Here is a 114,172-nt window from a genome sequence, read left to right on the forward strand (position 1 = left end):
GACGTCGGCGGCATGGACGACACCATCCAGCAGCTCCGCGAAATGGTCGAGCTGCCGCTGCGCTATCCCGAGCTGTTCACGCGCCTGGGCGTCGATCCGCCCAAGGGCGTGCTCCTCCACGGCCCGCCGGGCACCGGCAAGACCCGTCTGGCGCAGGCGGTCGCGAACGAGAGCGACGCGCAGTTCTTCACCATCAACGGGCCCGAGATCATGGGCTCCGGCTATGGCGAAAGCGAGAAGCGTCTGCGTGAGGTGTTCGAGGAAGCGACCAAGCACGCGCCGGCGATCATCTTCATCGACGAGATCGATTCGATCGCGCCCAAGCGCGCGCAAGTTACCGGCGAGGCGGAGAAGCGCCTCGTCGCGCAGCTCCTGACGCTGATGGACGGGCTCGAGGCACGCTCCAATCTCGTGGTCATCGCGGCGACCAACCGGCCCGACGCGATCGACGAGGCCTTGCGCCGGCCGGGCCGCTTCGACCGCGAGATCGTCATCGGCGTCCCCGACGAGAAAGGGCGGCGCGAGATCCTATCCATTCACACCCGCGGCATGCCGCTGGGTGACCGGGTCGATCTGGACGAGCTGGCCCGCGTCACCCACGGCTTCGTCGGTGCGGATATCGCCGCGCTCGCACGCGAAGCGGCGATCGACGCGGTGCGGCGGATCATGCCCAAGCTCAACCTCGACGAGCGAACCATCCCGGCCGAAGTGCTCGACGAACTGTCGGTGACGCGCGAGGATTTCCTGTCGTCGCTCAAGCGCGTGCAGCCTTCCGCCATGCGCGAGGTCATGGTCCAGATGCCGCGGGTCGGCTGGGACGACATCGGCGGTGTCGACGACGCGATCGACATGCTGAAGGAAGGGATCGAGCTGCCGCTCAAGAATCCCGAGGCCTTCCGCCGGCTGGGCATTCGTTCGGCCAAGGGGTTCCTGCTCTACGGCCCGCCAGGGACCGGCAAGACTCTGCTGGCCAAGGCCGTGGCCAAGGAGGCCGAGGCGAACTTCATCTCGATGAAGAGCTCCGACCTCCTTTCCAAGTGGTACGGCGAGAGCGAGCAGCAGATCGCGCGGATGTTCGCGCGCGCCCGCGCCGTGGCGCCCTGCGTGATCTTCATCGACGAGATCGACAGCCTCGTGCCGGCGCGCGGTTCGGGGCAGGGCGAGCCGCAGGTCACGGGCCGGGTCGTGAACACGATCCTGGCCGAGATGGACGGGCTGGAGGAACTGCAGTCGGTCGTGGTCATCGGGGCGACCAATCGCCCGACGCTGGTCGATCCTGCACTGCTGCGCCCCGGGAGGTTCGACGAGCTCGTCTACGTCGGTACGCCGGACGAGAAGGGGCGCGCGCAGATCCTCGGCATCCACACGGCCGACATGCCGCTGGCGGCGGACGTCGATCTCGCCGGCCTGGCCGCCGAGACCAACCGCTTCACCGGTGCCGATCTGGAAGACGTCGTGCGCCGTGCCGGCCTCAACGCGCTGCGCCGCGTGGGCGGGAGCGTGGAGCAGGTCTCGGGAGCGGACTTCGCCGAAGCGCTCAAGGATTCGCGTGCAACCGTCACCGAGGCGATGGAGGCCGAGTACCGGAAGATGCGCGGCGAACTGAAGAAGCGCGCGGCCGAAGCGATGCCGATCGGCTTCATCAGCGAAGGCATGGTCGAATCCACGCGGGAACGGAAACACGGGTAATCTGAAACGCCTCTCCTCTCAGGAGGAGCGGCGCTTCAGGCTTTCGCTTTCACTGCCGCGTTCGCATCGTCGACACCCAGCCGATGGCGGATCAGCGCGTCCGGCATATTCACCCGCAGCCACGCGAGCATGTGCTCGCGGACCGCGCAGCGAAGCGTCCACAGGTCGCCGATCGTGGCTGCGCTGACCGCGATCCGCAACTCGACGCTTTCGGGATAGGCCTCGGTCATCAGCAGCTGTGCCGTGCGCCCGTCCCATTCCTCGCGCGTGGCGACGAAACGTTCGAACTCCGTGCGGATCGGCGCGATCTCGGTTGCCGGGTCGAGGTGGAGGAAGACCGGCCCCGTCAGCCGCTCGCTCTCGCGCGACCAGTTCTCGAAGCTTTTCTCGAGGAACGCGCTGGTCGGCACAACGATCGCGCGCTCGTCCCAGGTGCGCACGATCACGAAGCTCATGCGGATTTCCTCGACCCGGCCGGAGAAGCCCTCGATCACCACCAGGTCGCCGATGCGCAGCGGTTCGGTGAGCGCCATCTGCAGGCCCGCGATCAGTGATTTGAGCGCCGGTTGCGCCGCCGCACCGACGGCCAGCGCCGCAAGCCCGGCCGAGGCCATCAGCGTCACCCCCACGTCGCGCACGCCGGGAATCGCCAGCAGCATCATCGCCACGGTCAGCAGGACGATCAGGAATGCGGCGGTGCGCGAAAGGATCGCCACGCGCGTGCGGCGACTGCGGGCGGTAATGGGATCCGCGGAAAGCTCGCTGCGCATCTGCAGCGCGGCCGCGAAGGAGCGCACCAGTGCGAGGGCGACCCAGCCCACCATGGCTGGCACGAGGAATGGCGCCAGCCAGCGCCAGACGGCCTGGATATTGGGATTGGTCTGCGCCACCGCAGCGATCGCGATCGCCACGACCGACCAGCGGATCGGTGTTGCGAGCCGGGCGAAGACGAGTTCGTCGACCTCCGATTGCGAGCTCCGGGCCACGCGGAGCAGCAATCCGAACACGACGCGATGGATCACGAAGGCGGCCGCGATCGCTATCCCGACTGCGATGGCGGCCACCGCCACCTCGCCCCAGACGATGGTCCAGTTCCGCGGATCGTAACGCTCGAGCATCCCACACGAGCTACGGCGTCAGCGGGTCACTGGCAAGCCGGTGACGATCACCGGACGCGGGGGATGGTGATCGTGACTTTGACGCCGTCCTTGCCGAACTGGCGGTCGATCTCGCCGCGGAGCTGACGCGCCGCGCTGGTCATCAGGAGGCTGCCAAAGCCCTTGTGCTCCGGGTCCTTGCCCTCGGCGTCGCCATGCTCATGCCAGTCGATGACGATCGATCCATCCGCCTCGCGCCAGCGCACTTCGAGCAGGTCGCCCTTGCTCCACGCGCCGTACTTGACCGCATTGGTGGTCAACTCGTGGAGCACCAGGCCCAGCGGCGTGACCTGCTTGGCCGGCAGCTCGAGTTCGGGCCCGTCGATCTCGGCGGGAAGTTTCTCCGAGCGGTAGGGTGCCAGCGTCGTCTCGATCAATGCACGCAGCGAGGCGACCGGGCGCTCGAGCGTCCCCTGCGTCACCTCATGCGCGGTCAGCAGGGCGTGGATGCGGTCGGAAATGCGCTCGATCACAGGCTTCGCTTCGGGGGTATCCTTGGCGCTCATCCGCACGATCGCCAGGATCACCGCGAACAGGTTCTTGACCCGGTGGTTGAGCTCGCGGGCGAGCAGATCGGCGCGGTCACGAGCTTCGCCCAGCGCGGCCGCCTGTGCTGCCTCCGCCTCCGCACGCGCAGCGCGGGTGACGAGGACATAGCCGAGCGCCAGTGCGACCAGCAGCATCAGCAGGACCGCGCCGAGCAGCGGAAGCACGCGGCCTTCCGCGCGCGCGGTCTCGCTCGCAGCGCGGATCAGGACGCGGTTCTCGATCTGCTCCATCTCGCGCGCCGCCCGGCGCAGGCGGGCCATGACTTCCGCCCCCCGGTCGTCGAGGATACCGCGGCGCGCCTCGATCACCCGGCGCTGTTCGATCAGTTCGACTGTCTCCGCCATCTCCGCGAACTTCGATTCGGTCAGGCTCTCGATCTCGTCCAGCAGTTCGAGCTGCCGGGCGGTCGCATCGGGGCCGACCAGAGCGCGCAGCCGGTCGAGCGTCGGCCCATATTGCTCGCGGCCGACCAGGTAGGATTCCAGATAGCGCCGGTCGAGCGTCAGCAGGTAGCCGCGCTGACCCGTCTCCGCATTGAGCGCGGCGCGGTTGATGTTGCGCAGCTCCATCAGGATCTCGCTCGTCCGCTGCACCTGCTTGCGCTCGGCGCGTTCGGCCTCGATCGTCTGGAAGACCAGGAACAGGCCGGCGAACAGCGCGAAGGCGATCAGCCCCAGCACCGCCAGATTGCCGACATGGCGCCGATGAAGACGCGGGCGGAGGCGCGGGCGGATCAGTGTGCCAATCCCCAGCTTGCGCCCGTGCCGATCTCGATACCGAGCGGCACGGCGAGCGACACGGCCGGCGTGGCCGCTTCGGCCATGACACGCTCGATTACGGGCGACGCTTCGGCCACGTCGCTCGCGGGCAGCTCGAACACCAGTTCGTCGTGCACCTGCAGCAGCATCCGCACATGGCCGAGCCCGGCGGTTTCGAGCGCCGGCATCATCCGCGCCATGGCGCGCTTGATGATATCGGCGCTGGTTCCCTGGATCGGCGCGTTGATCGCCGCCCGCTCGCTGCCCTGGCGTTCGGTCTGGTTCTTCGAGCCGATCCGCGGGAACCAGGTCTTGCGGCCGAACAGCGTCTCCGAATAGCCGCACTCGCGCACGGTCTCGAGCGTTTCCATGATGTAGCGCTGGATGCCGGGGAAGCGTTTGAAATAGGTGTCGATCATCGCCTGCGCCTCGTCGGCTTCGACCTTCAGCCGGGCGGCGAGACCCCATCGGCTGATGCCGTAGAGGATGGCGAAGTTGATCGTCTTGGCCCGGGCGCGGGTGTCGCGGGTGACTTCGCCGAACATCTCGGCGGCGGTGCGGGCGTGAATGTCCTCCCCGTTCGCGAAGGCTTGCTTCAGTTCGGGCACGTTGGCCATGTGCGCGGCGAGGCGCAGTTCGATCTGCGAATAGTCGGCCGCGAGCAGCACGTTGCCCTCTTCGGCCACGAAGGCCTCGCGGATCTGGCGGCCGATCTCGGTGCGGATCGGAATGTTCTGCAGGTTGGGATCGGTCGAGGACAGCCGCCCGGTCTGTGCGCCGACGAGGCTGTAGCTGGTGTGCACGCGGCCCGTGTCGGGGTGGATGGCGGCCTGCAGCGCATCGGTGTAGGTCGACTTCAGCTTGGTGAGCTGACGCCATTCGAGGACCTTGTCGGCGATCTCCGCGCCCTGCGCCGACAGCCGTTCGAGGATCGCCTGATCGGTCGAGTACTGCCCGCTCTTGCCCTTGCGGCCGCCCTTGTAGCCCATCTTGTCGAACAGCACGTCGCCGAGCTGCTTGGGGCTGCCGATGGTGAAGGGCGCACCCGCGATCGCGTGGATCTCGGCCTCGAGCCGGCCCGTTTCGGCTGCGAATTCCTCCGACAGCTTGGCAAGCTGCCCGCGATCGACCTTGATCCCGTACCGTTCCATCTGTGCCACGACTGGGATCAGCGGGCGGTCGACCCGCTGGTAGATCCGCGTACCGCCTTCGGTGGCGAGGCGCGGCTTGAGATTCGCGTAGAGGCGCCAGGTCACGTCGGCGTCCTCGGCGGCATATTCGGTCGCCCGGTCGAGCGGCACTTCGCCGAAGGGAATCGCCTTCTTGCCGCTGCCGCAGATGTCCTTGAACGTCAGCGTCGTGTGCCCGAGGTGACGCTGCGCCAGCTCGTCCATCCCGTGGCCGCCGCCGATCCCGTCGAGGCTGCGCCCGGCGTCGAGCGTGAAGGACACGATCATCGTATCGTCGACCGGCGCCATCGCGATGTCGTGCCGCGCGAGGACGTTGATGTCGTACTTCACGTTCTGCCCGACCTTCAGGACCGCGTCGCTTTCGAGCAGCGGGCGCAGCATGGTCAGCGCGGTCTCGCGCGCGACCTGTTCGGGCCGCTCGGCGAACATGTCGCTGCCGCCGTGGGCGAGCGGGATATAGCAGGCATCGTTCGGGCCCAGCGCGAGGCTGATCCCGGCGAGATCGGCACGCATCGCATCGAGCGCGCTCGTCTCCGTGTCGATTGCGACCAGCCCGGCGGCGAAGGCGCGCTCGATCCAGTGATCGAGGCGCTCGACCGTCTGCACGCATTCGTAGGTGCTGCGGTCGATCTCGGGCATCTGCGGCAGCGCCTGGCGGTTGCCGTCCGGGCTCGCTGCGGCGCCCTTGTTGACCGGTTTTGCCGGGTTGAGGTTGGTCGGGCGATCGGGGCTGCCGTTTCCGCCGTCCAGCCGGCGCAGCAGGCTAGTGAAGCCGTGCTTCTCGAGGAAGGCTGCGAGGGGATCGCGCGGGACGGTCGTGAGTTTGAAGTCGTCGAGCGGCATCGGCAGGTCGCAGTCTTCCTTGAGCTGCACGAGCACGCGGCTGAGCTCGGCCATCGCGCGGCCTTCGATCAACCGTTCCTGCAGCTTGGATTTCTTCATCGCCGGCGCGGCATCGAGCGCGGCGGTGAGGCTGCCGTGCTCGACGATCAGCTTGGAGGCGGTCTTGGGTCCGACGCCGAAGATGCCGGGCACGTTGTCGACCGAATCGCCCATCAGCGCGAGCACGTCGCCGACCAGCTCGGGCGGGACACCGAACTTCTCGACCACTTCATCGGGCCCGATGCGCTGGTTCTTCATCGTGTCGAGCATGTCGATGCAGCCGCCTTCGGGCACGCCCTCGGCAGGCTCGGCGCACTTGCCGACGAGCTGCATCAGGTCCTTGTCGGACGAGACAATGGTTACGTCCCACCCCTGGCGGGTGGCCTCGCGCGCATAGGAGGCGATCAGGTCGTCCGCCTCCAGCCCGTCCTCCTCGATGCAGGGCAGGCTGAACGCCCGGGTGGCGTCGCGAATCAGTGGGAACTGCGGGACCAGGTCCTCCGGCGGAGGGGGGCGGTTTGCCTTGTACTGATCGTAGATCTCGTTGCGGAAGCTGGTGGACCCCTTGTCGAGGATCACCGCGAGGTGCGTCGGGCCGTCGGCCTTGTCGAGATCGTCCGCCAGCTTCCACAGCATCGTGGTGTAGCCGTAGACCGCGCCCACGGGCGTGCCCTGCGGGTCGGTCAGCGGCGGAAGCCGGTGATAGGCGCGGAAGATATAGGCCGAACCGTCGACCAGGTAGAGATGCTGTTTGTCTGCCATCGAAGGCGTGGTAGCAGCGCAAATTCCGCTGGTCAGCCGCTTTCGTTCGCCCGGCGCGCGCACCGCAATTGCGGCGCAAAAGTGTCAAACCGCTTGCAAGGCCACAAAATCGCCATTATTGCGGCGGGCTGAAGTCTGCATGCTTGTGGGCTTCGCGTCGCGGCCTCTCAATAGCGAAGTCCGCGATGAAACCACTCGCTGTTCAAGGAAACTGAAATATGCGCAAGATCGTTCTCGCCGCCGCCGCTGCCGGCGCCGCTCTGACCCTCGCCGCTTGCTCGGAAGGCACCCAGGACGCTGCTGAGCAGACCGTCGACAGCGCCGCTGCCGACGCCGAAGCCAATGCCGATGCGGCTGGTGCGGCCGTCGAAGGCGCCGCCACCGACGCCGGTGCCGCTGTCGAAGGCGCGACCGAAGACGCCGCTGCCGCTGCCGACGAAGCTGCCGCTGCTGCGGAAGCCGAAGTGCAGGACGAGACGACCACCGAAGCTCAGGCTGACTGATCTTCGCTTTCGTCTAGCGAAAAAGGGAAGGGCGGTGCCGCGAGGCGCCGCCCTTTTCTTTTGGCCTTCGACCGATGCGAAACCGACACCCGCAGCGGGCCTCGGGTGCGCCGCTCAATCGGCGTCGCCGTCCCGCTCGCTACGCCTCGACGTGGCGCTGGTCACGTCCTGATCGTGCCCGCTCTTGTTGCTGAAGAAAGCCAGCGCGAACAGGCCGCAGCCGAGAAGCACCGAGATGAACACGCCGAGGATGGTGGCCGCCACCGCGTGTACGCTCCACACACCGACGACATAGAGATAGACCAGCGCGGCGGCGACCATCAGGACTCCTGCCAGCGCGATCCATTTGACCATGCGCCGAAACTCACGCTCGGCCTGCTGTCTGGATGTTACCATGTCGGGCCAAGCCATAGGCTAAAGCTTGGAGCCCGAACAGGACAAAACCCGCTTCCGCCTACGGCTGACCGGATCGCCCCGGCGCCTGCGAAATCAGGGAAGCCGCGCCTCCGCCTGTGCGTAGGTCGCTTCGGCCCAGGTAACACCCTGGGGATTGTCGTATCCCGAATAGACCGCGCGAGCGATCTGCGCGATCTTGTGCTCCCGCGCCAGCCGCGCACCCTGCCCGGTGACGTAGATGGCCACGGCAAAGGCCTTCCCGTCGGGCGTGTGCACGATGCCGATGTCGCTCGACGTATTGTTGAGCGATCCGGTCTTGTGCGCCACGGATGCGCCAGCGGGCAGCAGGGCGGGGATCCGCCGCTTGCCGGTGATGCACCGCTCCATCGCGCCGAGAATGACCTGGCGGCTGCTCTTGGAAAGCCAGCGCCCTTGGTAGAGGCCGGCGAGCAGCTCGGTCATCGCACGCGGGGTTGCGCTGTCGCGCAGATCGACAGCCCTCGCGGGATCGATCTCCCCGTCATCGCGCACGAGCGTGGCGATGTCGCGGGTGAGTTGAAATTCCTCGATTCCCGCGCGGCGCATCCAGTCGTTCACCGCACCCGGTCCGCCGACTGCAGCGAGCAGTGCATCGGTCGCCGAATTGCTCGAGCGGGTGATCATCAATTCGATAAGCTGGCTTGCCGGCAGGTGCTTGCCGCGCCGGACCGGCGCCTTGACGGTGGAGAACGGTTCGGAGCGTACCGGGATGAGCAGCGGAAATTCGCTCGACAGGCTCCAGCGCCCCTGCTCGACCCCTTCCATGTAGGTCGCGGCAATGGCGATCTTGCTGGTGCTTGCCATCGGGAAGCGCTGGTCGCCCAGGACCGAGAACTCCTGACCCGTGGCAAGGTCGAGCACGGCCACTCCGATGCGGCCATTGGCCCCGTCGGCCAACCGCACGATCTGCCGTTCGAATCCCGTCTCGTAGACCGCCTCGAACGTGCGCGGGGTACGCGCCTCGGTGCCGAGGACGTTGTCGAACACCGCCTCATAGTTGGTGGTCTGCGCCTGGACCGGTTGTGCCACGGCGAGGCCGAGCGCGAACGCCCCCGCCAGTCCCCTCATGAATCGCGATCCCAAAGCCATGTCGGCTGTCGTAACCCTCCCATGGTTAGCAACAACTTAACGGGCCTGGATTCCTTCCGGCAAGCGATTGGGCGACGAGAGGTGGCTGGGCAGCGACGAGACTCGCGTAAAGAGTCCCGGGTGAATGAGGTCAGGCAGCGGCGATCGCGTCGGCAATGCGATCCGCGGTGTCGTGGATCATCGTCTTGGGAATTTCGCCGACCAGCCGCTTCTCCAGCTCGGTATGATAGTGGCGCCGCATCTCGCCCAGCTTCTTGGGGTCGGCGATCACCAGAACCCGATCGATCTCGCCTGCGATTGCCTTGGCATTGAGCCACTCGGCGGCAGCGGCGGCACGAGCGAGCTCGTTGAGGTCGTTGCGCTCCGGCTGTTGGCTGACCGGATCCTGATGACGCACCCCGGCGCTGAAGTTGGTAAGGGAAAGGTCGGGCTTGCCTACCAGCTCGAGGGCAGGTTCGAACGGCTGGCCCTTGTTCCGCATGACGACGAAGTTCTCTCCGTCCACCAGTACGACGTGGGCCTTGTGCGGCAACTTCATGGATCGGCTCTCCTTTCGATGTCACCAACGGGCGAGCCGCGGTATCGTTGCCGTCCGCGTGCTCCGCCGTCGCGCGGGCGGCACCGAATGACGCAGTCGGGCCGGGGAAGGCAGTATGCGGAAGAAGAGGCAGCTACCGACGAACTGCTCATATCGTTCGACGGGCGGCGTCTTGACTTGCGCGGCGCGATGGTCCCCTTTTGCCGTTTGGGGAAATATCCTTTGAGGGGACGCACGATCATGACCGCATACCGTTTCGCCCGCCTGCCGCTGGCGGCCACTCTGCTTGCCACTGCCAGTGCGCTTGCGGCGCAAGGGGCGCCGATCGTGCAGCCCGGCGCGCCGGGCGAGGCGACGAAGGCCCTTTCGGCCCAGCAGGCGACGCAGCTTGCGAACACCGCCTTCTCCCCCGCCGACGTCACGTTCATGCAGGGCATGATCGTCCACCACCAGCAGGCGGTCGACATGGCGGCACTGGTGGAGGAGCGGACCAACAATCCGGACATCCTCGCCGTCGCCGGGCGTATCGACGCGAGCCAGAAGGACGAGATCGGCTTCATGACCGACTGGCTGCGCGAGCGGAACCAGCAGGTCGCGATGGCCGGCATGGGCCACGCGCACCACCAGGCCGGGATGAAGGGCATGGCGACGCCCGAGCAGATGGCGCAGCTCGCCGCGTCCAATGGCACCGCGTTCGACCGCCTGTTCCTCGAACTGATGATCCCGCACCACATGGGCGCGATCGACATGGTCGAGGAACTGCACGATCAGCCCGGCACCGCCTACGAGCCGGTGATGTTCGAATTCACCAATGACGTGGTCAACGATCAGCAGGCGGAGATCGACCGGATGAACACGGTCCTCGCCGGCCTCTCGACCGATCCGCGCGTGGCGCTCAAGCCGGGTTTCCGCGACGCGGGCGAGGCGATCGGCAACCTGCGCCACGTCGCCGCTTTGCCCAAGCCGGCGGGCTTCTTCGATCCCGAGAACCCGGCGCAACTCCGGCCGCTCAAGCCGGAAAAGGAAGGCGACGCGGCGAAGGAGGCCGATGAGGCGAAGACAAAGGACGGCGAGGAAGACAAGCCCGAGTTCGGCGAGCGCGGATCGCTGCTGTCGTTCGCGAACACCGACATGGCATTCTCCGGCGATCTGCTCGTCGCGGGCAACTATCACGGGTTCAACGCCTACCGCCTCGGCGAGGACGGCGTGCCGCAGCTCGTCAGCTCGACCGTCTGCCCGGGCGGGCAGGGCGACGTCTCGATCGTCGGCGACCTGCTGATCATGAGCGTTGAGGACAGCCGCGGACGGATCGACTGCGGGCTGCAGGGCGTCGACGGCCGCACCAGCCCCGAGCGCTTCCGCGGCCTGCGTATCTTCGACATTTCCGATATCACTCGCCCGGTCCAGGTCGGTCAGGTGCAGACCTGTCGCGGCAGTCACACGCATTCGATCGTCTCGGCCGACGAGCGGCGGATCGTGGTCTACAACTCGGGCACGTCCTACGTGCGCGAGGAGGATGAGCTCGAAGGTTGTCTCGACACCGCCGGCGACGATACCGCGCTGTTCTCTATCGACGTGATCGAGATTCCGGTCGCCAACCCGGCCGCTGCGCGCATCGTCGACCGCCCGCGCGTCTTCGCGGCGGAGGGGCAGATTGCCGGTCTCTGGCGCGGGGGCGACCATGGTGAGGGTACGCAGCGCACCAACCGGACCGATCAGTGCCACGATATCACCGTGTTCCCGGCGAAGAACATTGCCGCCGGCGCCTGCTCGGGCAACGGCATCACGCTCGACATCTCCAACCCGCTCAAGCCGGTGCGGATCGACGATGTGACCGACAAGGGCTTCGCCTACTGGCACTCCGCGACGTTCAACAACGACGGTACCAAAGTGCTGTTCACCGACGAATGGGGCGGGGGCGGCCGCCCGCGCTGCCAGGCGGGCGATCCGAAGAACTGGGGCGCCGATGCGATCTACGCGATCGAGGACGGCCAGCTCGCGTTCAAGAGCCTCTACAAGCTGCCCGCGCCGCAGACCGACATGGAGAACTGCGTCGCGCACAACGGCTCGATCATCCCGGTGCCGGGGCGCGATATCTTCGTCCAGGCCTGGTATCAGGGCGGGATCAGCGTGATCGACTTCACCGATGCGGAGAACCCGATCGAGATCGCCTATTTCGACCGCGGGCCGGTTGACAAGGACCAGCTGGTCACCGGCGGATATTGGTCGGCCTACTGGTACAAAGGGCGTATCTACGCGACCGAGATCGCTCGCGGGCTCGACGTCTTCGCGCTCGAGCCGAGCGAGTTCCTGACCGAAGCCGAGATCGCCGCCGCCGCCGCTGCCCAATATCCGGGCGACGTCTTCAATCCGCAGACGCAGACCCAGGTTACCTGGCCTGCCGAGGCGATCGCGGCGGTGGAGGCGAGCCGCAAGGGCGGCTGACGGCCGGACTCCCGAGCTAGAGCCCGAACGGCCAGGTCTCAGGGGCCCGGTCGTGCGGTTCGTGCCGTGTGAGCGGTTCGAGCGCGCGGGTCTCGTCGAACCAGACGTAGGCGTCGAACTGCTCGGGGAGCACGGATTCGCTATAGTGACTCCAGCGCTCGGTTTCGGGGCGATAGATCACCCCGATGAAGCGTTCGAGCAGCGGTTCGGAGAGGCGCCGGGCCAGCGCGGGATCGCTCGAGAGGTCGAGCAGGAAGCGCGCCACGCCGCTGTCGTGGCATAGCCGCTCGTAGCTGTCGCGGCGCGAGGGGACGACGCGCTTGACCTCGCGGTCGCCATCCCAGTCGGTGGCCGCCGAGACGGTTCCGGTGTGCGTGCCGAAGCCGATCAGCGCGACCTCCTCGCCCCATTTCTCGCGCGCGAGCTGGCCGATGTTGTGCTCGCCGCGGGCCGCGCCCATTTCGGTCGCGCGCGCGTCGCCGATATGGCTGTTGTGCGCCCAGACGACCGCCTTGGCGCCGGGCCCGCGCGCTTCGAGCAGGTGTTCGAGCGTCTCGGCCATATGGCTGTCGCGCAGGTTCCAGCTTTCCGCGCCGCCGTAGTACATCACGCGGTAATAGCGCTCGGCGGAAGCGACGAGCCGCGCGTTCATCGCCGCGCCGAAACTCTCGCCGTCCTGCTCCAGCGCGCGTTCCAGCAGATCGCGGCACTGCGCCACGACCGCCTGTTCGCATTCAGCGTAGCCTTTGCGCAGCGCCGCACGACCGTAGGTCGCGGGATCGGCCTGCCAAGGGGTGAGGCAGCCATAGCGCTCTCGTGCCACCGCCGCGGCCTCGGGATCGTTCTCGTCGAGATAGGCCAGCACCGCCTCGATCGAGCCGGACATGTTGTAGATGTCGAGACCGTAGAAGCCGGCGCGATCGTCCTCGTTCCGACCATGGTTGATCGCCCGGAGATCGCGCAGCAGGCCGGGCATGACCGTGTTGCGCCACATCCAGGTGGGGAAACGCTGGAACGGGGTCGGCGCATTCTCGCGCTGAGGGAGGCCACGGATATAGCGGTCGTAAGCGGCGGCATCGGGCCAGTCGCCCTCAACCGCTACCACGGTGAAGCCATGATGCTCCACCAGATGGCGCGTGATCGCGGCGCGCGCGGCGTAGAACTCATGCGTGCCGTGGCTGCATTCGCCGAGCATGACCACGCGGCGGTCGGCAAAGCGGTCGAATGCGGCCGCGAAGGCATCATCGTCGAACGCGCCGAGCGGGATCGCGGCATCGGCGATCAGTTCGGGCAGGCTCTTCGCACGCGCCGGCTGGTGGTTGCTGGCGGCGCGCGTGCCGTCTTCCGGCACGGCGCCGGGCAGCAGGGGAACGAAGCGCACAGGTGCGATATCGTGGCTCTCCCATGCGTCCTCCCTCGTGCGCACGACGCAGCGCAGCTGCTGGACGTCTTCGCCTCCGACCGGGATGATCAGCCGCCCGCCCACGGCAAGCTGCTGCTTGAGCGCCTCGGGCACCTCGATCCCACGCGCGGCGACGAGGATCGCGTCGAACGGCGCTTCCTCGGGCAATCCCTGCATGCCGTCGCCAGCGATAACGTCCAGATTGTCGTAACCGAGCGCCGCGACGCGTTCCTTTGCCTGCCGAGCGAGGATGGCATGGCGTTCGATCGCGAAGACCCGCTTCGCGATGCGCGAGAGCACCGCCGCCGCGTAGCCCGAGCCGGCGCCCACCTCGAGCACGCGGTCGCCGGGGCCGACCTCGGCCGCCTCGATCATGCTGGCGACGATATAGGGCTGCGAGATCGTCTGTCCCTCGCCGATCGGCAGCGGACCGTCCTCGTAGGCGAATTCGGCCAGGTCCTCCGGCACGAAGCGCTCGCGCGGCACCTCGCGGAAAGCCCTGAGAAGGCGCTCGTCGGCGATGCCCCGGCGCCGGATTTGCCGTTCCACCATCGCGTCGCGTTGCTTGTCGTAGTCGGCCAAGATCGCCCTTTCCGGCGAGAGCCCGCGCCTCCGCGATCAGGGGCGCGCTTCGCCCGTCGTATGGTCGCTTCTCCCGCTCAACGGCGCGGGCCGGCGATCGTGCCCCGAAACGAGAAAAGGCCCGGCGGATCGCTCCACCGGGCCTTCCTGTTCTTGCGACCTCCCGCGATGGCGGGAAGTTCGTGCAGCTGAGCTTAGAAGCCCATTCCGCCCATTCCGCCCATGTCGGGCATTGCGGGGGCGGCAGCCGGCTTGTCTTCCGGCTTCTCGCTGATCGCCGCTTCGGTGGTGATCAGCAGGCCGGCGACCGAAGCCGCATCCTGCAGCGCGGTGCGAACGACCTTGGTCGGGTCGATCACGCCGGCCGAGACGAGGTTCTCGTAAACGTCGGTCGCGGCGTTGAAGCCGAGCGATTCGTCGTTGCCGTCGATCAGCTTGCCCGCGACGACCGCGCCGTCATGACCGGCGTTCTCGGCGATCTGACGGATCGGTGCCTGCAGCGCACGGCGGACGATGTCGACGCCGCGCGTCTGGTCGTCGTTCTCGCCGTTCACGCCCTTGAGCGCGGCCGTGGCATAGAGCAGCGCAGTGCCGCCGCCCGGGACGATGCCTTCCTCGACCGCGGCGCGGGTCGCGTGGAGCGCGTCGTCGACGCGATCCTTGCGCTCCTTCACCTCGACTTCGGACGCACCGCCGACCTTGATCACGGCAACGCCGCCGGCGAGCTTGGCGAGACGCTCCTGCAGCTTCTCGCGGTCGTAGTCGCTGGTGGTGTTCTCGATCTGAGTGCGGATCTCGCCCACGCGCGCCTTGATGTCGTCGGCCGAGCCGGCGCCATCGACGATCGTGGTGTTGTCCTTGTCGATGGTGACGCGCTTGGCTTCACCGAGCATGCCCAGCGTGACGTTCTCGAGCTTGATGCCGAGATCCTCGCTGATCATCTCGCCCTTGGTCAGGATCGCGATGTCCTGCAGCATCGCCTTGCGGCGATCGCCGAAGCCGGGGGCCTTGACCGCCGCGACCTTCAGGCCGCCGCGCAGCTTGTTGACCACCAGGGTCGCCAGCGCCTCGCCCTCGATGTCCTCGGCGATGATCAGAAGCGGGCGGCCGCTCTGCACGGCAGCTTCCAGAACCGGCAGCATCGACTGCAGGTTGCTGAGCTTCTTCTCGTGGATCAGGATGTACGGGTTATCCAGCTCCACCACCATCTTCTCGGGATTGGTGATGAAGTAGGGGCTGAGATAGCCGCGGTCGAACTGCATGCCTTCGACGACGTCGAGCTCGAATTCGAGACCCTTGGCTTCCTCGACGGTGATCACGCCTTCCTTGCCGACTTTCTCCATCGCCTCGGCGATCTTCTCGCCGACTTCGCGGTCGCCGTTGGCGGAGATGATGCCGACCTGGGCGATCTCGTTCGAGCCGGACACGTCCTTCGAACGGCCCTTGAGGTTCTCGACCACCTTGTTGACCGCAAGGTCGATGCCGCGCTTGAGATCCATCGGGTTCATGCCGGCGGCGACCGACTTCATGCCTTCGCGCACGATCGACTGCGCGAGCACGGTGGCGGTGGTGGTGCCGTCACCCGCGAGATCGTTGGTCTTGCTGGCGACTTCGCGCAGCATCTGCGCGCCCATGTTCTCGAACTTGTCCTTGAGCTCGATTTCCTTGGCGACGGTGACGCCGTCCTTGGTGATGCGGGGTGCACCGAAGCTCTTGTCGATCACGACGTTGCGGCCCTTGGGGCCGAGCGTGACCTTCACCGCATTGGCGAGAGTGTCGACGCCGCGCAGGATGCCTTCGCGCGCGTCGCGCGAGAATTTCACGTCCTTGGCTGCCATTGATGTTCTCCTGGAATTCGTGTGTTTATTTGGAAAGCGGTGCGATCAGCGGATCAGGAGATGATCCCCATGATGTCGCTTTCCTTCATGATCAGCAGGTCTTCGCCGTCGAGCTTGACCTCGGTGCCGGACCACTTGCCGAACAGCACGCGGTCGCCAGCCTTCACGTCGAGCGGGGTAACCGTACCGTCTTCGGCCTTGGCGCCCGAACCGACGGCGACGATCTCGCCCTCGCTCGGCTTTTCCTTGGCGCTGTCGGGGATGATGATGCCCCCGGCGGTCTTTTCTTCGGCTTCGATGCGACGGACCAGTACACGGTCGTGCAGCGGACGAAATGCCATTGGTGTGACCTCTCTGCTAAGAGTGAATGAATACTTCTGGCACTCTCGGGGTGAGAGTGCCAGCGGCGCGGATATGTGAATGGGCCGGCAGCGAGTCAACAGGCCGCGCCTAAAAAATCGCGCCTAAATTCGCCCTTGGGGATCGCGCGTGGCAGTGGTGCCCGTCAGGCCGGCAGCGGGATAGCCGCGGAAGGCCGGATGGTGAGTGCAAGCCGGTCGCGCCGGTGCCAGCGCGACACCAGCAGCAGCGCTGCGACGATCAGTCCGGTGGCGAGGCCGATCCACACGCCCGTGCCCTCGAGCGGAGTGGCGAAGCCGAGCGCAAGCGCGACGCCCATTCCGGGAACCCAGTAGCTGAAGATCGCGATCCACATCGGGATCCGCGTGTCCTGCAATCCGCGCAGCGCGCCCGCTGCGACCGCCTGGACGCCGTCGAACAACTGGAACGCGGCGGCGATGACCAGATACTGCAGTGCGAAGGTCACCAGCACGGCGTTCTCCTGCGCCCAGGGATCGATGTAGATCGCGAGTAGCGGCATCGGGATCGCGATCATCGCGCCTGCCGTCAGCATCATGAAGGCGGTGCCCATGGCGATCGCGGTCCATCCGGCGCGCGTGATCCCCTCGCGATCGCGCGCGCCGAAGAAATAGCCGACCCGGATCGTCGCCGCCTGGCCTATGCCGAACGGCACCTGGAACGCCAGCGCGGCGATCTGCAGCGCGACCGTGTGCGCGGCAAGCTGCGAGGTGCCGATATTGCCCATCAGGAACGCGGCGGCGCCGAAGATGCCCGCCTCCGCGGTGATGGTCAGCGCAATCGGCGTGCCGACCCGCACGATCGTCACCAGCCGCGACCAGTCGGGCCGCCACCAGAAGCCGAAGATGTGATAGCGATGCAGGCGCGGATCGAGGCGGATCGCGGCGACATAGGCCAGCATGACCGCAACCCCGGTGATGATCGTTGCCACCGCCGCACCGCGGATCCCCAGCTCCGGCGCGCCGAGATTGCCGAAGATGAAGGCGTAGTTCGCCAGCGCGTTCACCCCAATCCCGCCGGCGGTGATGACCGTCGCGAAGACCGGCCGTCCGAGCGCGGATACGAAGTTCCGCAGCACGTTGTTGATGATCATCGGGATCAGCGACCAGATGACGACGAAGTTGTAGGCGGTGGCGAGGCCGACGATCTCGTCCTGCTGGCCGGTCACCCGCATGATCGGCTCGAGCAGGAGGCAGAGCCCCATGCCGACTGCGCCGCTGAGCACCGCAAGCCACAACGCCATGCGGACCGAACGGCGCACGGGCCGCAGGGCCGGTGCGCGCGCGCCCAATTCCTCCGCGATCAACGGCGCGACCGCGCCGGTAAGGCCGGAGAGGGCCCAGAGGACCAGCCCGAACAGCGCGACCGTGATCGCCGATGCGGCCAGCGGCGCTTCCCCCAGCCGCGCGATGAAGATGACATCGACCGCATAGGTGAGCATCTGCAGCAGGTTCGCGAGCGCGAGCGGCCACGCGAGCCCGAAAGTGGCTCCGACCTCGGTGCGCCAGGGGGAAAGGATGCGTGCGTCGGACATAAAGCCGTCCCGGTTAGGGGCGGCGGGCGGCGGCGGAAAGCGAAAATCCCTGCGGGCGGCTCAATTCGGCGCAAGCGCGGCCTCGGCGCCACAGCTTGCGTGTGGAGCGCCGGCACGGCAAGGGCTCGGCCTATGAAACGAGGCATGGAAGTTGCGCTGCTGGCGCTGGTGCTGGCCGGTTGCGGGCCGGGCGATCGTACCGGCGAACAGACGGCAGGTCCGGCGGAGCGGTCGCCGGCGGAGGTATCAATGCGGCCGGCAGCCTTTGCCCGCTGCGCCACCTGCCACCAGACAGCGCCGGAGCGCAACGGGGTCGGTCCGTCGCTCGCCGGCGTCTATGGCGCGCCGGCAGCGCACGAGCCGACGTATGCCTACAGCGGCGCAATGCGTTCGTCCGGCCTCGTGTGGGACGAGGCGACGCTCGACGCTTATCTCACGGATCCGCGAAGCGTCGTGCCTGGCACCAAGATGGTCTTTCCGGGAGTGCGCGATCCGGTCGAACGGGCCGCGCTGATCGAGTACCTGAAGACGCTCTGAGCGTTATGCCCTTGCCCTGAGGCGGAAAGCGGAAGCCGCGGGAGATGTCGAGCATTTGGGCAACTGGCCCAAAAGCGTCCTGGCGCGACCGGTCGCGGGCTCAAATAAAAAGGGGCGGCGCCTTCCGGCACCGCCCCTCGCGTGTTCTCGAGAAAGAGAAGACGATTACTTCAGCTCGACGGTGCCGCCGGCTGCTTCGATCTTGCTCTTGACCTCTTCGGCCTCGGCCTTGTTCACGCCTTCCTTGAGCGGCTTGGGCGCACCCTCGACGAGAGCCTTGGCTTCGGTCAGGCCCAGGCCGGTGATGGCGCGGACTTCCTTGATGACCTGGATCTTCTTGCCACCGTCGCCGGTGAGAATGACGTCGAATTCGTCCTTCTCTTCAGCGGCAGCAGCATCGCCACCACCGGCGGCGGGGCCGGCAACGGCGACGGCAGCGGCGGCGGAAACGCCCCACTCTTCTTCCAGCGCCTTGGCGAGTTCGGCCGCCTCGAGGACGGTCAGCTTCGAAAGTTCTTCAACGAGCTTGGCGATATCGGCCATGATGTTTCACTCCAGATAAGTCTTGTCCCCGTGCAGACGGGGATCGGCTGGGGCGAGATGCCCCGGAAAAATCGCTTTCGCGAAAACCGCTTACGCCGCTTCCTTGGCGCCGAAGGCACCGAAGACGCGAGCGAGCTTGGCGGCGGGTTCGTTGACGACCCGGGCGATCTTGGTCGCCGGGGCGTTGACGAGGCCCACCAGTGTGCCGCGCAGCTCGTCGAGCGAGGGCATCGAGGCGAGTGCCTTGATCCCGGCTTCGTCGAGCAACTGCCCGCCCATCGAACCGCCCACGATTTCGAGCTTCTCGTTCGACTTGGCGAATTCCACCGCAGCCTTGGCCGCCGCCACCGGGTCGACCGACCAGGCAAGCGCCGTCGGACCGGAGAGATATTCCTCCAGGCCTTCGTACTGGGTTTCCTTCAGGGCGAGCTTGGCAAGGCGGTTTTTCGCAACCTTGTAGGACGCACCAACTTCGCGCATCTTCGAACGCAGGTCGGTGGACTGCGCCACCGACAGGCCGAGGTTGCGGGTGACGACCACCACACCGACCTCGTTGAAGACCGCATTGAGCTGGGCGACCGCATCGGTTTTCTGCGAACGATCCATGCCATACTCCTTCACATATGACCGCACGCGCTGGCGCGCCTACGGCCGGCTCACATCGCTCCGCGCCGCTAACCGGCACGGGGCAGTCCGTTTGACAAGGGAAGGAGGGCGCCGTGACGCCGGAGCAGGGCACATGGCACCCGCAATAAATCTCGTTTCCCCGCCTAGGCCGGAAATTAAGCCCTGACTGACTTCAGTCGCAGGCACCGGCTGTCTCGGACGGATGACTCGGCGAAACGCAAAGAGACCCGCCGGTCGGGGCGGGCCTCTAGCAGAAAGCACGGGCGGGTCAAGCCGCCCTCGGACATCGGGGATCAGTCCCTCTGATCGCGCGCATCCTGCTGAGCCTTGGCCTGCGCCTCGAGGCGATCGGCTTCGGCTTCGTTGACGTCTTCCACGCGGTCGGCGCGTTCCTCGAGGTTTTCGGCGCTTTCGTCGAGCACCTCGGCCTGCTGGTCGGCGCTCATCTCGACCGTGCTGTCGGCAGGAGCCGTTTCTTCGGCCGGCAGCGTGGTATCGTCGGTCATCGCGGCCTCGTCTGTCGTTGCAGCTTCGTCCGCGGTATCGGTTGCGGTCTCCCCGCAAGCGGATAGCGCGAGCGCAGCGGGCAGGGCGGCAAAAAGGGCAATCTTGTTCATCTCAAATCTCCCGGTTTGGGTTGCCATAAAATCGCCATGATTCGATCCGGTTCCGCATTTTGCGGCAGACGGATGGCGATTTCTCCAGTTTCGACGGGCCCGAAACGACGAGGCCCGCCAAGACGGCGGGCCTCGGGCCGGACATTCGGATCCAGCCGGGTGGAGCGATTATTGCATCGGGTCGGTCGTCGGTTCCTCGTCCGGAGCCGTCGTGTCGTCCGTGGTATCGTCGGTCATGGTGTCGTCAGCCATGGTATCGTCCGGCGTCGCGTCCCCCGTCATCGTCGGATCGGTCAGCGTGTCGTCGGTCATGGTCGGGTCGGCCATCGAATCGTTGGCCATCGTGTCCGCCGCCGTGTCTTCCGGCACGTCGGTATCGGTCGCGGGATCGCCGCAGGCACCGAGCGTAAGGGCAAGCGGGAGGGCGGCAAGTGCGAGCTTTTTCATGGGTAGGCTCCTTTCGCTACTTGCCATACAATTGCCACAATCCGCCTCGGTTCCCCGGATTCGCCAAAATACCGTCCCGCTCGCGAGCGCCGGCCAATGCGCACGCGCGGTGCTTTCGATGGCGATCCGTTGACAGTTGCGGGGGGAAATCCTACATGCCCCCTCGACCGCACGCTTCGAGCAAGGTCCGTTCATGCGCGGGGACGGCCAGGGATGGAAGCGGCGATTCCATATTCGCGACGTCAGTTCAAGCTGCAGCAGGCCCGTAAGGGTGCGATTTGCTGCGGCTTTTTGGCGTCCCGGCTATGAGACCCCCTGACCGTTAGGGGCACGCGTGGGCATGAGTTTCACGATGCCGGGGCCAAGTCTCCGGCGCAGCACACGAAGAGGCGAATCACCTCCATGGCGACGAAGGCAAAGGCGACCGGCGCGAAAGCATCGGCCAACACCGGCACCGCGAAGAAGCGCATCCGTAAAATTTTCGGCGACATCCACGAAGTGGTGCAAATGCCGAATCTGATCGAGGTCCAGCGCGAGAGCTACGAGCAGTTCCTGCGCTCCGATCCTTCGATCGACTATGTCTCCGGCCTGGAGAAGACGCTGCGCAGCGTCTTCCCGATCCGCGACTTCGCCGGCACTGCCGAGCTCGACTTCGTGCACTACGAGCTCGAACCGCCGAAGTACGACACGACCGAGTGCCGCCAGCGCGGCATCACCTACGCGGCGCCGATGAAGGTCACGCTGCGCCTGATCGTGTTCGAAGTCGATCAGGAGACCGAGACCCGTTCCGTGCTCGATATCAAGGAGCAGGACGTCTACATGGGCGACATGCCGCTCATGACCGAGAACGGCACCTTCCTCATCAACGGCACCGAGCGCGTGATCGTCTCGCAGATGCACCGTTCGCCGGGCGTGCTGTTCGATCACGACCGCGGCAAGACGCACAGCTCGGGCAAGCTGCTGTTCGCTGCGCGCGTCATTCCCTACCGCGGCTCGTGGCTCGACTTCGAGTTCGACGCGAAGGACATCGTCAACGTCCGCATCGACCGGAAGCGCAAGCTGCCGGTCACGGCGCTGCTCTATGCGCTGGGCCTCGATAGCGAGGAAATCCTCCACCGCTTCTACGACACCGTCATGTGGGAGCGTGTCTCCGGCAAGAAGGGCGAGGGCTGGAAGATGCCGTTCGTGCCCGACCAGTGGCGCGGCGCCAAGCCGGCCTTCCCGCTGGTGGACGCGGCGACCGGGGAAGAAGTCTTCGCCGCGAACCAGAAAATCTCGCCGCGCGCCGCCAACAAGGCGCTGAAGGACGGCCTGAAGGATCTGCTCATTCCGACCGAGGAAATCCTCGGCCGCTATGCGGCAAAGGACATGATCGACGAGGCGACCGGCCGCATCTGGATCGAAGCCGGCGACGAAGTCAGCCCCGAGAATCTCGAGGTGCTCGACAAGGCTGGCGTCGACCGGATCGAGCTGCTCGACATCGACGACATCAACACCGGCCCCTGGATCCGCAACACGCTCAAGGCTGACAAGGCCGAGAACCGTGAAGAGGGCCTCGAGGCGATCTACAAGGTCATGCGCCCGGGCGAGCCGCCGACGAAGGAAACCGCCGAAGCGCTGTTCGAAGGCCTGTTCTTCGATTCGGACCGTTACGACCTTTCCGCGGTCGGCCGCGTGAAGCTCAACATGCGCCTCGGCCTCGATGCCGAGGACACGGTGACCACGCTGCGCAAGGAAGACATCCTCGCGGTGGTCAAGGAACTGGTCGGCCTGAAGGACGGCAAGGGCGAGGTCGACGACATCGACAACCTCGGCAACCGCCGCGTCCGCTCGGTCGGCGAACTGCTCGAGAACCAGTATCGCATCGGCCTGCTGCGCATGGAGCGCGCGGTGAAGGAGCGGATGAGCTCGGTCGACGTCTCGACCGTGATGCCGAACGATCTGATCAACGCGAAGCCCGCGGTCGCCGCGGTGCGCGAGTTCTTCGGTTCGAGCCAGCTCTCGCAGTTCATGGACCAGACCAATCCGCTGTCGGAAGTCACCCACAAGCGCCGCGTCTCGGCGCTCGGGCCGGGCGGCCTCACGCGTGAGCGCGCTGGCTTCGAAGTCCGCGACGTGCACCCGACCCACTACGGCCGCATCTGTCCGATCGAGACGCCGGAAGGGCCGAACATCGGCCTGATCAACTCGCTCGCGAGCTTCAGCCGGGTCAACAAGTACGGTTTCATCGAGACGCCGTACCGCAAGATCATCGACGGCAAGGTGACGAGCGAAGTCGTCTATCTTTCGGCGATGGAAGAGCAGAAGCATGCCGTTGCGCAGGCTTCGGCCGAGCTCAACGAGGACGGTTCGTTCGTCGAGGAGATGGTCTCGGCTCGCCAGAACGGCGAGTTCGTGATGCTCCCGCGCGAGCAGATCACGCTGATGGACGTCAGCCCCAAGCAGCTCGTCTCGGTCGCCGCATCGCTGATTCCGTTCCTCGAGAACGACGACGCCAACCGCGCGCTGATGGGCTCGAACATGCAGCGCCAGGCGGTGCCGTTGCTCAAGGCCGAAGCGCCGTTCGTCGGCACCGGCATGGAAGAGACCGTGGCGCGCGATTCGGGCGCCGCGATCTCCGCCACCCGCGGCGGCGTGGTCGACCAGGTGGACGCGACCCGTATCGTGATCCGCGCGATTGGCGATGTCGAACCCGGCCAGTCCGGCGTCGACATCTACACGCTGCAGAAGTTCCAGCGCTCCAACCAGAACACCTGCATCAATCAGCGTCCGCTGGTGAAGGTGGGCGACACGGTCGAGCCGGGCGACATCATCGCCGACGGCCCCTCGACCGATCTCGGCGAGCTGGCGCTGGGCAAGAACAGCCTCGTCGCGTTCATGCCGTGGAACGGCTACAACTACGAGGACTCGATCCTGATCTCCGAACGCATCGTCAAGGACGACGTGTTCACCTCGATCCACATCGAGGAATTCGAGGTCATGGCCCGCGACACCAAGCTCGGGCCGGAGGACATCACCCGCGACATCCCCAACGTCGGCGAGGAAGCGCTGCGCAACCTCGACGAGGCGGGCATCGTCTACATCGGCGCCGAAGTGCACCCGGGCGACATTCTGGTCGGCAAGATCACGCCGAAGGGTGAATCGCCGATGACGCCGGAGGAAAAGCTCCTCCGCGCGATCTTCGGCGAGAAGGCGAGCGACGTGCGCGACACCTCGCTGCGTCTGCCGCCGGGCGTCTCCGGCACGATCGTCGAGGTGCGGGTATTCAACCGCCACGGCATCGAGATCGACGACCGTACCCGCGCGATCCAGAACGAGGAAATCGAGCGCCTGCGCAAGGACAGCCAGGACGAACGCGCTATCCTCAATCGGGCGACCTACAACCGCCTGAAGGACATGCTGCTGGGCCAGACCGCTTCGGCCGCGCCCAAGGGCGTCAAGAAGGGCACCGAGATCACCGAAGAGGTGCTCGACGGCGTCGAGAGGCACGAGTGGTTCAAGTTCGCGGTCGCGGACGATGGCCGCCAGGCGCAGATCGAAGCCGTCAAGTCGCAATACGACGAGGCGGTGAAGGGCATCCAGGACAAGTTCGAGGACCGCAAGGAAAAGCTCGAGCGCGGTGACGAACTCGCCCCCGGCGTGCTCAAGATGGTCAAGGTCTTCGTCGCGGTGAAGCGCAAGCTGCAAACTGGCGACAAGATGGCCGGCCGTCACGGCAACAAGGGCATCATCAGCCGCGTCCTGCCGATCGAGGACATGCCGTTCATGGAAGACGGCACTTATGTCGACATGGTGCTCAACCCGCTCGGCGTGCCTTCGCGTATGAACGTGGGGCAGATCTTCGAAACGCACCTCGGCATGGCGGCCCGCGGGCTCGGCCAGCAAGTCGCCGCGGCGCTCGAGGACTGGCGTGCGGCCAATCCGGATGCGGAAGCGGGTCAACCGCCCGAAGCAGTCCGCGAGAAGCTGAAGGACGTCTACGGCGAGCAGTACCACGACGAGATCGAGGCGCGTTCTCCGACCGAGATCGTCGAGCTCGCCGGCAATCTGGTTAAGGGCGTTCCGATGGGCACTCCGGTGTTCGACGGCGCACGCGAGCCGGACGTGACCCGGATGCTCGAGCGCGCCGGGCTCGACGGCTCGGGCCAGGTGAGGCTCTACGACGGCCGCACTGGCGACGCGTTCGACCGCAAGGTGACGGTTGGGCACATGTACATGCTCAAGCTGCACCACCTGGTGGACGACAAGATCCACGCCCGGTCGATCGGCCCCTACTCGCTCGTCACCCAGCAGCCGCTGGGCGGCAAGGCGCAGTTCGGCGGCCAGCGCTTCGGCGAAATGGAGGTCTGGGCGCTCCAGGCCTACGGCGCCGCCTACACGCTGCAGGAAATCCTCACCGTGAAGTCGGACGACGTGATCGGCCGGACCAAGGTCTACGAGGCGATCGTCAAGGGCGACGACACCTTCGAAGCCGGCATTCCGGAGAGCTTCAACGTGCTCGTGAAGGAAATGCGCAGCCTCGGCCTCAATGTCGAACTCAAGTCACTGACCGACGAGGACGACGAGCAGGACCAGTGGCCGGAAGCGGCGGAGTAACGGAGGCGGGCTTCGGCCCCCTCCACCGCCCCGCGAATTCACCCGTTAGGGAAACGAAGTCATGAACGAACTGACCAAATTCACCAACCAGCTCGCGAAGCCGGAAACCTTCGACCAGATTCAGATCGGGATCGCCTCCCCCGAGCGCATCCGTTCGTGGTCGTTCGGCGAGATCAAGAAGCCCGAGACGATCAACTACCGCACGTTCAAGCCCGAGCGTGACGGGTTGTTCTGCGCGCGCATCTTCGGTCCGGTGAAGGACTACGAGTGCCTGTGCGGCAAGTACAAGCGCATGAAGTACAAGGGCGTCGTCTGCGAGAAGTGCGGCGTCGAGGTGACCGTGACCAAGGTCCGCCGCGAGCGCATGGGCCATATCGAGCTCGCCGCTCCGGTCGCGCACATCTGGTTCCTCAAGTCGCTGCCGTCGCGCATCGGCCTGCTGCTCGACATGCAGCTCAAGCAGCTTGAGCGCGTGCTCTATTTCGAGGCCTATATCGTCACCGAGCCCGGCCTGACGCCGCTCGAGAAGTTCCAGCTCCTGACCGAGGACGAGCTGCTCGACGCGCAGGACGAATACGGCGAGGACGCCTTCACCGCCGGGATCGGCGCGGAAGCCGTCAAGATCATGCTGATGGATCTCGACCTCGAGCAGGAGCGGGCCGACCTGTTGGAAGAGCTCGAGACCACCAAGTCCGCGCTCAAGCCGAAGAAGATCATCAAGCGCCTGAAGGTCGTCGAGAGCTTCATCGAATCGGGCAACCGTCCCGAGTGGATGATCCTCGAGGTCATTCCGGTCATCCCGCCCGAGCTGCGCCCGCTGGTGCCGCTCGACGGTGGCCGCTTCGCGACCTCGGACCTCAACGACCTCTACCGCCGCGTCATCAACCGCAACAACCGCCTCAAGCGGCTGATCGAGCTTCGCGCGCCCGACATCATCGTGCGCAACGAGAAGCGCATGCTGCAGGAAGCGGTCGACGCGCTGTTCGACAACGGCCGCCGCGGCCGTGTCATCACCGGCGCCAACAAGCGTCCGCTGAAGTCGCTCTCCGACATGCTCAAGGGCAAGCAGGGCCGCTTCCGACAGAACCTGCTCGGCAAGCGCGTCGACTATTCGGGCCGTTCGGTCATCGTGACTGGGCCGGAACTCAAGCTGCACCAGTGCGGCCTGCCGAAGAAGATGGCGCTCGAACTGTTCAAGCCGTTCATCTACGCGCGCCTCGACGCCAAGGGTCTGTCGATGACCCTCAAGCAGGCGAAGAAGTGGGTCGAGAAGGAGCGCAAGGAAGTCTGGGACATCCTGGATGAAGTCATCCGCGAGCACCCGGTCCTCCTGAACCGCGCGCCGACGCTCCACCGCCTCGGCATCCAGGCGTTCGAGCCGGTGCTGATCGAGGGCAAGGCGATCCAGCTTCACCCGCTGGTCTGCGCCGCGTTCAATGCCGACTTCGACGGCGACCAGATGGCCGTGCACGTCCCGCTGAGTCTCGAGGCGCAGCTGGAAGCGCGCGTGCTGATGATGTCGACCAACAACATCCTCTCGCCCGCCAACGGCAAGCCGATCATCGTGCCTTCGCAGGACATGGTGCTGGGTCTCTACTACCTGTCGATGGACCGCGAGGGCGAGCCGGGCGAGGGCCGTCTGCTGTCCGACATGGCCGAAGTGCACCAGGCGCTTCACGTCGGTGCGGTCACGCTTCACTCGAAGATCGTCAGCCGCGTTCCGCAGGCGGACGAGGACGGCAACGTCGTCATGAAGCGCTTCGAGACCACTCCGGGCCGCATGCTGATCGGCGAATGTCTGCCGAAGAACCACAAGGTTCCGTTCGACATCGTCAACCGCCTTCTCACCAAGAAGGAGATCGGCGACGTCATCGACCAGGTCTATCGCCACACCGGCCAGAAGGACACGGTGCTGTTCGCCGACGCGATCATGGCGCTCGGCTTCCGCCACGCGTTCCGTGCGGGCATCTCGTTCGGCAAGGACGACATGATCATCCCGCAGGAGAAGGAGAAGCTGGTCGAGGAAACGAAGGCGCTCGTTGCCGACTACGAACAGCAGTACCAGGACGGCCTGATCACCCAGCAGGAAAAGTACAACAAGGTGATCGACGCCTGGAGCCGCTGCGGCGACCAGGTGGCCGACGCGATGATGGACAAGATCAAGTCGCGGACGAAGGACGACGACGGCCGCGAGACCCAGATCAACTCGATCTACATGATGAGTCACTCGGGTGCGCGTGGTTCGCCGGCGCAGATGAAGCAGCTCGCCGGCATGCGCGGCCTGATGGCCAAGCCGTCGGGCGAGATCATCGAACAGCCGATCATCTCGAACTTCAAGGAAGGCCTCACCGTTCTCGAGTACTTCAACTCGACCCACGGCGCCCGTAAGGGCCTGGCCGACACCGCGCTCAAGACGGCGAACTCGGGCTACCTGACCCGCCGTCTGGTCGATGTGTCGCAGGACTGCGTGATCGTCGAGGACGACTGCAAGACCGAGAACGCGCTCGAGATGCGCGCGATCGTTCAGGGCGGCTCGGTGATCGCCTCGCTCGGCGAGCGTATCCTTGGCCGCACGACCGCGGAGGATCTCGTCAACGCCAAGACCGGCGAAGTCATCGTCAAGGCGGGCACGCTGCTCGACGAGCCGATGGTCAAGGCGATCGAGGACGCCGAAGTGCAAGTCGCGAAGATCCGTTCGCCGCTGGTCTGCGAGGCCGAACAGGGCGTCTGCGGCACCTGCTACGGGCGCGATCTGGCGCGCGGTACGCCGGTCAACATCGGCGAGGCCGTGGGCGTCATCGCGGCGCAGTCGATCGGCGAGCCGGGCACGCAGCTTACGATGCGGACCTTCCACATCGGCGGTGCGGCGCAGCTCAACGAGACGAGCCACCTCGAGGCGGTGTCGGACGGCAAGGTCGTCTATCGCGACATGCCGACCATCACCGACAAGAAGGGCCGGATCCTGAGCCTCGCCCGCAACGGCGAGCTGGCGGTGATCGACGCCGAAGGGCGCGAGCGCGAGATCCACAAGGTCCCCTACGGTACCGTGCTGATGCACAAGGACGGCGCCAAGGTGAAGGAAGGCGAACGCCTGGCCGAGTGGGATCCGTTCACCCTGCCGATCATCACCGAGCAGTCGGGCGTGGTGCGTTACCAGGATCTGGTCGACGGCCAGACGATGGAAGAGCGCGTGGACGAGGCCACGGGCATCGCCCAGCGCGTCGTCACCGAACTACGCACGACCAGCCGCAAGAAGGACGATCTTCGTCCGCGCCTCACCCTGCTGGGCGAGGAAGGCGGCAAGAAGGGCGAGGAGACCGAGGCCGCGCGCTACATGCTCGCCCCGGGCACCACGCTCTCGGTCGAGGACGGCCAGCAGGTCGAGGCCGGCGACATTCTCGCCCGCGCTTCGCGTGAAGCTGCCAAGACGCGCGACATCACCGGCGGTCTGCCGCGTGTTGCCGAGCTGTTCGAGGCGCGCGTGCCGAAGGACAATGCGATCATCGCCAAGATTTCGGGCAAGATCGAATTCGTCCGCGAGTACAAGGCCAAGCGCAAGATCGCGATCGTGCCGGAGGAAGGGGATGCGGTCGAGTACCTGATCCCCAAGACCAAGGTGATCGACGTCCAGGAAGGCGACTTCGTCAAGAAGGGCGACACCCTGATCTCGGGCAGCCCGAACCCGCACGACATCCTCGAGGTTCTCGGGGTCGAGGCACTCGCCGAGTACCTCGTCAGCGAGATCCAGGAAGTCTACCGGCTCCAGGGCGTGAAGATCAACGACAAGCACATCGAGGTGATCGTTCGCCAGATGCTGCAGAAGGTCGAGATCACCGACGGTGGCGACACCACGCTGCTGCCGGGCGAGCAGGTGGACCTCGAGGAAATGAACGAGGTCAACTCGAAGCTCACCAAGGGCAAGAAGCCGGCCGAGGGCACGCCGATCCTGCTCGGGATCACCAAGGCGAGCCTGCAGACACGCAGCTTCATCTCGGCCGCGTCGTTCCAGGAGACCACCCGCGTGCTCACGCAGGCGGCGGTCGAAGGGAAGAAGGACACGCTGATCGGTCTCAAGGAGAACGTGATCGTGGGCCGCCTCATCCCCGCCGGCACCGGCGCGGCGATGAACCGCGTCCGCATTACCGCCTCCAGCCGCGACGCTGCGCTGCGTGCCCAGTGGAAGAAGCAGCAGGAAGCGCTGGTCGCAGCGCAGACGGCTGCCGAAGAGCACGAGGCGGAGCTTGCACAGGGCCCCGAGGCGGCGATCGGCGACGATCCGCTGGCGCGGGTCGAAGGCGAAACCCACGGCACCGACGCGGATGCGGGCGAATACCTGCAGCAGTCGGACGAGGGTGAAGCGACCCAGGCTGCCGACGAGGAATAAGAAAGCCTCGTCCCAAGCGATAAGAAGCCCCGCCGGAGCGATCCGGCGGGGCTTTTTCGTGCGTGAAGTCGGCGCTAGATCATGGCCGTAATCGATGGAGAGCCGATATGCGCCGCTACCCGCTCCTTCTCGCCTCGGCCGCCTTTCTCGCCGCCTGTCAGCAGACCGAGGACTCCGCCGCGCCGCCGCCGCAGGCCACGTCTTCGCCGACCGAGACCGTGGAGCAGACGCCATCGCGCGAAGCGCCGGCCTCTCTGATCGGCGAATACCGCGTAGCCGGCATCGACGGGACCGAAGTAGGCGGGCAGATCGGCATCGCCCTGTCGGTCACCGAGACGAACATCTTCTACGATCCGCGCTGCGCCGGGTTCGATTGGACCTACACCTATGAAGGGGGAGCGCTGACGACCGAACGCCCGGCCGACCGGGCGGTGTGCGAAATCGCCGTCCACCCAGAGCAGCAGCGCCTTGCGGCCGCGCTCGATGCGGTGACGCAGGCCGAGCGGACACCCTCCAACGGGATCGAGCTGTCGGGCGGCGGGCACAGCGTCACCCTGTTCTCGCAATAGGCGCGCGGCTCGGCTATCGGGCCGGGCATGACCGTGATCACCCGCTTCGCTCCCTCGCCCACGGGGCGCCTGCATGTCGGCAATATCCGCACCGCGCTGCACAACTGGATGCTCGCCCGGAAGAACGGTGGCCGTTTCCTGCTGCGGATCGACGACACCGATGCCGAGCGCTCGAAAGAGGAATACGTCGCGGCGATCCGCACCCATCTCGCCTGGCTCGGGCTCGACCCCGACGGGGAGGAACGCCAGTCGGCGCGGCTCGATCGCTACGAAGCGGCGTTCGAGCGGCTGCGCGCGGCGGACCGGGTCTATCGCTGCTACGAGACTGCGCAGGAGCTCGATCTCAAGCGCAAGATCCTGCTCGGTCGCGGGCTGCCGCCGGTCTATGACCGCGCGGCGCTGACGCTGAGCGAGGCGGATCATGCGGCAAAGGCGGCCGAGGGAATCGCACCGCACTGGCGCTTCAAGCTGGATCACGACGAGCCGATTGCCTGGGACGACGGCATTCGGGGCCCGCAGAAGTTCGATCCGGCGCAGCTTTCCGATCCCGTGGTGCGCCGCGCCGACGGTTCGTGGCTCTACATGCTGCCGAGCGCGGTCGACGATCTCGACATGGGCGTGACCGACGTTCTGCGCGGCGAGGACCACGTCTCGAACACCGCCGTGCAAGTCCAGATGTTCAGCGCGCTGGCCGACGGTGGGCAGATGCCGCGTTTCGCGCACGAGGCGCTGCTGGTGGGAAGCGAGGGGAAGCTGTCGAAGCGGCTCGGTTCACTCGGCTGCGATGCCTTCCGCGAGCGCGGGATCGAGCCGGAGGCGCTGGTCGCCTTGCTGGCGCGGATCGGCACGTCGCTTCCCGTGGAGCCGATCGCGGACCGGCATGCGCTGATCGAGACGTTCGACCTCGCGACCTTCGGCCGGGCCCCGGCCAGGTTCGACGAGGCCGAACTCGAACGGATCAACACCGCGATCGTCCACCAGCTCGATTACGGCGCGGTCGCCGACCGCCTGCCGCAAGGGATGGATGCGACGGGCTGGCACGCGATCCGTCCCAATCTTGCGACCGTGGGTGACGCGGCCGAGTTATGGCGGGTCGTCACCGGCCCGATCGAGCAGCCGGATTTCTCGGCCGAGGACCGCGCCTATCTCGCCGGCGCTGCGCGGGCGCTCGAATGGGGTGAGGACCCGTGGCACGCCCTGACCGGCGCGCTGAAAGAAGCGACCGGGCGCAAGGGCAGGGCGCTGTTCCTCCCGCTGCGCCAGGCGCTCACCGGCATGGACCACGGCCCGGATATGGCCCAGCTGCTGCCGCTGATCGGAGAGGCCGAGGCGCGTGCGAGGTTGGAGCGGGCCGCGAAGGGACACTAACCATCGCCATCCCAGCGAACGCTGGGATCGCTTTCCACCAGGGTGGCTTTGCGGCCCGCGATCGGATGACGGGAAGACCGGCGCCTAACCCTCGTGCTTCTCCAACTCGTCGCCCGCCAGCGTCACGACATGGAGCAGGTTGGTCGAGCCCGGCGTCCCGAACGGCACGCCGGCGAGTGCAATGAGTTTGCTGCCCGCGCGGCCGAAGCCGTGGCGCAGCGCCATGCGCTTGCCCTTGGCGATCATCTCCTCGAAGCTGCCGATGTCCTTCGTGACGACGGCGTGCGCGCCCCACAGAAGGGCGACGCGGCGGGCCGTGGCCATGGAGGGCGTCAGCACCAGCATCGGCACGCTGGGCCGCTCGCGCGCGACGCGCCGTGCGGTCGAGCCGGTGCCCGTGAAGACCGTGATCGCCTCGATCACGACCGTGTCGGCGATCGTCATGCAGGCATGCGCGAGCGCGTCGGCGGTGGTGCGGTCGGGCGGCGTGTCGAGGAAACGCACGCGTTCGAGATAGGCGTCGTCGCGCTCCACCTGGGTCGCGATCTTGTCCATGATCGTGACCGCTTCCTCGGGCCATTCGCCTGCGGCGGTTTCGGCGCTGAGCATGACCGCGTCGGCGCCGTCATAGACCGCGTTGGCAACGTCGGAGACTTCGGCGCGGGTCGGGGCAGGGCTCTCGATCATCGATTCGAGCATCTGCGTCGCCACGATCACCGGCTTGCCCGCGGTGCGCGCCTTGTTGACGATCTTCTTTTGCAGCGGCGGCACTTCCTGCGGCTCGAGCTCGACGCCGAGATCGCCGCGCGCGACCATGATCCCGTCGGCGAGTTCGATGATCTCGTCCAGCCGCCGCACCGCCATGGGTTTCTCGATCTTGGCACACAGCGAAGTGCCGTGCGCGCCCGGGCCACCCATCAGCTTGCGCGCCTCGGCAAGGTCGTCCGGCCGCTGGACGAACGAGAGGCCGATCCAGTCGGCGCCCTGCTCGACGGCGAAGGCCAGATCCTTGCGGTCCTTCTCGGTCAAGGCCGGAATGGGGATCTCGGCATCGGGCACGTTGACGCCCTTGCGGTTCGAAATCACCCCGCCGACTTCCGCCGAGCACAGGATCTCGTTCTCGTCCGCCTTGATGACGCGCAGGCGGATCTTGCCGTCGTTGATCAGCAGCCGCTGGCCCTTGCTGAGCAGGCCGAACAGTTCCGGGTGCGGCAGGTGGACGCGGGTCTCGTCGCCCGGTTCGGGATTGCGGTCGAGCGTGAAGTGGCCGGAATGGCGGATCACCGCTTGCCCGTCCTTGAACTCGCCGACCCGCAGCTTGGGACCCTGCAGGTCGCAGAAGATCGCGATCGGCCGGCCGAACTCCTTCTCCAGCGCGCGGATTGTGCGAATCGTTTCCGCATGGGTCGCGTGATCGCCGTGGCTCATGTTGACGCGAAAGGCGTCGGCCCCGGCGCGGAACAGCCGCCGCAGCATGGCAGGTTCGCGGCTGGCTGGGCCGGTGGTGGCGAGAATCTTGACCTTGCGGGCGCGCGGATCGAGCTTTTGCATGGATGCTGCGCTACGCCAGAGGCGCGGGCCAAGACAAGGAAAAGCGCGGCCGTGGATACGAATGCGACCGCAGGCACCCGCGCGGTCGCATCACTCGGGCCGCTCGCACGTTGCGCCCGCGCGTGCGGCCACCGCCAGGGCCGGATCGTCGGCAATCACCCCGTCGACACCCGCTCTCGCCAGCAGAGCCCACAGCTTCTCCGGGCAACCGCGCGCGCCTTCGCTCTCGTCGCGGCGCAGCGGGGGCGGGAGGAACGCGTTCTCCTTTCGGAGCGTCCAGGCATGCACTTTCAATCCCGCGGCGTGGGCGGCGGTGACCAGTCCGCTGGGCGTGCCGTCTTCCTCCAGCAGGAGCCTGATATCCGCGCTGACCGCATCGGCATATTCGGCGATCCTCGCCGCGCCATCCATGGTGACCATCGCGCTGTAGCGCATGGCGGGTTCGTCCGCCGGTCCGCCCTCTACCCCGACGAGCTGCACCAGCTTGTAGTCGCTGCGCGCATCGAGGCGCCTGAGCGGCGCGATCTCGAAGCTCTGGATGAAGACCGGATCGTCGGCCTCGATCCCGGCAGCGGTCAGTTCGCGCAGCAGCAGGTCGACCGTATCGATGCCTGCGTGCTGCAGCAGGAACTGCGGATGCTTGAGTTCGGGGTAGAGGCCGATCCGGCGGCCCGTCTCCGCCTCCTTCGCCTTCACCAGCGCGGCGATCTCGGCGAAGGTCGGGATCTGGTAGAGCCCGTCGAAGCGCGCATTGCCGGGGCGCAGGGCAGGTAGCCGCTCCTTCGCGCGAAGCGTGCGCAGTTCGGCCAGGGTGAAATCCTCGACGAACCAGCCGGTCACCTGCTGGCCATCGATTGCCTTGGTGGTCCGCCGGTCGGCGAATTCCGGGTGGTCCGCCACGTCGGTGGTGCCGGAAATCTCGTTCTCGTGCCGGGCAACGAGCACGCGGTCCCTGGTCGCCACGAGATCGGGCTCGACATAGTCGGCACCCTGATCGATCGCGCGTTCGTAGGCTGCGAGCGTGTGCTCGGGCCTCTCGCCGCTCGCACCGCGGTGGGCGATCACGAGCACCCCCGGAGGTGCTTCCTGCGCCGCTATGGGCGCTGCCAATGCGAGCGCCGCCAGCGCGCTCAGGATAAAGCTGCGGCCCATTCGTCCTCCTTGAACCCCACGAGCAGACCGCCGGGATATTCGACCACCGGCCGCTTGATCATGCTCGGATGCTGTTGCAGCAGCGTGACGGCCTTGGCGTCGTCGATATCCGCCTTCTCGGCCTCGGAGAGTTTGCGAAACGTCGTCCCGCGCCGGTTGAGCACCGTGTCGACGCCCGCCGCCGCGATCCATTGCTGCAGCCGTTCGGGATCGGCGCCCTCCTTCTTGTAGTCGTGGAACGCGTAGGTGATGCCGCGCGCGTCGAGCCATTTGCGCGCCTTCTTGACTGTATCGCAGTTGGGAATGCCATAGACCTCGATGCTCATGCCGCGCCTTTGCCGTTGAATTGATGGATGCGCGGTGCGTCGCAGGCGAACAGCGTGTAGCTCTCGTAGAACTCGTTGCGCCCGCGGGTCTGGACCACGCGGTGCTCGGCCACGCGGCCCCAGCCGCGGGCGGAGGCTTCGTCCTCCCATTCCGACAGCGCGACGACTTCGCCGTCCTCGCTGGTGTAGCTCTTGAACGAGAGAAAGCCGGGCTGTGCCTGCGCGAGTTCGAGCATGCGGTCGGCTTCGGCGTCGTAGGCGGGGTAATCGATGTCGGATCGCTTGCGGTTGCGGAATACGACGAGAAACATCAGCATCCTTTCAGGTGTGCGTCGGCAATGGCGACGGCGAGGGCATCGGCCGCGTCCGGCCCGGCGATTGCCGCGCCGGGCAGCAGGATCTTGAGCATGGCCTGGACCTGGGGCTTCTCGGCGCCGCCGGTGCCGACGACCGCTTTCTTGACCAGCCGGGCGGCATGTTCGCGCACGTCGAGACCCGCGGCGCCGCAGGCCGCGAGCACGGCGCCGCGGGCCTGCGCCAGCTTGAGCGTCGATTGCGGATTCTTGTTGGCGAAGACCTCCTCGGCCGCGGCGCGGTCCGGGCGGTGCTGCGCGATCACTTCGGAAACGGCCGCGTGCAATGCCGCGAGCCGCTCGGCCATCGGTGCCTTGGCATCGGTCGGGATCTGACCGTTGGCAATGTGGGACAGCCGCGCGCCCTCGGCCCGCACCAGACCCCAGCCAGTGCAACTGAGCGAAGGGTCCAGGCCGAGGATCAGCATTCTTCCTTCCCCTCCTGCCAGCGGGACGGGGTTGAGGGGCGGGTGAGAGGTCGGCCGGAGCCCACCCCTGACCCCTCCCGCGAGCGGGAGGGGAATGGGATCACCCCAGCTTCTCCATCACTTCGTCGGGAATCTCGTAGTTGCCCCACACGGTCTGCACGTCGTCGTCGTCGTCGAGCGCGTCGACCAGCTTGAGCAGCGTGCCGGCCGAGCCTTCGTCCATCTCCACGGTGATGTTGGGCTTCCACGCCAGCTTGACGTTCTCGGCCTCGCCCAGCGTCTTCTCCAGCGCACTCGCGACTTCGTGCAGCGCTTCCATTTCGGTCCAGATCGTGTGGCCGCTTTCGTCGCTTTCGACGTCGTCGGCGCCCGCCTCGATCGCCGCTTCGAGAACTTTCTCCTCGTCGCCCGCGCTCGCCGGGTACTCGATCAGCCCCTTGCGCTCGAACCCGTGCGCGACCGAGCCTTCGGTGCCGAGGTTGCCGCCGTTCTTGGAGAAGGCGGTGCGCACGGCGGTGGCGGTGCGGTTGCGGTTGTCGGTCAGCGCCTCGACGATCAGCGCCACGCCGCCCGGACCGTAGCCTTCGTAGCGGACTTCCTCGTAGTTATCCTCGTCCCCGCCGCTCGCCTTGTCGATCGCGCGCTGGATGTTGTCCTTGGGCATCGACTGCGCCTTGGCGTTGTTGACCGCCAGCCGCAGGCGCGGGTTCATGTCGGGATCGGGCGTGCCCATCTTCGCCGCGACGGTGATCTCGCGGCTGAGCTTGGAGAAGAGGTTGGAGCGCTTCTTATCCTGCGCCCCCTTGCGGTGCATGATGTTCTTGAATTTGGAATGGCCTGCCATGGTAACCCCGGAATTTGGTCTGTCATGTGGCCCAGCGGTGCGGGCCGCATTGTGACGCGCTCCTAGCGAAGCAGCGCCGGGCGGGCAATCGCGGGCTGCGAGGCTTTCTAGGGTGCGATGTCGAAGTGCAGAACTTCCTCGCGCGTGCCGAGCTTGTCGTAGAGCGCAATCGCGGGTTCGTCCTCGGGCAGCGTGTCGGCCTGGACGTAGATGACCCAGACCCCTGCCGCGCGCGCGATCCGGCGCGTCTCCTCGATCAGCGCGGTGGCGACGCCCCGGCGGCGCCAGTCTTCGGCGACGGCGAGGTCGTAGATGTAAAGCTCGCTGCGCGCTTGCTCGAACTTGGGCAGAACGTATCCGGCGAGCGCCCCGATCATCTCGCCGCCTGCCTCGGCAACCAGCAGCACGGTATCGGGGCGGGCCAGCAGCGCCTCCGCATAGGCGTCGTCCGGCGGATGCGCGGCATAGCTCTCGCGGTCGTCGAAGACCTCGCCGAACAGGCGGTTCATCGCGCGGAAGCGCGTCAGGTCGCCCGGGCCGATCCGCGCGACCGAGAAGCCGTCGCCCGTGCTCAGATGCGCACCGCCGTGCCGCTGGCGGAGACCATCAGCATCGATCCGGTGTCTCCGATCACCTCGTAGTCGAGGTCGACCCCGACCACCGCGTTGCCGCCCAGCGAGCCGCATTCGGCCTGCAGTTCCTGGATCGCCTGCTCGCGCGCATCGCGCAGGATGCGCTCGTAGCTGCCCGACCGGCCCCCGACGATATCGCGGATATTGGCGAAGAGATCGCGGAACAGGTTGGCGCCGACGATCACCTCGCCGGTGACGATGCCGAGATAGTCCTGGATCGGCCGTCCCTCGATCGTGTGCGTGGTGGTGACGACGATGCCCCTCGCATCTTTATAGGGTGCATCCTTCCAGGGCCCTGCCATCCGAAGCTCCTCAACCGTTGACGACGATCCCGCCGTTGGGGTGCAGGACCTGCCCCGACATATAGGACGAATCCTCGCAGGCAAGGAAGAGGAACGCGGGCGCGACCTCGTTCGGCTGGCCCGGACGGCCCATGGGCGTGTCCTCGCCGAAATGCTCGACCTTCTCGGGCGGCGCCCCGCCGCAGGGATTGAGAGGGGTCCAGATCGGCCCGGGCGCGACCGCGTTCACGCGGATGCCGTCCTTGATCAGGTTCTCGCTCAGCGAGCGGGTGAAGGCGGTGATCGCGCCCTTGGTCGCGGAGTAATCGAGCAGCCCGCCGGAGCCCTTGTACATCGTCACGCTGGTGCAGTTGACGATCGCCGCGCCCTTGGTGAGATGCGGCCGCGCCGCCTGGACGAGGTAGAACATCGCGAAGATGTTGGTCTGAAACGTGCGCTGGAGCTGCTCGGCGGTGATCTCGGTCACCTCCTTGTCGGGATGCTGCTCGCCGGCGTTGTTGACCAGCACGTCGAGCCGGCCCCACTTGTCGATGACTTTTTCGACCAGCGCTTTGCAGACTTTCGGATCGCCGAGATCGCCGCGGTGGAACAGGCCTTCGCTGCCCTCGCGCTCGATCGCCTCGATAGTGATGCGCGCGTCGTCGTCTTCCTCGAGGTACGCGATCGCGACTTTCGCGCCTTCGCGCGCGAACAGCACAGCGGTGGCGCGGCCGATGCCGCTGTCTCCGCCCGTGACAATAGCCACTTTGCCTTTGAGCCGGTCGGAGCCGGGATAGCGCGGCGCCCATTCGGGCTTGTCGTCCATCGCCGTCTCGTGGCCGGGCAGCTTCGGCTCTTCGTGTGTCTCCTCGACGAAGGCCTTGTCGACGGTTTCGGTTGAATCGCTCATGGTTCGCTCCGTGAATCGGGTGTTCACGAAAGCAATCGACGGGAGCGGGGCGTCGTTCCCCGCTCCGCCGTGAGGGCGGATCAGCCCAGCCCGAGCGCCGCCTTGTAGGTGTCGAGCACCATTTCCATTTCGGCGCGATCGTCGGGCTTCATCTTCCGAAGACGGACGATCTGGCGCATGATCTTGACGTCGTAGCCGACTGCCTTCGCCTCGGCATAGACGTCGCGGATGTCGTCGGCGATGCCCTTCTTCTCTTCCTCGAGGCGTTCGATGCGTTCGATCAGCAGGCGCAGGCGGTCGTCGGTGGCTTCGGCCATGTTTTACTCCGGATGATGTGAGAATCGGTTGGCGCGCTCGATAGCCAGCCTGCCGGAGCCGGTGAACCCGCGGCGCGAGTTTTCCCCCTGTCTTCGTGGCAAGGCTCAGGCGCGGGTGGCGGTGACGATGTAGTTGAGCGCGAGATCGCTCGACAGGTGGAGGCCCTTGCCCGGCGAGAAGCCTATCCCGCGCGGCTCGCCCATCATGAGCCCTGCATCGGCGAGCAGGCCGCGCAGCTCCTCCGGCGTGACGAAATCGTCCCAGTGGTGCGTGCCTTTCGGGATCGCGCCGAAGGCCTCGGCAGCGCGCACGAGCAGGAGCTGCGACTGCGGCGTGCGGTTGGGTGTCGAGAGAACCAGCAACCCGTCCGGCGCAACGCGGCCGGCGAGCGCGGCCACGAACGCGTGCTTGTCGGCGACGTGCTCGATCACCTCCATGCTGGTGACGAGATCGAACCTGCCGATGTCGAGCGCGGCGATCTCGCCCGCCATGTAGCGGATATCGAGACCGGCACCTTCCGCATGGTGCGCCGCGGCCGCGATATTCTCGGGCGCTGCGTCCACGCCGGTAACCGCCGCTCCCAACCGGGCGAGCGGCTCGCACAGCAGCCCCGCGCCGCAGCCGACGTCGAGCGCGCTCCTTCCTGCGAGCGGCTTCAGGTTCTCCGGATCGGCGCTCCAGTGCGCATCGATCGCCGCGCGTACGAAGGCGAGCCGCACGGGATTGAGCTTGTGCAGCATGGCGGAGGAGCCCTTCGGGTCCCACCAGTCGCGCGCCAGACTGCCGAAATGCGCCGCTTCTTCGGGGCGGATGGTTTGCCCGCCCGAAGAATTGGTTTCGCCCGATATTGTTGCATCGCCCATGCGCCCTCCCTAACAGCGCGCACAGACCGGCACCAGCGCCCGCCGTGGAACGGGCACCAATGCAGGGGAGGCACGGACTTGGCGCGTATCGTGATGAAATTCGGCGGCACTTCGATGGCCGGGACCGAACGCATCAGGCGCGTGGCCAATATCGTGCGCAAACAGCAGGCCGCCGGGCATGAGGTCGCCGTCGTCGTCTCCGCCATGGCGGGGGAGACCGACCGGCTGGTCAACTTCTGCCGCGAGGCGAACGCGCTCTACGATCCGGCCGAATACGACGTGGTCGTCGCCAGCGGCGAGCAGGTGACGAGCGGCTTGCTCGCGCTCACGCTCCAGTCGCTCGGCAGCAAGGCGCGCAGCTGGCTCGGCTGGCAGCTTCCGGTGCGTACGGTCGAGGCCCATGCCAAGGCGCGGATCGAGGACATCGATTCGGACGCTCTGATGGCTTCGATGCAGGCGGGCGAGATCGCGGTGATTCCCGGTTTCCAGGGCATTGGCGCCGACGGCCGGGTGACGACGCTCGGCCGCGGCGGCTCCGACACCTCGGCGGTCGCGGTCGCGGCGGCGGTTGGCGCCGACCGCTGCGACATCTACACCGATGTCGACGGGGTCTATACCACCGACCCGCGGATCGTGGCCAAGGCGCGCAAGCTCAAGGCCGTGACGTACGAGGAAATGCTCGAGCTCGCGAGCGTGGGGGCGAAAGTGCTGCAGACCCGTTCGGTCGGGCTCGCGATGAAGGAAGGGGTGCGCATCCAGGTGCTCTCCAGCTTCGTCGGCGACGACGCCGTCCCGGCCGACGATCTTCCCGGCACGATGATCGTGTCGGAAGAGGAAATGAACGAACTAGTGGAGAAGGGCGATATGGAACGCCAACTCGTCACCGGCATCGCGCACGACAAGAACGAGGCCAAGGTGATCCTCACCCGCGTGCCCGACAAGCCGGGCGCGGTGGCGCATATCTTCGAGCCGCTCGCGCAGGCGAGCATCAATGTCGACATGATCATCCAGAACGTCGGGCGCGACAAGGGCGAGACCGACGTGACGTTCACCGTGCCCCAGGTCGATCTCGCGCGCGCGCAGGCGCTCCTGGAGGACCGGCGGAGCGATATCGGCTTCAACCGCATCATCACCGACAGCAAGGTCGCCAAGATCTCGGTCGTCGGCGTCGGCATGAAGAGTCACGCGGGCGTCGCCGCGACGATGTTCAAGTCGCTGGCCGAGCGCGGGATCAACATCCAGGCGATCTCGACCAGCGAGATCAAGGTCTCGGTCATGATCGACGAGGACGAGACAGAACTCGCCGTCCGCGTGCTGCACACCGCCTACGGTCTCGATGCGAACGACGAGGCTGCCTGACAGGGCGGTTAGGCGCGGCAAGCGACCGGGCTAACGATTCCTTAACCAGCAGCGCCGACTCCTTTCCGCGAAAGGAGCGGCACACATGGTTATCGCAGCACATCTGGAGCGCACTCGGCCGGAGGAGCGGCGAGGCGCGCCACGCCGGACATTACGGTTCGAAACGGTTGGAGGGCGCGAATCGGGTGACGTTCTGCCGGTCCGTGTGCACAACGCCTCGTCCACCGGCCTGCTGCTCGAGTGCGAGGCCGAACTTTCCATAGACGAGGCGATCGACATCGATTTCCCGCATGCCGGCGTGGCGCCGGCTCGCGTCGTCTGGGCAAGCGGCACGCTCTACGGCTGCCGCTTCGACGAGCCGATCTCCCCCGGCACGCTTGCCGCCGCGGAGCTGCGGAGCGACGCAGGCCTGAAACTCGAGCGCGCGCATGCGGCCGCAACCGAATCGTTCGGCAGTCGGCTGCAGCGTCTGCGCAAGGAACGCGGACTTACACTCGCGCAGCTCGGCGAACGGCTCGAGGTCAGCAAGCCGACGGTCTGGGCCTGGGAGAAGGGCAAGGCGCGCCCGATCGAAAGCCGGGTCGCCACTATCGCCGAAGTGCTCGGCGTATCCGAGGAGGAACTGGCCGACGTGCACGACAACACCGAAGCCCGCGAAGTGCTCGCCCGCAGCCGCGAGGCCATCGCGCACGCCTTCGGGACCGAACCGGCCAAGATCAGGATCATGATCGAACTGTAATTCAGCCTCTCAGGAAACTTTGCCGCGATACGCGAAATGACTCCCGTAAATTCATCCGCTTGGTTAATATCAGCCTAAGTCGATTCGCAAGTTAATTGCGTTATACAACGTGATTAACAGGAATGATGAAGTATAATTCCTTCGGAAGTTTTTCTTCCGAGTGTTTATCTTCATATTTGTTAATCGACATAGGTGGGGAAATCGGGCGCTTATTGCAATGGTGGAAGACTTCACCCTTCATGAAGGGGCGGCACTATACGACTTGGTGGCGGAGGGCGGCCGCGACATCGTCGTGAAGGTCGACCGCGAAGGCTTCGTGGTTCACGCCTCCGCGGCGATCGGGCAACTCGGCTTCGCCATCCCCGACATGCTCATCACTCCGCATCTGGCCGATCTCGCGGAACCGGCGCAGGCCGAGAAGCTGCGTGCATTCCTCGAGGTGATCATGCGGGGCGGATCGGCGACCGGCTGGTTCGAGTTCGCCGCCCGCATGGACGACGGCCGCACGAACTGGTTCACGCTTCAGCTCCGTCCGCTGCTCGCCGGCGACGGACAGGCCTATGGCGCGATCGGCATCATGCGCTCGATCGAGGAGCGGCGGGCGCTGGAGGAGCGGCTGTTTGCCGCCACGGTCACCGATCCGCTTACCGGGCTTGCCAATCGCCGCGCGTTCCAAATGATGCTGCGGCACCTTGTCCGCCGGGGGCAGGGCGGTACGCTCGCGTTGTTCGACATCGACCATTTCCGCGCGATCAACTTGCGGCACGGGGCGAGCGCGGGTGACCGCGTGCTCGTCGCCTTCGCCGATTTCCTGCGCGGCACGCTGCGGCACGAGCATATCGTGGCGCGGATCGGTGGCGAGGGCTTCGGCGTTCTCCTGCCCGATCACGACCTGGCCGCGGCGCGAACGGTCGTTGCCGCGGTGCTCACGGCGCTCACGGAGGCATCGCCACCACACCCCTCGGACGAACCGCGCCTGTCGGCCAGTGTCGGGCTCGCCGCGTTGCGCATGTCAGCCGATGACACCCTGCGGCGCGCGGAGCTCGCTCTGCTGGCGGCCAAGGCTCGTGGCCGGGGCCGGGCCGAAACCGACGAGGACTTGCCCGACCGCGGCCGTCTGCGCGCCTGACATCGTTGGCCTTGGCCGCGCCGGCGCAATGCCGCTAAGAGCGGCGCATGGCTTTCACTGCGAAGATTCTCCTCCTCGGATCGGGCGAGCTCGGGCGCGAGTTCACGATCTCGGCCAAGCGGCTCGGCGCCTATGTCGTCGCCTGCGACGCTTACGACAACGCGCCCGCCATGCAGCTTGCCGACGCGCGCGAGGTTTTCTCGATGCTCGACGGCGCGGCGCTGCGCGCGGCGGTCGAGAAGCATCGGCCCGATTACATCGTGCCCGAGATCGAGGCGATCCGCACCGAGACGCTGGTCGAGCTGGAGGCCGAGGGTTTCCACGTCGTCCCCTCCGCGCGCGCGACCCAGCTCACCATGAACCGCGACCGCATCCGCGATCTCGCTGCGGAGCAGCTCGGGCTCGCGACGTCCCGCTACCGCTACGCCGAATCGCTCGAGGAGGTGCATGCGGGCGCGGCGCACGCCGGCTTTCCCTGTGTGATCAAGCCGGTCATGTCGTCGTCCGGCAAGGGGCAAAGCAAAGTCGAGGACGCGGCGGAGCTCGAGGCCGCGTGGGACTATGCGGTCGCCAACATGCGGGGCGACCGGCGCCGGGTGATCGTCGAGGAGTTCGTCGATTTCGATTACGAGATCACGCTGCTGACCGTGCGGACGAAAGACGGCGTGCTGTTTTGCCCGCCGATCGGCCACCGGCAGGAACGCGGCGACTACATGGAATCCTGGCAGCCGATCGCGATGTCCGACGCTGCGCTGGCGGCCGCGCAGGACATGGCCGCGAAAGTGGTCGACGATCTCGGCGGCCAGGGGATATTCGGAGTCGAGTTCTTCGTGCGCGGGGAGGACGTGATCTTCTCCGAGCTGAGCCCGCGCCCGCACGATACCGGCATGGTCACGCTGGTGAGCCAGAACCTCAGCGAGTTCGATCTCCACGCCCGTGCGATCATGGGCCTGCCGATCCCGGCGCCGATCCGCGCGCGGCCTTCGGCGAGCGCGGTGATCCTCGCCGACCGGGATAGCGATGCGCTCGGCTACGAAGGCCTGGCCGAGGCGCTGGGGGTTCCCGGCGGCACGGTCGACCTGCGCATCTTCGCCAAGCCGACCTCGCGCCCCTACCGCCGCATGGGCGTTGCCCTGGCCAGCGCCGGCGACACCGACGCCGCGCGCAGCGTCGCGGCCGAAGCGGCGGGCAAGGTGCGGATCACCTACGGATGAGCGGGCGAGGCGCTACGACCCCGCCCACCACCGATCACTCTCCGGCGAGCTCCTTCGCCAGCGCGGGCGCGGGGTAGATCGTCTCGAGCGCTTCCTGCACCGCTGCGGTCGAGACCACTACCGTGCGGTTGAGCGTGCCGTCGTAGCCGTAGTTGCCGCCGAGCGAGTGGATGTTGCCGTCGAACGCGGCGCCGATCACCGTGCCCGCCTTGTCGATCACCGGACTGCCCGAATTGCCGCCGATGATGTCGTTGGTGGTCACGAAATCGTAAGTCGTGTTCTTGTCGATCTTCGCCTCGTTCGCCGCGAAGGCGGGGGCGAGGTCGAACGGCGGATTGCCGGTCGCCCGCTCGAACGTGCCGCCCATCGTGGTGCGGATCGGCACTTCGTTGCCGCGCTCTGTCCAGCCCTTCACCTGGCCGTAGCTGATGCGCAGCGTGAACGTCGCATCGGGATAGAGCGCATCGCCGTAGGCGGCGAAGCGCGCGTCGGCGAGCTTCGCCCCGGCCGCGGCGAGCGGGCCCGAGTACTGCGCGTCGGACAGCGCCTTCAGCTCGCGCTGGCGCGGCGCCAGCTTGAGCGCGTACCGGATCATCGGATCGTCCGAGGCTTCGATGGCGGCGAGACCGCCCTCCCAGAGCTGCTTGCGGTAGCCCGGGTCGGCGAGCCGGGTACCGCTCACCAGCCGCTCGGCGAGTTGCTCGGGGCTTTCCTTGCCGAGCAGCAGCTTGCTGTCGGGATCGTCGACGCCGAGATACTCGCGCCCCTTCGACAGGCTCCATTCCATCATCAGCTCGTCGAGCCAGGGATAGACCGGGCGCTCGTCGAGCAGGCGCTTCTGGGTCAGCGGCAGCGCACTGTCGGTGTAGCCGGGCAGGCGTTCGGCGTTGGGCTTGGCGCGTTCCTGCGCGGCGAAGACCAGCGTCTGCGCATAGCCGTAGAGGTCGCCCGAAGGCTGGGTGAAGCGCAGCGGGAGGTAGAGCGCGCGGTAGGCGTCCATCGCCTGGTCCACCGTGCCCCACGGGTCGCCGATCCCGGCATTGCCCGCGCTCTTCGCCTTGAGCGCCTCTTCCGCCGCGGCGAGCTTGCCGGTGAAGGCCGGATCGTTGAGCGCCTTCATACGGCCGATATAGACCTTGAGGCTGTTCTCCACGCCGGAGAGCAGATCGAGACCTTCGCGCGCCTTTTCGGGGCTCTCGTCCATCGCGCGGATCAGGCGGCCGCGCAGCTCGGACATCGTCGCCACGGTGACCGGCAGGCGCACTTCGCGCTCGAAGGCGAGCTGGCTCTGCGTGAACAGGCGGCTGGTCGAGCCCGGATTGCCGACCACGAAAGTGATCTCGCCTTCTTCGGGCGCGCGCGGGTTCCACTGGAGGTGATCGGGCGTCGCGACCGGCTGGCCGTTCTCATAGGCGCGCAGGAACGAGGCATCGAGCGAGTAGCGCGGGAAGTTGAAGTTGTCCGGGTCGCCGCCGAACGTGGCCGCGCGGTCTTCGGGCGACCAGGCGAGGCGCACGTCCGAATACTTGCGGTAGGTGTAGAGCTTGTACTGCCCACCGCCGAACAGCGTGACGACCTGGCAGCGCATGGTCTCCTGATCGGTACAGCCGGCCGACTCGAGCTCGGCGATCTTCGCGTCGCGCGCCTTGGTCAGCGCTTCGCCGGTCGACTCGCCGATCGCGTCCATCACCTGCGGGGTAACGTCGGTAATCGCGGTGACGACTTCGGCCTGCTGGCCGGGGCAGGGCAACTCGTCCTCGCGGCGGCCGGCGATGAACCCCTCGTCGAGATAGTCCATCGCATCGGTCGAGTTGTCGTAGAGGCAGCTCGCGACGCAGTGATGGTTGGTGAGGATCAGCCCTTCGGGGGAAACGAAGCTGGCGGAACAGCCGCCGGTCAGCCGCACGGCGGAATTGCGGACCTGATCCAGCCAGGCCTGATCGGGCGCCCAGCCATAGGTCTCGCGGACTTGCTCGGCAGGGAACCCGTCGAAGGTCCACATGCCCTCGTCGGCACTGGCCGGGACGGCGGAAAGGGACATGGCGCCGAGCGAGGCGGCGGCAAGCAGGATGGTACGGCGGGTCACGGACAGTCTCCCCTGTAAAACGATACTGGGGCGTTCTGTCCGCCTCGACCCTGTGAAAGTCCAGCCCCTTTCCAGCGTTCTAAACGCGATGGCGCCGCACGCGAAAGAGCCCCCGACATCGCTGCCGGGGGCTCTCCGAAGGCTGGCCTCAAGGGGTCAGGCCGCCTTTTGGTGATACTTCGCGTAAGTGAGATCGCAGCGGTCGGCGTTCATCACCTTGGTCCAGGCCTTCACGAAGTCGCGCACGAACTTTTCCTCGTGCCCGCGCTCGGCATAGACTTCGGCGGTGGCGCGGAGCTGCGAGTTGGAACCGAAGATCAGGTCGGTCCGGGTGGCCCGCCAGCGTTCCTGCCGTCCCGCGCGGTCGTAGCCGATGAACTCCTCGTCGGCGCTGGTGTCGACCACTTCCCATACGGTATCCATGTCGAGCAGGTTGACGAAGAAGTCGTTAGTCAACTGCCCCACGCGGTCGGTGAAGACGCCGTGCGGCGCGCTCTTGTGATTGGCGCCGAGCACGCGCAGCCCGCCGACCAGCACCGTCATTTCTGGAACCGACAGGCCCAGCAGCGAGGCCCGGTCGAGCAGCAACTCCTCGGTCTTCACCGAATGCTTCGTCTTGAGGTAGTTGCGGAAGCCGTCCGCCTTGGGCTCCAGCGGCTCGAAGCTGTCGACGTCGGTCCATTCCTCCGTCGCATCGCCGCGCCCGCCCGTGAACGGGACCTCGACATCGAACCCGGCGTCGCGTGCGCCCTTCTCGACCGCCGCCGTTCCGGCGAGCACGATGGCGTCGGCCATCGACAGGGTGCCGCGCAGCTCGTCGATCTTGGCGAGCACCTGCGACAGCTCTTCCGGCTCGTTCACCGCCCAGTCCTTCTGCGGAGCGAGGCGGATGCGCGCACCGTTGGCGCCGCCGCGGTGGTCGCTCTTGCGGAAGGTCGAGGCGGAGGCCCAGGCCGTCTTGACCAGTTGGCCGATGCTGAAGCCGGCCTCGAGGATCTTGGCCTTGAACGCCGCGACATCGCCCTGCGACGGCATGGTGCCGGCCGGGATCGGATCCTGCCAGATCATGTCCTCGGCGGGCACTTCGGGCCCGAGATAGCGGCACTTGGGGCCCATGTCGCGGTGGGTCAGCTTGAACCAGGCGCGGGCGAAGGCGTCCCGGAACGCCGCGTGATCGTTGCGGAACTTCTCGCTGATCGCCCGGAACTCGGGATCCATCTTGAGCGCCATGTCGGCGGTCGTCATCATCGTCGGGACCTTCTTGGAAGGATCGTGCGCGTCGGGCGCCATGTCCTCTTCCTTCTGGTCGATCGGCTGCCACTGCTTGGCCCCCGCGGGCGAGGTCACCAGTTCGTATTCGTAATCGAGCAGCAGGCGGAAGTAGTTCTCCGTCCACTCGGTCGGCGTGTTGGTCCACGCGCCTTCGAGGCCCGAGGTGATCGTGTGGGGACCGAAGCCGCTCTCATAGGTGCTCGCCCAGCCGAGGCCCTGGAGCGTGATATCGGCCGCCTCGGGCGCGACGTCGAGCAGGCTCGGATCGCCCGCGCCGTGGCACTTGCCGAAGGTGTGCCCGCCGGCCGTGAGCGCGACGGTCTCCTCGTGATTCATCGCCATGCGCTCGAACGTGACCTTGATATCGCGTGCGGAGCCGAGCGGGTCGGGGTCACCGCCCGGACCTTCGGGATTGACGTAGATCAGGCCCATCTGGATCGCCGCCAGCGGGTTTTCGAGGTCGACCTCTTCCTCGGGCCGGATACGCGTCGGCACGCCTTCGTTGACCCACAGGTCCTCGCCGCCCCAGTAGATGTCGCGTTCGGCCTCGAACACGTCCCTGCGGCCGCCGCCGAAGCCGAAGGTCGGGCCGCCCATCGATTCGATTGCGACGTTGCCGGCGAGGATGAACAGGTCGGCCCAGCTGATGTTCTTGCCGTACTTCTGCTTGACCGGCCACAGCAGGCGCCGCGCCTTGTCGAGATTGCCGTTGTCGGGCCAGGAATTGAGCGGGGCGAAGCGCTGCTGCCCGCTGTTGGCGCCGCCGCGCCCGTCGCCGGTGCGGTAGGTGCCGGCCGCGTGCCAGGCCATGCGGATGAAGAACGGGCCGTAATGCCCGTAGTCTGCCGGCCACCACGGCTTGGAATCGGTCATCAGCGCGGTCAGGTCGTTCTTGAGCGCCTGGTAGTCGAGCGCGTTGAACGCCTCGGCATAATCGAAATCCTCGTCCAGCGGGTCGGGCGAGCCGTTGACGAGGAGGATCTCGAGCGGCAGCGCCTCGGGCCACCAGTCCTTGTTGGTGCGCCCGAGCAGCGCGCGCACTCCGCCGTCACCGTTGAAGGGGCACCCGCCCTGGGACATCGAACCGGTTGCTGCATCCATCTTGGCATCCTCCTGATTTCGGACCGGCCCGGACCGTTCTCCGAAGCCCGATCGCATGAGTCGTTGCAGGCGAAAGGCTACGCCCGCGTGGCAATCGGACAAAGCAATTAAGTCCTGTCAGCCTCATCGACGAAAACGATCATCTCGCAGTGCCTTCGCCTGTCGGAACGACGGGTGCGCGGCGCCTCGGTTCCCGCGAGTGTGAGCCGTCCGCCGCGCCGAGGCCTCTTGCCGCCTCGGGGCCACGCGCCTAAGCGCGCCGACGATGGACTATCCCAAGACACGCCGCCTGATGCAGCGCGGCACCGACTTCCTTGGCTGCGAAACCGCGATCCTGTGCGGCGCGATGAGCTGGGTTTCCGAGCGCAACCTCGTCTCCGCCATAAGTAACGCGGGCGGCTTCGGCGTGATCGCCTGCGGCGCGATGACGCCCGAACTGCTCGATGCGGAGATTGCCGCGACCAGGGCGATGACCGATCGGCCCTTCGGTGTGAACCTCATCACCATGCACCCGCAGCTCTTCGATCTGATCGAGGTCTGCGGCCGGCACGGCGTCGGCCATGTCGTGCTCGCCGGCGGCATTCCGCCCAAGGGCAGCGTCGAGGCGATCAAGGGCGGCGCGAACCCGGCCAAGGTCATCTGCTTCGCGCCGACGCTGGCGCTGGCGAAGAAGCTGCTCCGCTCGGGCGCCGACGCGCTGGTGATCGAGGGGATGGAGGCCGGTGGCCATATCGGCCCCGTCTCGACCAGCGTGCTGGCGCAGGAGATCCTGCCCGAACTGGCGGAGGAGCACCTGGTGTTCGTCGCCGGCGGGATCGGCAAGGGGCAGGCGATCGCCGGCTATCTCGAGATGGGCGCGGCGGGCGTCCAGCTCGGCACGCGCTTCGCCTGTGCGACCGAGAGCATTGCGCATCCCGATTTCAAGAAGGCCTTCTTCCGCGCCAGCGCGCGCGACGCGGTCGCCAGCGTGCAGGTCGATGCGCGCCTGCCGGTGATCCCCGTGCGCGCGCTGCGGAACAAGGGGACCGAGGCCTTCACCGCCAAGCAGATCGAGGTTGCCGGCTTGCTCGACCGCGAGGAAGTGGTGATGGGCGAAGCGCAGCTTCAGATCGAGCATTACTGGGCCGGCGCGCTCCGCCGCGCGGTAATCGACGGCGATGTCGAGGGCGGCTCGCTCATGGCCGGCCAGTCGGTCGGCATGGTGAAGGAAGAGGAACCGGTCGCGCAGATCGTCGCGACGCTGATGGCCGAGTGCGAAGAGGCGCTCGCGCGGCGCTGATGGCCGAGCCGCTCATCCTGACGCTTGGCTGCGCCGACCGGCCGGGGATCACCGCGCGGGTGACGGGCTTCCTGTTCGAGCGTGGGGGCAATATCCTCGAGGCACAGCAGTTCAACGATCAGGAAGGCGGCGCCTTCTTCATGCGCGTCGCCTTTGATCCGGGCGAGGCCGGGCGCGAGGAGCTGCGCACCGATTTCGCTCCGCTTGCCGATGCGTTCGGAATGCAGTGGCAGCTTGCGCGCCGCGACCGGCCGCGGCGGGTGTTGCTGATGGTCAGCAAGTTCGACCACTGCCTCGCCGACCTGCTCTACCGCTGGCGCATCGGGGAGCTGCCGATGGATCCGGTGGCGATCGTCTCCAATCACCCGCGCGAGGCGATCAGCCACACGCATATCGGCGATATCCCGTTCCACCACCTGCCGGTGACGGCCGAGACAAAGGCGGCGCAGGAGGCGCAGGTCCGCGCGATCGCCGAGGAGACGCAGGCCGAGCTCGTCGTTCTCGCGCGCTACATGCAGATCCTCTCGGACGAGCAGGCCGCGCACTTCGCCGGGCGCTGCATCAATATCCACCACTCGTTCCTGCCCGGGTTCAAGGGCGCGCGGCCCTATCATCAGGCGCACGCGCGCGGGGTGAAGATGATCGGCGCCACCGCCCACTACGTCACCGCCGACCTCGACGAAGGCCCGATCATCCATCAGGATGTCGAGCCGATCACCCATGCCGACAGCCCGGAAGAGCTCGTCCGCAAGGGGCGCGATATCGAGAGCCGGGTGCTCGCCGAAGCGGTACGTCTCCACCTGGAGGACCGGGTGTTGCTCAACGGCTCGCGAACGGTGGTGTTCAGGGGGTAGTTGCCTGAGGAGGGGAGCAGGAATGCCAGCAACGCGGGCGCTCGTGAGCGCGGTACTGGCCGGGGCGGCGTTCCTGTCGGGACCGGCCTCGGCGCAGGACTACGAACCCGATTGCGCGCGCATTGCGGCCTTTCTCGACGGCGCGATCGACCAGGGGCGCACCGTGGGCGCTTCGGCGCTGGTGTGGAAGGACGGCTCGGAACGCTGCTTCGCGGCCGCGGGCATGGCCCAGCGCGAAGCCGCGAAACCGTTCGCGCGCGACACGCTGGTGCAGATCTTCTCGATGACCAAGCCGGTCACCGGCGTTGCGCTGATGCAGCTGTGGGAGCGCGGCACGTTCGGGCTCGACGATCCGCTGGCCTGGCACCTGCCGCAGTTCGCGGACGTCAAGGTGCTGGCGGGCGAGAACCCCGACGGCAGCCCGATCCTGCGCGATCCCAGCCGCCCGATCACCGTGCGCGACATCCTGCGCCACACCGCAGGCTTCACGTATGGCGCGAACGGCGATCCGCAGAACGCCGCCGACCGCGTGTGGGAAGAACTGGACCCGCTTAGCCCCGACAAGACGCTGGCCGAATTCGCCGACGCGATGGCCAGGGTGCCGCTGCTCTACGATCCGGGCACGCACTGGCACTACAGCGCGGCGGTCGATGTGCAGGCGCGGCTGGTGGAGGTGCTTTCCGGCCAACCTTTCGCCGAATACGTGCAGGAGCATGTCTTCGCCCCGCTGAAGATGACCGACACCGGGTGGAAGCGAGACATGGCCGAAGTCCCGCGGCTGGCGCGGATCTATGTCGCGGACTCGGAGGGCACGCTGGCGCCGATGCCGCGCGATGCCTGGCTCGAGCCCAACTTCATGGGCAAGCCGATGACGATGGGCGGCGCGGGGATCGTCACCACGGTGGACGACTACATGCGCTTCGCGCGCATGCTGCTGAATGAAGGCGAGCTCGGCGGCGTGCGTCTGCTCCGGCCCGCCACCGTGCGGCTGATGGCGACCGACAGCCTCGACCCGCGCATTGCGCCCGAGGATCGCTCGTGGCTGACGGGCAAGGGCACCGGCGGGTTCGGGATCGACGTCTTCGTCCGCACGGCGCCGCCGCAGACGCCCGGGGAGAACCGCGGCACGGTGGGCGAGTTCTTCTGGGATGGCCTGCCCTCGATGCTCTTCTGGGTCGATCCGCGGCAGAACATGGCCGTGGTGTTCGCAGCGCAGAAGATCCCGTTCGACAACGCGCTGCATCACGACTTCCGCGATGCCGTCTACGGTGCGGATTACGCGGGGCGCTGACCGGGCCGGGCGTCGGCGCCCGACCCAGCCAGGTCCCGCCCCGATCAGACGTTGGCGTTCTTCCGCACGGTGATCACCTGCGGATAGGTGAACTCCAGCAGCCCTTCCTTGCCGTATTCGGCGCCGAAGCCCGACTGCTTGTGCCCGCCGAAGGGCGTGAAGGGCGAGAAGTGAAGGTACTCGTTGACCCACACCGTGCCGGTCTCGAGCTGCTCGGCGATTCTCACCCCGCGCTCGGTGTCCTTGGTCCAGACTGCGCCGGCGAGGCCGTAGTCGGAGTTGTTCGCGCGTTCGATCACTTCGTCGTCGCTCGAGAACTTCATCAGCGGCATGACCGGGCCGAACTGTTCCTCGGCGACAATCCGTGCGTCCTCGGGCGGATTGTCGAGGATCGTGATCGGCACGTAGTAGCCGGGCACGCTGGGGTCGTGGTCGCCGCCGACCAGGAATTGGTAGCCCTGGTCCTTGGCGTCCTGAATCAACTCCAGCACGCGCTCGTATTGCTTGCGGTTCTGGATCGGGCCGACCCCGGTGCCCTGCTGCGATCCGTCGCCGACTTTCACCGACTTCGCGTATTCGGCGATCGCCTTGCTCAAGTCGTCGTAGATATCCTCGTGGATATAGATCCGCTTGGCGGCGACGCAGATCTGCCCGGCGTTGGCGAAACTCGACCAGAAGAGCTGTTCGGCGACTTTCTCGACATCGGCATCGGGCAGGACGATCGAAGCGTCGTTGCCGCCGAGCTCGAGCGTGATGCGCTTCAGATCGCGGCTCGCCCCCTCCATGATCTTCTTGCCGGTCGCGGTCGAGCCGGTGAAGGTGATCTTGTCGATATCGGGATGTTCGGTGATCATCGGGCCGAGGCTGTCCTCGCCGGTGATGACGTTGATCACGCCGGCGGGCGCGGCATCCTTGATCAGTTCGGCAAGGCGCAGCGTGGTCAGGGGCGTGAAGGGCGAGGGCTTGAGCACGATCGTGCAGCCCGAGAGCATCGCGGGCGCGATCTTCTGCATCGCCATCATCACCGGGAAGTTCCACGGCACGATGCCGCCCACCACGCCGACCGGCACGCGGCGCGTGCGGCTGAGGCGCGTGTCGCTGTCCTCGTTGATCTCGTCGTCAAGGTCGAGCGTCGCCTGCGCGCCGACCATCGCCGAAGCGCCGATGATCTCGTTCATGGCCTGGCCGTGCGGCTTGCCCTGTTCGGCGGTGAGCAGGCGGTGGAGCTCGTCGGCGTTTTCCTTGATGATCGCGGAGATTGCCTTGATCGCCGCCCTGCGGTCCTCGATCGGGGTCTTCGACCAGGTCTTGAACGCGCGGCGCGCGGCGGCGACCGCGCGGTCGAGCTCCTCCTTGCCGCAGGCGGGGACCGTACCGATCACGCTTTCGTTCGCGGGATTGACCACGTCCATGGTCCGGGCAGTCTCGATCATCTCGCCGTCGATCAGGTTACGGTAGGCAGTGGGCATCGCGGTCTCCGTTCTCTGCCGGCGCGACGTGCGCCGATTCGCTTTATCCGTTTTGAGGTGAAACCTAACATGCCTACCGCCATCGCCCAATCGCGTTTGCGCGGCCATCGCGCTTGCATGCCGCGCCCGCTGCGCGCAGCATGTGACCGAACATCGGGAGAGACGACATGTGCGACGAGGACAAGCTCGCCCGCTGGGCGCGCGAGGGATTGAACAGGCGGCAGTTCGGTGCGCTCGGCGGCATGGCCGCGCTGGCCGCCTGCACGCCTGCGGAATCGGGTTCGCAGGGCGAGGGGAGGGTCGCTCGGCCGGCCCTGGCGGAAGAGAACGTCGGCTTCGAGACCGCCGACGGAACCATGGACGGATTCTTCGTCCATCCGGTCTCGGGCCCGGCGCCTGCCGTGCTGTTCTGGCCCGACATCGGCGGTATTCGCGAGGCGAAGCGCAACATGGCCCGGCGGCTGGCGGGGCAGGGCTACGCGGTGCTGGTCGCCAACCCCTATTACCGCGATGTCGCCGGCCAGCAGTTCGAGGACTTCGCCGACTTCGCTGCGAACGGCGGCTTCCGGAAGGTCGGCCCCTGGCGCGAGAAGCTCGATGCCGAGGCGATCATGCGCGATGCCACGGCGGCGGTTGGCTGGTTCGACCAGCAGGACGTGGTCGACAGCGCACGCGGCGTCGGCACGCAGGGGTACTGCATGGGCGGGCCGTTCACCGTGTGGACCGCCGCGGCGGTGCCCGCGCGGGTGCGTGCGGCAGCCAGCTTCCACGGCGGCGGGCTGGTGCGCGGGGACGACCCGATGAGCCCGCACAACCTGTTCGGCAAGACGCAGGCCAGCTACCTGATCGCGATCGCGCAGGACGACGATGCCGAGGCGCCGGAGAACAAGGAGATCCTGCGCGAAGCCGCCAAGGCCGCGGGCCGCCCGGCCGAGATCGAGGTCTATGCCGGCGACCATGGCTGGACCGTCCCCGACGCCCCCGCCTACGTCGAAGCGGAAGCGGAACGGGCGTTGGCGAACCTGCTGAAGCTTTACGGGAGCGCGCTGGGCTGAAGCCCCTTTCCCGAGTGCGTGTTTAGCTGTCCCGGGGATCACGAGAGACGTGGAGAGGAAGAAGGGCATTCACCGGCCATCATCCGCTGGCGAGTGCGGACGTTGCGCCGGGAAGGTAGGCAAGCGGACGGGATCGGCCGGTGCCGCCTGGGCATCACAGGATTGCCACCTGGGCGTCACAGGGTTGCCTTGGTAACATCGGTGCGAACGGCGAAAGGGGTTACGGCAACCTTCCGCTCGGCCCTTCGGGGATGGCGAGGCAGATGCGGCCAGGGCTCGCGTTTGCCGCCTCCGCCGGCATATCCTCAATTCCGCGGCGTTGAGGTCCGTCGCGAAAGGACATGCCGGTATTCCTCGCATCCCGGCACAGAGGTGCTTTCTCGTAAGGTCACTAGCTCCTCCGAGGCACCGGCCGTCTGGACGAAGCGCACTGCGTGACGCGTACACGCCTCGCCCCCGTCGCTGACCAGCATGGGCTGGCGGGGCGGGTGTATAACCAAATCGGTTATTTTGTCAAGATATATTTGCCACAGGTGTGTTCTTGGCCGCGTTCTTGAGTTCCCAGCGCAGGCTGGGGCCCGCGATTGCGTCAGCCCAGCCCGATATTGCCCAGCTTCGCCCGCAGCGACGCCTCGTCGAACGGCTTGATCACGTATTCGTCGGCGCCGGCCTCGATCCCCTTGTGGATGTCGACCGCGCCCGAGTTCGAGGTGCAGAACACCACCCGCGGCGCGCGGTCGGCGGGGAGGGCGCGCAGGCGGGTGACGAATTCGATCCCGCTCATGACCGGCATGTTCCAGTCGAGCAGGATCAGATCGGGCATCGCCGCCTTGCACCGGGCGAGCGCTTCCTCGCCGTTCTCGGCCTCGGCCGTTTCGAAGCCGAGATCCTCGACGATGCGGCGCGCGACCTTGCGGATCATGCGCGAATCGTCGACCACCAGGCAGCGGCGGACGCGCGCCTGGGCATGACGCGCGGCATAGGCGGCCTTGGCCTCGTCGACGACCCGCTGCGCCGGATCGGCCGGTGCGGCGGCGTTCTCTGCCGCGGTCTTGCCCGCTGGCGGCACGTTGCGTTTGATCAACCCGTGAATGGCGGCACCTCCTCCTCGCCCCAGACGGGCGAGTGCAGGTGGGCGGAGGCCGGTTCGCCGAACGGCGAATGCGCGGGCGACGCGATCGGATCGGCCACCGCAGGCGTTTCGTCGGGCGTCATGCAGACGTGCAGGTAAGGCATCCAGACGTCGCCGAACTCGGCCTTCTGATACCACACGTCGAGCACGTCGTAGGAGGCCCAGCACCCGTCGGGCTCACGCAGGCGGATGCCTTCGCCGATGCGGGGGACCGAGGCGAACCGCAGACGCTCCTGCGTCTGGTGCGTTTCGTTCTGGATCTCGACCTCGATCACGCGCGCCCCCGGTTCATGCTTTTGCCGCGAGGCTAGAGCGCAATCCTTGCCGAAAGGTAACGCGCCGGTCCGGTTTCGCTTGCCCCGGTCCGGTCCGTTGATACGATGAGCGCTCGAGGGGGAAGGAGAGCGCGATGGGTATCGCCCTGATCATGCTGCTGGTGCTGGCAGTGATATTCCTGCTGATGGCGGTGCGCGTCGTGAAGCAGGGCTACGTCTACACGATCGAGCGGCTGGGCAAGTTCACCCTCGCCGCCGAGCCCGGGCTGCATCTGATCATCCCGTTCGTCGACCGCGTCGGACAGAAGGTCAACATGATGGAGCAGGTGCTCGATATTCCGGGGCAGGAGATCATCACCAAGGACAACGCCATGGTCGGCGTCGACGCGGTGGTGTTCTTCCAGGTGCTCGACGCGGGCAAGGCCGCCTACGAGGTGCACAACCTCTATGCCGCGATCATGGCGCTCACGACCACCAATCTGCGGACCGTCATGGGCTCGATGGACCTCGACGAGACCCTGTCGAAGCGCGACGAGATCAACGCCCGCCTGCTCGCGGTGGTCGACCACGCGACCTCGCCCTGGGGGGTCAAGATCACCCGGGTCGAGATCAAGGACATCCGCCCGCCGATCGATATCTCCGAAGCGATGGCCCGGCAGATGAAGGCCGAGCGCCTGAAGCGCGCCGAGATCCTCGAGGCCGAGGGCGACCGGGCGAGCCGCATCCTGCGCGCCGAGGGCGAGAAGCAGAGCGCGATCCTCTCGGCCGAAGGCAAGCGCGAGGCGGCCTTCCGCGATGCCGAGGCACGCGAGCGCGCGGCGGAAGCCGAAGCCAAGGCGACCCAGATGGTCTCCGACGCGATCGCCGAAAGCGGCAATGCCGCGATCAACTATTTCATCGCGCAGGAGTACACCAAGGCGGTCGGCAAGTTCGCCACCAGCCCCAACGCGAAGACGATCCTCTTCCCGGTCGAGGCGACGCAGCTCATCGGCTCGCTCGGCGGAATCGGCGAACTCGTGCGCGAGGCGATCGGCCCGGCCGAAGGCAACGTGACCACCGGCAGCGTGGACACTGGAACCCCGCTGCCGCAGCAGCGCGAACGCGCTCCGCGCGCGAGCGTGCCGCGCAGTGGCGACCGCTAGGGAGCGGCCGGTGGACGGGCTCGACAGCTTCGATCCGCACTGGATCTGGGTCACGCTCGGGCTCGCGCTCGCGGCGCTGGAGCTGCTGGTGCCCGGCGTCTATCTCATCTGGCTTGCGGCGGCGGCACTCGTCACCGGGGCGCTGACCTATCTTCTCGATCTCGGCGTCGCCGCGCAGGTGATCGACTTCGTCTTCCTCGCGCTGATCTTCGCCTTCTCCGCCCGCCGTTTCCTGCGCGACAAGCCGATCGTCGGCGCCGACCCGCTGCTCAACAAGCGGGGCGGACGGCTGGTCGGTGAGACCGCGGTCGTCACCCAGGCGTTCGACGGCGGCAGCGGGCGCATCCGCCACGGCGACAGCGAATGGCTGGCACGCGGCCCCGACGTCGCCGTGGGCGCCCGGGTGCGCATCATCGGCAGCGACGGATCGATCCTGCTGGTCGAACCCGTGACCCTGCTGGCGAACGAGGAGGCCTCGCCCCCGCGCGAAGCCTAGACCGCGCCGCGCGTCCGGTCGGAGAAGCGGCCGTGCTTGCGGTAGCGAACCATCCACCGGTCGAGGAACAGGCCCAGCGGACGCGGCTGCACGCCCAGCTTGTCGAGGCCCGGATACGCGCCCGAAGGCACGTTGCCCTGCTTGAGCAGGCACCACTGGTCGCCGTTCATCGGCGTCCCGGGCAGAGCGGCGAACAGGGCGGACAAGGCGTCGGGCATGGCGATGAAGTGCCGCTCGCGCCCCTGCGCCGCGGCGATCCGCTGGTGCAGGTCCATCATGCCGATCGCCTCGGGCCCGGCGATCTCGTAAGTCTTGCCGCCGTGCTTCCGGGGGTCGGCCAGCGCCGCCGCGACGGCATCCGCGGCATCGTCCACGAACAGCAGCTGCAACTTCGCCTGCCGTGCGAAGACCGGCAGCACGGGCAGGGCCGAGATCAGGTCGGCCAGCATCTGCACGAAGCCGTTGTCTTCCGCGAACAGGATCGAGGGGCGCAGGATCGTCGCACCCGGGAAGGCGGCGAGGACCTCCTCTTCGCTCAGCGCCTTGGCCCGGGCGTACGCGGCGGTCGATTCGGCATCGGCGCCGATCGCGCTGACGTGCACCATGGTCGCAGCGCCGACGTCCCGCGCGGCCTCGGCGACATTGCGCGCGCCGCCGCAGATCAGCTTCATCAGGTCGCCTTCGAACGCGGCGACGAGATTGACCACTGCGTCCGCCCCGCGCACCGCCGCGGCGGCGCTGGCGGGATCGCGCACGTCGCACGGCATGAACTCGATCTGGCCGAGCTGCGCGAGCGGCTTCAGCGAAAACGCCTTCTGCGGATGGCGGCTCGCGATCCGCAGCCGCGCACCGCGCTCGAGCAGCGCCTGCGCCACGTGGCGGCCGAAGAAGCCGCTGCCGCCGGTCATGGCGACCAGCTTGCCGTTGATGGGATCGTGTGCCGCCATTGCCTCGTGCCGTTCGTTCTTCCGGTTTCGCGAATCTGGCCCCGCCTTGCCCCAACGCGCCCGGTCCCGCAACAGGCCAGTCTCGCACCCGCTCGAAGTCGTTGACAAGCCCCCCACCCCTTCGCTAGTGGCGCGCCCCTACCCGCGAACCGGACCGCGACGATCCGGATCGCCAGTGTGCCCAGATGGCGGAATTGGTAGACGCACCGTCTTCAGGTGGCGGCGGGGGCAACCCCGTGGAGGTTCGAGTCCTCTTCTGGGCACCATTTGTTCTTCCGGTGACGTCTGTAGACGTCCGGAAAACGGCTGATTTCTCCCGTTTTTTCTGCTATGGTCGTCCGACGCAATCCGGGCTGATACGGTACCAATCGGGAACAATCATGGTATCCTCCATGGTATCGAGACGCCCTCATGGACGGGCCGATACCATGGGTAAACTCTACGCGACGAGCGTCGCCAATGCCAAGCCGAATGAGCGCGACTACAAGCTCACCGACGGCGAAGGACTATATCTTCTTGTCAGGAAGAGCGGCCGAAAGCTCTGGCGGATGAATTATTCCCATTGCGGAAAGCAGCGCACGCTCTCTTTCGGCGCCTGGCCCGAGGTCAGCCTCGCAGACGCACGTGACCGGCGCGACGACGCCCGCAGTCTGCTCGCTTCCGGCATCGATCCTTCGCACCAGCGCAAGGTCGATGCGGCCCGCGCGCGGGTCGAGGAGAACGATACGTTCAAGGCCGTCGCGAAGGAATGGATCGCCAAGAACGAGCGTGAGGACATGGCCGAGATCACGCTGGCCAAGATTCGCTGGTTGCTCGACATGGCCTATCCCAAGATCGGCAACCGGCCGATCGCCAAGATCACCGCGCAGGAAGTGCTTGCCGTACTGCGCTCCATCGAAGCGACGGGGCGCTACGAAAGCGCCCGGCGCATGCGCAGCGTACTGAGCCGGGTGTTCCGCTACGCAATCGCGACGACGAGGGCCGAACACGATCCGGCGCGCGATCTGCGCGGAGCGTTGACGGTGCCAAAAGCGAAGCATCTGGCTGCGATCACCACGGCCAAGGAAGCAGGCGAACTGATGCGTGCGATCGAAGGCTATACCGGCCATGGGATCACACTGTTCGCTTTGCGGCTCTCGGCTCATCTTTTCGTTCGCCCTGGCGAGCTCCGCCGAGCCGAATGGAGCGAGTTCGATTTCGAGCGCGCGGTGTGGAACATTCCGGCCGAGAAGATGAAGATGCGCCGGCCGCACCGCGTGCCGCTTTCGGCGCAAGTTCTCACTCTCTTCGAGCAGCTCTGGGACCTGACCGGCACGGGGAAGTACTGTTTCCCATCATTCCGGTCCGGCGCGCGGCCGATGTCGGAGAACACGGTCAATGCCGCCCTGCGGGCGCTAGGTTTCGGCAAGGAGCAGATGACGGCGCATGGCTTCAGGGCCATGGCGGCAACGCTTCTCAACGAATGCGGGCGCTTCAATCCCGATGCCATCGAGCGTCAGCTCGCACATATGGAAAACAACGGCGTGCGCCGGGCCTACACCCGCGGCGAGTATTGGGACGAGCGCGTGAGCCTGATGCAGTTCTGGTCGGACGAGCTGGAACGCTTGCGCGACGGCGCAAAGGTTCTCAAACCGAACTTCGGCGGCGCGCGCCAGCCGGCCTGAACTGTCAGCCGGGAATATTCGTAGCCAGAAACCGCCTGATCCAGCGGGCGGCCAATTCGGCGTCCAATGGCTCGGACAGGCTGGCGATGGCCCTGTCGGTTTCTTCGTCACTCACTCCGCGCCCCCGCCGCAGTTCGATCAGAGCTGCGGCATAATTGCGCTCGAACTCGGGATGGAGTTGGAGCGAGATTGCCGGCTGATCTTCATAGGCCAGCATCCCGTAGGGCGTAAAATCGCTCGCGGGGATGACCTTAGACCTTGGCGGGAGCCCAACCACCTGGTCCTGATGCGAAGCGGGAAGCGTTATTCTCTCCGCACCGTCCTGCCACGGTTCCGCTTGCGTAACCTGGTAGGTGTGCGCGCCGAGACCCCAGCCCTTGGGCGATTCTTCGACCTTGCCGCCGAAGGCCTGCGCCATGATCTGATGGCCGAAGCAAATGCCGACCAGGGCCACGCGTCCCTTCGCCTGTTGCAGAAAGGCGATCAGATCGGCGATCCAAGGCAAAGTCTCGTAAGCGCCGCTCGCCGAGCCGGTCAGAATATAGGCGGGACAGTCGGTCGTGTTGCCGGGCAAATGGCCCGCTTCAACGTCGAAGACGCGGTGGTCATACGCATCCTCGCCGAGCAGCCTGCTGAACATTGCCGGGTAGTCGCCGAACTCCTTCAGCGAAGGCGGTGGAGCACCCGTCTTGAGGATACCGAGCTTCATTCCGACCTCATTCGCACCAATCCATATTGTCAGTTCCAGACCTCGAGACGCCGTGCTCAATCGAGCCGCTTGTCATCGTAGATATAGACGTCGTCGTCCATCAGCTTGAGTTCCGCGACCCGCTCGGCGATTGCATGGGGAGCTATCTTCGCGGCCAGCCACTTTCGGTAAAGGCGGGCGAATTCGAGAAGTTCGGTGAACCCGGCATCGGCCTCATCGCTCTCTTCCCAATGGACAATCAGCTGCTCCAGGCCGTCAACCTCGCGCTTGCGTTCGATCTGGCGCCGCAGGAAGGTGATCCGATAGCCTTCGACGCGAAGCTGCCGCTCAAGATCCTTGCGGCGTTTCTGTTGCTCGGCCCAGCGGTGGGCCCGTTCCTCGCTTTCGAGTCTCGACGCCTTCAGCGCCGCGGCGCGCCGTTCGAGCGCTTCCATGATCTTCGGGATGAGATTTTCGAGCCGCTGGCGTTTACCGTCAGAGAATGTCCGCCGCAGATTGCTGGCGCCGTAGTCGTGATCGAATTGGAGAGCGAGTTCGCCGTTGGGCACATAGTCGTGCTCGGGCACCTGCGGCTCTCTCCACGGCCGATATCCGATCCCGCGATCTGCGAGCGCGCATTTGCGGTCGTATTCGGCCCGTTCCTTGAGTTCGGCCTTTGTGACGACATGCGGAACCTGGTCGAGCCTCTCTTCGATCATGAGCCCGATCTGCTCGCCGTTCGCGGCGATGGCGTATCCCTGTTCGGCATCCTGAATGGACCAGCCTTCCGCTTCGACAGCACCAATCAACCGGTCGAGGATTGCGCAGGCGCGTTCGCCGGCTTCGGGCGCCACGAACAATCGGAATTTACCAGGTCCGCCAATCTGAACGCGCTCTGTTCCGCGCCTCTTTCGCAGAGCACTGCGGGTTTTTGCGACTTTCTGGTGCGGCTCGATTTCTTCTTCAGCGGCGGGCGGGAGTCTCTCGGCTTCCGGCGTTTCCCGGTCGACTAACGCCGCAGGCTCGCTCGTGGCCGGCTTTGCCGGTTCGGGCTTGCGTCGGCGCCTGACGCCTTCAATCGCGTAAGCTTGGGTATCCAGAACCGGAACTGCCGGATAGTCCGGCGTCGGAGGCGCTTTGCCCAGTTCCTTTTGCGTCCAGTAGCCCGAACCGGGTTGGGGAAGATCGAGCCGCTTTGCAAGCGCGGCCAGTACGGCAGGCTTGGTGCCGAGCTCCGCCGCGTTTGCGGTCAACGGCTTGGACCAGATGCGATCGAACAATTCCCGTCTGGTCAGGGCGGCCTTGAACTCTGAGATATCGTTCACCTTGGTTCACAGCCCGCACCGTTGTCGTGCACGAATTCTACGCGGCCCCTGTCTGTACGAGCAGCCCGTCGAAGACCGTTCCGTTCATGGTGATGTAGATGCCGGGCTTGGCGAGTTGGCAGCACGCGAAAGCCATGCCGAGATTGAATGCGGCATCGCTTTTCGAGAGGATAGCTGGAGCGAGCGAACCGACAAGGACGATCGTTTTCCCCGGAACCTCGGCAAGCATGCGAGCCGTGCTCGTCATGGTGTCTGTGCCGTGCGTTACCAGAATGCGAGTCTCTTGTGCGGCCTGGACTTTCGCGCCGATCAGCGTCCGATCGTCGTCGGTCAGTTCGAGACTGTCCTTTCGCAGCACTTCTTCCATCCGGTAGGGATGTCTGACCTGCGCCACGTGGAACAGGTCTCCGAGCAGGCTCTCCCGAACCTGATACTCGCTGAGCGCGTCGAAATATTTCTTGTCGATCGTGCCCCCGGTGGTGAGCACGAGAATGGGTTCGCTCCCCACTCGGTTCTCCCGCTTTCTGGGACCGCAGGTCCATGACGGTATGGGTGGCGGGAGCGGAGTGGCGTCCTTTCGGGGGGACTATGTCCGATATGAGCGCCCTCCGCTCCCTTATGGTATGACGCGACACGAAGGCCCCGCACCAGGGATTACGAATAGGAACGAGAAATCCGGACGTGAGCGAGAAATGGCGATCGGGGAGCTAAGGCCGCTTGCCGGGATGACTATCGGAGTATCAGGGAAGCAGTGAGAATTTGCCGTGCGCACCAATGACGGATTTTCCAGAGAGCTTCGTATTCCCTTCTTAGGAATACGAGACCGGCTGCCGGAATTGGGGACGCTTTTGACCGATACACGCGAAATGCTTCTCCACGAGCGAATGTGGGGGACGATCCTTGGACCCGCATGATCGCTGGTTCGTGGAGCAGGTCCTCCCGCTCGAAGGCGCATTGAGCGCCTACCTGCGCCGCGTCTGGCCGGACCCTGCCGAAGTCGATGACCTCCGGCAGGAAGTCTATGTCCGCGTCTACAAGGGCGCACAGCGCAAGCGGCCCCCAGCAACCAATCACTATGTCTTTGCCGTCGCGCGCAATTTGCTGGTCGACAGGCTGCGCCACCGCAGAGTGGTGCATATCGACCTGGTGGCGGATTTGGAAAGCCTCAACGTATTATCGAATGAGTTGCCGCCCGACCGGGTGCTCAGCGGACGGCAGGAACTGGCGCGGCTGGAACGGGCCATGAGCGACCTTCCGGACCGCTGCCGGGAAGCGTTCGTATTACGCAAGATCGAAGGGCATTCGCAGCGTGAGGCTGCGCAATTGATGGGAGTATCGCAGACGACGATCGAAAAGCACATTGGCAAGGCGATGCGGATCCTTGCCTCGAGTTTCTTCGGAAACGGCGAAACGCAAGCAAGTGCGGATGAGAAAGACGATGGCGAGTGTGATGAAAACCGCAGCGCAAACTGAAACCGAAGCCGCCGAATGGCTGGCGCGGCGCGATGCCGGCGACTGGGACGATGCCGACCAGTCAGCGCTGGACCTCTGGATGGAGGAATCGCTCTCCAACAAGATCGCCTTCCTGCGCTTGGAATCGGCCTGGAACATGGCGGATCGCTTGCGCGCGTCGGCCCTGAATCCGGTGGACGTGGAGGTCGACAGCGAAGTGGAACCGGGCGCGGAAATAGTCGAACTTCCTCGCCGCCCTGTCCTTGCCAGAGTGCCGAAGTGGATTTGGCCGAGCGCGGCGGCCGCCATGCTCGCGCTGATTGTCGTGCCCTTTGCCATGCGCACGGAGCCGGCGCAGGTCTATTCGACGCCTGTCGGCGGATTTCAGGATTTGCCGCTCGCCGACGGATCGCGGATTGAACTCAACACCGATACACAGCTCAGCGTCGATTTCTCTGATGACGAGCGACGCGTGCGGATGTCGCGCGGCGAGGCCTTCTTCGAAGTCGCGAAGGATGAAGCGCGCCCCTTCGTCGTGCAGGCTGGCGACTACCGCGTGATCGCGGTCGGAACCGCCTTCTCGGTACGTTATACGGGGAATGATATCGATGTAGCAGTGACCGAAGGGAAGGTCCGCGTTGAAGGGCCGGCAAGGACTGATGGCACGCTGGAGACCGCCTTTGTCTCGGCAGGGCAGATTGCCGATGCCGAGGCCACCCAGGCGGTCGTCAGGCCGGCACCCGCAGGTGAAATCGATCGCTCCTTAGCCTGGCGCGACAGGCTGCTTGTCTTCGACAATCGCCCGCTTGGCGAAGTCGCGGCGGAGTTCAACCGTTACAACCAGCAGAAGCTGGTGGTCGATCAGTCGGCTGTCGGCGTCATGGTCGATGGTACCTTCAAGCCCGGCAATATCGGCGGCTTCGTGCGCCTGCTCGACCAGGGTTTCGACGTTGTAGCTGAGCGAACGCCCGATGGCCGGATCCTTCTGAGAGTGAGGCGCTAGATATTTCGCGTGGCCAATGACGGAAATTCGTTGTGGCTTCGTATTCCCGAGTGACGGCCCGAACAGGCCGGTTCCTTACAAGGGGGGAAGCTATGCGTTTTGGACAGATTGCGCTCGCAGCATTGATGGCGACGACGTCGCTGAGCCTGGTAGCCACACCGGTAGCGGCACAAAGCTCGGCAGCCGAGCGGGTGCAGGATTTCGATATTCCCGCCGGCGATCTGGCCACCGCTTTGCGTAGCTTCGGGCGCCAGGCGCGGATGGAGGTGATCTTTTCGGCGCAGAGCCTGCGCGGTCTGCGCACCGCGGGAGTTAGCGGGCGGCTCAGTGCAGGTGAGGCATTGCAGCGCCTTGTCGCCGGGTCCGGCGCGAAGCTGGTGAGGGATGCCTCTGGCGCCTATCTTGTGCAGGCTGATGAAAGTGTCGACATCGGCGATCGTACGACGGCCACTGACTCCGATCCTGCCCGGACGACAATCGTCGTCACCGGGACGAACATTCGCGGGATCGCGCCCGAGAGTTCACCGGTGCAGTCCTATGGTCGCGAAGAGATTCAGCAATCAGGTGCGACCACGACCGAGCAATTCATCCGGACATTGCCACAAAACTTCGGCGGAGGTTCATCCGAGTTCGCACCTGGCGGACTACCAAATGATGTCAATTCAGAAGCAAATGCTCTTAAAGGAACTGGCGCCAATTTGAGGGGGCTGGGCTCTGGCGCCACGTTGGTCCTGTTGGATGGTCATCGGTTAGCGCCAAGTTCCTCCATCGGAGACTTCGTTGACCTCTCCATGATCCCTGTATCCGCATTAGAGCGCGTCGATGTACTCACAGATGGCGCTTCATCAATTTACGGTGGCGATGCTGTTGGCGGGGTGATCAACTTCGTGCTTCGTGACGATTTTGAAGGCGCTGAAGCATCGCTGCGCTACGGCGCTGCGAGTAATGGCGGCGCGGACGAATGGCGGGCAAGTTTCACCTCTGGTGCGGCGTGGTCGGATGGCAACATTCTAGGCACCTTCGAATTCTACGATCGCGGCAACCTCACTCTCGCTGACAGACCAGAAATCCTAGCTCCCGAATTTTCGGGAGGCGGATTAATCACAGCACGAGATTCGTTTGATTTGCTCCCGCAGCAGACCCGACGTAGCGCTCTTCTGTCGATTAAACAGGAAATCTCACCGACACTATTAGTCTCAGCGTCTGGTTTGTATTCCAAACGTGATGTTGAAAGCAGTGCTGTCAATAATATTGGATCAGGATTGATTATTAATAGCGATAGTTACTCGGAAACTCTTGCAGCAAACTGGGGCGTTGAGTACGAAATCTCTCCGTCTGTCTCCATTTCATCAAGCATGACGTTTAATAAGCTAAATGGGAGAAGCGATTCCATCGGCTATGTATACCCCGGGACCGAGGTGGATACGACGTCTTCGAATGAGTATAGCTCGGACTTGTGGGGGGTCGATCTCGTCCTGCGCGCAGATATTTTTCACCTTCCTGGTGGAACGGTTGGTTTTGCCGCTGGAGCTCATTTCCGACAAGAGGATTTCCTGGCTGAAAGCGCCACGCTTGGCGTTGTGCGTGGCGCGGAGCGAGACGTGGCGGCGGCATTCGGGGAATTATTTATTCCGTTTGTGGGTTCTGTAAACGCTTCACCGGGGATGAGGCGATTGGAAGTTAGCCTCTCTGCCAGACTGGATGATTATTCGGACTTTGGAACAACGGTTAATCCCAAGATTGGGGTGCTGTGGGCGCCAACAGATGGACTACGCTTTCGAGGCTCCTACAGCACTTCGTTCGCACCTCCTCCTTTGGGGCGGGTCGGAGATCCAGGGATCATTGGAAGGGGGATTCCCACGTCAGTGCTCGCTGGGTTAGTTGGAGTCGATATTGGCCAATATCCAACGCTTGATGGAACGAACATGCTGCTGGTTGCGGGTACAAGCCGTGATCTGGATCCGGAAACGTCACAAACTTTCACGATCGGAAGCGACTTCGAAGCCGATTGGACGGATGGCAAATTCTCCGCGAATGCAACCTACTACAATGTCAATTTTCAGGGCAGACTTGGTCAGACGCCCATGCCAGGCAACGTTTTTAGAGAGTTGGCGCCATTCATTGCTTTGGATACTCCCGGCGCCTTCCCTGACGGAACCGTTAGCTTTTTTCCAAGTGAAGATGAGATAGCCACGGTCGTTGAAACGGTATTTGAGCCGATCCGATTTTTGGCAGGAGGCTCTTTGGAAAATGTAGGGGTTATAAACTACGCAAGCGTAACAAGAAATTTGGCAGTCACGAAGACAAGCGGTCTGGATTTTAACATCGACACCGAATTTTATACGGAAATTGGCGCTGTTAATATCGGTTTAAATGCAAACTATATTTTTGATTTTGAGCAGAAAGCGGCCTCGACCTCGCCGGCAGTTAGTGTCCTCAATACCCTTTATAGCCCTACGGATATTAGACTGAGGGCACATTTGGGATTCTCGGGAGAGCGCTTTTCCATGAACACTTTCGTCAACTACATCCCAAGCTATCAAACGGACAGCACGCAAGCGGCCATTCCGATCGATTCATGGACCACGATAGATTTGTTCTTATCGTACGAACTGGGAGACGCCAGCCGCCGATGGCTTGACGGTACTACCTTAAGTTTGTCCGTAACGAACGTGTTTGACGAAGCACCTCCCTATGTCCCTCCTTTGGGACAGTTTGAATTGTCTGGATACGATCCAGCAAATGCATCGCCTGTCGGACGATTCATCGCCTTTGAGATCAGAAAGACATTTTGATTCGGGTTGTGAGCGGTGGTTTGTGTCGAGCACTATATCCGCCTTGGAGCAGAGAAATTAGCCAACCTCCACGAAGTTGGCTCGTTAATCCGCATCTCCTTTGGCAGGGTCCTAGCCTGGATGACAGCGCTTGCGCTGGTCGCCTGCTCATCAGTGTCGTCTGCGAACGGACATGCGCTTTCACTAGACGACTTGTTGCAGATTGAGGGGCTCGGCCGCGCTAAGATTGATCCGACAGGGCGTTGGTTATTTTATGAGAAGATACGCCCATATTCTGATCTTACGGATTTCAGCTTCGGAAATTACCCGATGGGGCAGTCAGGGCATCAGATCTGGCGCTATGATCTAAAAGCCAACGAGGGACCCAGTCTCGTTCCGGGGATAGAGAATGGACCCAGCTCTTATCTCCTCGGCTTTTCTCCCCGCGGGCGCTATCTCGCTTTTGTGCAGTACGACGCTGGTGAAGTATCCTTGGCGGCGTTTGATCTGCAACAAGAGCGCATTGTTGTGGTCGATCGCACGCCTGCCTTAGGAAGGTTCGGCGAGTTTGATCCGGTTTGGATTTCTGAAGATGAGTTGATCTTCGCAGCGCTACCCGTTGGTGAATTGCCATTCCGGACAAGTGTCCGGCCATACGCAGCGAAGATATTCGAGCGTGAATGGCGAGACTCGTGGAGGGGAGATGTGGTCACCGCGCACGAAGTGCGGACACGGGCAGGAAACGGTGGGGAGAGGGTTGCTGGTTCTCTGATAAGGGCCAATGTTCGAACTGGCTCAACAACAATCGTTGCAGAAGGTCTATACACGGACTTGCGCCTTTCGCCCCACGGTGACTTACTCGCGGCGCTCGAGACCTTTAATCCTGGCGCGAGTGATCCACACGAATCTGCGGCTTGGCTCCCGCCTCCTTCTCGGCTCGTGATCTTCAATATTGGATCCGGCGCTCGTCTGACGGCCAGTCCGGAATTGGAGTTCTTTCCTTACACGATTGCGTGGTCTCCTGATGGTCAACGATTGGTGGCATACGGCTGGCCGCTCGGTCAGGCGCCTCGAAACGGGAGATTCCATATCGTCGAACCCGTCTCCGGAGCTACCATCCAATATGATCACAACGGCCTCGAATTAGCATCCGAACGTGAGCGAGGATGGCATCAGCGTCCGGAGCGCACGGTGCTCTTAGGTGATGATCTCGTAGTTTTCGCGAGGCGTATCCCAGAGAATGAGGATCAGGCGCCGCGCTTTGACCATCAAGATGTTCAACCACAAGGCTTGCCGAGCGCCGACTGGTATGCACTCTCCCGGGACGGAAGTACAAGGAACCTCACGGGCGACCTTGCTGAGGTTTCGGCAGTACCAGTGCATGCAGGTCACGAGCAGTTCACGATCTGGGCTTCAGATGGGGTGTACCGGATTTACGCGAATGGGAGCCGCCGCCGACTAACGCCTGAGTTCTCGGGCGGGTTTGCGTTCTTGCCATTTGGAAACTTTGCATCGCGCGCCGGTGTTATCCGGCCGGAATTTGGAAGCGACGCGATGTTCCGTGTTGCAGATGGTGAACAGACAAAAATCGTCATTGTCGATCTTCGAAACGGCCATGAGGGTGAAACGGTCATTGTTAGTGCCCCACCATCGAATGCCGAACCGCTGGCTGGTTCGCTAGCGTCGAAGTCAGTTGTATTCCGCGTGGAGGATGGGCCGATCTCACGGCTTGTACTCACCCGAGCTGATGATTCCGTTCGAGAGATTGACGCAATAAATCAACATTTGAGCCGCGTTGATCCGGGGGAGTGGAGGATCATCTCCTACGAAGTTGAGGATCCAGAGCAAAACTCGACCCCCCAGACGATCGAAAGCTGCGTGCTGCTACCGCCAGGGTATGATGGAGGGCCGCTGCCGCTCATTGTTGAAGTCTACCCGAACGCACGCCCAGCCTGCAGAAATGATAGCCCTAGTATATCGTCTCCCGATCCAACATCAGCGTATCTTTGGGCAGAACGTGGGTATGCGTACGCTCGCCTGACTACACCCCGAGAGCTCATCCGCACGGCTGAGGGTCCGATCGCGGGGATAGACGAACTACTTGATGCAGGCGTCGGTTCACTTGTCGAAGAGGGGTTAGTCGACCCGAACCGTGTAGCGCTTTTCGGCGCAAGCCAAGGTGGGATCTCGGCACTTTACACGGCGGCGTACTCCGACCGTTTCAAGGCGATCATTGCAATGAACAGTTGGGCGGATCTTTTCAGTCACTATTTCGGATCAAGCGGAATCTATACGCATGCCTATGACGAGTATTTCGGAGATTTCACTCGGTATGATAGTGAGAGAGGTACCGATTTCGCCATCGGTCGCACGCCGTTCGAAGACCCCGATATCTATATTCGCAATAGCCCGGTTTTTCTTGCGCCGCAAATAGATGCGCCAGTCATGCTGATCCATTCCGACATGGACGCCTTCCCCATGTCGCAATTTGACGAGATGTATGGCGCGCTAGATAGGGCGGGTAAGGATGTTCGCTATGTTCGCTATTTCGGCGAAGGCCACCGGACATCTAGCCCCGCCAACATACGCGACATGTGGCAGCGCATCGACGCTTTTCTCGCGGAAACAGGCGTCGCGCCCAATGGCGACTAAGAATGCCGGGAAGGGGCCAACCTCCATCCTATCTTGCGCTCGCCGAAGCATTCGTTCGGGAATCCACGGAAACCAAGAGCGAGGGCGAGCTGACCTCATTGTTGGAAGCCATCGCACGTGAAATGGGCTTTCGCTATTACGCGCTCATACATCACGACGACCTTCGGCTTGCTCGTCCCGATCGCATCGATCTGAAGGACTATCCCGCTGCGATCACTGACCGGCTATTCGGCCAATGCCGTTTTCGAGGCGATCCAGTCTTTCGTGGTTGCCTCTATGCCGACAAGGCTTTCGCCTGGTCTGGCCTCGGCTCAATCATCCAACTCGATGCCCAGGACAGGGCGAGCTTCGAGTTCGGCATGCGCGAAGGGTTGAACGAAGGCATCACCGTGCCGCGGATAATGATCGGCGAATGCATGGCTTCGTGCACCTTCGCAGGCACAAATTGCCCCGAAATGGTCGAACGCTATGTCGGCGTGGCAGAAATCATCGGTGCATTTGCGTTCAACGCTGCACGCAGACTGCTCGGGCAGGCCTATCCCAAGCCCGCTCCACGTCTGCATTTGCAGCCGCGGGCGCGTGACTGCGTGGTGCTCGCCGGTCGCGGTTGCTCCAACAAGGAGATCGCCCGCGAACTGGGCATCACCCCGCGGACGGTAGACGGTTACATGACCTTGGCCCGCGAGCTCTTCGAAGCGCATGACCGGACTGAACTCGTGATTAGCGCTATTCTGGCGGGCCAGGTCGGCCTCGAGGAAGTCAAGGCAAGCCGCACCGAGTAAGCGCTCCGTATTCTGCCTCCGCCATTGCTGCTCTCATTGCCGTGTTCAATTCACGGACGGGAGCAACAGATGATCCAGATTATCGATCAAACGGTTGCAGCGGCCCATCGGCCGCTTCTCAGATCCATGCACGCCGACCGCAAGCGTCTCTTCGTCGACCTGTTCGGGTGGGACGTGCCGGTCGTCGACGAAAAGTACGAGATTGACCAGTTCGATACGCCGAGCGCAGTCTATGTCATTGCGACCGACGATTCCGGAGACCACGCAGCCTCCCTGCGGCTTCTCCCCACCGATCGGGCCCACATGCTCGACACGCTCTTCTCGCATCTCTGCCCTTGCGGAGTTCCAAAGGGAATATCGATTTGGGAGAGCACGCGGCTCTGCCTGCCTCAGCGCCACGGTGCGAAGCGCCGCCGCGAACTGCGCAACGAACTGATTTCTGCCATGGTCGATCTCGCTCTCGAACGTGGGATCGAGCGCTATACCGGCGTGCTCCCGGCGGCATTTCGCACCGAAGTTCTGTCAATGGGTTGGCGGGGCGAGCCTCTCGGCCCCGCCGTGGCCATGCCAGGCGGCTCGGTCGGAGCGTTTCTGGTCCACATCGACCCGGATACGCCCGAACGTCTTCGTTGGAGCGGAACCTATACCGGCCCCGCGGAGCCGGTGGCGGCATGAGCGCTCTAGCTGCCTGTCACGCAGCTGCACTTGCCAGCTATGGCTGGTGTACGCTCGACGCTGCGCTGGATCCGGACCTGGTCGTCGCTCTGAAAAGCGATCTCGAGCAGCGCTTCGCCGAGACGCCCCTCTGTCAGGGCGCCTTCTACGGTGAACACACCAAGCGTTTCGGTTCGCTGCTGACGAGATCGCCGGTCGCCGAGCAACTGGTCATGCATCCGCTCGTACTCGAACTGGCCGAGAAGGTGCTCTCGCCCTGGTGCGACCGGATCGCCCTCAATCTCACCCAGGCGATCGAGATTCATCCCGGCGCCCTGCCTCAACTTCCGCACCGCGATCAGGACATGTGGCAAGGCCCCAAAGGCAGCATCGAATATCTGGTCAATGTCATGTGGCCGCTGACGACCTATACGCCCGAGAATGGCGGCACGCGGCTGTGGTCGGGCAGCCATCTCAATCAGGACGTTGCGACATTTTCGGAGAACGATGCGCTGGTGCCGAGTGTTGGGCCCGGCGATGCACTCGTCTTCCTGGGTTCGACCCTGCATGGCGGTGGCGGCAATGTGAGCAAGCTGCCGCGGCGCGGGATCGTAGTCAGCTATTGCCTTGGCTGGCTCAAGCCCTTCGAACTACAATGGCTGGTCTATCCGCCGCAGGTAGCACGGACTTTCTCGCCCGAACTCGCCGCCCTAGTCGGCTATGCCCAGCACCGGCCCAATCTCGGCAATGTCGAAGGGCAATGCCCTTCCATCCTTCTGCGCGACGACGTTCCCGACTTTCTGCCGGCGATCGATGCCTTGCGCCCCGATCAGACGGAAGCCGCTGACCTTTTTGTCCGCTCGCAGATGGGTGAGATGGGATAGATCGTGACGCATCCATTTACCGATCCGGCAGCGATTGCGGCGATCGAGCGCTACGGTCGCTCGGCGCTGGCCTGGGAACTGCTGCGGCGAGATCCGGCCTATCGCGACGCATTCGGCCGGTTGAAAGCTCTGCCATCACCGGGGCAGGCCGCCGATGCTGTCTTCGCGGCGCGCTGGGGGCTGCACTTTCCCTGAAGACCCGTCGCTGTCCTGCGCCACGGTCCGGCCGGTTTGGTCGGCGCGGATCGATCCGCGCGTCCTGGTCGTGCGCGTGGACACGCCAAACGCCGGCGGCTGCCTGCACCCATTCGATCTATGCGAGTTCGAGGCACGCGTTTTGGCGGGTTCAACTCGGGAGTTTGTCCGGATCGATCACGCAGGGATGGTGATCCGCCTGGACGTCACGAACGGAACATTGCTCGACGGCCCCGTTTCGCTGCGCTTCGAGATACCGGAAGGTCGCGGTCTGAACCGCCAGATCGACGCCTTGAACCGGTTCCGCGCTTTGAGGTGCCGCGACTGTCTGCGATCCCCTTCTCGTACTCGCCTGGCCAATCGGTTGCTCGCCTTGCAGGCCTTCGATTTGCGACGCGAAGGCAGGAGCCTGCGATCGATTTCGCAGGCCGTGTTTGGGGAGTGCGACTGGCCGGGCGATGGTGAGCATCGCAAATCGCGCGTCAGGCGGCTCGTCGCGTCAGGAGAAGCGCTGGTGCGGACTGGGCCGGTCTCGATTCTCACCTAGCCGTTTATCAGTATCCTGTATTCACGTCTCGATTGGCTGAACCAGGTCAGCGGGCATCGCATCGACCGCCTGGGCGAGCATCCATATTGAGATGGCTGTTGGATTGCGGCGACCACGTTCGAGCCAGCCGATATAGGCTTGAGAGAATCCTGACCTCTCCGCAGCCTGCTCTTGCGTCAGTCCCTTTTCTTTGCGCAGCCTCGCAAAATTCACCCCAATGACCAATCGCATGTCCATGGGGCCAGAGTCGGGGAATTGCCCGCAGCTAGTTATTCACTATATTGAATAACAGCGAGGGATGAACTGCGTGCTTGCTCTCAAAGAGATCGCGCCTTCGGGCGAACCAGTGACCGGCTATGATCGCGAGCACCTCGTGCTTTACGCGGCGCTTATCGATGCGGACGATGGCGGCGGGGACTGGCGGGAGGTGGCCTCAACGATCATGAAGATCGACGTGCATTCCGCCGGTGCGAAGGACTGCTGGCGCTCCCATCTCGAACGGGCTCGCTGGATCGTCGGCGACGGCCTGGCCGCCGCTCTCGAAGCTTTCGGTTCTCCAGCCGATCTTCCGGCTGACTAAGAGCAGGACCGGCGCCTCGCGCTGACGCGCGACCGCGCTCTACGGCTCGCGCATTCCCGCTCGCCGCCGAGCCCCCTTTTCGGGGTCTCGGCCTTCGGTGACGATCGACTGGCGCATGGGCCCGCTCGCTGAGCGGGCCGGCGGTCGCCGCGCCTCGCGCGCGGCGGCGCTTTGTCGGGGCTCTCCCGGATGCGCGGGATCGGGCGGCGCTCCCGGATAGGCCCGGCGCGCAGGCCGGCAACCCCGGCATGGCCGGGGTGCTCCGCTCCGCTGCGCCCTTGCAGGTGCCGCCCTCCGCTTCATCCGGGCCTCGCCGGTCGCCTGTGCCGCCCGCCCCCGCTTTCCGGGGAGGCCATGCGGGCATTTTGGGGCGGCGAGGAGGACACCGATGGGCAAGGCCGCCACACCTGTTTCGAGCCGCAAATCCCGTATCGGGCGCCGCCTGCGGCGGCGCGATGGCGGCGTGGCCGCGCGGCCCCGCGCCAATCTCTATGAGGAAGTGACCGCCAAGATCATCGCCGAACTCGAGGCCGGACGTCTGCCGTGGGTGCAGCCTTGGGGGACCTCCTGCACCGGCCCCGCCCTGCCGCGCAACGCGCTCACCGGACGGCCCTATTCGGGCATCAATATCTTGATGCTGTGGGGCGCGGTCATCATGCACGACTGGCCTACGCAGAGCTGGCTCACTTTCCGGCAGGCGCGCGAAGCGGGCGGATGCGTTCGCAAGGGCGAGCGCGGGACCATGGTGGTCTATGCCGACCGCTTCGTCCCCGAAGCCGAAAAGGCGCGTGCGATGCGCGAGGGCGACGAGGCCAAGCCCGTTCCCTTCCTCAAGCGCTTCACTCTCTTCAACGCCGCCCAATGCGACGGCCTGCCGGCCGATCTGGCTGCCGACCCGCCCCCGCTGCCCGAGCGTGAAATCGTCCCCGTCGCCGAACAGGTGATCGCCGCGAGCGGGGTCGAGTTCCGCATCGGCGGCGCGCAGGCCTTCTACGCTCCCGCCGCCGACTATGTGCAGGTTCCCCCGCAGCCCGCCTTCTTTGCGCAGATCGACTACTATCGGACCTGCCTGCACGAGCTGACCCACGCCACCGGGCATCCCAGGCGGCTCTGCCGCGACCTTTCGGGCCGCTTCGGTTCCAAGCCCTACGCCCGCGAGGAACTGGTCGCCGAAATGGGCTCGGCCTTCCTTTGCGCCGCGCTCGGCATCGTCCCGACCGTGCGCCATGCCGACTATGTCGGCTCGTGGCTCGACGTGCTGCGCGAAGACGACCGCGCGATCTTTCGCGCCGCCAGTCAGGCGAGCAAGGCCGCCGACTGGCTGCTCGCCTGCCATCGCGACACGCGGGAGGCGCGCGCCGAAGCGAGGGCGGCGGCATGATCCTGCTCCCGCCCGAACTGCACGCCGCCTTGCGCACCAACGCCGCTTGCGCGCTCGCTGCCGAGGCGCGCGGCGAGCGCTTCGATCCGGCTCCAGTGGTAAAGTTCTTCAATCCCGTGGGGTCGGCCACATGGCTCGCGAGCGAACTCGCCGAAGACGGCGACACGCTGTTCGGCCTTGCAGATCTCGGCTTCGGGACGCCCGAACTCGGTATCTTCTCGCTCGCCGAACTGGCCTCGGTGCGGCTGCCCTTCGGCCTCGGCATCGAGCGCGACATCGCCTTCGCCTCCCATTTCCGCCTGTCGGTCTGGACCGGCTGGGCGCGCCGCGCCGGATCGATCCCGCTCGCAGAAACTCTTCTCCGCCGCGCTTCGCGCAGCGTCACCGGATTTCCGCCGGACGGCGGATAACGCGCGGCGCGTCTCGCCGCACACGCAAGCCGGTCCGCCCTCCATGCAAGAACGACGGACCGGCGCTCACAAGGAGCAAGACCCATGAAACTCGACTTTATCGACCTTGGCAATATCGCCGAATGTCCCATGAACATGCGCCGCGCGCGTAAGGCGCCCGATGTTGCCGACATCCTGCCCACCATCCGCAAGCGCGGCGTGCTCGTGCCGGTGATCGTCCGGCCTGCCGCCGAGGAAGGCCGCTTCGAGATCGTCGCCGGGCGGCGGCGCATCCACGCCGCACGCATCGCCGCAGGGGAGGATGGAGCCGATCCCGAATTGGCGCGCGTGCCAGCCGCGATCATGGAAGCGGGCGACGATGCCGCAGCGCTCGAAGCTTCGCTGATCGAGAACATCGCCCGGCTCGACCCCGACGAAGTGACCCAGTGGGAAAGCTTCGTCCGCCTCGTAAGGCAGGGCCGCTCGCTCGAGGACATCGCCGCGACCTTCGGCCTGCCCGAACTCGCCATCCGCCGCGTGCTCGCGCTCGGCAATCTCCTCCCGCGCATACGCGAACTCTACCGCCGCGAGGAGATCGATGCCGCAACAGTGCGCCACCTGACGCTTGCCAGCAAGAATCAGCAAAAGGCTTGGCTCGCATTGCTCGCGGATCCCGATCTCCACGCGCCGCGCGGCCACCAATTGAAGGCATGGCTGTTCGGCGGACAGGCGATCCCCGTGCGCCACGCTCTGTTCGACCTCGACGGCTATGACGGCACCGTGCTCGGCGACCTGTTCGGCGAAGAGCGGTATTTCGCGGATGCCGATGCCTTCTGGGCCGCGCAGAACGCCGCCGTCGAAGCGCGCAAGGCCGACTATCTCGAACAAGGCTGGAGCAACGTCGTGATAGTTCCGCCGGGCGACTATTTCCACCATTGGGAATACGAGAAGACCCCCAAGCGCAAGGGCGGGCGCGTCTATATCGCGCTGCGTTCTACCGGCGAGGTGAGTTTCCACGAGGGCTATCTTACCCGCAAGGAAGCCCGCCGCCTCGCCGAAGGCCGCAAGCCGGAGAGTGAGGACAAGCCTGCCCGTCCGGAAATGACCGGACCGCTCGCGGCCTATGTCGACCTTCACCGCCATGCAGCCCTGCGCGCCGCGCTTGTCGGTCATCCGCAGATGGCGCTACGATTGATGGTCGCGCACGCGATTGTCGGGTCGCATCTCTGGCGCGTGACGCCCGAGCCGCAGGCGACCCGGAGCGATGCGGTGCGCGAAAGCGTCGAAACCTGCCGGGGCGAAACTGTGTTCGATGCCGAGCGGCGCGCGGTGCTCGACCTGCTCGGTTTCTCGAAAGAGGAGCCGACCGTGACCGGCGGCAACGGCGACGATTACGGCGCGACCGGCGTGTTCCTGCGCCTGCTCTCGCAGCCGGACGACGCCGTGCTGCGCATCGTGGCCGTCACCATCGGCGAAACCCTCGCGGCGGGCAGCGCCGTGATCGAAGCCGTTGGTTCGGAACTTGCGCTCGACATGGCCGAATGGTGGACGGCGGACGAAGCCTTTCTGACCCTCGTCCGCGACCGCGAGGTGCTTGGTGCGCTGCTTGCTGATGTCGGAGGCGAAGCGCTGGCCTCCGCCAATGCGGGCGAGAAGACCAAGACGCTGCGCACGATCATTCGCGATTGTTTGAGTGGCACCAATGGTCGCGAGAAGCGCGAAGGCTGGGTACCGCGCTGGATGCGCTTTCCGCCGGCTTACTATACAGAGAGAGGGGGCGTTCCGACCGCCGTCGCCCATGGCCGGGCCGTGGCGGCGCGCGATCAGCTCGCCGAACAGGAAACCGAAGGGCGGAAACCCGACAGCGAAGACATGCCGCTCGCGGCGTGATGGGAATGGGGCGGCGATTAGCCGCCCCATTTCATCAGACTACCATTCTACTGCGACTCGCAGGTTTGACTTCTATCCAAAACCCTTAGCCGGACTTTGCTTCACTTGCATTTGTTAAACCGGCCAAAGATTTGCCGGGTATCCGGCTTGTCTGCTAGTCGGCGATGGTCGATTACGAACGGCAGCGGGCTGGATGGGCCCGCTCGGTCCTGAGGGGGAAAGTTTGTCGAAGTCTGGTCTCGCCGAGCTGGTTTCCGCCTATGTGACGGCCACGCGCAAACTCGCCGCTACGTCCGGCTCCAACGAAGCCACATACTATCCCGATATTCGCAATCTTCTCGCCGCCATCCTCAAGGCCGGGCGCCTGCCATTCGACGTGCGGGTAAACACCTCTGAAAGCCGGGGCCGGGGCGTCGACATGCCGGATTTCGTTCTCGGAGACGGCGGCTTCGTGGGCGTTTACGGCGAAGTGAAACTGCCTGATGCCTCGCTCGAAGACATGGCGGCCTCCACGGCCCAGAACGATCAGATAGGCCGCTACCTCTCCGCCACCGGCGTGGTGCTCCTGTGCAATATCCGCGGTTTCGGCCTGCTGACCGTCAAGCCTGGCGCGACGCGCGAACGCGGTGTTCCAGTTGGTCCTGAAAATCGCGAACTCATCAAGACGGTCGATCTGTGGTCGGCAATGAGAGGCTCCGGCAAGCACCTTGCCGACGAAGAGATCGTTGCCGAGTTTGCCGCAATCGTCGACCGGGCGGTAACCGACTTCGCGCCGCTTGCTGACCCTGCCGACCTTGCAAAGGTGCTTGCCCGGCAGGCGCGGGATGCCAAGGATGCGATGCCTGGCGACCTTCGCCCGATTTCCGTCTTGCTCGATGACTTCGCCCTGGCGCTCGGCCTATCCTTCGATCTCGACGACGAGAAAGGCGATCGCTTCTTTCGCGGCTCGCTCATCCAGACGGCCTTTTACAGCCTCTTCGCTGCGTGGATTCTGTGGGACCGCGATGCGTCCAAGCCAGACAATCCATTCACCATCAATGACGCAGAAGGCTATTTGCGAATCCCGTTCCTTCAGGAACTCTTTCACGATCTGCGCTCGCCGCGATATCTACGCCAGCTCGATCTGGCGGTGCATCTCGAGCGAGCCGTGGCAACGCTCAACCGGGTCGATCTTAGTCTTTTCAAGCAGCGGATGTCGTTTCCCACCGCATCGGGACACAGCCCGACCGTGGCGGCGATCACCTATTTCTACGAGCCGTTTCTCGAAGCGTTCGACCCCGAGCTTCGTGAAGAGCTGGGGGTCTGGTACACCCCGCCGGAGATCGTCCACTATCAGGTCCGCCGTGTTCATCATCTCCTGAAGACCGAACTGGGCATCGCACGCGGTCTCGCAGCCAACGAGGTCGTCGTGCTCGATCCGTGCTGCGGCACCGGCGCCTATCTCCTCGAAGTTGCCCGCTGCATCAACGACGAGCTCGTACTCGAAGGCGCTGACGACACGCTGGCGCTGGAGCTGCTCGATGCACTTACGAAGCGCGTGATCGGCTTCGAAATCCTCACTGCTCCGTTCGCCGTAGCGCAGCTTCAGCTCTTCATCCTCCTCGCCGACCTGGGTGCTGCACCCGCGCCCGATCAGCGGCTATCGATTTTTCTGACCAATGCCCTGACCGGCTGGTCGGACGAGCGCGATGTCAAGATCACGTTCCCCGAAATGAAGGACGAATTCGACGCCAGCCAGAGCGTCAAGCGCGATGCCAAGATCATCGTCGTGCTGGGCAACCCACCCTACGATCGCTTCGCTGGCGTTGCGCAGGCGGAAGAGGCCGAACTGGTCGCTGCCTACAAGGGCGTGCGCCTGCAAATCCAGCGGGAGAAGGACGGCACCATCAAGCGAGACCGGATGGGCAATCCGGAAAAGAAGCAGATCGGCAACAGCGAACTCTACGACGTCTGGGGTGTACGCAAGCAGCTGCTGGACGATCTCTATATCCGTTTCTTCCGCATGGCCGAAGAACGGATCGGGGTATCGGCCGAACGGGGTGTGGTCTCGTTCATTTCGAACTCGAGCTGGCTCACCGGAAGGTCCCATCCGATGATGCGCCAGTCGCTGCTGCGCAATTTCGACGAGCTCTGGATCGACAATCTCAACGGCGACAAGTTCAAGACGGGCAAGGTTATCCCGCGAGGTTTGCCCGGCGAGGGAACGCGCGATGACAGCGCCTTCACCACCGAAATGGACCCGAGAGGAATCCAGCCCGGAACAGCGATCGCGACCTTCCTGAAGAAAAGCGGCGAGTCGGCAGGCCAGACCGCGACCGTCCATTTCCGCGAATATTGGGGACCGGCGGCGAATAAGAGGCTCGCGCTCAATGCGAGCCTGCCGGATGGCACACCGCCTGCAGGCGCAGACAATCCCGCCTACGAAGCCATCGCACCGTCGATGGAGAACCGTTGGCGCCTGGCCGTCCTTGAACTGGAAGGCGGCTACGAAAGCTGGCCGGCCCTGGACGAGCTCTTCCCCGAGATGATCCAGGGCGTAAACGCCAATCGCGGCGTCGAAGGCACGGTGATCGATTATGATGCGGCGGCACTGTCGACGCGCATGCAAAGCTATTTGAACGCCGACACCTTCGAGTCAGCAGCCGCGTTGGTTCCGGCCATGGCGAAAAAGTTTGCCGGCTACGACGCGAAGAAGGCGTGGGACGAGTTGCATCCGGCTGGATTTGCCGAAGGCAAGATCGAGCCGATCCTGATGTTCCCCTTCGATCAGCGCTTCATCTACTATGAGACCGAGCATAAGCTGCTCAATCGCCCCCGCGGGGAATTCGCCAAGCTGCTCGCCGACAATGAGTTTCTGATCACTGTGCCGGAGCCGCGCAAGGCGTCGGAAACGCGGCCGCTCTTCGCGCAAACGCTGGTGAATTTGCACGTCCATGAGCGAGGCTCCGTGGTTATTCCGCGTGATGTGGAAGGCCACGGTCTGTTCGCAGGGAGGCTGGCCAACATCGCCGAGCCTGCCTGGACCGCCTTCAGGGATGCGTTTGGCCTTTCGGGCCGGCGCGAAGACGAGGATGCAAAGGATTTTGTAGGGCAGTTGCAGCGCGTCATCCTCGCGCTGCTGCACGCACCCGCATATCAGAGCGATCACAAGAGCGCGCTTTCGGCAGACTGGGCCCATCCGCCGGTTCCGCGCGACAAGGAGCTGTTCGACAAGCTTGCCGCGGCCGGCACGAAGGTGACAACCTTGCTCGATGCCAGCGTGCCGGCGGGAGCGCTTATGCGCGAACTGCTCGGAGAGCAGATGGGAACGCTCGGCACATTGCGGCGATCCGACGGCGCGCAGGTGCGGCCGCAGGACCTGAAAATTACCGTCGGCTATTGGGGCGGATCCAAAGGCCGATGGCTTCCCCGCGAGCCGCATAGCGAAGAAGTCACGCTTGATATCCTCGGCGAGAGGACGGGAGACCTATACCTCAACGACGACTGCTATTTCGCCAATGTGCCCGCGGCGGTGTGGCAATACCAGCTTGGTGGCTACCCCGTGCTGAAGAAATGGCTCGGATATCGGCAAGCCGATCGCCGCAAGGATAGTCCCCTGACACTGGCCGAAGCGAAATGGCTGCGTTCGGTTATCCAGCGGATCGCGGCGCTTGTCGCGATCGGCGCGGACCTCGATTCTTTGTATGCGAAGGCGTCCGAGATCGCGTTTACGGCCGAGGAACTCGGTCTGCGCAAGTGAGCTCGCGCGTAGGGCAGATGGCGGATCGCTGTCCGTTTCCGGTTGCCGTTCTTCCACCGGTGCTTGCCTGAAGCTTGCCCGACCGCCGAGCCAAAGTCTCCACTCTTGCCGCTGAACCGCTGCCGCGACCTCTTCCGATAGCGGTTTGCCGAAGCCCGTCCTTCCTGGCGCAACGGCGCCTGCGAACCTTCTTCCCCGGCGCGGGTCCACGCCTTCCTCGCGAGACAAGAAGCTTCGCTTTCGCCGTCCTCCGCTGACGCTGGCCTCGCGGTGCGCCCCGTCCGGCCCACGGCCTGTCAACCGCATCGAGGCCGCATGGGGCGGTATCGAGACAGCATCAGGAGAATTGACATGGCCCAGATCGGAACTTTCACCAAGAACGCAGACGGTTCCTTCGTCGGAGAGATCGTTACGCTTTCAGTCCAGGCGAAGAACGTTCGCATCACGCCCGAAGACGACCGCGCAAGCGAAAATGCGCCCAGCCATCGCGTCACCGTCGGCCGCGCCGAGATCGGCGCCGGATGGGCGAAGACCTCGAACGAGGGGCGCGACTATCTCGGTCTCAAATTCGACGATCCGAGTTTCACTGCTCCCATCTATGCCAATCTGTTCGAAGAGACGGATGGCAAGACCCATTCGCTGATCTGGTCGCGCTCGAGCCGCCGCTCGAACGACTGACCGCTTCGGGGCCGCGCCTTCGGGCGCGGTCTCCTTTACTGGGGTGTCGAAATCGCCCTCCCTCAATTCGACACTCCCCGAACCGGGGCAGGTTGGGCTTCATCGGTGCCGAGCGCCGCGCATCGCGGCGAGACGCATGGATGAGGCCACATGACCGAAGACGACGAAGTCGATCGCGCGCGCCGGGCACAGCGCGGCTCTCCCTTTCTCAGTCCCGAGCAGGCCGCGCATTATCTTGGCCTTTCCACCCGCACCTTGCAGGAGCATCGCAGCGCCGGAACGGGACCGCGCTTCCGGCGCCATTCGCGCCATATCCGCTATCATATCGACGATCTCGATGCCTGGTCGAAGGGCGTTGCGGAAAGCGGCGGTCATGACTGACGACCGCTCTTCAAGCGATCGCATGCCTCTCCTCCAATGGGGCGCTGCTCTGCGCGCGGCAAAGACGCGGCGACGTAGATTGAAGCGCAAAGCCTATGCGCTCGGCATTCTCGCGACTGCGCTTGCGATCACGATCATATGGAAACCTCGGCCATTGCTGGTGTGGAATGCCAGCGCCAGCGCGCCCATCGGCCTTTACACGGTCGGTGGGCGGGGCTGGATCGCGCCGGGCGATATGGTCGTCGCCCGCATGCCCGAGCCCTGGCGCAGTTTCGCTGCCAGGCGGCGTTACCTGCCGCACAATGTGCCGCTTGTGAAACGCGTCGTCGCGGTGTCCGGGGACATGGTCTGTGCGCATGGCAGGGCCATATTCGTCAATGGAAAGCAGGTCGCCGCGCGCGCGAGGAACGATGGCGCTGGACGGACGATGCCATGGTGGAACGGGTGCATCGTACTAAGGGACGACACCGCTTTTCTGCTGATGGAAGACAACGCCTCGTCCTTCGATGGTCGCTATTTCGGGCCGACTTCCTCTTCCGACATCATCGGCAAGGCGCAACTGATATGGCCCGGTTGAGCTGCCTCATCGCCGCGCTTGCCCTCATTGCAAGCTCGCCCGCGGCGGCCGATCCGGTCGATCGCTGGCGCACCTATATCGCCGAAGCCGCCGCGCGTTTCGACATACCGGGCGCATGGATCGAGCGCGTCATGCGGGCCGAAAGCGGCGGCAGAACCACGCTCGATGGCCGTCCGATCGCCAGCCACGCCGGCGCCATGGGGCTGATGCAACTTATGCCCGGCACTTGGGCAGAGATGCGCGCTTCGCTGGCGCTCGGCTCCGATCCCCACGATCCGCGCGACAACATTCTCGCCGGCGCTGCCTATCTGCGCCGGATGTACGATCGTTTCGGCTATCCCGGCCTTTTTGCCGCCTACAATGCGGGTCCCGCACGCTATGCCGAGCATCTCACTACGGGGCGAGCTCTGCCGCAGGAAACCCGAGCCTACCTGACAATGGTGGGCGCAGCGTCCGCCGCGGAGACTACATCGCCCCAGACTGTTCAGACCCGCCTGTTCTTTCTCGGCGGCAGCAAATCGGAAGATTCAGCGGCGCATTCTGCCACCAAAAACCCTTCGGATATCTTTGTCGTGTTGTCGCCGGGTGCGCAGACCACCGACACGAAGTAGCGGATTTTCGGTGCTCGCGCGTCTATACATATGTAAGCACCATACGCATCGAACGGAAAGCGACCTTGAATTGGACCCTGTATAGCGTGGCACTGGCTCTCGCGGCGCGACTTAGCGCCGGCGGCCGCGCCGCTGTGTGCCGGGCGAGCCGTCCGCGAATTAGCACCTGCCGGATCTGAACCGGCATTCGCGCCGCGCCTTTTGCGGTCCGCTCAATTTCCAGTTTCGAGTTGCATAATGCCCCATACTCACGTCCGGCCTGCGCCGAAATCTCATCCGCAATCTGCGGCTAGTTCTACTTCCAAACCGGCTCGCGAGACTCTCGTACGCCTTGCTGTGGAAGCCGATCATTGCAGTGAAGTTCTCCCTCGCGTGCTCGGAATCGGCGCTCAGCAATCGCTCATTCCATCAACAATTGCATACGAATGTGAGTACGAACGTCTCCGGATAGAAGTCGATATTGGCGGGTTGGAGGCGCATACAGGCGCGCTTCTGGCGGCACGCATAGAACGGATTATCTCGGTTCGTTCGGTCGAATTGGTTGCAGGCCTTGCTCCGCCTTCGCCTGGATCGACCAACAAGATCTGAGCTTTCGCGCTGTGATTCTGCCGGTCCAAAAAAGGGTGTGCAGCCTCTGTCTTCGAGGCCCTGCGCATTGACGCACTCCCTCGGACTTGCCTGGTCGCTGAGAAGCGATGGGTGACCGGGAAGGGAGAGTTGGGGCTGGTGGGGCGTAAGGCAAGATAAAGCAATGGTGCCAGCCCTGCGGTCTGTCTCCATAAGTCTTTGTTTGCACATCGTATTATGGAAGCCAGCTTGGCACCCCGCCGGGATAAATGGTGCCACGATAGGCTCTATCCCGCACGATTCCTTCGCTTTTCTGGCACCGGTTTTCATGGCGCTCCCGCACGCCCATGCTGGCCCCTGAACGGCAGTTCTCGCGAGGACCGGCATGAACAAGGATGACGAAATCGAGCCCCGCCTGGGCCGCATGCGCGGCCCGGGAAAACCCAAAGGGAAAAAGTATCTTCACCGTGTGCTGGCGGCCGCCAATCTTGCACGCGGCGGCAGCGGTGCTCCCGCGCGGCGGGGCCGCTTCGATGGGAGCCGGATGGGGCGCGGCGCGGCCGCCGGCCGGATGCTCGCGAGCCGCGATGCTACCTCCGCCTTCCGCCAGCGCCGCGTCATCATCAAGTCGAGGATCGTCAAGCTCGGCGGAAAAGGGGCGGCCGCGGCGCAGGCGCATCTGCGTTATGTCGAACGCGACGGCACGACCCGCGATGGCGAGCGCGGGCGGCTTTACGGCGCCGAGACCGACAAGGTGGACGGGAAGACGTTTCTCGAGCGCGGCGCCGGCGACCGTCACCAGTTCCGTTTCATTGTCTCGCCCGAAGACGGCGCGGAATACGAGGATCTGAAGCCGCTCACCCGCCGGTTGATGACGCGGATGGAAGAGGACCTTGGAACGAAGCTCGACTGGGTCGCGGTCGACCATTTCAATACCGGCCATCCGCATACCCACATAATCCTGCGCGGCAGGGATGATCGCGGCAAGGATCTCATCATCGCCCGCGATTACCTGACCAGCGGCATGCGCGAGCGCGCCGCCGAACTGGTCGATCTCGATCTTGGGCCGCGCACCGAAAACGAGATCAAGGCGAGATTGCGGGCCGAGGTAGAGCAGGAGCGGTTTACCAGCATCGACCAGTCGCTGCTGCGCGAGGCCGATGCCGATGGAATGGTCGGCGCGGCAGGCCGGAATGCGTTCGAGCAGAGCCTGCGGATGGGCCGGCTGCGCAAGCTCGAACGGCTCCGGCTCGCCGAGCCGGTGAGGAACACGGGATGGCGGCTCGATCCCAATCTTGCCGATACCTTGCGCCGGATGGGCGAGCGCGGCGATATCATCCGGACCATGCAGCGCGGCTTTGCCGCCCGGGGAACCACGCCCGCTCTGGCCGACCAGGCAATCTACGATCCCGGTGCAAGCGATGCGCGCCCGCTCATCGGCCGGGTGGTCGAACGCGGCTTTGCCGACGAACTCAATGACCGCCATTACCTGCTGGTCGAGGCGACCGACGGGCGCAGCTATTATGCCGCCATCGGCAAGGGCGAGAATGTCGATCCGCTGGAAAGCGGGGCGATCGTCCGGATCGAGCCCGTATCGCGAAGTCCGAGGCAGGCGGACCGGACCATTGCCGAAGTGGCCGCCGCCAATGGCGGCCGTTACGATGTCGATGCGCATATGGCATTCGACAGCCGCGCGACCGAAGCTTTCGTCCAAAGCCATGTTCGCCGGCTCGAAGCGATCCGGCGGCTCACGGGGGGCGTCGAGCGCAGGCCCGATGGAAGCTGGATCATCGCTCCCGACCATCTCGACCATGCAAGTGCCTATGAGGCCGCGAAGGCCGGGGATCGGCCGGTGGCGGTGGAAGTGCTGTCGTCCGAGCCGCTCGAGAAGCTGATCGAGGGAGACGCCGCGACATGGCTCGATAGCGAACTGGCGGCGAAGGAACCCGAGGCCCTGCGCGATGCCGGTTTCGGCAGGGCGACGCGCGATGCGCTGGCGCGGCGCCGGCGATGGCTGCTGGCCGAGGGGCTCGCGCAAGAGGAAGGCGGCAGGTTCGAACTGCGCAAGGGCGCGATTGCAGCGCTGCGCCGCCGCGAATTGCTGCGTCTCGGGTCCGAGCTTGGCCGCGAATTGGGCAAGCCGTTCGCCGAGGCCGACACGGGTTCGGCCATTTCCGGTATCTATCGCCGCCGGGTGGATGGGCTTGGCGGCCGTTATGCGCTGGTGGAGACATCGAAGGAGTTCACGCTCGTTCCCTGGCGGCCGGTGCTGGGTCGCCATGCTGGCAAGAATGTCTCGGGGGTCATGCGCGATGGCCCGATCAGCTGGACCTTCGGGCGCGGCCGAAGCGGTCCGGGTATTTCCTGAACTGGGTCAATCCACCTTGGCGTTCAGTTGTCCCTGGAGATCGGCGATGCTTTCGATGATCGCCTCGAAGGATGGAGGCTTTGCGAATATCATGGCCGCCATTGCCGCATAATCGCGCCGCAAATCGTCGGTCATGGCGCCTTCGGGGCACAGCGCGAAGGTGGGCGGCTCTGCGCTCGCAAGGTCGAAATCGGGACGATTGAAGAAAGTGCGCGCATGCGCGACGCAATCGGCGCCGAGCGCCGTGTCCCCGATCGCGCGCGCGCCGACGGGCGAATCCAGCAAAGCATGCAGGTCGTAATAGTGACGGGAAATGCGGTGGCCGCCGCCGCGCAATTCTCCCCGGATTTCATACCAGCGGCGCAGGCCATGGAGAATGACCACCTTGTCCCAGAACGTCCGTTCGGGATCGACGATCGTCACATTGGGCACCGCAAGGTCGAGCCCGGGCGCGTCCTCGTCGGCATAGGGCCGGATCGTATGGACGGCATGGGGATCGAGCGCCGATTTGGCTCCGGACTCGATCTTGACCGACTTGTCGATATAGCCGTCCGCCGGCGTGGCCGTCGGATAATGGACCAGCAGGGTCTGGCTGTCTTCGTCATGCGCGGCGACGCGGAAATGGTCGGCGGGCAGGCCGGTGCGTGCGGCGGCATCGGCGACAAGTCCGTTCAGGCCTTCGAGCAGTTCGCCATTGATATAGGTTTCGCAGGCCTCCTTTATCGCATCGAGCGAGCGCTCGCGCTTCTTGCGGCTGAGCGCTTGCAGCTCTTCGACCGAATGGGCCTGGCCAAGATCGTCGCGAAAGACGGTGACGTCGATGTCTTCGGAAAATCGCCGGATCAGGCCGAAGCCTTTCGACAGCGAGGTCCCGCCCTTGAAGAGCAGGCGCGGGCCTGTGCCGAGCCCGTTGAAGAGGGCATCGAGCGTCCAGCAGACCCAGAAGTCCTTTTCGGCGTTTTGCGGCGTGGTCCCGAGCCGCTGCGCGGTCGCGGTGAACAGGCCGGCGCGGCTTTCCTCATCCGCGGCGAGGATTTCGTCGAAGGCGGGATTCACCTTGCCGTCACTTCCTCTTGCACAAGCGGCTTCAGCAGCTCCTGCATCCACGCGGGCAGGGTCTGCATGCCGTCGCGCAGGTCGGCGCGCAGTTGCGCTCCCTGCCTGTCATCATCGAGCAGCTTGCGCAGCCTGTTCCTGAGTGCCGGCAATGCGCCATCCTGGTCGGCCGTGTCGCGCAGCCAATGCAGCGCCTGGACGATCCGCATGGCCGGCCGGCCGGCCCAGTAGAGCTTGCTGGCCGCGGTCGGGCGAAAGGTAATCTCGAGATTGCCGAGACGGATCGGCTTGAGCCGGGCATCGCTATGCACGGTGATTTTTGCCGGTACGGCATTGGTCAGGCCGAGATCGTTGGCGGCGGTCATCCCGTCGACCAGCACCCGGATCTGATCGCGCCTGGCGATCGCGTCGATGACCGCCCGCGGATCGGGCGGGCTGTCCTGCCGGGTCAGGCTGTTGGGCCGGGGCCGGTCGTAGAGGCCGCGCTCGATCCGCCGCAGCGTGCCGGCGGCCACCAGGCGCTGCAGCGCCTTGTCGATCGCGTCGCGCGTGCCGAGATCGGCGAAATCCGCCGCGGTCCACACCGCCCGGGCGGGACCGTCGGAAATACGCGCGAGAATGCGACTCTTGAGGCTGGTTGCATCGCTCATGTCCGAAGCATGTATACATTTTTCGGACAAATGGCCATGCGCTTGTCCGAAATATGTACGCAAATTTCGGACAGGCTACAGCCGCTTCCCTGTTGCTGCTTCGAGCCGCGCTTTCCCGCGTCGAGGCCGTAATTCACGCGGGAGCTCGATAGGGCAACCCTGCGGGGCATGGACCGGGGAGGCATCCCGCTACCCGGCCGGAGCCCCGCAATGACCCCGACCAAACTGCTCATCGGCCAGATTCTCGTCGTATTCGCGATCGTGCTCGCAGGGCTATGGGCCGCGACCCAATGGGCGGCGTCGATGCTCGGCTATCAGCCGCAGCTCGGAGCGCCCTGGTTCACCGTATTCGACATGCCTGCCTACCGCCCCTGGCAGCTCTTCGCATGGTGGTATCATTACGAGGCCTATGCGCCCCATGTCTTCGACAAGGCCGGGACGCTCGCGGGGGCGAGCGGGTTCGTCGGCTGTGGCGCGGCGATCTTCGGTTCGCTCTGGCGCGCGCGGCAGCGGCGCCACGTCACCACCTATGGCTCTGCCCGCTGGGCCGAGCGGCGGGATATCGCGCGCGCCGGCCTGTTTGGCGATGCCGGCGTCTTTCTTGGTCGCAAGGACGGGCGCTATCTGCGCCATGACGGTCCCGAACACATCATGGCCTTTGCCCCGACCCGCTCGGGCAAGGGAGTCGGCTTGGTGGTGCCGACCTTGCTGGGTTGGACCGGCAGTGCGGTCATTCACGACATCAAGGGCGAGAACTGGCAGCTGACCGCCGGCTGGCGTGCGCGCTTCTCGCATTGCCTGCTGTTCAATCCGACCGATGCGCGATCGGCGCATTACAATCCTCTGCTCGAAGTCCGGCGCGGCGAATACGAGGTCCGCGACGTCCAGAACATCGCCGATATCCTGGTCGACCCGGAAGGCGCGCTCGAGAGGCGCAATCATTGGGAAAAGACCAGCCATTCGCTGCTGGTCGGGGCGATCCTCCACGTTCTCTATGCCGAAGAGGAAAAGACGCTCGCGCGCGTTGCAACCTTCCTCTCCGATTCGCGGCGGGCTTTCACCGCGACCTTGCGGCGAATGATGAGCACCAACCATCTGGGAACCGAGGAAGCGCCGCAGGTCCACCCCGTGATCGCATCGGCCGCGCGCGAAGTGCTCAACAAGTCCGAGAACGAGCGCTCGGGCGTGCTTTCGACCGCGATGAGCTTCCTGGGTCTCTATCGCGACCCGACCGTTGCCGCTGTCACCTCGCGCTGCGACTGGCGCATCGCCGATCTTGTCGATGCATCGCGGCCGGTCTCGCTTTACCTCGTCATCCCGCCATCCGATATCAGCCGGACCAAGCCGCTGGTGCGCCTCGTGCTCAACCAGATCGGCCGCCGCCTCACCGAGACGCTCGATGGCCAGGATGGCAAGGATCGCCGGCATCAATTGCTGATGATGCTCGATGAGTTTCCGGCTTTGGGGCGGCTCGACTTCTTCGAGACCAGCCTTGCCTTCATGGCCGGCTACGGCATCCGCGCCTTCCTCATCGCCCAGAGCCTCAACCAGATCGAGAAGGCCTATGGCGAGCACAACGCGATCCTCGACAATTGCCATGTGCGCGTCGCCTTCGCGACCAATGACGAACGCACCGCGCAGCGCGTCTCCGATGCGCTCGGCACCGCGACCGAGCAGCGCGCGATGCGCAATTATGCCGGACACCGGCTCGCCCCCTGGCTCGCCCATGTCATGGTCAGCCGGCAGGAGACTGCCCGCCCATTACTGACGCCGGGCGAGGTGATGCAATTGCCGCCCGCCGACGAGCTCGTGCTGGTCTCCGGAACGGCGCCGATCCGCGCGAACAAGCTTCGCTACTACGAAGACCGTAATTTCACGAGCCGGCTGCTTCCTGCTCCCGAGCCTTTCCAGGCCTCCTCCGGGACCGCTCCGGGACAAGTCCAGCAAGCCTATCCCGACTCTCCGGCCACGAGGCCGCATGACTGGATAGGCAGCACGGGCAAACCCGATCCGCGGCTGGCGCCTGCGGAAGACATGCCGGGCGAAGAGGAAGAGGCTGGCGGCCTTCAGCAGCAGCGCCACCCCGGTATCGGAGAAGAGCAGAGTGCGAAGCAGGAGGAGCCCCGGCAGCTCGAACTGATCGGTAGCGACAGGGACGAGGACAATAGCACGGCCGACAGCCAAGCGATGAACCGCGTGCGAGGGCTGAGTGACATAGCGCGCGGCCATGCGCTCAATGAGAGCAGCTCGCGCGATCTGATGCCGGGATTGTGAGCCGATGAAGTTTCGGCAAAATCTCTATATCGACCGGGAAGTCAGCAATGCGCTGGAAGCGCTTGCCGCCGGACCGGGCACGACCAAGAGCGGCATCGTCAACGAAGCGCTTGGCCAGTATTTCGCCGGGCGCGGCACCAAGCAGATCGACGATCTCCTCAAGCTCCGGCTCGATCGCATGTCGCGTGAAACCGGCCGGATCGCGCGCGATGTCGAGATACTGCTCGAAAGCCTGTCGCTCTTCATCCGATACCAGCTGACGGTGAGTGCGCCCTTGCCCGAAGCGGATTCGGCCGCGCGCGCGCTGGGCAATGAACGCTTCGAAGCCTTCGTGTCGCAAGTGGGCCGGCAGATCGCAGCCGGCAAGCGCTCGATCGGGCCCGAAGAGCAGACGGAATTGCAGCCGTGAGCGCTTCGCTTCCCTTGGAGCGCCGCCGGGCGATGCTGTGCACCGCCATGGGGCCGGCGATTGCCGCGGCCCTCTCCGATCCGCGCGTCATCGAGATCATGGTCAATCCCGACGGGGCGCTGCGCGTCGATCTGCTCGGCGAAGGCCGGGTCGATACCGAAGTGCGGTTCGAACCGGATCAGGTCGAGCGGATCATCCGTCTGGTCGCGACCCATGCACGGGGCGAAGCGCATGAGAACGCTCCGATCGTTTCGGCCGAATTGCCGCCGCACGGAACAAGCGCCGGCGAGCGCTTCGAAGGTGTGCTCCCGCCTGTCGCGCTCGCACCCTGCTTCGCAATCCGCAAGCCCGCCTCGCGGATCTACACGCTTGGCGACTATGTCGCGGACGGCATCATGCCGGAAACTGCCGCCCGGCGATTGACGGAAGCGGTCGCCGAGCGGCGAAACATCCTTGTCGTGGGCGGTACGTCCTCGGGCAAGACCACGCTCGCCAATGCGATGCTTGCCGAATTGGCCGAGCTCGACGAGCGGGTGATCCTGATCGAGGATACGCGCGAGCTGCAATGCACGGCGTCCGATGTCGTCGCGCTGCGCACGCGCGCAGGCTCGGTCAGCATGGCCGATCTCGTGCGCTCGACCCTGCGCCTGCGTCCCGACCGGATCATCGTCGGCGAAGTGCGAGGACCCGAGGCGCTCGACATGCTCAAGGCCTGGAACACGGGCCATCCCGGCGGCATCGCCACCGTCCATGCCAATTCGGCATTGAGCGCGCTCTACCGGATCGAACAGCTGATCCAGGAAGCCGTGGTCACCGTTCCTAGGCGGCTCATCGCCGAGGCCATCGACATGATCGTGTTCATCTCCGGGCGCGGCCTTGCTCGCCGCATCGAGACGATCGCGCGCGTCGACGGCGTCGATCCCGACGGTGCCTACGCCGTCTTCGATCTCCCGTTCCATCCCGCAGCTTCAATTCAAGGAGACTGATCCATGTCCGTATTGTCCCGTCCCCAATCCCGCGCACCGCTGATCGCGGGTGCTGCGCTCGCGCTCTCGCTCGCGATCGCCACCACCGCCCAGGCCGCGGGCTCGGGCATGCCCTGGGAAGAGCCGCTGCAGGCGGTGCTGGAATCGGTCCAGGGCCCGGTCGCCAAGATCGTCGCGGTGATCATCATCATCGTCACCGGCCTGACGCTCGCCTTCGGCGAGACTGCCGGCGGCTTTCGCCGGCTGATCCAGATCATCTTCGGCCTCTCGATCGCCTTTGCCGCTTCCTCCTTCTTTCTTTCCTTCTTCTCCTTCGGGGGCGGAGCGCTGATCGCATGAACGAGAGCGGACGTCCGATCGAAGGGTTCGAGACCCCGGTGCATCGCGCGCTGACCGAGCCGATCCTGCTCGGCGGCGGGCCGCGCGCCATCGCGATCGTCAACGGCACGATCGCCGCCGCGCTCGGGCTTGGCCTCCAGCAATGGATCGCCGGCCTGGTGTTCTGGGCTGTTGGCCACACGCTCGCGGTCTTTGCCGCCAAGCGCGATCCCGACTTCGCCGCGGTGCTCGCACGGCACCTCAGGCAGCGAGGACATCTCGCATGCTGAATCTGCGAGAATACAGGAGCAAGGCCGACCGGCTTGCCGATCACCTTCCCTGGGCGGCGCTGGTCGCGCCGGGCATCATTCTCAACAAGGATGGCAGCTTCTCGCGGACATTGCGCTTTCGCGGACCCGATCTCGAAAGCGCGACCGAGGCCGAACTCGTCGCCACCTGTGCGCGGGCGAACAATGTCCTCAAGCGCTTCGGCTCCGGCTGGGCGCTTCACATCGAAGCCGAGCGACGCGAAGCGCTCGGATATCCCGAAAGCCGTTTTCCCGACGCCGCTTCCTGGCTGGTCGACGAGGAACGCCGTGCGGCTTTCGAAAGCGCCGGCGCGCATTTCGAGAGCCGCTACTATCTGACGCTCACTTTCCTCCCGCCGCCGGACCAGGCGGACCGAGCCGGACGCGCGTTGGTCGAACGCGCGGACGATGCCAAGGGCCGCGATTGGCGGCAGGTGCTCGACCAGTTCGTCGCCGAAACCACCCGCGCGCTCGATCTCTTCGCCGGCTTCATGCCTGCCATTGAAGCGCTCGGCGATGAGGAATTGCTGACCTACCTACACGGCACGATCTCGCCGCGGCGCCATCCGGTCGCCGCGCCCGAGGTCCCGATCTATCTCGACGGCCTGCTGGCCGATACGCCGATCACAGGCGGGCTCAAGCCGCGGCTTGGCGATGAGCATCTGCGCACGCTCACCATTCTCGGCCTGCCCAATCTATCGCGTCCGGGGATTCTCGACGCGCTCAATCATCAGGATTTTGCCTATCGCTGGGTCACGCGCTTTATCGCGCTCGACCGGGCCGACGCCACCAACGCGCTCACCAGGCTGCGGCGGCAATGGTTCAACAAGCGCAAATCGGTGACCGCGCTGCTGCGCGAAGTCGTCACCAATCAGCCCGTCCAGTTGCTCGACAGCGACGCCGACAACAAGACCGCCGATGCCGATCTCGCATTGCAGGCGCTTGGCGGTGACCATGTCGCCTTCGGTTTTCTCACCACCACGATCACGCTGAGCGATAGCGACAGGACCCGCGTCGAAGACAAGGTCCGCAGCGTCGAGCGGATCGTCAATGGTATCGGCTTCACCTGCATCCGCGAAAGCGTCAACGCTCTCGAAGCCTGGCTCGGCTCGCTACCCAGCCATGTCTACGCCAATGTCCGGCAACCGCTCGTCCATACGCTCAACCTTGCCCATCTGATGCCGCTCTCGAGCGTCTGGGCTGGCCCGGCGCGCAACGCGCATTTGGACGGGCCGCCGTTGCTTTATGCCGAGACCAGCGGGTCGACTCCGTTCCGGCTGTCGAGCCATGTCGGCGATGTCGGGCACATGATGATCGTCGGCCCGACCGGCGCCGGCAAATCGGTTCTCCTGGCGCTGCTCGCGCTACAGTTTCGCCGCTATCCGGGAAACCAGATCTGCATTTTCGACATGGGCCGCTCGGCCCGCGCGGCGGTGCTCGCCATGGGCGGCGCGCATCACGGGCTCGGCCTGGGCGCCGACGCTGGCGAGATCATCGCTTTCCAGCCTCTGCGCCATATCGACCGCCCTGCGGAACGCGCCTGGGCGGCGGAATGGATCGGCGCGCTGCTCGCTCACGAGAATGTCGCGCTGACGCCCGAGATCAAGGAGGCGGTCTGGTCGGCGCTCTTCAGTCTTGCCGGCGCACCGCAGGAAGAACGTACGCTTACAGGGCTAGCGCTCCTGCTCCAGTCTGCCGCGCTGCGATCGGCGCTCGCGCCCTATACGCTCGAAGGGCCGTTCGGCGCGCTGCTCGATGCCGCCGAGGACGATCTGCGCATGGCCGATGTCCAATGCTTCGAGACCGAAGCGCTGATGGACAGCGCAGGCGTTGTCGCGCCCGTGCTCACCTATCTCTTTCACCGGCTCGAAGAGCGTTTCACCGGCAGGCCGACTCTGCTGATCCTCGACGAGGCTTGGAAGTTCCTCGACCACCCACTGTTCGCCGCGCGCATCCGCGAATGGCTCAAGACCTTGCGCAAGAAGAATGTCGCGGTGGTCTTCGCCAGCCAGAGCCTCGCGGACGTTGCCGAAAGCACCATTGCGCCCGCCATCATCGAGAGCTGCCCGCAGCGCATTCTGCTGCCCAATCCCCGCGCGATCGAACCGCAGGGCCGCGCCGCCTATGAGCGCTTCGGACTCAATGCCCGGCAGATCGAGTTGATCGCGCGGGCGACGCCAAAGCGGCACTATTACCTCCAATCGCAGCGCGGCAATCGCCTGTTCGAGCTCGGTCTCGGGCCCCTCGCGCTCGCGCTGTGCGGCACCTCCGATCCCGCCACCCAGGCGCGCATCGACGCCATCCTCGCCCAGCACGGGACGGATGATTTCGCCGCCCGCTTCCTCGGCGATGCCGGCCTTGCTTGGGCCGCCGATCTCATCGCCCATTTCCCCGCCCCCGAAGAGAAGGAGTAACTCCCATGAAAATTCCCGCCCGCAATTGCTGGTTCGCCGGCGCCCTCGGCCTTGGTGTGACCGGCGCACTCGCCATCGCCATCGGCATGCCGGGCACCCCCGCTCATGCGCAGTTCACCGTGTTCGATCCCACCAATTACAGCCAGAACCTGCTCACCGCCGCGCGCACGCTCGAACAGATCAACAACCAGATCCGCTCGCTCCAGAACGAAGCGCAGATGCTGATCGATAGCGCCAAGAACCTGACGACGATCGATTTTCCCGAGCTCGACGCACTCCGGCAGCGCTTGCAGGACATCGACCGGCTGATGGGTCAGGCGCAGGGCATCGATTTCAAGCTCGACGAACTCGACGAGCAGTTCGCCGGCCTGTTTCCCGAGAGCTTCGAGCATCTCGCCACGCGTGACCGGCGCATCGCGGCGGCCCGGCATAGACTCGACACGGCCATGGCTTCGTTTCGCCAGACGATGGGCATCCAGAGTTCGATCGTCGAGAATGTCCGCGAGGATGCCGAGGCGCTGAAGGCAATCGTCGATAAGAGCCAGGGCGCCGAGGGTTCGCTCCAGGCACAGCAGGCCACCAACCAATTGCTCGCGCTCACGACCAAGCAGCAATTCCAGCTCCAGCAGATGATGGCCGCTCAGTTCCGCAGCGAGGCGATCGAGCAGGCGCGCCGCGGCGAGATCGAGCGCGAGGCACGCGAAAACACCCGCCGCTTCCTTGGCGACGGCAAGGCCTACACGCCCCGGCAATAACGAGACCGGTCGTGCGGCGTGTCTCCCCCGACGCCGCGCGGCCGCAGCCCGCGGGGCTTCGGTCCCCCCGCGCTCCCCCCCCGCCGGAGCCCCGCGGCACCATCATTTTTTGGATGACAAGGCATGGACGATCTCAACGTCATCGACCGCTTCCTCGAAGCCTTCATCGCTTATATCGATAGCGGCTTCGGCCTCCTGGGCGGCGATGTCGCCTTCCTGACCACGGTCCTGATCGGTATCGACATCACCCTTGCCGGCCTGTTCTGGGCGCTGGGCGGCGAGGACGACATCATCGGCCGCTTCCTCAAGAAGATCCTCTATGTCGGCGCCTTCGCGCTGATCCTCAACAGCTTCCCGATACTATCCGAGATCATCTTTCGGTCCTTCGCCGGGTTGGGCCTGACCGCAGGCGGCGGCACGCTCTCCGCTGCCGACCTTCTCATGCCGGGGCGGCTCGCCGGCACCGGTTTCGAGGCCGCCGCTCCCTTGCTCGACCAGGCGTCCGATCTCGTCGGCCCGATCGCCTTCTTCGAGAACTTCATCGAGATCGCGGTGCTGATGATCGCGTGGGTGGTGGTGATCATCGCCTTCTTCATCCTCGCGGTGCAGATCTTCGTCACCATCCTCGAGTTCAAGCTCACCAGCCTTGCCGGCTTCGTACTCGTGCCCTTCGCGCTGTGGAACCGGACCAGCTTCCTTGCCGAACGGGTGCTCGGCTCGGTCGTCACCAGCGGGATCAAGGTGATGGTGCTCGCGGTGATCGTCGGCATCGGCTCCAATTTCTTCGCCGAGTTCACCAGCGCGATCACCGCGGGCGAAGTGACGATCGAGCAGGCCGTCGCCCTGATGCTCGCAAGCCTGACCCTGTTCGGCCTTTCGATCTTCGGCCCCGGCATCGCTTCGGGTCTGGTCGCAGGCGCGCCGCAATTGGGCGCGGGCTCCGCAATCGCCACCAGCGCGCTCGCAGCCGGCGGGATGGCGCTTGCCGGCGGTGCCGGTCTTGCTGCCGCCCGCGGACTTGCCGGCGGCGGCATGGGCGCGATCCGCGCGGGGACGGCGATGGGTTCGGCCGCTTCGACCGCCGCGCGCCTCGGGCACGAGACCGGAGGTTCGTCCATCGGCGGCATGGCTTCGGCGGCGAGAGGCGCTGTTGCGCAAAAGGCCAGCGGCGCATTCGGTCTGCGCGCGGCCGCCGAACACGGCCGCCAGGCCGCATGGGGCGCGATGAACCGCACGCCCGCTCCGTCATCCACCGCCGCCGGTAATACCACCGGCGATGGCATGCCCGGCTGGGCGCGCAAACTTCACGCCGTCCAGACCGCCCGTCACCAGCGGCAAATGGCGATCCATGCCGTTCAGAGCGGCGATCGCGGCGGCGGTTCGGCCTCGCCAGACATCAAGGAAAGGGACTGATATGCGATTCAAGCGCGCATTGCAGCGCTATGGGCGAACACCCGAGCCCGAGACACCCTACCAGCGGGCAGGCCAGCTCTGGGACGAGCGGATCGGATCGGCGCGGGTCCAGGCTCGAAACTGGCGGCTGATGGCCTTTGGCGGTCTGTTTCTGGCAACCGGGCTATCCGCCGCGCTGGTCTGGCAATCGCTGCAGAGCCGCGTCGTGCCCTATGTGGTCGAGATCGATGCGCTTGGCGAAGCGCGAGCCGTCGCCCCGGCGGCAGAAGGATACACGCCGAGTGATCCGCAGATCGCCTGGTTCCTCTCGCGCTTCATTGCCGGCATCCGTTCGCGTTCGCTCGACCCGGTACTGATGCGCGAGCACTGGCTCGCAGCCTATGACTTCGCCAGTCCGCGCGGCGCCACCTTCCTCGGCGATTATGCGCGCGAGGCCGATCCCTTCGCACGGATCGGCGAGGAGACCGTCTCGGTTCAGGTGACGAGTGTGGTCCGCGCCTCGAACCGTTCGTTTCAGGTCAAATGGACCGAAAGCACGTACCGGCGCGGGAGCCTCGTCGAGACCTCGCGCTGGACCGCGATCCTCACCGTCATCATCCGTCCGCCCAGGGATGCCGAGACGCTGCGGAAAAATCCGCTCGGGCTTTATGTCGATGCGATCGACTGGAGCCGCGAATTCGAGCCGGGCCAGCGTGAAGCGTCGACCCTACGCCCGGTCGCCCCGCCTCCGAATGTTACATCCGGCTCGCCGCTCGCTCCATCTTCCGGAGCCGACCCCGACATCTCGCAGACTCCCGAAAGGAATGTCCCATGATCCGATCGCTTGTAATGGCGGCGAGCCTCATTGCGCTCGCCTGCCCTGCCGCTGCCCGTGACGAGGCGCCGGCAGCTGTCGCTGCCGCCAATCGCGCGGCTTTGCGCGAACCCACGCCCGGCGGCTACCGCAATGCCGTGCAGGTCTATCCCTATGCCGAGGGCGCGATCTACCGGCTCTATGCTGCGCCCGAACGCGTGACCGACATCACCCTCCAGCCCGGCGAGCAGATCATCTCGGTTGCGGCCGGCGATACCACCCGCTGGACCGTCGGCGACACGACCAGCGGGTCGGGCACGGCGCAGCGCGTCCATGTCCTGGTAAAGCCCTTCGCGGCAGGGCTGGCCACCAATCTCGTCATCACCACCGACAGGCGAGCCTACCATTTGCAGATGGAAAGCACCGACGCGAGCGCAATGGCAGCACTGTCATGGACCTATCCGCGGGATGAACTGATCGCCTTGCAGCGCCAGCGCGAGGAAGCGCAGGCCGCGCGTCCGGTCGCGTCGGGCCTCGATCTTCAGGGCCTCAATTTCCATTACGAGATTTCCGGCGACAGGCCGGCCTGGCGACCGCTCCGAGCCTTCGACGATGGGCGGCAGACCTTTATCGAATTCCCGCCGGATCTCGCGACGGGAGAGGCTCCACCACTTTTCGTCATCGGCGAGGATGGTGAAGCTCAACTCGTCAATTACCGCGTCGCCGGACGCTTCTATGTCGTCGACCGCCTGTTCGGTGCTGCTGAATTGCGGCTCGGCGGAAAGAAGCAGGTCAAGGTCCGCATCACCTCCATTTGGCCCGAAAAGCGCGAGTGGCGCGGGAGTGGATCATGAGCGATGAAACGCAACCGCTGCAGGAAGGCGCATCGCCGTCCAAGGTCGATCCGGAAGCCCTGGTCCTTCGCGGAACTCCCGGGCGTGTGGTCCGCTTCCGCCGCGGCGCGATCATCGCCATCGCCGCTTTCGTCTGCATCGGGATCGCTGGCACGGCCTGGATCGCGCTCAAGCCGCCCAGCTTCCGCATAGTTGCAAGCGAAGAGGATTTGCTGGGTGCGACCAGCACAAACCCGGCGTCGGACGCGCTGGCGGGTGCACCTGAGAGTTATGGCGATGTGCCGCAATTGGGTCCGCCGCTGCCCGGCGATCTTGGCGGGCCGATCCTTGAGCACCAGCGTTCGCTCGGGATCGAGGATGCCGAATTGCACAGTGTCGATCAGGCAGAACAGGCCGCCGAGGCCGAGCGGCAACGCATAGTGGCGGAACGCCGAGCCGCTCGTGAATCGAGCGTCATGATCGGACTAGCGAACGGCGCTCAGCCATCGTCAGCCACAGTCGAGGCGGGGAGCGCCGCTCCGCTCTCGCCCGATCCACAGGGGAATGCCGGCGAGCGGCTTGCGCTCGATCGGACAAACGATCCGGCGGGTCAGCAGCGCAAGACCGACTTTCTTGCACAGGGCGATGATAGCGGCGACATCAACCCGCACCGTCTGGCGGAGCCCGTTTCGCCCTATACGCTTATGGCCGGGAGCGTCGTCGCGGCGAGCCTGATTACCGGCCTCGATTCCGATCTGCCCGGCCTTGTGACTGCGCAGGTGACCGAGAACACCTTTGACAGCGTGACCGGTCGCAGCTTGCTAATCCCCCAAGGCTCGCGGCTGATCGGCAGCTATGACAGCGTGGTCGCTTTCGGTCAGCGCCGCGCACTGGTCGTGTGGCAGCGGGTCATTCTGCCCGATGGCACCTCGATCGGGATCGACAATGTCCCGGCCACAGACACCCAAGGCTATGCCGGGCTTGCCGACACAGTCGACCTCCACACTTGGCAATTGCTCAAGGGGGTCGGTCTCTCGACATTGCTCGGGGTCGGAACCGAGCTCAGCTTCGGCAGCAGCGAAAGCGATCTCGTGCGCGCCCTGCGCGAAAGCGCGCAGCAGAGCGGCGCGCGCGCAGGCGACAGGTTGGTGACCCGCAATCTCGATGTGCAGCCGACGATAAGAGTCAGGCCGGGCTGGCCGCTGCGGATCGTGGTTCACAAGGATATCGTGTTGCGTCCCTGGGTTTGGGCGGGGGGCTGACCATGACCGATCTCAAACTTCCGCAATTGCCCGATCGGACGCCGGTCAAGCTGACGATCTCCGTCAGTCCGGACCTTCATCAGGCCCTCAACGATTACGCTGCTCTCTATGAGCAGGCCTATGGCACGTCCGAACCTGCCACCGAACTCATTCCCGCCATGCTGACGGCTTTCCTCAAAAGCGATCGTGCATTTGTGCGGGCGCAGCGTGGTTGATGGTCAAGCCGCCCCACAATAGTGGCGCGCAACGCGACGGCGGCGAAGCGCTGGAGCCAATCTGCGTCCGAATTCGGACAGCGGTCGAACTGACCGGAATCGGGCGCTCCACATTGTATGAACTGATCAATGCGGGAGAGCTGGAGACGGTCAAGGTTGGTCGCTCCACATTTGTTATCTATGCCAGTTTGAAGCGGCTTTTCGAGGCGCATTGATCCTGGGATTTATCGGACTTTCACATCAGGAAATGTTCACCGACCTACTTTGACGATGTCTGCCTTGCGCTCTCATTCAGGTCGCTTTGGTCATTGCCTGCAATTTCGAAAAGCAGCCGTTCGGCAAAAAGCCACTAAATGATCAACCTTCTTAAGACGTCGGACGACCCATATTCTTTGAATGTGATTCAAGAACGAATGCCTTGCCGTCTTATCAGCAGGCCACCCGGATTGAACGCAAAATTGGAGGTCTGTGCAAATGCGGCTAGTTGGCCGGGGCTGCGGAGATGCAGGTCGAGCAGCGCGGTATTGGGTCCGCCATTGGCAAGCTTTACCAGCTCGGCGACAACAAGCGCTCCTGCCAACGCTCCGACGAACGGCGCGCCTACGGTTCGGCCGGCCAGTTGGACGAGCCCGCACCGGTCTGCACCGCGCTCTTCCAGGTCACGATAGGCAGGGCGGTCGAGCAACTCGGGTTCCGCTGCCCCCTCGCCGCTCCACAGCTGTCGCGCGGCCTTAGGGCCCGGAAAGCTGTGCAGGCGCAGCGCGAGATAATCCGAAACGCCATTGCCAAGCCCCGCTTCGAACACCCGACCGAATCCGGCATCTTCCAGCGCCGAGCGCGCCAGCGCATTGTCCACCCCGCACAGTGCCACGGGCGGATCCTCCGCGTTGACCTTTAGCTCGCGGTCAAACCGCCTTTCGACGATCGTCGTCGCGAAGCCCCGGGCTTCGGCCCATTCTGCCATCGCCCGGCTCTTACAGCGTCCCACCATCGACAGATCGGTCAGAAGCGAGGTGCTGTCGTTCGATTCCGCCAGCTTGTCGAAATCCTGCAAGGTCAACGAGAAGTCGGAGGGATCGGCGTAGGGTAGCCATCCCAGCGCCCACAGATAAGCCTGTCCGAGATTCCCCAGCCCGATAAGCCACGCCGAAGACGGCAGGACAGAAGGGCTTTCGCCCCGTGCACGGGGATCGTCCGCCGGAAGGTCGGGTCGCCAGAGCGAAAGCGCGATCCGCCGTCGCCCAGCGGCAGGATTGCTCTTCCGAACTTGCTGGAAGCATTCGGCGACGGTTAGGCCGGCGGCCGCAATCCCGGTCAGGACGAAGGCTTCCTCCGGGCTATCCGCGAAATCGGCTCCCTCGGCGTAACAGCCGGCGACCCAGCCGTCCATCGTCGCACGCAAACCCATGGCCCGCCGACCGATCGCCATGTGGCTTGCCGCCGGCCTCACTGCGTCGACACAACGGCCGCCGAGCTGCTCGACGAGGTCCTTAAGTTGGATTTGGCCGTAGAGGGGGACACGCAAAGCGACATCGGGCACACCGCTGACGGTGACCCCGCCGAGAAACGCCCGTCGAGCCGCATTGACCGTCGTCGCCAGAGCCGCCTGCCCCGCCGCGCTTTCCATCGTCCGAGGATCGACGTCCACATGCAGCGAATACCTTTCGAGTAGTTGCATCGCTTCTTCGATAGTCGTGGCTTCCCCAGTATCGAGCGTCAGCTTGGCCAGGCGGTGCAGCTGGTCGCCGATTTTCGCGGTGTCGATGAAAGGCATGATCAAGGTCCGATAATCAGGTGACTGGACAGACGGTTGTGCCCGAGGCTCTTCCAGCGATGCCGCCCGCGATATTCGTAGAGTCCGATCTGATCGCCCGCGATCGGCGCGCGCGCCATACTAGGCAGGATCATCGCCAGATGGCGCTTCTGCGCGATCATCGGGTTCTGCTTGTCGGCCAGGCTCTGGCGCGCGCTGCCGCCATGGACATGGACGTCGGCGACAACTTGCAGGCCGCTGCTGCGGCAACGATCCCACAGTGGGCCGAAGCTGGCCGCACGCATAACCACAACGCCGGTATCATATGCCGCCGAATCAAGATCGTCGTAGAAGACGATCTCCTCGACCAAGCGCCGACGCCCCGAGATTCGGCCGAGAAGAAAGGCGCCGCTCTCGTGGTAGCCCTGCGTCCGCTGATGGAGTTCGTCGACTAGTCGCACCCACTCGGCTGCGCGAAAGTGAAGCTCGCTCTTAGGCAGCCACAGCACGGCGACCTCCATATTCACCCGAGTTGAGAAGTTCGTGGACGATCGCGAGATATTTGCAGATCCCCTTCGACGGCTCCCACAGCAAATGCGGGTGCTTGGTGCGCCAGGGGTCATGGCCCTGGATCGAGACCCGGTCGCAGGGCAGATATAGACAGGTTCCGTTCTTCCACTGAGGATTGAACGCGAGTGGTATACGGCTCGTGCCCTTGGGCCACATTGCTGGTGCCAGGGGCTGATCGCGCTCGACGTCCCATGGGCTCGCCGTGACTGCAGTCCGCGGATAGTCGCTGCACTCGAAGCGGAGGCCATAGGCAATGCCGTCGGCGGCGATGACCGATGCGACAGCGTGGGGGAAGGCGATGCTTTCGAGCCGCCAACGGCCCGTAGCGACGCCGAGGCGGAAGCGCCCCGCAGCGAGGTCGCGCCGCAGCGCGATCTCGTCCGGACGGGCAGCAAGCGGATCGCCCATCCGTCTAGCCCTCCACGCGCACGAGCGGCACGAGGTCGAAGGCGATCGCGCAGTCCGAGGCAAGCGAACCGATATGCGTATCGGCATCCGGCCGGTCCTTGCTTCCGGTGAGCTGCAGCACATGTTCGGCGGCGTCTTGCTTGCTGAGCTCGAAGAGCTTGGTCGCGACATGCGTCTTGACCGCGCCCACCGTGCGCGCGGGCGAGAACTCGGCCGGCTTCGTCACGCCGTTGTAGGTGACCGAAACCGCGATCTTGCGGCAGCGGTGGACGTGCACACACAGCGGCTGCCCGCCCTTCGCGCGCGGCAGCTTGCCGTCCTTCACCGGCTTGTCCTCGTCCTGGATGAACACCAGGAGTTCAGCCTCGGCAGTGGGCTCGATGCGGCAGCTGTTTGCTGCCTTGAGCAGCGCGGCGAGATCGGCGCCTTCGGGCAGGCTGAGCAGCTGGACATCGTCGATGCCTTCGCCTTGCAGCAGAATATCAATCGTCTTCATGGCAATGCCTCCATTTGCGGATTCTCCGGACCATCCGGGTTTTCTCCGCTCACCGAGTAAGTCCGGCGGAAGGCGTGATTGCGGAACCAGCTACAAGCTTGGACAGACGAAATATTGCGGGCACCTTGGACAGATGCGGTCGTCCGGCTGCGGCGGGTAGTGTCCCGCAGCGACCCCATCGATCGCCTTGCGGTATTTCTCCAATCGGTTGGTGATGACCCGCTCACTCATCGGGACGCCAAGCCTGGTGTCGCACCCCAGGTAATGTACGCTGACCCTCCCACCATCATGCGCGGCGGACGCGCGATGATAGAGAGCAAAGATGTCGTTGTCGGGCGGCCGCTTCGGAGCACGGCCGGTTCGAAGCCGGATCAGTTCGACAGTGCCTTTCGAGCGATCGATCATATCGGGGGTAAGCCGGACCATGCTATCGCCGACGGGCTGTTCGAACGGTTCGGGTCGACTTCCGGCCTTGAGCCAATGCGCGATCGCACGCTCGATCACCAGCTCCGCCTGACGTCGATAGATTGCCTCGAAGGGATGACCCTTGGGCCCGATCTTTTCCCAGCCTTCCGCCAGCGCCTGGCGCGCCGCGGCGAGCGGCGAAGGCTCCTCGGCAAAGGTGCCGAGCTCCCGAATGACGGAATAGGCCGCCCGGTGAAACCGGACATAGCCTTCATCCTCTCGTCCGCCGCTGAGACCCAGGACGCGCTGATAAAGATAGGCGCGCGGACACAGGAGATATTGGTCAAGATCCTCGGCCCGATGGCTCTCGAGCTTGCGTTCGCACCCGGCCGTGTATTGCGGGAGCTCGTTCTCATCGCTCCCGGTGATCCAATCCGGTGCGGAGTCGGGTGCGCATGGCAAGCGCCCTGAGATCATCGCGAGGAAATCGGACGGTCCGCGCGCCGTTCCATAATGCGTCGCGCGCGACAAGATCAGCCGTTCCTGCGCGCGCGACAGCGCCACGAAGAACAGGCATTCCTCCTCTTCGAGCCGCACCTCGTCGGGAGTCCGCTCAGCAAGGCCAGGCGGGGGAGGGGATGGATCGTAGCGGCGGCTCGCCGGAAACTGGCCCCTGGCCAGCCCCGGCAGATAGACGGCCCGAAATTCCAGACCTTTGCTCGCATGGACCGTCATCAGCCTGACCGCGTCGATTCCCGCAGCTTCTGCGGGCGGCGCGCGCAACTGCCGCTCTTCGCCGAGCAGTTCGAGTCGCCTGACCCAGTCGAGAAACCGGCCAATGCCCGCACCGGGCTCGGCTGCGGCGAATGTGTAGGCGGCCTGGAGAAGCTGGTAGATGGCCAGCCGCTTTTGCGCACCCTGAACGGTGCCGTCCACAAGGAGCGGCATGAGCCAGCGGCTTCGAACGAACAGAAATTCCTCGAGCGCTCGGGCGGCCGACTTGTGCCGATCGATCCCGCCCAGGTCGTTGCGCAAGCGTTCCACGCTCTGCCGCCCGCTCTCGGAGAGCGCCGAACCGTCAGCTTCGCCAAGCGCCTCGAAGGCCGAATTCGCCGAGACAATTTGGCTGTCGATCAGAACGCGCAGATCCTCGAGATCGAACGTGTAATCGGTGAATTCGGATAGGCGTACGAGGCCGCTCGAGGTGAATTCGCCTACTAGCGACAACATAGCGAGCAAATCGCGCACCTCGTCGCGCTCGAAAATGTCGCCAAGATAGAGAACCGGTATGCCCTCGCTCTCCAGTATGGCGGCATAACGCGCAAGCTGAGTGTGCGAGCGGCACAAGACGGCTTGATCTCGGTAAGCGAAGCCCTCTTTGCGCATTTGCTTCATCGCCTTCGCCAGCCCCAGCGCTTCGCTTTCAAGCGAATTGCCGATGTGAAACGCGAGTGGTTCGCCCTCGCCCTTGTTCGCATACCAGTCGCATTGGGTTGAACCTGACGCCGACATCTGAGTTCCGAAATCGGCGAAGGCCTTAACGATCGGCTCGCGCGAGCGGTAATTCACTGCGAGCGCCAGCGTCCGCGCGCCTTCGAATTGGATGGGGAATGCGATTATGTTGTCGGGCGATGCACCTCGGAACCGATAGATCGATTGGCGGGAGTCCCCTACCACCCACAGACCCTTTGCATCGCCAGCGATCCGCTCGAGCAGCACCGAGCTCGCCCGATTGACGTCCTGGAACTCGTCTACGAGAATATGCGGACGCTCATCAATTAGTTCGGCCGCAATCTCGGGATGTGCGTCGAGAAGCTCGACCGAGCGCATGATGAGATCCCCGAAATCGATCCGCCCGGTCTCGCGCAGCGCTTGTTCATAGGCTGCATAGATCTCGGCGACCTCAAGCGCCCGCTCACGCGCGCGCACGTCATCTTCTGTTGAGGAAGGCATCGCCTCGCAAATCTCGCGATACCGCTTCGGACCGACCAGCTCATCCTTCGCCCGCGAGATCGCCTTCAGAATATGGAGCAGCCCTTCACTCGGCTGATGCAGGACGAGATAGTGATCGAGAGGAAGCTCGGGCAGCAGCGTCTCCAGCAGGGCAATGGACTCGTTGAGATCGGCCAGCTTGGGGGCGGCAGGCAAGCCGATCAGGTGACCGTATTTGCGCAGAAGTTCCAGTCCAAAGGCGTGGAACGTTCCTGACCACATTTGCGTCGCGGCTTCCGTCGCGACCCGCTGCACTCGCTCTCGCAGTTCTTCGGCAGCCTTGTTGGAATAGGTGAGGACCAGCATGTTACTGGCGGCCACGCCCTTTGCGAGCAGATGCTCCACACGCGCCACCAGCGTGCGGGTCTTGCCGGTGCCCGGTCCGGCTTCGAGCAGAAGCGGACCTTCAGGAACCTCGGCAGCTTCTTTTTGCGAGTCGTCGAGGGAAGGTTGCGGCCGATCATCTCGAGTTTCGATTGAAGGCTCAGGGCTTGGTAAAAGCGTGCCGCGTATGAGCTGTGCGAAAACCAGAGCGAGCGGCACCTCAAGGGCAACGGCCAGTTCGTTGGGAGACCGGTCCTGCTCGACGAAACTGTTGGCGGCGATCTCCGCTGGGAGAAGCATCTCGCGCGCGAACACATTCGCCTGGGCTTCGCGGCGTTCCTTCGGGCTGTAGCTGTCCACCCGCGCAGCACCGAGATTGGCCAAGTCGCCGGCCGCATGATTGAATGACGAAGCATCGCAATCGGACGCTTCGCCATCGAGCCAAAAATGCCCCAGTTCATGCGCGATCTGGAAATGGGCGTGCGGAAGCGGCGTGCTGGACTTGTAGAAAATCGTATCGAGGTCGCGATCAAGAACCGCTTCGGCTCCTCTCAGGCAGCCGTCGTCTTTATCCACCGCGCACAGGTTCAGCTTCGCACCGCGGGCGGCGGCCTCCAATAGCTGCGCGGTGCTGCCAATTTCGTCGCAGTCTTCAACCGCGGCCTGGCGCTTTTCCAGCGCCAGAGCGCGGGCGGCGGCAAACAGTTCCACTCAGTTCTCCGTCAACAGGGCGTCTTTGTCTTCGTCCGACAGATTGCTTTGGCGGACCGCAGCGACAAAATCGCGCTGCGGTCCGCTCTCAGGCTTGTCTTTCGCCATGTACGACATGGCTCGCTTCATGATCGGTGGCCCGGTCCAGGCCGCCCGAATTTGATCGACTCCGACCTTGAGCGACCTTGCCAATCTACCCGCGATGTGACCGGGAATCGTGTCGGGAATGAAGTGCTTCGCGTTGAGCTGCGACATGAAGGACAATGGAATCCTCGTCTCGCGCGCCACATCATGCAACGATCGGCCAGCCGAGCGAGCCAAGTGCGCCAGGTCCGCTCTTCCCGCACTCTTGTTGCGCTTGGTCGCCTCGCCTGTCCTTCCGGCGTTCTTCTGGGAGCGCGCGAAGAGCGCGTTTTGCAGGGCACTTTGCGCCCGTGCATCGAGCCGTTCCTCGCTTTCCTGGCTGAGCGGAGGTGACGGGAGAAGCGCCTCTTCTTCGGCCCATGCGGCGGCAAACCGCAGGAAATCGGCCCTGTAATGCGGGTACTGTTTCGAGAATGCGGCGATGGCCTCACCGCTCGGCGTTTCAAATTCGTCGAGCAGCATGTCCAGCACCTCATCCAGCGGTAGAGGAGTTGCGTCGGTCATGCGGGGTCCTTCCTACAATATTGGTCGAGAAGTTCTTGCGCCTTCGCGAGCCGCTTGTGCATCGCGCGCCGACCGATGTCGTAGTACTCCATCAGAGTCATCTCGGTCTCGGCGCCTTCCGGCTTTCGCTCGTCGCCGACGCGCCAGCCTGCGTAGTGTCGCAGGATGTAAGCTTCGCGGAGGTGCGACGGCAGCGAAGCCAAGGCATCGTGCATCAGCATAAGGTCTTCGGGCGAGAGCCTTGCCTGGCCCTTCTTTGCACGAACCGCTTCGGCGAATTCTTCGCTATCTTCCGCAAAATCGTCGAGCAGTGCATCCTTCTGCTGGTCGCGCTTGAAATCAGTAATGGCAGTCAGGACGCGGCGTTGAATGTAGTCTCCGAAGCGGGACTCCGCGTAGTCTGCTGCCTTCCCGTCTGCGAACAGATGCTGCGTGACCTTTTCGAGAACAGCACTGAGGATATCCAGCCGATCTTCCTCGCTGAAGCCTTTCGCCTTACCAGCCACCGCCCTTAGACAACGGGTTTTGAAGGTATCGAATAACAGTTCTATCTCGCGGTCATCGCCATGCCGAACGGATCGGCGCACAAAGAAAACAAGTGCCTCGCTCGTTCGGTAGCCTGGAGCGTTGTGATTACATTCTGTGAATTTCTCAATCAACGTCGTACCGCTTAGAGCAAGACACTCACGAATCTCACGTGTCGCGCGCTCGGTTCTCGAATAATGACTGAGCGGAGGCGGATCCGACGATCCTCCCTTCTCTTTTGAATTGACCGTACTCTGTTGTGACAAGGCCGCCTCCGGTCATGCATCGATCTACTATGACCCAAGTCTGGGTCAATTGCGCATTGCGGAACCGCCCGAGCAAATTTTTTGCATACTTTCAGTCCGACCAACCTTTTATCGTCAGCTGTAGCACCTCATATGCAAGAGGCTCGGCATGACGGTTGCGCGCCCCAATCTTAGACTGGATGGTGCTTGTCCTAACTTCCAGATCCACAGACATGAGATTCGAACTTTGCCAAGCTCGGGTTGGGCGTCCCGGTCGCTGGCCGCTCTTTCTGCAAAGGCGTAGCTGTTACCTCCTCGTCTCGGGGAGACATTTGGGCGGTTCTGGAGGGTTATCCTAGTTCGCGGCCCAAAGTACCATTTCTCGTACAGGCCCGTAGTTGACGAGAGCTTCGCGAAAATCGGCATTTCCAAATTGATCGAGGAAAGCGCAGTGCTCGCCGGCTGACTTTGAAGCAAGATTTAAGTGGGTTTCGATCGCGCCTTTTGTCCAACACCAGATGTCGTTCTCGAGTAGTTCATCGTGGATTGTTTGAATATGCGCAGCGGCTTCTACCCGTTCCGCCATCATTGCATATGCTGCGGCAGCGCTGACGCCATTCCCGCTTCTTGGTAGGCCGTCTTGGCCCAGTGTGATCTGACCGGCTTCCGCCATCGATTCGAATATTTCCTTACAGCCGACAATTCCATCATGAGCGGCTGGAATCAGACCTGCCCCGGGGGCTACCTTGAAAGCGAAATCGAGGTCGACAACTGCGCGGACAGGAATCCCCATCGCTCTGAGAACTCGCATAGCGTTCGGAAAGTCTCCGGTTCCTTGAAGTGCTATCAGCGCGGCCTTTCGTTCCTCAAAGGTGGCGCCGTTTTCAAGTGCGAAGATCTCCGGAAGAAGTACGTGTTCAGTCTTGCCCTCAGCCAACAGAACCTTTTCAGAGAACAGGAATTTGGAAGAGTTTGTTAGCGCAAAGAGAACTTCCGATTGATGCGCCGCGCTGGCGATAGCGTTTGCTACCGCATCTTCTACCTTGGGGAATGCGTGCGTACCATCGGCCTCATTCCTGCGAATAAGTAATGCCTTCGCAGCGGCAGTGCGTGAGATCATCAATGGGGAATGAGTGGAGAAAAGGACCTGATATCCTTCTTGCGACAGCCTCACCAAGGATGCTCTTACAGTTTCTATGGCTTGTGGATGTAGATAGAGTTCTGGTTCATCGATCAAGAGCAGCGTGGTGCGTCCTACGGCGGCCGCGGCCTCTCGTTTGATCTTCGCCAAGCAAGTGATCAACGCGATTTGGACGGAACGTTGTGCACCATGCCCAAACGACCCCGCATCCCTACCATCTGCGTGTTCGAAGCCTTTCTCAAAAATCTTAATTGTGGCGCCCTTAAAGAAATCATCGATCCCCGGGGTCGGAATATGAGTCTTTGCGGTAACGCCCGGGAAGAAATTCACAAGCTCAGCTTGGATGCGTCCATCCAATCCAACGAGGATCTCATCCTTGTCTTCGCCATTGGCCGAGAGTTTGCTCGTCAGCTCTCCCAATGCCTCGGCAACAGAAGCAGAATGCGCCTCTGTTATTGGTCCCATGATCTCCTTGATCAATTTCCCAATAGTTGTTCCGGCGGCAAACTTCCCAACATCTTCAGTAGCGTTTTCCATCGCACCGATCAGGATCGGCTCAGGAAAGAGGTGGCCGATTGCCGCGTCTATTCCGGCAGGATTACTCCACATCTCATTGCCGTCTTCATCAGTCTTGCGAATAGTGAGCTTGATGTCGGCTGCCTTAGCTCCCGGCTCAGTCTGAGTTCGGCGAATGACGATCTTTCCGTCGGCAACAAGGGGCTCGATCTTCGGGCGATGTGTTGCGCCCAACGCATCAAGCACTCCTTCATCGATGCCAGACACCATCCCTGTGACTATGATCGGCTCGGTAGTGTTTCCAAAACAAGTTGGATCGAGGCTGGATTTCTTCGCAAGCCAGTTCACCGCTTCGAGAATGCTTGTCTTTCCTGCGTTATTGTAGCCAACCAAGGCAGTGAATTCCGACAATGGAAACTCGTGATCGCGGATTGAACGGTAATTCTGGATGCGGACACTCGATAGTAGATGCATGACCCTTCCCCCTCCTGCTACTCATACGCAAAAGGCGAAGAAAAAGACAGGTACTCGAAAGAAGAAGTCACCGCGCACGGACTCCGTGCGACAGCATCGACATTCCTGAACGAGTCGGGACTTTGGAATCCGGATGCAATCGAGCGTGCCCTGGCACATGGCGACAGCAATGTTGTGCGTGGCATCTACCTGGCGCCACCGTCGATCGATGCAAGAGGGTCATGACGGTTCCGGACGCCCAGTTCTCTCGCCGTGGCCGGCATAAGCTGAGCCAGCCCGGCAGCACCGGCTGGACTAACAGCCATCGGATTGAAGCGGGACTCAGCCCAGATAAGAGCACGAAGCAGGTTGGTCGGAAGCCCGTAACGGCGTTCAGCCTCGGCTATCCCATGCGACGGAATGCGGCATTGAGCGTGTTTTCACTCATCGGACGCTTGGAGCTGCGCGCAGATGGGAAAACATATCCTTCGCGGCCGAGCATCTCGGCCAGGTCAGTGAGATAGCCTCTAACCTGCTTGGAAAGCGGGACGGCATGCGCTCGGCGTGCTTTCATTTTGCCGGCAGGGATCTTCCAGACTCCATCGACGAGGTCGATCTCATGCCATTCGGCGTGCCGGAGTTCGCCGGGGCGCACAAACACATGCGGCGCGATCTGCAAAGCTAACTTCGTCACCATGTAGCCAGTGAAGTCGTCGATTGCGCGCAGCAGCCCGCCTAGCTCGGTGGGCTCGAGGATTGCTGCGTAGTGCTTGGCTCTAGGCGTTACGAGAGCACCCTTCAGCATACTGGTCGGATCGGATTTGCAACGGGTCGTTGCAACACCATAGCGAAACACCCTGCCTGCGAACGACCGGCATTTCTTCGCAGTCTCGTGCTTGCCAGTGGCTTCCATTCGCTTGAGAGGAGCCAGGACTTCGAACGGTTCGATCTCGTTGATGGGTCGGTTCCCGATGGCAGGTGCAAGCTTGTCGAGGAAATAGTTGGCCTTGACGATCGTGCCATCGGCGCGACCATTCTGGACCATCATCTGTTCAATATACTCACGTGCGACGGCCTCGAACGTCTGTGCAGAAAGGAACTCCGCGCGGATTTTCCGCTTCCGCTTCTCAAAAGCCGGGTCGCCCCCTGAAGCAACAGCTCGTCGCGCCTCGTAGGCCGCGTCTCGCGCCTGCTTGAGGCTGATGTCGGGATAGCTGCCGATGCAGAGCTTCTTTTGAGCGCCGCCGATCCGGTATCTGAATCGCCAAAGTTTGCCGCCGGTCGGCGTGACCTCAACATATAGGCCGCGCTCATCGGTTACCTTGTACGGCTTATCCTTGGGCTTGAGTGCGCGGAGGCGAGTATCTGTCAGAGGCATGTGGGGGCCTTTTCATCTGGGCCTTTGCGAAACGGCCTCAAAAGGCCCACAAAAGTGTCTGGAACCCCCGAGAACAGGCGGGACGATCCGGAACGATCCAAGGGCCAAATCCCTAGGATTTCTGCGGGTTTTATAGATTATTTGGGAGAACGTGAGAAGAACAAATGGTGCCCAGAAGAGGACTCGAAATAAGCTATTTTTCCGCAGAACTCTGCGGTTTTTTCTTGGATTGTCCAGACGATACCCTCACCGATACCCTCGACGTTTCTCGCTACAAGGGGTTCGAGTCCTCCGCAAAGGCAGGACTCGGATGGCAGGAATTGGGTCGCTTGGAGACAGGCAGGTTTTCGGAGAGGCGAGGCTATAGCTGCCGTTTTCTCACCATCTTGCGACGTCACTATTCGCCGATAAAGCGGTCTTTCGCAGCGTGACGACTTGTGAAGGTCTTACTTCGTGATGGCATTATTTCGCAATCCATCTTTCCTGATCCAAAACTGTATCTCAGCCGCCTAAATAGCCGTACGCTCTCAAAAGGCGTGCTGTGTCTGCTCCATCGAGTATACAGTAGTGACGCGGTTGGTGCGGATCATAGGCTAGCGCCTCCGCGAGACGGACAACGCTATTGGCAATCTTGTCACAGTGCTGGACGATGACGACCTCGACTGGTTCGTCAAATGCACGAACGAGTTGATCGCCATTCTTTCCCATTTTCCCAGGATGGAGTTCACCTCTGACCGCCGGCCCTTTGAAGATGAAGGCTGCGGAACAAGGTCTGCCTCTCACACTTAGTTGGTTGGTTTGCAGATCGGACTTTTCACCACCCCAGTCTTTCGGAATGAATGGCTCGCCGACAATGGCCGCGATCGCCTTCTTGACCTCTTCCTCTGACATTTCCTTTAGCGCTTTAACGGCCGCTGCATTGGCGCGCGCTTGGCCCCTAATGGCGGCGAACGCGTCAATATGTTCGGGGTAAATTCGCACCAAGCTTTTTAGTGACTGGCCGAGCATGGAATCATTGGCATCAACGAGATCGCCTATGATGATCGGATGGGCTTCAATGCAGTTCTCTCGCCGTTCAAAGCGGGCGCAAAGAAGCATCCTGCGTTTACCGCTCAGGATGGTGGCTGATGTGTCCGAGTAAAGATGTTCGTTCGAAAGGATGCCCGCGATTTCGATCTCTTCGCCGTTCAATGTGACACCTCCCCGAAAGGAAGCGGGTGGGGCAGATTTCCCGGCCGCGTTTGCGTGCAGATTCTTTGAAACACCCTTGAACGTGAAAACTTCCCAAAGTCTCGCATAAACTGGTTCCGCCTCAGGTAGCCCATTGTTTGCAAGGCGCGTCAGATCGGGGATGCGACCAGAACGGAGAAGTCTGTCGGCAATGTCCTCGGCATGGCCCATTGCTGCTGCGCGCCCTGCCGAATTTTTCGCGAGGCTTTGCTGAGCATCCACGGGAATGGAAATTCCCGACAGCGCCGAGATTCGCCGGCTGTTCAGGTAATATGCGGAAAGCCTGTAGTTGCTCGGATCGGTAGTGCCCATGGAGAATGGAGACGCCTCAAGAGGTTACGGTCATAAGGTTCACCACACGGGCGCCTGTGCCACATGTCTCCCTTGCGATATCCACGAGGTGCTGGTGGTGGGTGAAAAACAGGACCTGCGTTTTTCGGCTCAGCTCGACGAGTAGCCTTAATCCCGCTGCAGCGCGCTCATCATCAAAATTAATGAACAGATCGTCCGCGACGAAAGGAAGCGCGTCGGCACGTTCCAGATATTCCTCTATGGCCGCAACGCGCAGCGCCAGATAGAGTTGATCGGCTGTTCCGGTGCTCATCCCGGACACCGGCACGACGGAGTCATCGCTACGCACGCCGGTCAGGTGCGCCGTGTCCTGTTCGTCAAATGCCACCTGAAGGCCAGCAAACGAGCCGCCGGTTATGATTGTGAACAGCTCGCCCGCCCGTTTGAGCAACGGTGCCTGTTTCTCGCGGCGGTATCGCCGCCATATACAAGCCTTCCCGGTAGGATACGTTTGCTGGCTCGGCCTGGTAGATTGCAGGAAGATATTCTCTTGCCGGCTGCTGGTCCGTCTTCGGCGGAACGATCGAGTGCTCGAACAAGGTGAAATCCTGGGCGCGTACTTGCTGTGAGGAGGTCGCGATCATCCCCAGACAGGCGACCACTAGCGCGGTCAGACAATTGAGGCAGTTCATCTCGACTTGTGCTCCATTGATTCGAATCGAAAGAGAACATAAAAAGAACATGCGCCTGTAGGAAAGCCGCGAATGCCTGCCTTTGGGAGAGGAGAGGAACGCTGATGAGGGGGCCACTTTGCATGCTGAGGAGCTCGCATGTCCCTGTCTGTCCAAACTCATTCCAACCGGTCGCTTGCCGAGACCGCCCGTCTCATTTGCGAATCGCGAGGGGGCAAATGGTCCGGCACAAAGGGCATGGCCTGTTGCCCCGCGCATGATGACCGCACGCCGTCACTCGGTGTGTCGCTCGGCCGACAGGCCATCCTCTTCCACTGTTTCGCGGGATGCGATCAACAGAACGTGCTGGCTGCTCTGGCGCGTGAAGGTTTCGAGGCACCGGCGCTTTTTTCAGGTTCTGCGACCACCAACGAACCCGAATCGACCAGCACCCGCAAACCTTCGGCGGTAGCGCTGAGGATCTGGCGCGATGCACAGCCACTGCGTGCCAGTCCGGCAAAGGCATATCTTGAAAGCCGCGGCATCCTCGCCGCATCTCCGGCGCTCCGCTTCCATCCACGAACGCCGCTTGGCCCGAAAGGACGGGCCCGCTTTCTGCCCGCCATGATCGCGGCAGTCAGCCTCGACGAGGGCCCGATCGCCATCCACCGCACGTTCCTGTCTACCGAGGCTTCAGGCAAGGCCGCTTTCGAAAAGCCGAAACGCGCGCTCGGCGCGCTCAGTGAAGCTGCTGTTCGTCTCTTCGCTCCAGTTTCCGGCAAGCTTGGCCTTGCCGAGGGGGTCGAGAGCGCGATGTCGGCCTATGCTCTCACCGGCATTCCCGTCTGGGCGACCCTGGGCAATGAGCGCTTCGGTCTCGTCAGCGTGCCTGAGAGCGTGACCGAGCTTCACCTCTTCGTCGATCACGATGCTGGTGGCGAGCTGGCAGCGTCGCGTGGCCTGGCCGCTTATGCCCGCGATGGGCGGACGATCCACGTTCGGAAACCATCCTCACGCGACACCGACTGGAA

General features: G+C 64.4%; 102 protein-coding genes, 1 tRNA gene and 2 pseudogenes (2 of these 105 running past the window's edge). 55 read left to right on the plus strand and 50 right to left on the minus strand.

Annotated features, from left to right (window positions below):
- A protein-coding gene (locus tag D2V04_RS02960; RefSeq protein WP_119511858.1) for a CDC48 family AAA ATPase crosses the window boundary here: on the plus strand, positions 1–1,689 show its 3' portion. 618 nt of this gene lie to the left of the window's left edge; the window shows 1,689 of its 2,307 coding nt (coding positions 619–2,307); its start codon lies off the left edge, out of view; it ends in the stop codon at positions 1,687–1,689.
- Positions 1,690–1,724: 35 nt separating this feature from the next.
- On the opposite strand, the gene D2V04_RS02965 is transcribed toward D2V04_RS02960, so the two are convergent.
- The 3 genes from D2V04_RS02965 to polA are packed head-to-tail and all read right to left on the minus strand — an operon-like array spanning position 1,725 to position 6,987.
- On the minus strand, positions 1,725–2,807 hold the full coding sequence (locus D2V04_RS02965; protein ID WP_119511859.1) for a mechanosensitive ion channel family protein: 1,083 nt from the start codon (positions 2,805–2,807) through the stop codon (positions 1,725–1,727).
- Positions 2,808–2,854: 47 nt separating this feature from the next.
- Positions 2,855–4,075: a sensor histidine kinase gene (locus tag D2V04_RS02970; protein WP_119511860.1), complete on the minus strand. Its 1,221-nt coding sequence runs from the start codon at positions 4,073–4,075 to the stop codon at positions 2,855–2,857.
- Positions 4,076–4,128: 53 nt separating this feature from the next.
- Complete coding sequence (gene polA / locus D2V04_RS02975; RefSeq protein ID WP_119511861.1) at positions 4,129–6,987, minus strand: DNA polymerase I; 2,859 nt, start codon at positions 6,985–6,987, stop codon at positions 4,129–4,131.
- Between the two features lie 218 nt (positions 6,988–7,205).
- Between polA and D2V04_RS02980 the strand changes: the two genes are divergently transcribed.
- On the plus strand, positions 7,206–7,490 hold the full coding sequence (locus tag D2V04_RS02980; RefSeq protein WP_119511862.1) for a hypothetical protein: 285 nt from the start codon (positions 7,206–7,208) through the stop codon (positions 7,488–7,490).
- A 114-nt stretch (positions 7,491–7,604) separates the two neighbouring features.
- Here D2V04_RS02980 and D2V04_RS02985 read toward each other — a convergent pair whose 3' ends face one another.
- From D2V04_RS02985 to D2V04_RS02995, 3 genes are all read right to left on the minus strand, one after another.
- Positions 7,605–7,886 (minus strand): hypothetical protein, encoded by a 282-nt coding sequence (locus tag D2V04_RS02985; RefSeq protein ID WP_228766221.1) that lies wholly within the window; start codon positions 7,884–7,886, stop codon positions 7,605–7,607.
- A 93-nt stretch (positions 7,887–7,979) separates the two neighbouring features.
- Complete coding sequence (locus D2V04_RS02990; RefSeq protein WP_119511864.1) at positions 7,980–8,993, minus strand: serine hydrolase; 1,014 nt, start codon at positions 8,991–8,993, stop codon at positions 7,980–7,982.
- A gap of 151 nt (positions 8,994–9,144) precedes the next feature.
- A complete protein-coding gene (locus tag D2V04_RS02995; protein WP_119511865.1) occupies positions 9,145–9,552 on the minus strand; it encodes a baeRF12 domain-containing protein in 408 nt (135 codons plus the stop codon).
- A 240-nt stretch (positions 9,553–9,792) separates the two neighbouring features.
- Between D2V04_RS02995 and D2V04_RS03000 the strand changes: the two genes are divergently transcribed.
- Entirely contained in the window at positions 9,793–11,997 is a 2,205-nt protein-coding gene (locus D2V04_RS03000; protein ID WP_119511866.1) for a DUF305 domain-containing protein, read from the plus strand.
- 16 nt (positions 11,998–12,013) lie between these two features.
- Here D2V04_RS03000 and D2V04_RS03005 read toward each other — a convergent pair whose 3' ends face one another.
- The 4 genes from D2V04_RS03005 to D2V04_RS03020 all read right to left on the minus strand — a co-directional run bounded on the left by D2V04_RS03005 (position 12,014) and on the right by D2V04_RS03020 (position 17,731).
- Positions 12,014–13,981, minus strand: coding sequence for a protein-L-isoaspartate(D-aspartate) O-methyltransferase (locus D2V04_RS03005; RefSeq protein ID WP_119511867.1), 1,968 nt, complete (start codon positions 13,979–13,981; stop codon positions 12,014–12,016).
- 194 nt (positions 13,982–14,175) lie between these two features.
- Positions 14,176–15,819: a chaperonin GroEL gene (gene groL, locus D2V04_RS03010; protein ID WP_119511868.1), complete on the minus strand. Its 1,644-nt coding sequence runs from the start codon at positions 15,817–15,819 to the stop codon at positions 14,176–14,178.
- A gap of 53 nt (positions 15,820–15,872) precedes the next feature.
- Positions 15,873–16,160, minus strand: coding sequence for a co-chaperone GroES (gene groES / locus D2V04_RS03015; protein WP_119511869.1), 288 nt, complete (start codon positions 16,158–16,160; stop codon positions 15,873–15,875).
- A 164-nt stretch (positions 16,161–16,324) separates the two neighbouring features.
- A complete protein-coding gene (locus D2V04_RS03020; RefSeq protein WP_119511870.1) occupies positions 16,325–17,731 on the minus strand; it encodes an MATE family efflux transporter in 1,407 nt (468 codons plus the stop codon).
- Positions 17,732–17,863: 132 nt separating this feature from the next.
- Between D2V04_RS03020 and D2V04_RS03025 the strand changes: the two genes are divergently transcribed.
- Positions 17,864–18,268, plus strand: a complete 405-nt coding sequence (locus D2V04_RS03025) for a c-type cytochrome (RefSeq protein ID WP_228766222.1) — start codon at positions 17,864–17,866, stop codon at positions 18,266–18,268.
- A 165-nt stretch (positions 18,269–18,433) separates the two neighbouring features.
- Here D2V04_RS03025 and rplL read toward each other — a convergent pair whose 3' ends face one another.
- The 4 genes from rplL to D2V04_RS03045 form a co-directional block, all read right to left on the minus strand.
- On the minus strand, positions 18,434–18,811 hold the full coding sequence (gene rplL, locus D2V04_RS03030) for a 50S ribosomal protein L7/L12 (protein ID WP_119511871.1): 378 nt from the start codon (positions 18,809–18,811) through the stop codon (positions 18,434–18,436).
- Between the two features lie 90 nt (positions 18,812–18,901).
- Positions 18,902–19,417 (minus strand): 50S ribosomal protein L10, encoded by a 516-nt coding sequence (gene rplJ / locus D2V04_RS03035; protein ID WP_119511872.1) that lies wholly within the window; start codon positions 19,415–19,417, stop codon positions 18,902–18,904.
- 314 nt (positions 19,418–19,731) lie between these two features.
- Complete coding sequence (locus D2V04_RS03040) at positions 19,732–20,055, minus strand: hypothetical protein (protein ID WP_119511873.1); 324 nt, start codon at positions 20,053–20,055, stop codon at positions 19,732–19,734.
- Positions 20,056–20,223: 168 nt separating this feature from the next.
- Positions 20,224–20,502: a hypothetical protein gene (locus D2V04_RS03045; protein ID WP_119511874.1), complete on the minus strand. Its 279-nt coding sequence runs from the start codon at positions 20,500–20,502 to the stop codon at positions 20,224–20,226.
- 402 nt (positions 20,503–20,904) lie between these two features.
- Between D2V04_RS03045 and rpoB the strand changes: the two genes are divergently transcribed.
- From rpoB to gltX, 4 genes are all read left to right on the plus strand, one after another.
- Positions 20,905–25,098: a DNA-directed RNA polymerase subunit beta gene (gene rpoB, locus D2V04_RS03050; RefSeq protein ID WP_119511875.1), complete on the plus strand. Its 4,194-nt coding sequence runs from the start codon at positions 20,905–20,907 to the stop codon at positions 25,096–25,098.
- Between the two features lie 61 nt (positions 25,099–25,159).
- A complete protein-coding gene (rpoC, locus tag D2V04_RS03055; RefSeq protein WP_119511876.1) occupies positions 25,160–29,482 on the plus strand; it encodes a DNA-directed RNA polymerase subunit beta' in 4,323 nt (1,440 codons plus the stop codon).
- Positions 29,483–29,589: 107 nt separating this feature from the next.
- The gene (locus tag D2V04_RS03060; protein WP_119511877.1) at positions 29,590–30,051 is read left to right on the plus strand and encodes a hypothetical protein; all 462 of its coding nucleotides are present in this window, start codon (positions 29,590–29,592) and stop codon (positions 30,049–30,051) included.
- A gap of 27 nt (positions 30,052–30,078) precedes the next feature.
- Positions 30,079–31,419, plus strand: coding sequence for a glutamate--tRNA ligase (gene gltX / locus D2V04_RS03065; RefSeq protein WP_119511878.1), 1,341 nt, complete (start codon positions 30,079–30,081; stop codon positions 31,417–31,419).
- Between the two features lie 84 nt (positions 31,420–31,503).
- On the opposite strand, the gene pyk is transcribed toward gltX, so the two are convergent.
- The 11 genes from pyk to ubiG form a co-directional block, all read right to left on the minus strand.
- Complete coding sequence (gene pyk, locus D2V04_RS03070) at positions 31,504–32,970, minus strand: pyruvate kinase (RefSeq protein WP_119511879.1); 1,467 nt, start codon at positions 32,968–32,970, stop codon at positions 31,504–31,506.
- Positions 32,971–33,060: 90 nt separating this feature from the next.
- Entirely contained in the window at positions 33,061–34,122 is a 1,062-nt protein-coding gene (locus tag D2V04_RS03075; protein WP_119511880.1) for a glycerophosphodiester phosphodiesterase family protein, read from the minus strand.
- The gene (locus D2V04_RS03080) at positions 34,101–34,448 is read right to left on the minus strand and encodes an ArsC family reductase (RefSeq protein WP_119511881.1); all 348 of its coding nucleotides are present in this window, start codon (positions 34,446–34,448) and stop codon (positions 34,101–34,103) included. The genes D2V04_RS03075 and D2V04_RS03080 overlap by 22 nt, the downstream gene beginning before the upstream one ends.
- A complete protein-coding gene (locus D2V04_RS03085; RefSeq protein WP_119511949.1) occupies positions 34,445–34,759 on the minus strand; it encodes an antibiotic biosynthesis monooxygenase family protein in 315 nt (104 codons plus the stop codon). The genes D2V04_RS03080 and D2V04_RS03085 overlap by 4 nt, the downstream gene beginning before the upstream one ends.
- Positions 34,759–35,229: a crossover junction endodeoxyribonuclease RuvC gene (gene ruvC, locus D2V04_RS03090; RefSeq protein ID WP_119511882.1), complete on the minus strand. Its 471-nt coding sequence runs from the start codon at positions 35,227–35,229 to the stop codon at positions 34,759–34,761. The genes D2V04_RS03085 and ruvC overlap by 1 nt, the downstream gene beginning before the upstream one ends.
- A 100-nt stretch (positions 35,230–35,329) precedes the next feature.
- Positions 35,330–36,073 (minus strand): YebC/PmpR family DNA-binding transcriptional regulator, encoded by a 744-nt coding sequence (locus D2V04_RS03095; RefSeq protein ID WP_119511883.1) that lies wholly within the window; start codon positions 36,071–36,073, stop codon positions 35,330–35,332.
- 107 nt (positions 36,074–36,180) lie between these two features.
- Positions 36,181–36,648, minus strand: a complete 468-nt coding sequence (locus D2V04_RS03100; RefSeq protein ID WP_267463444.1) for an AAC(3)-I family aminoglycoside N-acetyltransferase — start codon at positions 36,646–36,648, stop codon at positions 36,181–36,183.
- Complete coding sequence (locus D2V04_RS03105) at positions 36,645–37,007, minus strand: heavy metal-binding domain-containing protein (protein WP_182849638.1); 363 nt, start codon at positions 37,005–37,007, stop codon at positions 36,645–36,647. The genes D2V04_RS03100 and D2V04_RS03105 overlap by 4 nt, the downstream gene beginning before the upstream one ends.
- Before the next feature lie 10 nt (positions 37,008–37,017).
- Complete coding sequence (locus D2V04_RS03110; RefSeq protein WP_119511885.1) at positions 37,018–37,896, minus strand: SDR family oxidoreductase; 879 nt, start codon at positions 37,894–37,896, stop codon at positions 37,018–37,020.
- Between the two features lie 80 nt (positions 37,897–37,976).
- Positions 37,977–38,213 carry a DUF2312 domain-containing protein gene (locus D2V04_RS03115; protein ID WP_119511886.1) on the minus strand — a complete coding sequence of 79 codons (237 nt, stop codon included), beginning with the start codon at positions 38,211–38,213 and terminating at the stop codon, positions 37,977–37,979.
- Between the two features lie 105 nt (positions 38,214–38,318).
- Positions 38,319–39,077 (minus strand): bifunctional 2-polyprenyl-6-hydroxyphenol methylase/3-demethylubiquinol 3-O-methyltransferase UbiG, encoded by a 759-nt coding sequence (gene ubiG / locus D2V04_RS03120; RefSeq protein ID WP_119511887.1) that lies wholly within the window; start codon positions 39,075–39,077, stop codon positions 38,319–38,321.
- Between the two features lie 78 nt (positions 39,078–39,155).
- On the opposite strand from ubiG, the gene D2V04_RS03125 reads away from it, so the two are divergent.
- From D2V04_RS03125 to purT, 4 genes are all read left to right on the plus strand, one after another.
- The gene (locus tag D2V04_RS03125; protein ID WP_119511888.1) at positions 39,156–40,436 is read left to right on the plus strand and encodes an aspartate kinase; all 1,281 of its coding nucleotides are present in this window, start codon (positions 39,156–39,158) and stop codon (positions 40,434–40,436) included.
- 85 nt (positions 40,437–40,521) lie between these two features.
- Complete coding sequence (locus D2V04_RS03130; RefSeq protein ID WP_119511889.1) at positions 40,522–41,175, plus strand: helix-turn-helix domain-containing protein; 654 nt, start codon at positions 40,522–40,524, stop codon at positions 41,173–41,175.
- Between the two features lie 220 nt (positions 41,176–41,395).
- The gene (locus tag D2V04_RS03135; protein ID WP_182849639.1) at positions 41,396–42,304 is read left to right on the plus strand and encodes a GGDEF domain-containing protein; all 909 of its coding nucleotides are present in this window, start codon (positions 41,396–41,398) and stop codon (positions 42,302–42,304) included.
- Positions 42,305–42,351: 47 nt separating this feature from the next.
- Positions 42,352–43,518: a formate-dependent phosphoribosylglycinamide formyltransferase gene (purT, locus tag D2V04_RS03140; protein ID WP_119511891.1), complete on the plus strand. Its 1,167-nt coding sequence runs from the start codon at positions 42,352–42,354 to the stop codon at positions 43,516–43,518.
- A gap of 34 nt (positions 43,519–43,552) precedes the next feature.
- On the opposite strand, the gene D2V04_RS03145 is transcribed toward purT, so the two are convergent.
- Together D2V04_RS03145 and katG are read right to left on the minus strand one after the other, a co-directional pair.
- The gene (locus D2V04_RS03145; RefSeq protein WP_228766224.1) at positions 43,553–45,604 is read right to left on the minus strand and encodes a S46 family peptidase; all 2,052 of its coding nucleotides are present in this window, start codon (positions 45,602–45,604) and stop codon (positions 43,553–43,555) included.
- A gap of 156 nt (positions 45,605–45,760) precedes the next feature.
- Positions 45,761–47,977 (minus strand): catalase/peroxidase HPI, encoded by a 2,217-nt coding sequence (gene katG / locus D2V04_RS03150; protein ID WP_119511952.1) that lies wholly within the window; start codon positions 47,975–47,977, stop codon positions 45,761–45,763.
- 265 nt (positions 47,978–48,242) lie between these two features.
- On the opposite strand from katG, the gene D2V04_RS03155 reads away from it, so the two are divergent.
- Genes D2V04_RS03155 through D2V04_RS03165 form a run of 3 tightly spaced genes read left to right on the plus strand, consistent with a single transcriptional unit; the run spans position 48,243 to position 51,401 of the window.
- Positions 48,243–49,256, plus strand: coding sequence for an NAD(P)H-dependent flavin oxidoreductase (locus tag D2V04_RS03155; RefSeq protein ID WP_228766225.1), 1,014 nt, complete (start codon positions 48,243–48,245; stop codon positions 49,254–49,256).
- Positions 49,256–50,110 (plus strand): formyltetrahydrofolate deformylase, encoded by an 855-nt coding sequence (gene purU / locus D2V04_RS03160; protein ID WP_119511892.1) that lies wholly within the window; start codon positions 49,256–49,258, stop codon positions 50,108–50,110. Before D2V04_RS03155 ends, purU begins: the two co-directional genes overlap by 1 nt.
- Positions 50,111–50,132: 22 nt before the next feature.
- Positions 50,133–51,401, plus strand: a complete 1,269-nt coding sequence (locus tag D2V04_RS03165; protein WP_119511893.1) for a serine hydrolase domain-containing protein — start codon at positions 50,133–50,135, stop codon at positions 51,399–51,401.
- Between the two features lie 44 nt (positions 51,402–51,445).
- Here D2V04_RS03165 and D2V04_RS03170 read toward each other — a convergent pair whose 3' ends face one another.
- Entirely contained in the window at positions 51,446–52,870 is a 1,425-nt protein-coding gene (locus D2V04_RS03170; RefSeq protein WP_119511894.1) for an aldehyde dehydrogenase family protein, read from the minus strand.
- 167 nt (positions 52,871–53,037) lie between these two features.
- On the opposite strand from D2V04_RS03170, the gene D2V04_RS03175 reads away from it, so the two are divergent.
- Positions 53,038–53,925 carry a dienelactone hydrolase family protein gene (locus D2V04_RS03175; RefSeq protein ID WP_119511895.1) on the plus strand — a complete coding sequence of 296 codons (888 nt, stop codon included), beginning with the start codon at positions 53,038–53,040 and terminating at the stop codon, positions 53,923–53,925.
- A 589-nt stretch (positions 53,926–54,514) separates the two neighbouring features.
- On the opposite strand, the gene D2V04_RS03180 is transcribed toward D2V04_RS03175, so the two are convergent.
- Both D2V04_RS03180 and D2V04_RS18115 read right to left on the minus strand, forming a co-directional pair.
- Positions 54,515–54,868 carry a response regulator gene (locus D2V04_RS03180; protein ID WP_267463445.1) on the minus strand — a complete coding sequence of 118 codons (354 nt, stop codon included), beginning with the start codon at positions 54,866–54,868 and terminating at the stop codon, positions 54,515–54,517.
- 137 nt (positions 54,869–55,005) lie between these two features.
- Positions 55,006–55,332: a hypothetical protein gene (locus D2V04_RS18115; RefSeq protein ID WP_228766226.1), complete on the minus strand. Its 327-nt coding sequence runs from the start codon at positions 55,330–55,332 to the stop codon at positions 55,006–55,008.
- Positions 55,333–55,466: 134 nt separating this feature from the next.
- On the opposite strand from D2V04_RS18115, the gene D2V04_RS03190 reads away from it, so the two are divergent.
- A complete protein-coding gene (locus tag D2V04_RS03190) occupies positions 55,467–56,474 on the plus strand; it encodes an SPFH domain-containing protein (RefSeq protein ID WP_119511896.1) in 1,008 nt (335 codons plus the stop codon).
- Positions 56,461–56,970 carry an NfeD family protein gene (locus D2V04_RS03195; RefSeq protein ID WP_228766227.1) on the plus strand — a complete coding sequence of 170 codons (510 nt, stop codon included), beginning with the start codon at positions 56,461–56,463 and terminating at the stop codon, positions 56,968–56,970. Before D2V04_RS03190 ends, D2V04_RS03195 begins: the two co-directional genes overlap by 14 nt.
- On the opposite strand, the gene D2V04_RS03200 is transcribed toward D2V04_RS03195, so the two are convergent.
- Positions 56,967–57,917: an SDR family NAD(P)-dependent oxidoreductase gene (locus tag D2V04_RS03200; RefSeq protein WP_119511898.1), complete on the minus strand. Its 951-nt coding sequence runs from the start codon at positions 57,915–57,917 to the stop codon at positions 56,967–56,969. The two genes, D2V04_RS03195 and D2V04_RS03200, sit on opposite strands and share 4 nt — an antisense overlap.
- A 179-nt stretch (positions 57,918–58,096) precedes the next feature.
- Between D2V04_RS03200 and D2V04_RS03205 the strand changes: the two genes are divergently transcribed.
- Both D2V04_RS03205 and D2V04_RS03210 read left to right on the plus strand, forming a co-directional pair.
- Positions 58,097–58,183 (plus strand) — tRNA-Leu (locus D2V04_RS03205).
- Between the two features lie 162 nt (positions 58,184–58,345).
- Positions 58,346–59,581: a tyrosine-type recombinase/integrase gene (locus D2V04_RS03210; RefSeq protein WP_119511899.1), complete on the plus strand. Its 1,236-nt coding sequence runs from the start codon at positions 58,346–58,348 to the stop codon at positions 59,579–59,581.
- A 4-nt stretch (positions 59,582–59,585) separates the two neighbouring features.
- Here D2V04_RS03210 and D2V04_RS03215 read toward each other — a convergent pair whose 3' ends face one another.
- The 3 genes from D2V04_RS03215 to D2V04_RS03225 are packed head-to-tail and all read right to left on the minus strand — an operon-like array spanning position 59,586 to position 62,102.
- Positions 59,586–60,290, minus strand: a complete 705-nt coding sequence (locus D2V04_RS03215; RefSeq protein ID WP_119511900.1) for a glutamine amidotransferase-related protein — start codon at positions 60,288–60,290, stop codon at positions 59,586–59,588.
- A gap of 56 nt (positions 60,291–60,346) precedes the next feature.
- A complete protein-coding gene (locus tag D2V04_RS03220) occupies positions 60,347–61,594 on the minus strand; it encodes a hypothetical protein (RefSeq protein WP_119511901.1) in 1,248 nt (415 codons plus the stop codon).
- A 37-nt stretch (positions 61,595–61,631) separates the two neighbouring features.
- Positions 61,632–62,102: an asparaginase domain-containing protein gene (locus D2V04_RS03225; protein ID WP_119511902.1), complete on the minus strand. Its 471-nt coding sequence runs from the start codon at positions 62,100–62,102 to the stop codon at positions 61,632–61,634.
- Between the two features lie 392 nt (positions 62,103–62,494).
- Between D2V04_RS03225 and D2V04_RS03230 the strand changes: the two genes are divergently transcribed.
- The 9 genes from D2V04_RS03230 to D2V04_RS03270 all read left to right on the plus strand — a co-directional run bounded on the left by D2V04_RS03230 (position 62,495) and on the right by D2V04_RS03270 (position 72,537).
- Complete coding sequence (locus D2V04_RS03230; RefSeq protein WP_182849640.1) at positions 62,495–63,067, plus strand: RNA polymerase sigma factor; 573 nt, start codon at positions 62,495–62,497, stop codon at positions 63,065–63,067.
- Positions 63,045–64,049, plus strand: coding sequence for a FecR family protein (locus D2V04_RS03235; protein WP_182849641.1), 1,005 nt, complete (start codon positions 63,045–63,047; stop codon positions 64,047–64,049). Before D2V04_RS03230 ends, D2V04_RS03235 begins: the two co-directional genes overlap by 23 nt.
- A 125-nt stretch (positions 64,050–64,174) precedes the next feature.
- Positions 64,175–66,844 (plus strand): TonB-dependent receptor, encoded by a 2,670-nt coding sequence (locus tag D2V04_RS03240; protein ID WP_182849642.1) that lies wholly within the window; start codon positions 64,175–64,177, stop codon positions 66,842–66,844.
- 120 nt (positions 66,845–66,964) lie between these two features.
- Positions 66,965–69,475, plus strand: coding sequence for an alpha/beta hydrolase family protein (locus D2V04_RS03245; RefSeq protein WP_147391756.1), 2,511 nt, complete (start codon positions 66,965–66,967; stop codon positions 69,473–69,475).
- Positions 69,476–69,477: 2 nt separating this feature from the next.
- Positions 69,478–70,257 (plus strand): helix-turn-helix transcriptional regulator, encoded by a 780-nt coding sequence (locus D2V04_RS03250; protein WP_119511907.1) that lies wholly within the window; start codon positions 69,478–69,480, stop codon positions 70,255–70,257.
- Between the two features lie 69 nt (positions 70,258–70,326).
- On the plus strand, positions 70,327–70,932 hold the full coding sequence (locus tag D2V04_RS03255; RefSeq protein WP_119511908.1) for an acyl-homoserine-lactone synthase: 606 nt from the start codon (positions 70,327–70,329) through the stop codon (positions 70,930–70,932).
- The gene (locus D2V04_RS03260; RefSeq protein ID WP_119511909.1) at positions 70,929–71,795 is read left to right on the plus strand and encodes a phytanoyl-CoA dioxygenase family protein; all 867 of its coding nucleotides are present in this window, start codon (positions 70,929–70,931) and stop codon (positions 71,793–71,795) included. Before D2V04_RS03255 ends, D2V04_RS03260 begins: the two co-directional genes overlap by 4 nt.
- Before the next feature lie 3 nt (positions 71,796–71,798).
- Positions 71,799–71,990 carry a transcriptional regulator domain-containing protein gene (locus tag D2V04_RS03265; RefSeq protein WP_119511910.1) on the plus strand — a complete coding sequence of 64 codons (192 nt, stop codon included), beginning with the start codon at positions 71,799–71,801 and terminating at the stop codon, positions 71,988–71,990.
- A gap of 76 nt (positions 71,991–72,066) precedes the next feature.
- Positions 72,067–72,537: a DNA -binding domain-containing protein gene (locus D2V04_RS03270; protein ID WP_182849643.1), complete on the plus strand. Its 471-nt coding sequence runs from the start codon at positions 72,067–72,069 to the stop codon at positions 72,535–72,537.
- Positions 72,538–72,558: 21 nt separating this feature from the next.
- Here the strand turns inward: D2V04_RS03270 and D2V04_RS03275 are convergent, their stop codons facing one another.
- Positions 72,559–72,774: a helix-turn-helix domain-containing protein gene (locus D2V04_RS03275; RefSeq protein WP_119511912.1), complete on the minus strand. Its 216-nt coding sequence runs from the start codon at positions 72,772–72,774 to the stop codon at positions 72,559–72,561.
- 61 nt (positions 72,775–72,835) lie between these two features.
- On the opposite strand from D2V04_RS03275, the gene D2V04_RS03280 reads away from it, so the two are divergent.
- The 11 genes from D2V04_RS03280 to rlxS all read left to right on the plus strand — a co-directional run bounded on the left by D2V04_RS03280 (position 72,836) and on the right by rlxS (position 85,698).
- Positions 72,836–73,117 (plus strand): hypothetical protein, encoded by a 282-nt coding sequence (locus D2V04_RS03280; protein WP_119511913.1) that lies wholly within the window; start codon positions 72,836–72,838, stop codon positions 73,115–73,117.
- Positions 73,118–73,505: 388 nt separating this feature from the next.
- Positions 73,506–74,498: an ArdC family protein gene (locus D2V04_RS03285; RefSeq protein ID WP_119511914.1), complete on the plus strand. Its 993-nt coding sequence runs from the start codon at positions 73,506–73,508 to the stop codon at positions 74,496–74,498.
- Positions 74,495–74,908: a DUF2958 domain-containing protein gene (locus tag D2V04_RS03290; protein ID WP_119511915.1), complete on the plus strand. Its 414-nt coding sequence runs from the start codon at positions 74,495–74,497 to the stop codon at positions 74,906–74,908. Before D2V04_RS03285 ends, D2V04_RS03290 begins: the two co-directional genes overlap by 4 nt.
- A gap of 84 nt (positions 74,909–74,992) precedes the next feature.
- Complete coding sequence (locus tag D2V04_RS03295; RefSeq protein WP_119511916.1) at positions 74,993–76,777, plus strand: ParB/RepB/Spo0J family partition protein; 1,785 nt, start codon at positions 74,993–74,995, stop codon at positions 76,775–76,777.
- Between the two features lie 223 nt (positions 76,778–77,000).
- Complete coding sequence (locus D2V04_RS03300; protein ID WP_228766228.1) at positions 77,001–80,516, plus strand: type ISP restriction/modification enzyme; 3,516 nt, start codon at positions 77,001–77,003, stop codon at positions 80,514–80,516.
- A gap of 351 nt (positions 80,517–80,867) precedes the next feature.
- The gene (locus D2V04_RS03305; protein WP_119511918.1) at positions 80,868–81,194 is read left to right on the plus strand and encodes a DUF736 domain-containing protein; all 327 of its coding nucleotides are present in this window, start codon (positions 80,868–80,870) and stop codon (positions 81,192–81,194) included.
- Positions 81,195–81,344: 150 nt separating this feature from the next.
- The gene (locus tag D2V04_RS03310; protein ID WP_119511919.1) at positions 81,345–81,575 is read left to right on the plus strand and encodes a helix-turn-helix domain-containing protein; all 231 of its coding nucleotides are present in this window, start codon (positions 81,345–81,347) and stop codon (positions 81,573–81,575) included.
- Positions 81,568–82,152, plus strand: a complete 585-nt coding sequence (locus tag D2V04_RS03315) for a S26 family signal peptidase (RefSeq protein ID WP_228766229.1) — start codon at positions 81,568–81,570, stop codon at positions 82,150–82,152. The genes D2V04_RS03310 and D2V04_RS03315 overlap by 8 nt, the downstream gene beginning before the upstream one ends.
- Complete coding sequence (locus D2V04_RS03320; RefSeq protein ID WP_119511921.1) at positions 82,140–82,763, plus strand: lytic transglycosylase domain-containing protein; 624 nt, start codon at positions 82,140–82,142, stop codon at positions 82,761–82,763. Before D2V04_RS03315 ends, D2V04_RS03320 begins: the two co-directional genes overlap by 13 nt.
- 336 nt (positions 82,764–83,099) lie before the next feature.
- A complete protein-coding gene (locus D2V04_RS17715) occupies positions 83,100–83,351 on the plus strand; it encodes a hypothetical protein (RefSeq protein WP_147391757.1) in 252 nt (83 codons plus the stop codon).
- A gap of 364 nt (positions 83,352–83,715) precedes the next feature.
- Positions 83,716–85,698 carry a relaxase/mobilization nuclease RlxS gene (gene rlxS / locus D2V04_RS03325; protein ID WP_119511922.1) on the plus strand — a complete coding sequence of 661 codons (1,983 nt, stop codon included), beginning with the start codon at positions 83,716–83,718 and terminating at the stop codon, positions 85,696–85,698.
- Between the two features lie 6 nt (positions 85,699–85,704).
- On the opposite strand, the gene D2V04_RS03330 is transcribed toward rlxS, so the two are convergent.
- Together D2V04_RS03330 and D2V04_RS03335 are read right to left on the minus strand one after the other, a co-directional pair.
- Positions 85,705–86,754: a nucleotidyl transferase AbiEii/AbiGii toxin family protein gene (locus D2V04_RS03330; RefSeq protein ID WP_119511923.1), complete on the minus strand. Its 1,050-nt coding sequence runs from the start codon at positions 86,752–86,754 to the stop codon at positions 85,705–85,707.
- Entirely contained in the window at positions 86,751–87,404 is a 654-nt protein-coding gene (locus D2V04_RS03335; protein WP_119511924.1) for a DUF6088 family protein, read from the minus strand. The genes D2V04_RS03330 and D2V04_RS03335 overlap by 4 nt, the downstream gene beginning before the upstream one ends.
- 210 nt (positions 87,405–87,614) lie before the next feature.
- Here D2V04_RS03335 and D2V04_RS03340 point away from each other — a divergent pair, with 210 nt between their 5' ends.
- The 13 genes from D2V04_RS03340 to D2V04_RS03400 all read left to right on the plus strand — a co-directional run bounded on the left by D2V04_RS03340 (position 87,615) and on the right by D2V04_RS03400 (position 99,599).
- Positions 87,615–89,678 carry a conjugal transfer protein TraG gene (locus tag D2V04_RS03340; protein WP_119511925.1) on the plus strand — a complete coding sequence of 688 codons (2,064 nt, stop codon included), beginning with the start codon at positions 87,615–87,617 and terminating at the stop codon, positions 89,676–89,678.
- A 4-nt stretch (positions 89,679–89,682) separates the two neighbouring features.
- Positions 89,683–90,087, plus strand: coding sequence for a CopG family transcriptional regulator (locus D2V04_RS03345; protein ID WP_119511926.1), 405 nt, complete (start codon positions 89,683–89,685; stop codon positions 90,085–90,087).
- Positions 90,088–90,119: 32 nt separating this feature from the next.
- Complete coding sequence (gene trbB, locus D2V04_RS03350; protein ID WP_182849645.1) at positions 90,120–91,073, plus strand: P-type conjugative transfer ATPase TrbB; 954 nt, start codon at positions 90,120–90,122, stop codon at positions 91,071–91,073.
- Positions 91,074–91,076: 3 nt separating this feature from the next.
- Positions 91,077–91,412 carry a TrbC/VirB2 family protein gene (locus D2V04_RS03355; protein ID WP_119511928.1) on the plus strand — a complete coding sequence of 112 codons (336 nt, stop codon included), beginning with the start codon at positions 91,077–91,079 and terminating at the stop codon, positions 91,410–91,412.
- Positions 91,409–91,681, plus strand: a complete 273-nt coding sequence (locus D2V04_RS03360) for a VirB3 family type IV secretion system protein (RefSeq protein ID WP_119511929.1) — start codon at positions 91,409–91,411, stop codon at positions 91,679–91,681. Before D2V04_RS03355 ends, D2V04_RS03360 begins: the two co-directional genes overlap by 4 nt.
- Positions 91,675–94,113, plus strand: coding sequence for a conjugal transfer protein TrbE (trbE, locus tag D2V04_RS03365; RefSeq protein WP_119511930.1), 2,439 nt, complete (start codon positions 91,675–91,677; stop codon positions 94,111–94,113). Before D2V04_RS03360 ends, trbE begins: the two co-directional genes overlap by 7 nt.
- Positions 94,114–94,118: 5 nt before the next feature.
- Positions 94,119–94,868, plus strand: coding sequence for a P-type conjugative transfer protein TrbJ (gene trbJ / locus D2V04_RS03370; protein WP_119511931.1), 750 nt, complete (start codon positions 94,119–94,121; stop codon positions 94,866–94,868).
- 123 nt (positions 94,869–94,991) lie between these two features.
- Complete coding sequence (gene trbL, locus D2V04_RS03375; RefSeq protein WP_119511932.1) at positions 94,992–96,281, plus strand: P-type conjugative transfer protein TrbL; 1,290 nt, start codon at positions 94,992–94,994, stop codon at positions 96,279–96,281.
- Between the two features lies 1 nt (position 96,282).
- Positions 96,283–97,095, plus strand: coding sequence for a conjugal transfer protein TrbF (gene trbF / locus D2V04_RS03380; protein WP_119511933.1), 813 nt, complete (start codon positions 96,283–96,285; stop codon positions 97,093–97,095).
- On the plus strand, positions 97,092–97,928 hold the full coding sequence (gene trbG, locus D2V04_RS03385; RefSeq protein ID WP_119511934.1) for a P-type conjugative transfer protein TrbG: 837 nt from the start codon (positions 97,092–97,094) through the stop codon (positions 97,926–97,928). Before trbF ends, trbG begins: the two co-directional genes overlap by 4 nt.
- The gene (locus D2V04_RS03390; RefSeq protein ID WP_119511935.1) at positions 97,925–99,169 is read left to right on the plus strand and encodes a TrbI/VirB10 family protein; all 1,245 of its coding nucleotides are present in this window, start codon (positions 97,925–97,927) and stop codon (positions 99,167–99,169) included. The genes trbG and D2V04_RS03390 overlap by 4 nt, the downstream gene beginning before the upstream one ends.
- Before the next feature lie 2 nt (positions 99,170–99,171).
- On the plus strand, positions 99,172–99,384 hold the full coding sequence (locus D2V04_RS03395) for a DUF2274 domain-containing protein (protein ID WP_119511955.1): 213 nt from the start codon (positions 99,172–99,174) through the stop codon (positions 99,382–99,384).
- Entirely contained in the window at positions 99,384–99,599 is a 216-nt protein-coding gene (locus D2V04_RS03400) for a helix-turn-helix domain-containing protein (RefSeq protein ID WP_119511936.1), read from the plus strand. Before D2V04_RS03395 ends, D2V04_RS03400 begins: the two co-directional genes overlap by 1 nt.
- 188 nt (positions 99,600–99,787) lie before the next feature.
- Here D2V04_RS03400 and D2V04_RS03405 read toward each other — a convergent pair whose 3' ends face one another.
- The 8 genes from D2V04_RS03405 to D2V04_RS03440 form a co-directional block, all read right to left on the minus strand.
- Entirely contained in the window at positions 99,788–101,158 is a 1,371-nt protein-coding gene (locus D2V04_RS03405) for a thiamine biosynthesis protein ThiF (RefSeq protein WP_119511937.1), read from the minus strand.
- Between the two features lie 2 nt (positions 101,159–101,160).
- Positions 101,161–101,658 carry a hypothetical protein gene (locus D2V04_RS03410; RefSeq protein WP_119511938.1) on the minus strand — a complete coding sequence of 166 codons (498 nt, stop codon included), beginning with the start codon at positions 101,656–101,658 and terminating at the stop codon, positions 101,161–101,163.
- Positions 101,630–102,115: a DUF7665 family protein gene (locus tag D2V04_RS03415; RefSeq protein WP_119511939.1), complete on the minus strand. Its 486-nt coding sequence runs from the start codon at positions 102,113–102,115 to the stop codon at positions 101,630–101,632. The genes D2V04_RS03410 and D2V04_RS03415 overlap by 29 nt, the downstream gene beginning before the upstream one ends.
- Before the next feature lie 4 nt (positions 102,116–102,119).
- A complete protein-coding gene (locus tag D2V04_RS03420) occupies positions 102,120–102,611 on the minus strand; it encodes a hypothetical protein (RefSeq protein WP_119511940.1) in 492 nt (163 codons plus the stop codon).
- Between the two features lie 90 nt (positions 102,612–102,701).
- Positions 102,702–106,043 (minus strand): ATP-dependent helicase, encoded by a 3,342-nt coding sequence (locus tag D2V04_RS03425; RefSeq protein ID WP_119511941.1) that lies wholly within the window; start codon positions 106,041–106,043, stop codon positions 102,702–102,704.
- The gene (locus tag D2V04_RS03430) at positions 106,044–106,691 is read right to left on the minus strand and encodes a hypothetical protein (RefSeq protein WP_119511942.1); all 648 of its coding nucleotides are present in this window, start codon (positions 106,689–106,691) and stop codon (positions 106,044–106,046) included.
- Positions 106,688–107,350: a sigma-70 RNA polymerase sigma factor region 4 domain-containing protein gene (locus D2V04_RS03435; RefSeq protein WP_147391758.1), complete on the minus strand. Its 663-nt coding sequence runs from the start codon at positions 107,348–107,350 to the stop codon at positions 106,688–106,690. Before D2V04_RS03435 ends, D2V04_RS03430 begins: the two co-directional genes overlap by 4 nt.
- 466 nt (positions 107,351–107,816) lie before the next feature.
- Positions 107,817–109,592, minus strand: coding sequence for an ATP-dependent nuclease (locus tag D2V04_RS03440; protein WP_119511944.1), 1,776 nt, complete (start codon positions 109,590–109,592; stop codon positions 107,817–107,819).
- 51 nt (positions 109,593–109,643) lie between these two features.
- Here D2V04_RS03440 and D2V04_RS18120 point away from each other — a divergent pair.
- A pseudogene (locus tag D2V04_RS18120) lies at positions 109,644–109,817 on the plus strand (tyrosine-type recombinase/integrase); the annotation flags it as partial.
- Here D2V04_RS18120 and D2V04_RS03450 read toward each other — a convergent pair.
- The 5 genes and pseudogenes from D2V04_RS03450 to D2V04_RS03470 all read right to left on the minus strand — a co-directional run.
- Positions 109,781–109,978: pseudogene (locus D2V04_RS03450) on the minus strand (transglycosylase SLT domain-containing protein); the annotation flags it as partial. The pseudogenes D2V04_RS18120 and D2V04_RS03450 overlap by 37 nt on opposite strands.
- Positions 109,975–110,949, minus strand: coding sequence for a tyrosine-type recombinase/integrase (locus D2V04_RS03455; RefSeq protein WP_228766230.1), 975 nt, complete (start codon positions 110,947–110,949; stop codon positions 109,975–109,977). The gene D2V04_RS03455 and the pseudogene D2V04_RS03450, both read right to left, overlap by 4 nt.
- Positions 110,950–111,450: 501 nt before the next feature.
- Positions 111,451–112,491 carry a hypothetical protein gene (locus D2V04_RS03460; protein WP_147391759.1) on the minus strand — a complete coding sequence of 347 codons (1,041 nt, stop codon included), beginning with the start codon at positions 112,489–112,491 and terminating at the stop codon, positions 111,451–111,453.
- Between the two features lie 16 nt (positions 112,492–112,507).
- On the minus strand, positions 112,508–112,858 hold the full coding sequence (locus tag D2V04_RS03465; RefSeq protein WP_228766231.1) for an ATP-binding protein: 351 nt from the start codon (positions 112,856–112,858) through the stop codon (positions 112,508–112,510).
- A complete protein-coding gene (locus D2V04_RS03470; RefSeq protein ID WP_228766232.1) occupies positions 112,848–113,162 on the minus strand; it encodes a hypothetical protein in 315 nt (104 codons plus the stop codon). Before D2V04_RS03470 ends, D2V04_RS03465 begins: the two co-directional genes overlap by 11 nt.
- 138 nt (positions 113,163–113,300) lie before the next feature.
- On the opposite strand from D2V04_RS03470, the gene D2V04_RS03475 reads away from it, so the two are divergent.
- Positions 113,301–114,172, plus strand: partial view of a DUF7146 domain-containing protein gene (locus D2V04_RS03475; protein ID WP_119511946.1) — the 5' portion only. It continues 43 nt past the right edge of the window; the window shows 872 of its 915 coding nt (coding positions 1–872); its start codon is at positions 113,301–113,303; its stop codon lies beyond the right edge, outside the window.

This window comes from Pelagerythrobacter aerophilus (assembly GCF_003581645.1).
Lineage (GTDB): Bacteria > Pseudomonadota > Alphaproteobacteria > Sphingomonadales > Sphingomonadaceae > Pelagerythrobacter > Pelagerythrobacter aerophilus.

Excerpts from the sequence above, each read along its gene's own strand:
- D2V04_RS03045 (WP_119511874.1), bottom strand. The coding sequence starts at position 20,502 with ATGAAAAAGCTCGCACTTGCCGCCCTCCCGCTTGCCCTTACGCTCGGT.
- D2V04_RS03285 (WP_119511914.1), top strand. The coding sequence starts at position 73,506 with ATGGGCAAGGCCGCCACACCTGTTTCGAGCCGCAAATCCCGTATCGGG.
- trbB (WP_182849645.1), top strand. The coding sequence starts at position 90,120 with ATGCTGTGCACCGCCATGGGGCCGGCGATTGCCGCGGCCCTCTCCGAT.
- trbL (WP_119511932.1), top strand. The coding sequence starts at position 94,992 with ATGGACGATCTCAACGTCATCGACCGCTTCCTCGAAGCCTTCATCGCT.
- rpoB (WP_119511875.1), top strand. The coding sequence starts at position 20,905 with ATGGCGACGAAGGCAAAGGCGACCGGCGCGAAAGCATCGGCCAACACC.
- D2V04_RS03460 (WP_147391759.1), bottom strand. The coding sequence starts at position 112,491 with ATGGGCACTACCGATCCGAGCAACTACAGGCTTTCCGCATATTACCTG.
- D2V04_RS03210 (WP_119511899.1), top strand. The coding sequence starts at position 58,346 with ATGGGTAAACTCTACGCGACGAGCGTCGCCAATGCCAAGCCGAATGAG.
- D2V04_RS03025 (WP_228766222.1), top strand. The coding sequence starts at position 17,864 with ATGAAACGAGGCATGGAAGTTGCGCTGCTGGCGCTGGTGCTGGCCGGT.
- D2V04_RS03390 (WP_119511935.1), top strand. The coding sequence starts at position 97,925 with ATGAGCGATGAAACGCAACCGCTGCAGGAAGGCGCATCGCCGTCCAAG.
- D2V04_RS02990 (WP_119511864.1), bottom strand. The coding sequence starts at position 8,993 with ATGAGGGGACTGGCGGGGGCGTTCGCGCTCGGCCTCGCCGTGGCACAA.
- D2V04_RS02980 (WP_119511862.1), top strand. The coding sequence starts at position 7,206 with ATGCGCAAGATCGTTCTCGCCGCCGCCGCTGCCGGCGCCGCTCTGACC.
- D2V04_RS03415 (WP_119511939.1), bottom strand. The coding sequence starts at position 102,115 with ATGGGCGATCCGCTTGCTGCCCGTCCGGACGAGATCGCGCTGCGGCGC.
- D2V04_RS03295 (WP_119511916.1), top strand. The coding sequence starts at position 74,993 with ATGAAACTCGACTTTATCGACCTTGGCAATATCGCCGAATGTCCCATG.
- katG (WP_119511952.1), bottom strand. The coding sequence starts at position 47,977 with ATGGATGCAGCAACCGGTTCGATGTCCCAGGGCGGGTGCCCCTTCAAC.
- D2V04_RS03320 (WP_119511921.1), top strand. The coding sequence starts at position 82,140 with ATGGCCCGGTTGAGCTGCCTCATCGCCGCGCTTGCCCTCATTGCAAGC.
- D2V04_RS03080 (WP_119511881.1), bottom strand. The coding sequence starts at position 34,448 with ATGAGCATCGAGGTCTATGGCATTCCCAACTGCGATACAGTCAAGAAG.
- D2V04_RS03155 (WP_228766225.1), top strand. The coding sequence starts at position 48,243 with ATGGACTATCCCAAGACACGCCGCCTGATGCAGCGCGGCACCGACTTC.
- purU (WP_119511892.1), top strand. The coding sequence starts at position 49,256 with ATGGCCGAGCCGCTCATCCTGACGCTTGGCTGCGCCGACCGGCCGGGG.
- D2V04_RS03215 (WP_119511900.1), bottom strand. The coding sequence starts at position 60,290 with ATGAAGCTCGGTATCCTCAAGACGGGTGCTCCACCGCCTTCGCTGAAG.
- D2V04_RS03250 (WP_119511907.1), top strand. The coding sequence starts at position 69,478 with ATGCCGGGAAGGGGCCAACCTCCATCCTATCTTGCGCTCGCCGAAGCA.
- D2V04_RS03430 (WP_119511942.1), bottom strand. The coding sequence starts at position 106,691 with ATGACCGACGCAACTCCTCTACCGCTGGATGAGGTGCTGGACATGCTG.
- D2V04_RS03115 (WP_119511886.1), bottom strand. The coding sequence starts at position 38,213 with ATGGCCGAAGCCACCGACGACCGCCTGCGCCTGCTGATCGAACGCATC.
- D2V04_RS03240 (WP_182849642.1), top strand. The coding sequence starts at position 64,175 with ATGGCGACGACGTCGCTGAGCCTGGTAGCCACACCGGTAGCGGCACAA.
- D2V04_RS03280 (WP_119511913.1), top strand. The coding sequence starts at position 72,836 with ATGAACTGCGTGCTTGCTCTCAAAGAGATCGCGCCTTCGGGCGAACCA.
- purT (WP_119511891.1), top strand. The coding sequence starts at position 42,352 with ATGGCTTTCACTGCGAAGATTCTCCTCCTCGGATCGGGCGAGCTCGGG.
- rpoC (WP_119511876.1), top strand. The coding sequence starts at position 25,160 with ATGAACGAACTGACCAAATTCACCAACCAGCTCGCGAAGCCGGAAACC.
- polA (WP_119511861.1), bottom strand. The coding sequence starts at position 6,987 with ATGGCAGACAAACAGCATCTCTACCTGGTCGACGGTTCGGCCTATATC.
- D2V04_RS02965 (WP_119511859.1), bottom strand. The coding sequence starts at position 2,807 with ATGCTCGAGCGTTACGATCCGCGGAACTGGACCATCGTCTGGGGCGAG.
- D2V04_RS03355 (WP_119511928.1), top strand. The coding sequence starts at position 91,077 with ATGTCCGTATTGTCCCGTCCCCAATCCCGCGCACCGCTGATCGCGGGT.
- D2V04_RS03345 (WP_119511926.1), top strand. The coding sequence starts at position 89,683 with ATGAAGTTTCGGCAAAATCTCTATATCGACCGGGAAGTCAGCAATGCG.
- rplL (WP_119511871.1), bottom strand. The coding sequence starts at position 18,811 with ATGGCCGATATCGCCAAGCTCGTTGAAGAACTTTCGAAGCTGACCGTC.
- D2V04_RS03290 (WP_119511915.1), top strand. The coding sequence starts at position 74,495 with ATGATCCTGCTCCCGCCCGAACTGCACGCCGCCTTGCGCACCAACGCC.
- D2V04_RS03245 (WP_147391756.1), top strand. The coding sequence starts at position 66,965 with ATGACAGCGCTTGCGCTGGTCGCCTGCTCATCAGTGTCGTCTGCGAAC.
- D2V04_RS03255 (WP_119511908.1), top strand. The coding sequence starts at position 70,327 with ATGATCCAGATTATCGATCAAACGGTTGCAGCGGCCCATCGGCCGCTT.
- D2V04_RS03275 (WP_119511912.1), bottom strand. The coding sequence starts at position 72,774 with ATGGACATGCGATTGGTCATTGGGGTGAATTTTGCGAGGCTGCGCAAA.
- D2V04_RS03095 (WP_119511883.1), bottom strand. The coding sequence starts at position 36,073 with ATGGCAGGCCATTCCAAATTCAAGAACATCATGCACCGCAAGGGGGCG.
- D2V04_RS03420 (WP_119511940.1), bottom strand. The coding sequence starts at position 102,611 with ATGAAGACGATTGATATTCTGCTGCAAGGCGAAGGCATCGACGATGTC.
- D2V04_RS03395 (WP_119511955.1), top strand. The coding sequence starts at position 99,172 with ATGACCGATCTCAAACTTCCGCAATTGCCCGATCGGACGCCGGTCAAG.
- D2V04_RS03075 (WP_119511880.1), bottom strand. The coding sequence starts at position 34,122 with ATGGGCCGCAGCTTTATCCTGAGCGCGCTGGCGGCGCTCGCATTGGCA.
- rlxS (WP_119511922.1), top strand. The coding sequence starts at position 83,716 with ATGAACAAGGATGACGAAATCGAGCCCCGCCTGGGCCGCATGCGCGGC.
- D2V04_RS03020 (WP_119511870.1), bottom strand. The coding sequence starts at position 17,731 with ATGTCCGACGCACGCATCCTTTCCCCCTGGCGCACCGAGGTCGGAGCC.
- groL (WP_119511868.1), bottom strand. The coding sequence starts at position 15,819 with ATGGCAGCCAAGGACGTGAAATTCTCGCGCGACGCGCGCGAAGGCATC.
- D2V04_RS03200 (WP_119511898.1), bottom strand. The coding sequence starts at position 57,917 with ATGGCGGCACACGATCCCATCAACGGCAAGCTGGTCGCCATGACCGGC.
- D2V04_RS03315 (WP_228766229.1), top strand. The coding sequence starts at position 81,568 with ATGACTGACGACCGCTCTTCAAGCGATCGCATGCCTCTCCTCCAATGG.
- D2V04_RS03175 (WP_119511895.1), top strand. The coding sequence starts at position 53,038 with ATGTGCGACGAGGACAAGCTCGCCCGCTGGGCGCGCGAGGGATTGAAC.
- D2V04_RS03340 (WP_119511925.1), top strand. The coding sequence starts at position 87,615 with ATGACCCCGACCAAACTGCTCATCGGCCAGATTCTCGTCGTATTCGCG.
- trbG (WP_119511934.1), top strand. The coding sequence starts at position 97,092 with ATGATCCGATCGCTTGTAATGGCGGCGAGCCTCATTGCGCTCGCCTGC.
- D2V04_RS03040 (WP_119511873.1), bottom strand. The coding sequence starts at position 20,055 with ATGAACAAGATTGCCCTTTTTGCCGCCCTGCCCGCTGCGCTCGCGCTA.
- D2V04_RS03455 (WP_228766230.1), bottom strand. The coding sequence starts at position 110,949 with ATGCCTCTGACAGATACTCGCCTCCGCGCACTCAAGCCCAAGGATAAG.
- D2V04_RS02985 (WP_228766221.1), bottom strand. The coding sequence starts at position 7,886 with ATGGTAACATCCAGACAGCAGGCCGAGCGTGAGTTTCGGCGCATGGTC.
- D2V04_RS03470 (WP_228766232.1), bottom strand. The coding sequence starts at position 113,162 with ATGAACTGCCTCAATTGTCTGACCGCGCTAGTGGTCGCCTGTCTGGGG.
- rplJ (WP_119511872.1), bottom strand. The coding sequence starts at position 19,417 with ATGGATCGTTCGCAGAAAACCGATGCGGTCGCCCAGCTCAATGCGGTC.
- D2V04_RS03170 (WP_119511894.1), bottom strand. The coding sequence starts at position 52,870 with ATGCCCACTGCCTACCGTAACCTGATCGACGGCGAGATGATCGAGACT.
- groES (WP_119511869.1), bottom strand. The coding sequence starts at position 16,160 with ATGGCATTTCGTCCGCTGCACGACCGTGTACTGGTCCGTCGCATCGAA.
- D2V04_RS03110 (WP_119511885.1), bottom strand. The coding sequence starts at position 37,896 with ATGAGCGATTCAACCGAAACCGTCGACAAGGCCTTCGTCGAGGAGACA.
- D2V04_RS03305 (WP_119511918.1), top strand. The coding sequence starts at position 80,868 with ATGGCCCAGATCGGAACTTTCACCAAGAACGCAGACGGTTCCTTCGTC.
- D2V04_RS03260 (WP_119511909.1), top strand. The coding sequence starts at position 70,929 with ATGAGCGCTCTAGCTGCCTGTCACGCAGCTGCACTTGCCAGCTATGGC.
- D2V04_RS02995 (WP_119511865.1), bottom strand. The coding sequence starts at position 9,552 with ATGAAGTTGCCGCACAAGGCCCACGTCGTACTGGTGGACGGAGAGAAC.
- gltX (WP_119511878.1), top strand. The coding sequence starts at position 30,079 with ATGACCGTGATCACCCGCTTCGCTCCCTCGCCCACGGGGCGCCTGCAT.
- D2V04_RS03400 (WP_119511936.1), top strand. The coding sequence starts at position 99,384 with ATGGTCAAGCCGCCCCACAATAGTGGCGCGCAACGCGACGGCGGCGAA.
- trbE (WP_119511930.1), top strand. The coding sequence starts at position 91,675 with ATGCTGAATCTGCGAGAATACAGGAGCAAGGCCGACCGGCTTGCCGAT.
- trbJ (WP_119511931.1), top strand. The coding sequence starts at position 94,119 with ATGAAAATTCCCGCCCGCAATTGCTGGTTCGCCGGCGCCCTCGGCCTT.
- D2V04_RS03235 (WP_182849641.1), top strand. The coding sequence starts at position 63,045 with ATGAAAACCGCAGCGCAAACTGAAACCGAAGCCGCCGAATGGCTGGCG.
- D2V04_RS03360 (WP_119511929.1), top strand. The coding sequence starts at position 91,409 with ATGAACGAGAGCGGACGTCCGATCGAAGGGTTCGAGACCCCGGTGCAT.
- D2V04_RS03410 (WP_119511938.1), bottom strand. The coding sequence starts at position 101,658 with ATGGAGGTCGCCGTGCTGTGGCTGCCTAAGAGCGAGCTTCACTTTCGC.
- trbF (WP_119511933.1), top strand. The coding sequence starts at position 96,283 with ATGCGATTCAAGCGCGCATTGCAGCGCTATGGGCGAACACCCGAGCCC.
- pyk (WP_119511879.1), bottom strand. The coding sequence starts at position 32,970 with ATGCAAAAGCTCGATCCGCGCGCCCGCAAGGTCAAGATTCTCGCCACC.
- D2V04_RS03085 (WP_119511949.1), bottom strand. The coding sequence starts at position 34,759 with ATGTTTCTCGTCGTATTCCGCAACCGCAAGCGATCCGACATCGATTAC.
- D2V04_RS03335 (WP_119511924.1), bottom strand. The coding sequence starts at position 87,404 with ATGAGCGATGCAACCAGCCTCAAGAGTCGCATTCTCGCGCGTATTTCC.
- D2V04_RS03405 (WP_119511937.1), bottom strand. The coding sequence starts at position 101,158 with ATGCCTTTCATCGACACCGCGAAAATCGGCGACCAGCTGCACCGCCTG.
- D2V04_RS03165 (WP_119511893.1), top strand. The coding sequence starts at position 50,133 with ATGCCAGCAACGCGGGCGCTCGTGAGCGCGGTACTGGCCGGGGCGGCG.
- D2V04_RS03190 (WP_119511896.1), top strand. The coding sequence starts at position 55,467 with ATGGGTATCGCCCTGATCATGCTGCTGGTGCTGGCAGTGATATTCCTG.
- D2V04_RS03000 (WP_119511866.1), top strand. The coding sequence starts at position 9,793 with ATGACCGCATACCGTTTCGCCCGCCTGCCGCTGGCGGCCACTCTGCTT.
- D2V04_RS03060 (WP_119511877.1), top strand. The coding sequence starts at position 29,590 with ATGCGCCGCTACCCGCTCCTTCTCGCCTCGGCCGCCTTTCTCGCCGCC.
- ruvC (WP_119511882.1), bottom strand. The coding sequence starts at position 35,229 with ATGCTGATCCTCGGCCTGGACCCTTCGCTCAGTTGCACTGGCTGGGGT.
- D2V04_RS03310 (WP_119511919.1), top strand. The coding sequence starts at position 81,345 with ATGACCGAAGACGACGAAGTCGATCGCGCGCGCCGGGCACAGCGCGGC.
- D2V04_RS03440 (WP_119511944.1), bottom strand. The coding sequence starts at position 109,592 with ATGCATCTACTATCGAGTGTCCGCATCCAGAATTACCGTTCAATCCGC.
- D2V04_RS03130 (WP_119511889.1), top strand. The coding sequence starts at position 40,522 with ATGGTTATCGCAGCACATCTGGAGCGCACTCGGCCGGAGGAGCGGCGA.
- D2V04_RS03105 (WP_182849638.1), bottom strand. The coding sequence starts at position 37,007 with ATGGCAGGGCCCTGGAAGGATGCACCCTATAAAGATGCGAGGGGCATC.
- ubiG (WP_119511887.1), bottom strand. The coding sequence starts at position 39,077 with ATGGGCGATGCAACAATATCGGGCGAAACCAATTCTTCGGGCGGGCAA.